At 38.3% G+C, this 115,343-nt stretch carries 109 protein-coding genes (2 of these 109 cut by a window edge); 62 read left to right on the forward strand and 47 right to left on the reverse strand.

Annotation, left to right across the window (positions count from 1 at the left end; all coding sequences use genetic code 11):
- The 4 genes from EGN73_RS03235 to EGN73_RS03250 all read right to left on the reverse strand — a co-directional run.
- A protein-coding gene (locus tag EGN73_RS03235) for a cytochrome-c peroxidase (protein WP_246611452.1) crosses the window boundary here: on the reverse strand, positions 1-771 show its 5' portion. The gene continues 237 nt to the left of window position 1, outside the view; only the first 771 of its 1,008 coding nucleotides appear in the window; its start codon is at positions 769-771; its stop codon lies beyond the left edge, outside the window.
- A gap of 60 nt (positions 772-831) precedes the next feature.
- Positions 832-1,674, reverse strand: a complete 843-nt coding sequence (locus EGN73_RS03240) for an MbnP family protein (RefSeq protein WP_246611453.1) — start codon at positions 1,672-1,674, stop codon at positions 832-834.
- 88 nt (positions 1,675-1,762) lie between these two features.
- On the reverse strand, positions 1,763-2,149 hold the full coding sequence (locus EGN73_RS03245; RefSeq protein WP_219287048.1) for a hypothetical protein: 387 nt from the start codon (positions 2,147-2,149) through the stop codon (positions 1,763-1,765).
- 209 nt (positions 2,150-2,358) lie between these two features.
- Positions 2,359-2,733 carry a hypothetical protein gene (locus EGN73_RS03250; protein WP_219287049.1) on the reverse strand — a complete coding sequence of 125 codons (375 nt, stop codon included), beginning with the start codon at positions 2,731-2,733 and terminating at the stop codon, positions 2,359-2,361.
- A 214-nt stretch (positions 2,734-2,947) separates the two neighbouring features.
- On the opposite strand from EGN73_RS03250, the gene EGN73_RS03255 reads away from it, so the two are divergent.
- A complete protein-coding gene (locus EGN73_RS03255) occupies positions 2,948-3,289 on the forward strand; it encodes an avidin-fold protein (protein WP_219287050.1) in 342 nt (113 codons plus the stop codon).
- A 295-nt stretch (positions 3,290-3,584) separates the two neighbouring features.
- On the opposite strand, the gene EGN73_RS03260 is transcribed toward EGN73_RS03255, so the two are convergent.
- From EGN73_RS03260 to EGN73_RS03270, 3 genes are all read right to left on the reverse strand, one after another.
- Complete coding sequence (locus tag EGN73_RS03260) at positions 3,585-4,013, reverse strand: hypothetical protein (protein WP_219287051.1); 429 nt, start codon at positions 4,011-4,013, stop codon at positions 3,585-3,587.
- A gap of 48 nt (positions 4,014-4,061) precedes the next feature.
- The gene (locus tag EGN73_RS03265) at positions 4,062-4,379 is read right to left on the reverse strand and encodes a hypothetical protein (RefSeq protein ID WP_246611454.1); all 318 of its coding nucleotides are present in this window, start codon (positions 4,377-4,379) and stop codon (positions 4,062-4,064) included.
- 211 nt (positions 4,380-4,590) lie between these two features.
- Positions 4,591-4,764, reverse strand: coding sequence for a hypothetical protein (locus EGN73_RS03270; RefSeq protein WP_219287053.1), 174 nt, complete (start codon positions 4,762-4,764; stop codon positions 4,591-4,593).
- A 911-nt stretch (positions 4,765-5,675) separates the two neighbouring features.
- On the opposite strand from EGN73_RS03270, the gene EGN73_RS03275 reads away from it, so the two are divergent.
- On the forward strand, positions 5,676-7,154 hold the full coding sequence (locus tag EGN73_RS03275) for a PAS domain-containing sensor histidine kinase (RefSeq protein ID WP_219287054.1): 1,479 nt from the start codon (positions 5,676-5,678) through the stop codon (positions 7,152-7,154).
- A 2-nt stretch (positions 7,155-7,156) separates the two neighbouring features.
- Positions 7,157-7,576, forward strand: a complete 420-nt coding sequence (locus EGN73_RS03280; RefSeq protein ID WP_219287055.1) for a response regulator — start codon at positions 7,157-7,159, stop codon at positions 7,574-7,576.
- 430 nt (positions 7,577-8,006) lie between these two features.
- Here the strand turns inward: EGN73_RS03280 and EGN73_RS22650 are convergent, their stop codons facing one another.
- The 16 genes from EGN73_RS22650 to EGN73_RS03355 all read right to left on the reverse strand — a co-directional run bounded on the left by EGN73_RS22650 (position 8,007) and on the right by EGN73_RS03355 (position 20,208).
- On the reverse strand, positions 8,007-8,129 hold the full coding sequence (locus EGN73_RS22650) for a hypothetical protein (RefSeq protein WP_281422223.1): 123 nt from the start codon (positions 8,127-8,129) through the stop codon (positions 8,007-8,009).
- Positions 8,130-8,160: 31 nt separating this feature from the next.
- The gene (locus tag EGN73_RS03285; RefSeq protein WP_246611455.1) at positions 8,161-8,640 is read right to left on the reverse strand and encodes a transposase; all 480 of its coding nucleotides are present in this window, start codon (positions 8,638-8,640) and stop codon (positions 8,161-8,163) included.
- Positions 8,641-8,932: 292 nt separating this feature from the next.
- Positions 8,933-9,724 carry a hypothetical protein gene (locus tag EGN73_RS03290; RefSeq protein ID WP_246611456.1) on the reverse strand — a complete coding sequence of 264 codons (792 nt, stop codon included), beginning with the start codon at positions 9,722-9,724 and terminating at the stop codon, positions 8,933-8,935.
- Entirely contained in the window at positions 9,702-10,634 is a 933-nt protein-coding gene (gene traN / locus EGN73_RS03295; RefSeq protein WP_219287056.1) for a conjugative transposon protein TraN, read from the reverse strand. Before traN ends, EGN73_RS03290 begins: the two co-directional genes overlap by 23 nt.
- Before the next feature lie 4 nt (positions 10,635-10,638).
- Positions 10,639-11,862: a conjugative transposon protein TraM gene (traM, locus tag EGN73_RS03300; RefSeq protein ID WP_219287057.1), complete on the reverse strand. Its 1,224-nt coding sequence runs from the start codon at positions 11,860-11,862 to the stop codon at positions 10,639-10,641.
- 49 nt (positions 11,863-11,911) lie between these two features.
- Positions 11,912-12,259, reverse strand: coding sequence for a hypothetical protein (locus tag EGN73_RS03305; protein WP_219287058.1), 348 nt, complete (start codon positions 12,257-12,259; stop codon positions 11,912-11,914).
- Positions 12,260-12,273: 14 nt separating this feature from the next.
- Positions 12,274-12,891 carry a conjugative transposon protein TraK gene (gene traK / locus EGN73_RS03310; protein WP_219287059.1) on the reverse strand — a complete coding sequence of 206 codons (618 nt, stop codon included), beginning with the start codon at positions 12,889-12,891 and terminating at the stop codon, positions 12,274-12,276.
- A gap of 12 nt (positions 12,892-12,903) precedes the next feature.
- Entirely contained in the window at positions 12,904-14,004 is a 1,101-nt protein-coding gene (gene traJ / locus EGN73_RS03315) for a conjugative transposon protein TraJ (RefSeq protein WP_219287060.1), read from the reverse strand.
- On the reverse strand, positions 14,001-14,630 hold the full coding sequence (locus EGN73_RS03320; RefSeq protein ID WP_219287061.1) for a TerB family tellurite resistance protein: 630 nt from the start codon (positions 14,628-14,630) through the stop codon (positions 14,001-14,003). The genes traJ and EGN73_RS03320 overlap by 4 nt, the downstream gene beginning before the upstream one ends.
- A complete protein-coding gene (locus tag EGN73_RS03325) occupies positions 14,627-15,265 on the reverse strand; it encodes a hypothetical protein (protein WP_219287062.1) in 639 nt (212 codons plus the stop codon). The genes EGN73_RS03320 and EGN73_RS03325 overlap by 4 nt, the downstream gene beginning before the upstream one ends.
- On the reverse strand, positions 15,262-15,960 hold the full coding sequence (locus EGN73_RS03330) for a conjugal transfer protein TraI (RefSeq protein WP_219287063.1): 699 nt from the start codon (positions 15,958-15,960) through the stop codon (positions 15,262-15,264). The genes EGN73_RS03325 and EGN73_RS03330 overlap by 4 nt, the downstream gene beginning before the upstream one ends.
- Positions 15,957-18,434, reverse strand: a complete 2,478-nt coding sequence (locus EGN73_RS03335) for a TraG family conjugative transposon ATPase (protein WP_219287064.1) — start codon at positions 18,432-18,434, stop codon at positions 15,957-15,959. Before EGN73_RS03335 ends, EGN73_RS03330 begins: the two co-directional genes overlap by 4 nt.
- Entirely contained in the window at positions 18,424-18,765 is a 342-nt protein-coding gene (locus tag EGN73_RS03340) for a DUF4133 domain-containing protein (protein ID WP_219287065.1), read from the reverse strand. Before EGN73_RS03340 ends, EGN73_RS03335 begins: the two co-directional genes overlap by 11 nt.
- A 1-nt stretch (position 18,766) precedes the next feature.
- The gene (locus tag EGN73_RS03345; protein WP_425515019.1) at positions 18,767-19,063 is read right to left on the reverse strand and encodes a DUF4134 domain-containing protein; all 297 of its coding nucleotides are present in this window, start codon (positions 19,061-19,063) and stop codon (positions 18,767-18,769) included.
- Positions 19,064-19,075: 12 nt separating this feature from the next.
- Positions 19,076-19,399 (reverse strand): hypothetical protein, encoded by a 324-nt coding sequence (locus EGN73_RS03350; protein WP_219287067.1) that lies wholly within the window; start codon positions 19,397-19,399, stop codon positions 19,076-19,078.
- A gap of 584 nt (positions 19,400-19,983) precedes the next feature.
- Positions 19,984-20,208 carry a hypothetical protein gene (locus tag EGN73_RS03355; RefSeq protein WP_219287068.1) on the reverse strand — a complete coding sequence of 75 codons (225 nt, stop codon included), beginning with the start codon at positions 20,206-20,208 and terminating at the stop codon, positions 19,984-19,986.
- A gap of 190 nt (positions 20,209-20,398) precedes the next feature.
- Here EGN73_RS03355 and EGN73_RS03360 point away from each other — a divergent pair, with 190 nt between their 5' ends.
- The 6 genes from EGN73_RS03360 (at position 20,399) to EGN73_RS03385 (ending at position 27,135) form a co-directional block, all read left to right on the forward strand.
- A complete protein-coding gene (locus EGN73_RS03360; protein WP_219287069.1) occupies positions 20,399-21,787 on the forward strand; it encodes a sensor histidine kinase in 1,389 nt (462 codons plus the stop codon).
- Positions 21,751-22,482, forward strand: a complete 732-nt coding sequence (locus EGN73_RS03365; RefSeq protein ID WP_219287070.1) for a response regulator transcription factor — start codon at positions 21,751-21,753, stop codon at positions 22,480-22,482. Before EGN73_RS03360 ends, EGN73_RS03365 begins: the two co-directional genes overlap by 37 nt.
- Positions 22,483-22,729: 247 nt before the next feature.
- A complete protein-coding gene (locus EGN73_RS03370; protein WP_219287071.1) occupies positions 22,730-23,905 on the forward strand; it encodes a hypothetical protein in 1,176 nt (391 codons plus the stop codon).
- Positions 23,906-24,161: 256 nt separating this feature from the next.
- Positions 24,162-24,302, forward strand: coding sequence for a cysteine peptidase family C39 domain-containing protein (locus EGN73_RS03375; protein ID WP_246611457.1), 141 nt, complete (start codon positions 24,162-24,164; stop codon positions 24,300-24,302).
- 161 nt (positions 24,303-24,463) lie between these two features.
- Positions 24,464-25,429: a 6-bladed beta-propeller gene (locus EGN73_RS03380; protein WP_246611458.1), complete on the forward strand. Its 966-nt coding sequence runs from the start codon at positions 24,464-24,466 to the stop codon at positions 25,427-25,429.
- A 557-nt stretch (positions 25,430-25,986) separates the two neighbouring features.
- A complete protein-coding gene (locus tag EGN73_RS03385; protein WP_219287073.1) occupies positions 25,987-27,135 on the forward strand; it encodes a DUF4221 family protein in 1,149 nt (382 codons plus the stop codon).
- 426 nt (positions 27,136-27,561) lie between these two features.
- On the opposite strand, the gene EGN73_RS22655 is transcribed toward EGN73_RS03385, so the two are convergent.
- Together EGN73_RS22655 and EGN73_RS03390 are read right to left on the reverse strand one after the other, a co-directional pair.
- Positions 27,562-27,684, reverse strand: a complete 123-nt coding sequence (locus tag EGN73_RS22655) for a hypothetical protein (protein ID WP_281422224.1) — start codon at positions 27,682-27,684, stop codon at positions 27,562-27,564.
- Positions 27,685-27,715: 31 nt separating this feature from the next.
- Positions 27,716-28,213: a transposase gene (locus EGN73_RS03390; protein ID WP_246611459.1), complete on the reverse strand. Its 498-nt coding sequence runs from the start codon at positions 28,211-28,213 to the stop codon at positions 27,716-27,718.
- A gap of 679 nt (positions 28,214-28,892) precedes the next feature.
- On the opposite strand from EGN73_RS03390, the gene EGN73_RS03395 reads away from it, so the two are divergent.
- A complete protein-coding gene (locus EGN73_RS03395) occupies positions 28,893-29,156 on the forward strand; it encodes a hypothetical protein (protein ID WP_219287074.1) in 264 nt (87 codons plus the stop codon).
- Between the two features lie 111 nt (positions 29,157-29,267).
- Here the strand turns inward: EGN73_RS03395 and EGN73_RS03400 are convergent, their stop codons facing one another.
- Complete coding sequence (locus EGN73_RS03400; RefSeq protein ID WP_219287075.1) at positions 29,268-29,876, reverse strand: hypothetical protein; 609 nt, start codon at positions 29,874-29,876, stop codon at positions 29,268-29,270.
- Positions 29,877-30,246: 370 nt separating this feature from the next.
- On the opposite strand from EGN73_RS03400, the gene EGN73_RS03405 reads away from it, so the two are divergent.
- Entirely contained in the window at positions 30,247-30,486 is a 240-nt protein-coding gene (locus tag EGN73_RS03405; RefSeq protein ID WP_219287076.1) for a hypothetical protein, read from the forward strand.
- 121 nt (positions 30,487-30,607) lie between these two features.
- Here the strand turns inward: EGN73_RS03405 and EGN73_RS03410 are convergent, their stop codons facing one another.
- The 3 genes from EGN73_RS03410 to EGN73_RS03420 all read right to left on the reverse strand — a co-directional run bounded on the left by EGN73_RS03410 (position 30,608) and on the right by EGN73_RS03420 (position 37,315).
- Positions 30,608-31,957, reverse strand: a complete 1,350-nt coding sequence (locus EGN73_RS03410) for a RagB/SusD family nutrient uptake outer membrane protein (RefSeq protein WP_219287077.1) — start codon at positions 31,955-31,957, stop codon at positions 30,608-30,610.
- A gap of 137 nt (positions 31,958-32,094) precedes the next feature.
- Positions 32,095-35,301, reverse strand: a complete 3,207-nt coding sequence (locus EGN73_RS03415; protein WP_219287078.1) for a SusC/RagA family TonB-linked outer membrane protein — start codon at positions 35,299-35,301, stop codon at positions 32,095-32,097.
- Between the two features lie 19 nt (positions 35,302-35,320).
- Positions 35,321-37,315, reverse strand: coding sequence for a TlpA family protein disulfide reductase (locus tag EGN73_RS03420; RefSeq protein WP_219287079.1), 1,995 nt, complete (start codon positions 37,313-37,315; stop codon positions 35,321-35,323).
- Between the two features lie 1,208 nt (positions 37,316-38,523).
- Here EGN73_RS03420 and EGN73_RS03425 point away from each other — a divergent pair.
- Together EGN73_RS03425 and EGN73_RS03430 are read left to right on the forward strand one after the other, a co-directional pair.
- The gene (locus EGN73_RS03425; RefSeq protein ID WP_219287080.1) at positions 38,524-38,718 is read left to right on the forward strand and encodes a hypothetical protein; all 195 of its coding nucleotides are present in this window, start codon (positions 38,524-38,526) and stop codon (positions 38,716-38,718) included.
- 365 nt (positions 38,719-39,083) lie between these two features.
- Complete coding sequence (locus EGN73_RS03430; protein WP_219287081.1) at positions 39,084-39,638, forward strand: hypothetical protein; 555 nt, start codon at positions 39,084-39,086, stop codon at positions 39,636-39,638.
- Positions 39,639-39,706: 68 nt separating this feature from the next.
- Here the strand turns inward: EGN73_RS03430 and EGN73_RS03435 are convergent, their stop codons facing one another.
- The gene (locus tag EGN73_RS03435; protein WP_219287082.1) at positions 39,707-39,976 is read right to left on the reverse strand and encodes a hypothetical protein; all 270 of its coding nucleotides are present in this window, start codon (positions 39,974-39,976) and stop codon (positions 39,707-39,709) included.
- Between the two features lie 283 nt (positions 39,977-40,259).
- On the opposite strand from EGN73_RS03435, the gene EGN73_RS03440 reads away from it, so the two are divergent.
- From EGN73_RS03440 to EGN73_RS03465, 6 genes are read left to right on the forward strand one after another with little or no spacing between them, the layout of a single operon-like run.
- Positions 40,260-41,567, forward strand: coding sequence for an SIR2 family protein (locus EGN73_RS03440; protein WP_219287083.1), 1,308 nt, complete (start codon positions 40,260-40,262; stop codon positions 41,565-41,567).
- Complete coding sequence (locus EGN73_RS03445) at positions 41,557-43,419, forward strand: ATP-binding protein (protein WP_219287084.1); 1,863 nt, start codon at positions 41,557-41,559, stop codon at positions 43,417-43,419. Before EGN73_RS03440 ends, EGN73_RS03445 begins: the two co-directional genes overlap by 11 nt.
- 8 nt (positions 43,420-43,427) lie before the next feature.
- On the forward strand, positions 43,428-43,637 hold the full coding sequence (locus EGN73_RS03450; RefSeq protein ID WP_219287085.1) for a KTSC domain-containing protein: 210 nt from the start codon (positions 43,428-43,430) through the stop codon (positions 43,635-43,637).
- 8 nt (positions 43,638-43,645) lie between these two features.
- Positions 43,646-43,864: a hypothetical protein gene (locus EGN73_RS03455; RefSeq protein WP_219287086.1), complete on the forward strand. Its 219-nt coding sequence runs from the start codon at positions 43,646-43,648 to the stop codon at positions 43,862-43,864.
- Between the two features lie 12 nt (positions 43,865-43,876).
- Positions 43,877-45,817, forward strand: a complete 1,941-nt coding sequence (locus EGN73_RS03460) for an AAA family ATPase (RefSeq protein ID WP_219287087.1) — start codon at positions 43,877-43,879, stop codon at positions 45,815-45,817.
- 18 nt (positions 45,818-45,835) lie between these two features.
- A complete protein-coding gene (locus tag EGN73_RS03465; protein WP_219287088.1) occupies positions 45,836-46,861 on the forward strand; it encodes a hypothetical protein in 1,026 nt (341 codons plus the stop codon).
- A 144-nt stretch (positions 46,862-47,005) separates the two neighbouring features.
- On the opposite strand, the gene EGN73_RS03470 is transcribed toward EGN73_RS03465, so the two are convergent.
- The 3 genes from EGN73_RS03470 to EGN73_RS03480 form a co-directional block, all read right to left on the reverse strand.
- On the reverse strand, positions 47,006-48,232 hold the full coding sequence (locus EGN73_RS03470) for a hypothetical protein (RefSeq protein WP_219287089.1): 1,227 nt from the start codon (positions 48,230-48,232) through the stop codon (positions 47,006-47,008).
- Positions 48,233-48,766: 534 nt separating this feature from the next.
- A complete protein-coding gene (locus EGN73_RS03475) occupies positions 48,767-51,307 on the reverse strand; it encodes a tetratricopeptide repeat protein (RefSeq protein WP_219287090.1) in 2,541 nt (846 codons plus the stop codon).
- Between the two features lie 3 nt (positions 51,308-51,310).
- Positions 51,311-52,477: an ATP-binding protein gene (locus tag EGN73_RS03480; protein WP_219287091.1), complete on the reverse strand. Its 1,167-nt coding sequence runs from the start codon at positions 52,475-52,477 to the stop codon at positions 51,311-51,313.
- A 382-nt stretch (positions 52,478-52,859) separates the two neighbouring features.
- Here EGN73_RS03480 and EGN73_RS03485 point away from each other — a divergent pair, with 382 nt between their 5' ends.
- The 19 genes from EGN73_RS03485 to EGN73_RS03575 all read left to right on the forward strand — a co-directional run bounded on the left by EGN73_RS03485 (position 52,860) and on the right by EGN73_RS03575 (position 76,587).
- Complete coding sequence (locus EGN73_RS03485; protein WP_219287092.1) at positions 52,860-53,432, forward strand: DUF1572 family protein; 573 nt, start codon at positions 52,860-52,862, stop codon at positions 53,430-53,432.
- 627 nt (positions 53,433-54,059) lie between these two features.
- Complete coding sequence (locus EGN73_RS03490) at positions 54,060-54,617, forward strand: hypothetical protein (RefSeq protein ID WP_219287093.1); 558 nt, start codon at positions 54,060-54,062, stop codon at positions 54,615-54,617.
- 54 nt (positions 54,618-54,671) lie between these two features.
- Positions 54,672-54,911, forward strand: a complete 240-nt coding sequence (locus EGN73_RS03495) for a hypothetical protein (protein ID WP_219287094.1) — start codon at positions 54,672-54,674, stop codon at positions 54,909-54,911.
- A gap of 223 nt (positions 54,912-55,134) precedes the next feature.
- A complete protein-coding gene (locus EGN73_RS03500) occupies positions 55,135-55,827 on the forward strand; it encodes a hypothetical protein (protein ID WP_219287095.1) in 693 nt (230 codons plus the stop codon).
- Positions 55,828-56,280: 453 nt separating this feature from the next.
- Complete coding sequence (locus tag EGN73_RS03505; protein ID WP_219287096.1) at positions 56,281-57,039, forward strand: Cthe_2314 family HEPN domain-containing protein; 759 nt, start codon at positions 56,281-56,283, stop codon at positions 57,037-57,039.
- Between the two features lie 508 nt (positions 57,040-57,547).
- On the forward strand, positions 57,548-58,066 hold the full coding sequence (locus EGN73_RS03510) for a hypothetical protein (protein ID WP_219287097.1): 519 nt from the start codon (positions 57,548-57,550) through the stop codon (positions 58,064-58,066).
- Positions 58,067-58,075: 9 nt separating this feature from the next.
- The gene (locus EGN73_RS03515; RefSeq protein WP_219287098.1) at positions 58,076-58,447 is read left to right on the forward strand and encodes a hypothetical protein; all 372 of its coding nucleotides are present in this window, start codon (positions 58,076-58,078) and stop codon (positions 58,445-58,447) included.
- Positions 58,413-58,832 (forward strand): protein-export chaperone SecB, encoded by a 420-nt coding sequence (locus tag EGN73_RS03520; protein WP_219287099.1) that lies wholly within the window; start codon positions 58,413-58,415, stop codon positions 58,830-58,832. Before EGN73_RS03515 ends, EGN73_RS03520 begins: the two co-directional genes overlap by 35 nt.
- Before the next feature lie 600 nt (positions 58,833-59,432).
- A complete protein-coding gene (locus tag EGN73_RS03525; RefSeq protein WP_219287100.1) occupies positions 59,433-60,014 on the forward strand; it encodes a Crp/Fnr family transcriptional regulator in 582 nt (193 codons plus the stop codon).
- A 78-nt stretch (positions 60,015-60,092) separates the two neighbouring features.
- Complete coding sequence (locus EGN73_RS03530; protein WP_219287101.1) at positions 60,093-60,701, forward strand: DUF998 domain-containing protein; 609 nt, start codon at positions 60,093-60,095, stop codon at positions 60,699-60,701.
- 28 nt (positions 60,702-60,729) lie between these two features.
- The gene (locus tag EGN73_RS03535; protein ID WP_219287102.1) at positions 60,730-61,431 is read left to right on the forward strand and encodes a CPBP family intramembrane glutamic endopeptidase; all 702 of its coding nucleotides are present in this window, start codon (positions 60,730-60,732) and stop codon (positions 61,429-61,431) included.
- 1,074 nt (positions 61,432-62,505) lie between these two features.
- Positions 62,506-63,306, forward strand: coding sequence for a type IV toxin-antitoxin system AbiEi family antitoxin domain-containing protein (locus EGN73_RS03540; RefSeq protein WP_219287103.1), 801 nt, complete (start codon positions 62,506-62,508; stop codon positions 63,304-63,306).
- Complete coding sequence (locus EGN73_RS03545) at positions 63,306-64,172, forward strand: nucleotidyl transferase AbiEii/AbiGii toxin family protein (protein ID WP_219287104.1); 867 nt, start codon at positions 63,306-63,308, stop codon at positions 64,170-64,172. The genes EGN73_RS03540 and EGN73_RS03545 overlap by 1 nt, the downstream gene beginning before the upstream one ends.
- Positions 64,172-67,243: a type I restriction endonuclease subunit R gene (locus EGN73_RS03550; protein ID WP_219287105.1), complete on the forward strand. Its 3,072-nt coding sequence runs from the start codon at positions 64,172-64,174 to the stop codon at positions 67,241-67,243. Before EGN73_RS03545 ends, EGN73_RS03550 begins: the two co-directional genes overlap by 1 nt.
- A 3-nt stretch (positions 67,244-67,246) precedes the next feature.
- Positions 67,247-68,893, forward strand: coding sequence for an HsdM family class I SAM-dependent methyltransferase (locus EGN73_RS03555; protein ID WP_219287106.1), 1,647 nt, complete (start codon positions 67,247-67,249; stop codon positions 68,891-68,893).
- On the forward strand, positions 68,880-70,898 hold the full coding sequence (locus tag EGN73_RS03560; RefSeq protein ID WP_219287107.1) for a restriction endonuclease subunit S: 2,019 nt from the start codon (positions 68,880-68,882) through the stop codon (positions 70,896-70,898). Before EGN73_RS03555 ends, EGN73_RS03560 begins: the two co-directional genes overlap by 14 nt.
- The gene (locus EGN73_RS03565) at positions 70,855-73,653 is read left to right on the forward strand and encodes an N-6 DNA methylase (RefSeq protein WP_219287108.1); all 2,799 of its coding nucleotides are present in this window, start codon (positions 70,855-70,857) and stop codon (positions 73,651-73,653) included. The genes EGN73_RS03560 and EGN73_RS03565 overlap by 44 nt, the downstream gene beginning before the upstream one ends.
- The gene (locus EGN73_RS03570) at positions 73,646-74,521 is read left to right on the forward strand and encodes a response regulator (RefSeq protein ID WP_219287109.1); all 876 of its coding nucleotides are present in this window, start codon (positions 73,646-73,648) and stop codon (positions 74,519-74,521) included. Before EGN73_RS03565 ends, EGN73_RS03570 begins: the two co-directional genes overlap by 8 nt.
- Positions 74,522-74,526: 5 nt before the next feature.
- A complete protein-coding gene (locus tag EGN73_RS03575) occupies positions 74,527-76,587 on the forward strand; it encodes a DUF262 and DUF1524 domain-containing protein (protein WP_219287110.1) in 2,061 nt (686 codons plus the stop codon).
- Positions 76,588-76,595: 8 nt separating this feature from the next.
- On the opposite strand, the gene EGN73_RS03580 is transcribed toward EGN73_RS03575, so the two are convergent.
- Both EGN73_RS03580 and EGN73_RS03585 read right to left on the reverse strand, forming a co-directional pair.
- Complete coding sequence (locus EGN73_RS03580) at positions 76,596-76,985, reverse strand: hypothetical protein (RefSeq protein WP_219287111.1); 390 nt, start codon at positions 76,983-76,985, stop codon at positions 76,596-76,598.
- Positions 76,986-77,048: 63 nt separating this feature from the next.
- Positions 77,049-77,336 (reverse strand): transposase domain-containing protein, encoded by a 288-nt coding sequence (locus EGN73_RS03585; RefSeq protein WP_246611460.1) that lies wholly within the window; start codon positions 77,334-77,336, stop codon positions 77,049-77,051.
- Between the two features lie 1,375 nt (positions 77,337-78,711).
- On the opposite strand from EGN73_RS03585, the gene EGN73_RS03590 reads away from it, so the two are divergent.
- The 5 genes from EGN73_RS03590 (at position 78,712) to EGN73_RS03610 (ending at position 84,127) form a co-directional block, all read left to right on the forward strand.
- Complete coding sequence (locus tag EGN73_RS03590) at positions 78,712-79,551, forward strand: class I SAM-dependent methyltransferase (RefSeq protein ID WP_219287112.1); 840 nt, start codon at positions 78,712-78,714, stop codon at positions 79,549-79,551.
- Positions 79,541-79,747: a hypothetical protein gene (locus EGN73_RS03595; protein ID WP_219287113.1), complete on the forward strand. Its 207-nt coding sequence runs from the start codon at positions 79,541-79,543 to the stop codon at positions 79,745-79,747. The genes EGN73_RS03590 and EGN73_RS03595 overlap by 11 nt, the downstream gene beginning before the upstream one ends.
- Positions 79,748-80,315: 568 nt before the next feature.
- Positions 80,316-80,948, forward strand: a complete 633-nt coding sequence (locus tag EGN73_RS03600) for a P-loop NTPase family protein (protein WP_219287114.1) — start codon at positions 80,316-80,318, stop codon at positions 80,946-80,948.
- Between the two features lie 283 nt (positions 80,949-81,231).
- Positions 81,232-82,542, forward strand: coding sequence for a hypothetical protein (locus EGN73_RS03605; RefSeq protein ID WP_219287115.1), 1,311 nt, complete (start codon positions 81,232-81,234; stop codon positions 82,540-82,542).
- 43 nt (positions 82,543-82,585) lie between these two features.
- The gene (locus EGN73_RS03610) at positions 82,586-84,127 is read left to right on the forward strand and encodes a Fic family protein (RefSeq protein WP_219287116.1); all 1,542 of its coding nucleotides are present in this window, start codon (positions 82,586-82,588) and stop codon (positions 84,125-84,127) included.
- A 341-nt stretch (positions 84,128-84,468) separates the two neighbouring features.
- On the opposite strand, the gene EGN73_RS03615 is transcribed toward EGN73_RS03610, so the two are convergent.
- The 4 genes from EGN73_RS03615 to EGN73_RS03630 all read right to left on the reverse strand — a co-directional run bounded on the left by EGN73_RS03615 (position 84,469) and on the right by EGN73_RS03630 (position 89,984).
- The gene (locus EGN73_RS03615; RefSeq protein WP_219287117.1) at positions 84,469-84,792 is read right to left on the reverse strand and encodes a globin family protein; all 324 of its coding nucleotides are present in this window, start codon (positions 84,790-84,792) and stop codon (positions 84,469-84,471) included.
- Positions 84,767-85,753 carry a type IV toxin-antitoxin system AbiEi family antitoxin gene (locus EGN73_RS03620; RefSeq protein ID WP_219287118.1) on the reverse strand — a complete coding sequence of 329 codons (987 nt, stop codon included), beginning with the start codon at positions 85,751-85,753 and terminating at the stop codon, positions 84,767-84,769. The genes EGN73_RS03615 and EGN73_RS03620 overlap by 26 nt, the downstream gene beginning before the upstream one ends.
- A gap of 593 nt (positions 85,754-86,346) precedes the next feature.
- Positions 86,347-88,698 (reverse strand): TonB-dependent receptor, encoded by a 2,352-nt coding sequence (locus EGN73_RS03625; protein WP_219287119.1) that lies wholly within the window; start codon positions 88,696-88,698, stop codon positions 86,347-86,349.
- 44 nt (positions 88,699-88,742) lie between these two features.
- Positions 88,743-89,984, reverse strand: a complete 1,242-nt coding sequence (locus EGN73_RS03630; RefSeq protein ID WP_219287120.1) for a hypothetical protein — start codon at positions 89,982-89,984, stop codon at positions 88,743-88,745.
- A gap of 447 nt (positions 89,985-90,431) precedes the next feature.
- Here EGN73_RS03630 and EGN73_RS03635 point away from each other — a divergent pair, with 447 nt between their 5' ends.
- Positions 90,432-92,276 (forward strand): serine hydrolase domain-containing protein, encoded by a 1,845-nt coding sequence (locus EGN73_RS03635; RefSeq protein ID WP_219287121.1) that lies wholly within the window; start codon positions 90,432-90,434, stop codon positions 92,274-92,276.
- A gap of 665 nt (positions 92,277-92,941) precedes the next feature.
- Here the strand turns inward: EGN73_RS03635 and EGN73_RS03640 are convergent.
- From EGN73_RS03640 to EGN73_RS03650, 3 genes are read right to left on the reverse strand one after another with little or no spacing between them, the layout of a single operon-like run.
- The gene (locus EGN73_RS03640) at positions 92,942-94,651 is read right to left on the reverse strand and encodes a carboxypeptidase-like regulatory domain-containing protein (protein ID WP_246611461.1); all 1,710 of its coding nucleotides are present in this window, start codon (positions 94,649-94,651) and stop codon (positions 92,942-92,944) included.
- Complete coding sequence (locus tag EGN73_RS03645; RefSeq protein WP_219287122.1) at positions 94,638-95,609, reverse strand: FecR family protein; 972 nt, start codon at positions 95,607-95,609, stop codon at positions 94,638-94,640. Before EGN73_RS03645 ends, EGN73_RS03640 begins: the two co-directional genes overlap by 14 nt.
- Positions 95,606-96,187: an RNA polymerase sigma-70 factor gene (locus tag EGN73_RS03650; RefSeq protein WP_219287123.1), complete on the reverse strand. Its 582-nt coding sequence runs from the start codon at positions 96,185-96,187 to the stop codon at positions 95,606-95,608. The genes EGN73_RS03645 and EGN73_RS03650 overlap by 4 nt, the downstream gene beginning before the upstream one ends.
- A 402-nt stretch (positions 96,188-96,589) precedes the next feature.
- Between EGN73_RS03650 and EGN73_RS03655 the strand changes: the two genes are divergently transcribed.
- The 4 genes from EGN73_RS03655 (at position 96,590) to EGN73_RS03670 (ending at position 98,802) form a co-directional block, all read left to right on the forward strand.
- Positions 96,590-96,979 (forward strand): DoxX family protein, encoded by a 390-nt coding sequence (locus tag EGN73_RS03655; protein ID WP_219287124.1) that lies wholly within the window; start codon positions 96,590-96,592, stop codon positions 96,977-96,979.
- Positions 96,966-97,607 (forward strand): YdeI/OmpD-associated family protein, encoded by a 642-nt coding sequence (locus EGN73_RS03660; protein WP_343207075.1) that lies wholly within the window; start codon positions 96,966-96,968, stop codon positions 97,605-97,607. Before EGN73_RS03655 ends, EGN73_RS03660 begins: the two co-directional genes overlap by 14 nt.
- Before the next feature lie 81 nt (positions 97,608-97,688).
- A complete protein-coding gene (locus EGN73_RS03665; protein ID WP_219287125.1) occupies positions 97,689-98,222 on the forward strand; it encodes a dihydrofolate reductase family protein in 534 nt (177 codons plus the stop codon).
- A gap of 37 nt (positions 98,223-98,259) precedes the next feature.
- Positions 98,260-98,802, forward strand: a complete 543-nt coding sequence (locus EGN73_RS03670; protein WP_219287126.1) for a GNAT family N-acetyltransferase — start codon at positions 98,260-98,262, stop codon at positions 98,800-98,802.
- A gap of 100 nt (positions 98,803-98,902) precedes the next feature.
- Here the strand turns inward: EGN73_RS03670 and erm are convergent, their stop codons facing one another.
- A complete protein-coding gene (gene erm, locus EGN73_RS03675) occupies positions 98,903-99,703 on the reverse strand; it encodes a 23S ribosomal RNA methyltransferase Erm (RefSeq protein ID WP_219287127.1) in 801 nt (266 codons plus the stop codon).
- Between the two features lie 675 nt (positions 99,704-100,378).
- Here erm and EGN73_RS03680 point away from each other — a divergent pair.
- The 7 genes from EGN73_RS03680 (at position 100,379) to EGN73_RS03710 (ending at position 106,064) form a co-directional block, all read left to right on the forward strand.
- The gene (locus EGN73_RS03680; protein ID WP_219287128.1) at positions 100,379-100,705 is read left to right on the forward strand and encodes an ArsR/SmtB family transcription factor; all 327 of its coding nucleotides are present in this window, start codon (positions 100,379-100,381) and stop codon (positions 100,703-100,705) included.
- Entirely contained in the window at positions 100,702-101,205 is a 504-nt protein-coding gene (locus EGN73_RS03685) for an SRPBCC family protein (protein ID WP_219287129.1), read from the forward strand. Before EGN73_RS03680 ends, EGN73_RS03685 begins: the two co-directional genes overlap by 4 nt.
- A 1-nt stretch (position 101,206) precedes the next feature.
- Entirely contained in the window at positions 101,207-102,010 is an 804-nt protein-coding gene (locus EGN73_RS03690; RefSeq protein WP_219287130.1) for an alpha/beta fold hydrolase, read from the forward strand.
- On the forward strand, positions 102,003-102,395 hold the full coding sequence (locus EGN73_RS03695; RefSeq protein WP_219287131.1) for a DoxX family protein: 393 nt from the start codon (positions 102,003-102,005) through the stop codon (positions 102,393-102,395). Before EGN73_RS03690 ends, EGN73_RS03695 begins: the two co-directional genes overlap by 8 nt.
- Position 102,396: 1 nt before the next feature.
- Positions 102,397-102,756: a DUF1801 domain-containing protein gene (locus EGN73_RS03700; RefSeq protein WP_219287132.1), complete on the forward strand. Its 360-nt coding sequence runs from the start codon at positions 102,397-102,399 to the stop codon at positions 102,754-102,756.
- Positions 102,757-103,432: 676 nt separating this feature from the next.
- Complete coding sequence (locus EGN73_RS03705; protein WP_219287133.1) at positions 103,433-104,851, forward strand: RNA-binding domain-containing protein; 1,419 nt, start codon at positions 103,433-103,435, stop codon at positions 104,849-104,851.
- A 748-nt stretch (positions 104,852-105,599) separates the two neighbouring features.
- Entirely contained in the window at positions 105,600-106,064 is a 465-nt protein-coding gene (locus EGN73_RS03710; protein WP_219287134.1) for a GyrI-like domain-containing protein, read from the forward strand.
- Positions 106,065-106,550: 486 nt separating this feature from the next.
- Here the strand turns inward: EGN73_RS03710 and EGN73_RS03715 are convergent, their stop codons facing one another.
- Positions 106,551-106,925 (reverse strand): DoxX family membrane protein, encoded by a 375-nt coding sequence (locus tag EGN73_RS03715; RefSeq protein WP_219287135.1) that lies wholly within the window; start codon positions 106,923-106,925, stop codon positions 106,551-106,553.
- Between the two features lie 117 nt (positions 106,926-107,042).
- Here EGN73_RS03715 and EGN73_RS03720 point away from each other — a divergent pair, with 117 nt between their 5' ends.
- The 6 genes from EGN73_RS03720 (at position 107,043) to EGN73_RS03745 (ending at position 112,124) form a co-directional block, all read left to right on the forward strand.
- Entirely contained in the window at positions 107,043-107,387 is a 345-nt protein-coding gene (locus EGN73_RS03720) for a winged helix-turn-helix transcriptional regulator (protein WP_219287136.1), read from the forward strand.
- Between the two features lie 224 nt (positions 107,388-107,611).
- Positions 107,612-108,487 (forward strand): AraC family transcriptional regulator, encoded by an 876-nt coding sequence (locus tag EGN73_RS03725; RefSeq protein ID WP_219287137.1) that lies wholly within the window; start codon positions 107,612-107,614, stop codon positions 108,485-108,487.
- Positions 108,488-108,566: 79 nt separating this feature from the next.
- Entirely contained in the window at positions 108,567-109,277 is a 711-nt protein-coding gene (locus EGN73_RS03730) for an FAD-binding oxidoreductase (RefSeq protein WP_219287138.1), read from the forward strand.
- A 57-nt stretch (positions 109,278-109,334) separates the two neighbouring features.
- Positions 109,335-109,751, forward strand: coding sequence for a Fur family transcriptional regulator (locus EGN73_RS03735; RefSeq protein WP_219287139.1), 417 nt, complete (start codon positions 109,335-109,337; stop codon positions 109,749-109,751).
- 65 nt (positions 109,752-109,816) lie between these two features.
- Positions 109,817-111,847: a heavy metal translocating P-type ATPase gene (locus EGN73_RS03740; protein ID WP_219287140.1), complete on the forward strand. Its 2,031-nt coding sequence runs from the start codon at positions 109,817-109,819 to the stop codon at positions 111,845-111,847.
- Positions 111,848-111,923: 76 nt separating this feature from the next.
- Positions 111,924-112,124 (forward strand): winged helix-turn-helix transcriptional regulator, encoded by a 201-nt coding sequence (locus EGN73_RS03745; protein WP_343207087.1) that lies wholly within the window; start codon positions 111,924-111,926, stop codon positions 112,122-112,124.
- Between the two features lie 79 nt (positions 112,125-112,203).
- Here EGN73_RS03745 and EGN73_RS03750 read toward each other — a convergent pair whose 3' ends face one another.
- The 3 genes from EGN73_RS03750 to EGN73_RS03760 form a co-directional block, all read right to left on the reverse strand.
- Entirely contained in the window at positions 112,204-113,121 is a 918-nt protein-coding gene (locus EGN73_RS03750) for a helix-turn-helix domain-containing protein (RefSeq protein ID WP_219287142.1), read from the reverse strand.
- An 18-nt stretch (positions 113,122-113,139) separates the two neighbouring features.
- Positions 113,140-113,883, reverse strand: a complete 744-nt coding sequence (locus EGN73_RS22475; RefSeq protein ID WP_246611462.1) for an Atu4866 domain-containing protein — start codon at positions 113,881-113,883, stop codon at positions 113,140-113,142.
- Positions 113,884-113,965: 82 nt separating this feature from the next.
- On the reverse strand, positions 113,966-114,814 hold the full coding sequence (locus tag EGN73_RS03760) for an SDR family oxidoreductase (protein ID WP_219287143.1): 849 nt from the start codon (positions 114,812-114,814) through the stop codon (positions 113,966-113,968).
- Positions 114,815-115,111: 297 nt separating this feature from the next.
- Here EGN73_RS03760 and EGN73_RS03765 point away from each other — a divergent pair, with 297 nt between their 5' ends.
- On the forward strand, positions 115,112-115,343 hold the beginning of the coding sequence (locus EGN73_RS03765) for a leucine-rich repeat domain-containing protein (protein ID WP_219287144.1). Its footprint extends 1,046 nt past the window's final position; 232 of the gene's 1,278 nt are visible here — the first part of the coding sequence; the start codon lies at positions 115,112-115,114; its stop codon lies off the right edge, out of view.

The raw sequence follows: 115,343 nt of genomic DNA on the forward strand, positions 1-115,343 counted from the left end.
GTTTCGAAGGGAAGGCACCTTGAACTTGGCCCGGTCCTGTGGTACTTCTGTGACGGTTTCCCTTCCCAGATCTGTAATATTGCGTTGCACGCCATTGTTTCTGTAACTCAGGTCTGTAAACAAGGGCTCTTGATGACAGCTTTCACAGTGTTGTCGAAAGAGCTCGAGGCCTTTTAACTCCAAGGAGTTAAGGGCCTGATGATCACCTTGCACATACCTGTCATACTTGGAGTCAGCAGACAGCATCATTAGCATAAACTGACTCAGGGCATGCAACACATAGGGCCCAGTTACTTCCTCAATGCCAAAGGCATCCTTGAACAAAGCCGGATAATCCGCACTTCTGCTAATCCTCGCCACTACTTCCTCAAAGCTGAGATCCATTTCGATTTCTGATTCAAAGGCCAAAATGGGTGCAAAGTCCAGATGGGTCACTCCACCATCCCAGAAGAACTCCTTTTGGAATGCCAGATTGAATAAAGGAGGTGCATTTCTTTTTCCTTCTCTATCCTCCACACCGAAGCTGAATGGATGCAGCATGATATCCGCAAATGCATGGCTCTGAACATGACAGGAGGAACAGGATATGGAACCATCCCGGGAAAGAGAAGGATCATTAAACAACCTTCTTCCAAGTTTAAACCCTTTTTCATTGACCTGATTATTTCTGAAGGTGTAAGTCGGTTCAGGGAAATGTGCTGGTTTCTCAAACTTGTACGCGTCAACTATAGGATGCTCAGCAACTGATTCACATCCATTTATCACCATCATAATTAACAAGAGTACAGGCCCAAAAAGCCTGACTCTTGTTTTGTAACAGCTAATCATAAATTACTGATGTGTATGATCCACAATAAATGCCCCTGCAAGTCTTTGGGAAAAAGGTTTACCGGCAGCGGGGGAATGGATGTTATTTTCCATCTCAAAATCTGCATCGCCAATGACTTTCAAAAGGTTCATGTGGATGTGTGGAGAGGGACGTAGGCTTTCACTTACCCTGACTGTAGCATCAAAATCCAGTGATATCTCCACATTATTGTCGAAGAACCTTTGTGGGTCTTCGTTTTCAGATGGAATATTTTTCCATCCTCCGATATGCAACCTAACTCTGTTGGTGATATCCCCCTGCACAACCGGTGATGATGGTGAATGACCTTCAAAAAGGTAGTGGATAAATCCGGAATTCCAGTTCCAAAACCATCCACCAGCTGCTCTATCTAAAATACCACCAACAGCACCTTCTTGAATTCCGTCTTCTCTTACACCTAAGGTGAAGGTGATTTTATTGTACTGTCCGGCAGGAACATCCTTCAAATGGATATTATAAGTATCAGGCTCTCCTTGGACTACACGATAGTACCCTTTGATTTGACTCGCATCTGCTGTAGCATTCATCTCATCCACGAATACTTCCCCATTTGGTCCGGAAAGCTTTACATGGCTGATGTAATAGCCAAATCTTGTGATGTTGAATTCTTGACCTTTGGCAGTCGTATATCGGTAATTGGTACTTCCCAATTCATCCAGGATCATGGTTTGGTTACCTACATAATTGTCGAATTTGACAATCATCTCTCCCTTTTCATTGATGGTCGGGTTTTCTGATTCCTGACATGAGAATAGAACTACAACAAACAGCAATAGCATTGAATAGATATTATTGAAAACTTTCATTTTGAATTTGATTTTTAATTTTTGAAAATGTGGTTGAACAGGCCATACCTGTTCCACAAAGTGTCCGGAATGACAGTTTGCGGGAATTCTATAATAAAAAGCTTGCTGTTGCCGGTGGCCTGCACAGGACCCTAAGGTAGCTTTGATAGGCCCTGTTTTTCAAAAACCCAACATGATCAAAGTCGGCTGCAAGGCAAAGCCTTGGAAGCTCAAGATCTAGGGAAAAAAGTGTAAACAAATTAAAATCAGAACGAAAATCCATCCAGCTGGATTCCTGATCCTGAGTTGCTTGGTCCAGCTGCTTATTTAGAAAGCACTGCCCATTACATTGGGACATGGGAATGTCCTTATTTTCACAAAACATCTCCGTAATAAACGAGCGGTTCAGCTGAAAATTGACACAAATAACCGAATAGACCATACTGTTGAGTATGATCATCCAAGCCATACTGATGACAAAAAGACTGCGTACCATGGATTTTCCTAAACTGAACTAGTCAGTAGCGGCTTACAAATAATTTATGATGATGGGACATCCCGGGGCATCGCCAGGATCAAATGAAGGTGAAAAATGGTTGTCGTGCGGAAACCTAAATTCCAAACAAGCTCACTGATTTTTTAAAAGGATAAAAACCAGAGAACCGAAACTTAGAATTAAGGTCAATCAGACCAAACAACCCAAGCTCACATCTGTGGAGGAATATCAATTGAACTTATAAAATTGCTGCAAACAGGTTCAGAAAATTGTTCTGAAAAAGTAATATCAAAAGCTGCCATAGGTCCTGACAATTCCCAATCAGCTTGGAAAGCTATAAACTGGCCAAAGTCAAGGGAAAAGGAATGCTGACTATTCTGCTCCTGCTTTTCCCTCTCGGCTTTCAGTTGTTGGGCAAGGTAGCATTTGCCGTCGCATTTTAGCTCGGGCTTAGTTTTGTTGATACAAAAATTCTCAATAATAGTTGCTTTGTTTAGCTCATAGGATCCTTGGATGAGGGAATACACCATTCCGTTCAATACCAAAAGTGCTGCCATGGCTATATAGAGCAAGCTTTTCAACATAGAGGCAAATGTAGGGCACAGAAGAATATTAAACAAACAGGTTTGAAATTGAATTTTTTAGCTCCTCTTTTACAGCTTCTTCTTTGTTTGAATGATTTCATCAGGGCAAAGCAGTAGAGGAGTTCTAAAACAAGCAGTTGTAAAATCCAATCATTCAAGCAATGTAATTCATAGATCTGAAAAAACAGGTATCAAAAAGGGGCTTCAAAAAACCATGAACTACAACAACAAAACATTCAAAGCTGTTGAAAACAGCAAAAACGGTGAATCATCCGCGTCTACTATTTTTCATTATCGCCAGGATGGCAAAATGATCAGCGCTGAATATGAAGGAGGGGAAATAGTCAAAGGACATATTTTAGGAAAGGTGGATGAAGCAGGAAATATAGATATGGTCTATCAGCATATCAATGTAGATGGGGCAATCCGCACGGGTAAATGCAGGTCTAGTCCATACTTTACCGAGGATGGCAGACTGCGCTTAAAAGAAGTCTGGCAATGGACCAATGGAGACCTATCAACTGGTATGTCAGAAATTGAGGAGGTTCAAAGCTAAATTAATCAATAAATCAAATTAGAAAGGTAAAGCCCCAGATATACCAAACTGGCAGGGATCAGAATCTTAAAGAAAGTTATGATAGGAGCAATCAGATAAGTCAACCAAAGTTATTTCCCCCTAAACTCCAACATTTGCTCTATCCTTGTATTGGAGTACTGCTCAGCCAGATGAAAATAAAGAACATCTTCAGTTAGAAGAATTCCATCAATATACAAGGCTAAAACGGATCCTAATACTATCAGATATAAAATAATTTCATTTTAAAACATTTAAAAGAAATTCTTGAAATAATCTATTTGCAGCTTTCATTGACAAACACCCTCCCATTCTTTGCTATTTCCCCATCAGGAAAAATAGTTTTCAGATATAATTCACAATCAGAATGAGACTCAATGAAATATTTATAAGTAGCCAAAACTTCTAAATCATTTATGATTAAAGTATCCTTATCAATATACCAAAGACCTATTTTGTCAATAATTTTTTCGTTTTTTAAATCTTTAAAATGTAAAGTATCACTCTTAAATTCCAGAAAAACATTTTCCATATAAAGGTTATACATTTGAAAACCTCTTATTTGGTCTTCATTGCTAAGTTCCTGAAAACTTTTAGACCAGATTATATTTTCAAAAGTTTCAAATTTTTCTAAAATCCATTTTCCTTCCAAAATAGGACCCAAAACCAAAATGAAAGACCCTATTAAAATAATTACTTTAGTCATACTTTATTTATTTATGATTTCAAAATATTCTATAAAATGAATTTGCATTTAATCGAAATCCATCAATTCTTCTCTTTTAAACATTTTTCTCCTTTTAAAAGGAATTCCATCTCTTGGATTTATAAGTTTAAAGTGGAGCTCAGCATGATCAACTCTTGTAATCAAATATTTCTGAACACTCATTTTTTCTAATTGACCGATCACCAAGGTGTCACCATCTGTCCACCAAAGCCCTTTTAACTCAATTATTTCATTATTCTTGTAATCTGTAAACGTTACTGTATCTTTTTCAAAATGATAAAATGACCCGTCGAGAACTTTGGAAAAGGTCTCAGCCAACGATTTTTTTGTTTCTTCATCTTCCATTCGAAACCTGTTGGAGGTAAGAATACTTTCCATTGTTTCATTACGGTACATTTTCCATTTCCCGATTAAAAGGTCATCGTTGAAAGAAAAAAAAAGGAAAATGCAAATTATTTGGATTGGATTCATAAAGCACCTGAGGTTTTAATAATTTTGTTCTTTGAAAATTGAAAAAAACAAAGGCTGATTCTAAGAACAGCCTTTATAACTACATTCATTGCATTGGGGGGTTATGATCGGGACAGTTTGCTTCATAAGAATCAATTAGGAGTTCATACAACTCATTACTACCCTGAAATCCACCACCACTTAGCAACAACCAAGCTGTGTCACAGTAATCCGATCCACCGACCAGATTCTCCATTTTTTCCATGTCTAATCTTTCCATGATTTTTAAAATTTAAATGTGAATGAAACTAAGAAAATAAAGATTATGATCAAATATTGTTAGGCATTGATAACTTTACACTTACCGTAAATTGTACTATTCTTATAGTCATTCCCCAAAGAATATTCTAAACCTTTCGTTTCTCCCCCTCTAAGTGTAGTCAAACGTTGAATACTAGGGCTGGGTGTAGTTTGAAACTACTCCCTTTTATCCTTTCCAATTTGCAATTGGACTATTCAATTAGACGCTTAATTTGAAAGGGAATTCCCGATAAATCGAATTACAAATTCATTTTGATAGAAAGGCGTAGTTACAAACTACGCCTAGTACCAAAGCCAAACTTCACCCAGACGGGGTATCCGCTTGATTGCACGTAGCCATTTATTGTTTTGAACCTGTTCTATCTGCTAAATCCTGATCAGAAGTTGATTATGAAGCTACTTTTTCTCCCGATACGGGACAGGCTTTAATGAAAAAGTAGCCAAAAAATCAAGAATTTCGAATTCCTGAAAAAATCGGGACAGGTTCTATCCGCAATCAAGGCCTGCGCTGGTCTCCCGTATGTACGGGAAAATTCATCCCACCCTCCAAGGTCTCATTTTACAGTTAATGGTGAAGTTGAAGGTTTGGTTCTTAAGGTTCAACGTGCAAAGATCCGTATACTCATAATAATCAATTTTTAATTCGAAATAATTTGAAAATTTTTGGTGAAAGCTAAGAGTCATAATTCCACCTATTTTTATCATTATAATCATTTTAATAAAAAAATTAACATTTTACATAATATCTCCACAGTATAAACTTTTTCAAGAGAAATTTTCTTTGGTTTTTGAATTTCATGATTTTTATCAGTTTATTTTATGCGGGTTCCTATTAAATTAATCACGGAATCCAAAATTCCCTAGCACACTATGAAGTTCAGCCACCTGTTTCAGGATGTTTTCTATAAATATCCAGATGCTATTATTGCAGTTAATCAAGAAGGGACTATAATCCTTGAAAATAGAATGACTCCTGTTTTATTCGGATACGAACCAGGAGAGTTAATTGGACATAATATTGAAGTACTTTTACCAGAATACATCAAGGGTAAGCACCATAGGTATTTAGAAAAGTATAGCCATAATCCAAAGCCCAGGGAGATGTCAACCAATCGCTCACTGACCGCTGTGAAAAAGACTGGGGAGGAATTCTATGTTGCAATTAGTCTGGATAGTTTTGTTAAAAAGGATCAAACGTTTTTTTTGGCCACAATCAGGGATATCAGCGAGTATGTTAATACGAACAAACAATTAGAAGCTACTCTTTTTCAACTCAGAAAAATTCTCCAAACCAGTAAAATGGGAACTTGGGAGCTGGATCATGTCAGTGGAGAATTGTTTTGGTCAGATGAGGTTTTCCGTATTTTCGGGGTAGATCAAAACCGGTTTGTACCGAATGAAAAGACCTTTTACCAGTTGATACATAAGGATGACCGACAAATGGTTTGCGATGCTTACTATAATTCACTGAAAAATAAAATTCCTTATAATATTGTCCATAGGATAATCCTTTCAAACGGTGAAATTAAATACCTGCGGGAAAGATGCGAAACCAAATTTGATGATAAGGGAAGCCCTGTTAAATCTTGGGGCTCTGTACAGGATGTGAGTGAGGAACAAATACAAAAAGTTCAGCTCAAAGGCTACCTTAAGAAGATGGAAATTAAAAATCAGGAATTGGAGGAGTATACCTTCATTGCCGCCCATGACCTTCAGGAGCCTATCAATACGATTTTAGGTGTTTGCAGTATCCTTAAAGAAGAGCTTAAAACCGAAAAAATAGAAAACCCTGAAATCCCAAATTATCTTGATTTTGTGGTTGAGTCAAGCCTTCGGCTTAAAACACTCATCAAGGGAGTAATGGATACTGCCCGTCTGGGGAAGTTCAAAAAGTTTGAGGAAATCAATCTAAATCAATTATTGGAAAAAGTACGCAAAGACCTTTACATCAGACTCAAAGAAAGCCATACCGAATTGTCCTATCCAATTCTTCCTCACATCAGAGGTAATTTTATGGAGATCAAATTGCTTTTTCAGAACCTGATTTCCAATTCGATAAAATTTAAAAAGAAAGATGAGGCTCCAAGCATTAAAATTAATTTTAATGATCAAGGTAATGGATGGATGTTTTGGATTGAAGATAATGGAATTGGTATAGACCCCCGTTATAAAGATAAGTTGTTCAGACTGTTCAAAAGACTTCATACTATTGATGACTATGAAGGAACAGGACTGGGTTTGGCTCAATGCAAAAAAATTGTTGAATTACACAATGGTGAAATTTGGTTCGAATCGGAGGTAGGTAAAGGCACGGTTTTTTATTTCACTATTAGCAAAATATTGGTTTGAAAATGGAAAAAAGGATCAGGGAAGTTATTTTGATAGATGACGATCATGTTTTGAACAAGGTGAATACTTGGATATTCAGGAAATTAGGATTTTCCCATGAGATTACCTCCCTCGGCAATGGTGATGAAGCCCTTCTGTATGTCAGTGAGATTTACAACTCAATTAAAATTTCCACTAAGCAGGAGAAGCATATTCTAATTTTACTTGACCTTAACATGCCGATTATGACAGGGTGGGAATTTATTGAAAAGTTTAAATCTTTTGATGAGTCATTTAAAAATCTTTTTAAGATCATTATTTTGACTTCTTCATACAATCCAGATGATATAGAACTTTCTAATCAATATGAAGAGATTGTAGGGTTTGAGAATAAACCGCTTTCTTTAGAAGGGTTAAAAGTAATTATGGAAAGGTATTTTTAATTATCCCGTTACAAAACTGACTTTCAATTTGTCTATATAAATTTCCATATTTTCAGTATTTGAAAAACCGATGCCCCCTCTAAGTGTAGTCAAACGTTGAATACTAGGGCTGGGTGTAGTTTGAAACTACTCCCTTTTATCCTTTCCAATTTGCAATTGGACTATTCAATTAGACGCTTAATTTGAAAGGGAATTCCCGATAAATCGAATTACAAATTCATTTTGATAGAAAGGCGTAGTTACAAACTACGCCTAGTACCAAAGCCAAACTTCACCCAGACGGGGTGTAGTATAGACTTTCGGTGGTGGCTGGGTGTAGTTTGCCCACCCTACACCTGGCCCAAGGCTAAAATGATCTAAAGAGATCATTTATTAACGCCTTGTCCTACCCTTTTATCCTAACCAATTTGTAATTGGAAACCAACCAAAACTACCAATAATCCACTTCAATCAAACTCTTTAGTCCTGAATAGTTTCTGGCACTGGAATAAAGGTATTCTTCGGCGTTTTCGACCCAGCCCGCCCTGACCGGATTTTCATGAATATAGTTCATCCTACTCTCAATCATCTCCGGCCTGAATAGTTCAATCGCATGATTTTAATCTGTTTATAATTTGATTGTCAAAGGTCAGATTGAATCTCGCAAAAGAATCATCCTGTCTTGTGATAATTTCGTCAGGCTCGATTTCATGTGTCCAATACTGCATCTCCCCAGATCTCTTGTTAAATTTTGCATGATATGAAAAAATAATCTTCAACCATTCCTTTCTGCTCTCCTGTGGATTTTCCAATACCATTTTGAGCAATTTCTTACTTGTAAACTTCTTGAAATCACGTACCCATCCAGACAAATTCCCATCCTTTTGTTGCACTACCAAATGGATGTGATTGGTCATGATGACATATCCGAACAAGTAAAGTCCTTTTTCCTTTCTGCAATAAGCTAGGTTTTCAAGAATAAAATCCCTGTAAACTTTCCTCGAAAAAACATCAGCCCAACCCGCCACTTGGAAAGTTAAAAAATACAGCAATTCTTGGTCTCTGATCTGATAGGCTTCTCCCATAACTAAAAGTACTTATTGAAAAATAGAATTACAAATTCCAAAAATAAGAAGGTAGGGACGAGCGTCAAGAATAGCTTCAGTGAAGCTATTTAGTGAGTCTCCAGAATGCAGGGTGGGCAATCTACAACTAGGCCCCCGCAAATCTTCACCCAGCTGGGAAATTCATACTATTCACTTTTATCTCTAGACCTTATTAAATGATAACGGAAAGTTAAAGCTAAATATTGGTTCAAAAAAAACACCTCCCCATTAGAAAGGTGCTTTTTACTTTGATCCGAAATACTTATACGGGTCAAATTCTCTTTCCCTTAGAAGCCTTGGGCACCTGGGGTGTTTCGGGTATCATACGGGCTTTTTTTTTGGATTCATCCGGCTCTTTGACCGCATTGTCCAGTGTAAGCTCATTGGTTTTCACCGTCCTCATCTGTGAATCATACACGTTGACAGACTTGAACTTGGGGTTGGCCTCCACATACATGAGTTCCTCTTTCCCGTCCTTTTGCATGGTGACGGGATATTGGTTGCCTTTTTGAACCGCTTTCAAAAGCCAATCTGCTTTGTTGGGATCAAAGGCCTCTTTGATGGGCAGGTTCTCCAGTACCTTTTTGACATCATAGCCATAATTCTCATGGTACTGCTCCATTTTGAAGTTGCCGTTCTGTTCCTTTACGCCCAGGTCCAGCTGCAGCCAGGCTTTGTAAGGCTCCTTTTCTGCATTGAGCAGGTTTTTCATTACTGCCCTGCCTTCCATTAGGTTGAAGGCCTCCTTGACCGTCACTCCCTGATTGGCATAGAAGGTATGGGTTTTGGGTTCAATGGAGGCATTGGCATTGGACAGGCTGACATCGTATTTGTTGAAGAAATAGCGGTCAGAGACAGCTGATTTTCCGAAATGCAGCTGCATGTCCATGTTTCTGCCTTCCACTTCCATTTTGAGGGGGAGGGTAAAGTTCTCCTCCCCTGCTTTGAGCTTCTTTTCCAGCTGGGTTCCCAGGCTTTCATCGAAGCCTGAGTACTTGAGCCTTTCTTTGAGGTAATCCAGATTTTCCTGATTCATGGTGTTAGTGTATATTAAGTTGAACATTGGCAGGCTTTCTTGCTTTGAGCAGGTGCTTACCTTTAATTTTTAATGTGATATTCCTGTCACCCATACTTTCGGCAAATCCTATATGCAGGTACTTGTCATCTGCAATGGTGAATTCAGGATATACCAATACCAGCTCCATGGGCCCCTTTAAGCCATCTGCATCTTGTTCATGACAGACTTTGACCGGAGTCTTTTCAATCTCCCTGACGCTGGTACGCTTCGCCAGTTTCTTATCCTGAACCCTGGAGATAGCCAAGATGGGATCAAATGGAATATTGGACCTGTTTTTAAGCTGCATCCTGAAGTACATCAGACCGTTCTGGGCATAGATGCTCCTGAGCATCAGCTTCAGCCCCAAATGCTTGTGCTTTTTGCGTATAAAAGACCTTTCCGACTTCAGGGCTTCCGCCACTGCTTCTATTTCATGGGATTTGGGAAAGCCCTTGGCCAAACGTTGAAAAGATACCTTATCCCCTTCCTGTATGTTGATGGATGTTTCTTCGGGAGTATCATGGTAGCTTACTTCGAAATAAAATATGGCCCCATCTGCAGTCATGACATGGAGGTTCGTTCCCGGAAAATGTCTTTGACCTGCTTTTAGCTTGAGAACATTATGGGCAACCGCATCCTTTTGGGCCATAAGGGCTTTGCTTCCCCTGTCCACACTCATGATTTCAAAAGGAAAGATGAGCACGGTAGTTTTATCCCATCCCACCTGGAGAGAAGAGCCGGAAATGATAACCTTTTGGTAGATCCCGATTTCCGGACTCCTCCCCTGCGCCAGGCTTGAGTGGCTGTAACATGCCAATAAGAATAAGAGCATGAGCAGTGACCATACCGGCCACCTTTTGGGAGAGGTACAGACTGCAGAATCACTGCACTGGAAAATATTGATTTCAGCTGTCATGGCTTCAGGATTTGTCGACCAATAGAACCGGGTGCCCTGCCTTGACATTCACCTTGACCAACCTGGCTTTTTTGGACAGAAAGCCACGGGCTGTTTCCACTCCCATACTGGCCAATTGGGTTTCCAGGGTAAATCCTGGCTGTACAGGATTGTAGCCTGAAATCCCTGTATTGACCCCTTCTTTGGCCGCATCCCTTGATATGGCTCCGGGAATAAATACTCCTGGCAAGGCATCCAGACCAAAGACTTCCATATCCACAGGCAGCAGATAATTGTCCTTGCGCAATTGGGAAACCTTGACCAAAAGCCTTTCTCCCGATAGCCGGCAGGTCCCCGAGAGCTCATCCCCTGCGCCAAAAAGCATCCCGTTGATTATCAGGTCCTCTTCAAGCCGAAGCTTGACAGAGGCACCTGTCACCAGCTCTTTGTCTTCTGCTATGATGGCCTGAAAAGCAGGCCTTAATTCCAGTTCCATTGAGGAGACCGTATTCAGGTCATAAAAACCATTGGACTCAATAGGTACAAAAGCCTTTTCTATATCACTCTCAAAAATCCCGATGTCAGGTCTCACTTCAGGCAAAGGAGGTCTTTGGGCACTTTTTACTTCAAAAACACGAGCTTTTTCCATACCGCCCTCTTCCCTGCTTTCCGAAACCATTTCAGGGTATTGTAGCAGCAGGATTTTATCAATCAGGCCCTCCAGGTGTTCCATTTCAGGATCCGGAGCTTTCTGGGACTGGGTAATATTACCCAATAGTTTTTCCAGCTTTTCCACCTCGGGATTCAGTGGAGATTCCGGCTCTCTAAGCGTCTTTTTCCTTTCCTGAGCAGGAATATTTTTGGGCATAGCCGGCTCTTCTATCAGCTTGGTGATTTCTTTGAGGTTATCGGCTATGGCCAACTGTTTTCTCTCCAGGCCAATGGGCATGCCTTCAGCTTCTGGTTCTTGAATCTCTCTTTCCGGAACCTTATCAAAATAGGGATCCAACCGTCTCTGTTCTTTGAGCTTTTTTTCTTCCTGCTCGGCCACCTGATATATTTCCATTTTGCCTGCTTCAGCCTGTGTATTGATTGCCTGTGGCAATTCGGTATTGAGTCCGCTTGGACTTTCAGCAGCTACGAGCTCCATCCCTCCGCTTTTGTAAAGCAGGAACAACAGCAAGGGCACTATGCCCAGGGGCAACAACATGTAAAATATTGCCTGTCTTTTCTTTTTGAGATCTTTCATGGTTTTGATGTTTAAAGTGAATGGTTGATTTATAGTGGTATTGTGGTTTTCAGTCTTCAAATATTTCTAAAGGAAATGACAGCCTATTTTCCCGAACCGTATCCGATGGAGCAAGCACAGGTATTTGAATATGATTCAAAGGCTCCTCCCCCCTTCTTTCAGTCCAAAGTCCGGAAATAAGCATGAAGCAATAAGCCATTGCCAGAAATCCCCATACATACCGCCTGATCGGTTTTGGAAGTTTTTGTTCCTGCTGTCCGAGAAAATACCCCAGTCTTTTGGCATTTCTTTCCATGCCCAAATAGATGATGGATCCTGAAGGGAGCAGCTCCACCCCTAGCAACCTGATACTTCCTGGACACCCGGTAAGGGATATTGAATCATGTTCAGTTTTCATGACAGATCATTTTTCTATCTCTTGATGACTTCCAGGTCCAGGTTCTCTATGGTCTTCCAGTTCTGGATCAGGAAGCCATGGGGGTTGTTGTCCGATTTCTGTACTTCTCTCAGCCGTCCTTCAGTGATCAGGCTCCGGATCACGATGGAGCTGCTCCGCTCAATTCTCTGTTTGCCGAAATAGCTGAAATGATAGGGATAGACAGAGGTATCCAGCACTACGCTGTCGGGAATCAGCTCCTGATGTATATTGGATGCCACCAACTGGCTGTAGTATCCCTTTTCCCGCAGGTTGTCTATGGTTTCCTTTGCGGACCTATCGGCCAGGTACAGGGCTTTTTCCAGTTGTCTGTTGATGGCTTTTTCATCCGGTGATAAGGAAAAGAAATGGTAGTGAAACATCCTGACATGATCTCTCAGCTCCACATCCAAAAAAGCTGCCCTTGGGGAAGCCTGGGCTTCGAGAAGCTTGTCCCACGCAAGCACATATACTTTGGAGGAGGATTCTTCTGCTGATTGCCTTACGGTCCATACCGCGTAAAGCATCAGCAAAAAGGAAAGGCCCAATGATGCAAAGGAGAGCCTTTTGACATATTGGAATGCGGTTTCAAGGTGTTGTAATTGTTTGAACATGGTTTAGGCAGGTTATGAAGATGAAGAAGAGTTGAACCGCATGTATTTGGCAGCCATGGCCGGAGATGAGGTCAGTAGGTTGCTGCTTCTGTGTAGGAGTGTATCCCTACCTCCCACGCTGACGATGTAATTGGCCACCGAAGGCACCGTAAAGTATCCTATGATGGCGATGATCAAGAAAACCAGATAGGCTATATCAGTGGAAGAAAAATAGGTTCTTCCCGATGCGGCAATCTGATCCATATCCATGAGGAGCATATTTTCCTGGATCTTGGCGATGATGGCTCCGAATATGTTGGCAATGGGCAGCCACATGAACACATTGATATAGCGGGCAAACCAGGTGTACAAAGTATGTTGGAAACCGTCGAATACGGCCAGTCCAAGAACAATGGGCCCCAGTATCCCCAGCACGATGAGGTAGAAAATACGTATGGTATTGATGGCCAAAGCAGCTGCCTGATAGAGCAGTTGGAGGATTTCGGAAAGTATCCTTTTCACATACTGCTGCATGTTGAAGGTAGCCATCTGGCTTAAGAACTTGAAAGCATTCCAGCTGTCAGAAGCCAGGCTTTCCCCCGGCACCCTATCCGGATCTTCGTATTTGAGCCAGAGTTCTGCATTGCCCAGGCTCTCGGGACTTACGGCAAATACCTCTGCATATTTCCCGCTCTCCAGGGCCTTTTGTTTTTCATCCAGCATGAGCTGTATGGCAGCATGTGAATCTCTAGTCAGTATCCCTGTCACCTGCGTGATCGGATCCAGTATACCGTTCATGATATTGAGCAGGGTGGGAAAGAATAGAATTGCCAATCCTATCCCGAAGGGCCTGAGCAGTGGATAAAACTCCACAGCCTCTGCATTGGCAATGTGCTTCCACACCCGGGAAGAGATATACAGCAATGCCGCCACCCCTGCAATGGCCCTTCCCACAGAAGTCAGACCGGAAGCCAAGGGAATCATTTCCCTGTAAAGGTTTTCCAATACTCCCTGCAACCCTGATGTTTCATTGCCCAGGCTTTGGGCCATCAGCATACCTCCCGGCATGAGCATCAAAGCCATGAAAGTAAATGCCTTCTTTTTCCTTATTTCCATCCCGGCTACCTTTCTCATGGCCTTGCAAACTGAAGTGAAACGGAAACCTGATGCTGCTCCTGCCTCTTCAGGCCTGCTATGCCTGCAAAGACCAGATCGGCCTGGGTGTAGGCTGAAAATAGCCTGCTCATGGCCCTGTGTATCCCATCAATAGCAGCAAGCCTTTGGTCATCGGACATGGAGAGCCTTCCTGCGGTAAGTATGAGACCTAATTCCTGAAGGTTGGAAATGCTCCTGTCCATCAGCCTGCCGTAATACCTTTGCATGTAAGCCAGTTCATTGGGGCCAAAGCTTCCGGACTGCCTGAAGTAATTCAGGGACTGGCCGGAGAGTCTGATCACCCTGAGCTGCATATCAATGATCTCCCTTATCCTGTAGTAATTCCTTACCTGTGGACTGACTTCCAGCAGGGCATCAAAGAAAGTCCTGTGCAGGGAAAAATTACCCTGACTCAGGTCCCTTACACCGGTATATCCTTTGGATAGGATGTTATAGCCATCTTCCATTGTGGTAAGGATACTTCTCAGTTGGTTGAGCTTGTCAACATTGAGGAGCAGCTGTTGGATTTCATGCTCCTGGGCTTTTGCCGAAAAGCCGGTAAAGCACATCTGAAAACAGAGGCAAATGGCTAACAATCGTTTCATGGATATAAGGTTTTGCTTTGATCAATTGCTGTAGATTCTATCATCCTATGTTGCAGGATTCCCTCATGGATCAGTACCAGTCTTCTCAGGTCTTTTTCCATTTCTGTTAAAGCCCGAAACAGCGCTGTCAGCCTTTCCAATCTTTCTGCATCATCCATTTCGAGCTCCCCTTTGGAGAGCAGTATTTCTGCTTGGGAATTCTTTTGTTGCAGTACTCTGCTGATGCCTGAGTGAAGCTGCATCATCCCCTGCTGTAAGCGGATGGGAATGCCGGACCTGTTGATTATTCTCCGAACTGCAGCACTTAAGTTTTCAAGCTGATCGAGTTGGGCTTTGATTTCTGATTCCAGGCGTTCATGTTCACTTGGGGGAAGGGCTTCAAAATCTTTATAATGGGCAGTATGCAGTCCAAACTCTACTTGCAGGTCTTCATTGATCAGACCCAGTCCAAAGCCCTTTTCACTGTATCCTTTTCTTATCGTTCCGTTCAATACCCGCAGGGCTGCATTCTGGGAGACGAGGTATTCAATCTGGGTCTTTTGCTGCATAAACCACTCTTTGAGGTTCTGCCCTTCAACAGACTGATTGACAATCAGGTAAAGCACTATGAATACAATTAACTTGACGGGGTTCATGGCAGTAACTTTTTAAATGACTTCCCTTGCTGAAGCTGGGATTTGCGCATACTATGTAAGCCGGTCAGCTGGGCATTAACCCTTCTGGTATCGGCCAGGAGCAAGGCCGTATTGTCACGGATTTCCTCCATTTTTCTGATCCTCTGCCCATCCTCCATTTTGAGGCTATAGTCTTTCATGAGCGTGGAAAGCTGCTGTACATTTTCCAGGGAATGGGATAAAATCCTCCCATACATCCTTTGGATTTCCAGTAGCTCTGCGGCCACAAAAAGCGGCTCGGCATTGAGAAACTGCCAGGTCAACATGTACTCTTCCACCAGTGCTTTTTGCAGTTCCACTGTCTCTTTGGCCATCTGCATATCCTGCAAAAGTGACCTCACTTTCCAGAGGCTTTCATAGTAATCCGAGTACAGTTCCTGCTGTCTTTGTGTCCAGTTCTGTATTTCTTCCAGGCGGAGTTTGGACAGGGTATTTTCTATTACTTTCTGTGCATTCTGGAGCCAGATGACTTCATTCTGTCTGCGTTGGATCTGCAGGTCTACGGCAATGATCACCCGCTTCACTCCTGCTTTGATGATCTCTGAAATTGGATCAGAAGTGGCATTGGCATTTCCAATGCCCACACAGGCCGAGAGTAAGAGGCATGTGATAAATTTCAGGACCTTCCTTCCAACCTTTCTGAACAAAGGCTTCATCGCTTTAGGGTTTTGAGTTCCTCTGCCATCTGTACAATGGCCCGCTGTCTGTCTCCTGAATACCTTTTGGTGAGCATGTCCAGTCTGGACCGCTCCTTTTCTTCTGTGGTATAGGTCAGGTATTCTTCCGTACTGACCTCAGTACGGTACACCTTCCCTACCGGTCCAAGACCTATAAATACTTCCTTGTAGCGGTATTTGGGATCATTGGCCTTGTTGATGGAAAGGACCTGCATTTTCTCCCTATCGGTCAATCCCAGGAGATCCTGAATGTGGTGGAACTTGTTCTGGTACTTGGATTGGTCCAGCAGGATTTTGCAGTCGGAATTGTTGATGATGGCATCTTTGACCACAGGGGAAGAGATGATGTCATCCACCTCCTGGGTCACCACTACTGCTTCTCCGAAGAACTTCCTCACAGTCTTGAAGAGGTATTTGATGTATTCGGCCATGCCTTCTTTGGCGATGGCCTTCCAGGCTTCCTCTATCAGGATCATTTTCCTGATCCCTTTGAGCTGCCTCATTTTGGAGATAAAGATTTCCATGATGATGAGGGTCACTACAGGAAACAGGATGGGATGATCCTTGATGTTATCCAGTTCAAAGACGATCAGAGGCTGGTCCAGGAGATCCAGGTTTTCTGTGGCATTGAGCAGGTAGTCAAACTCACCTGATCTATAGAAAGGCCTGAGCACATACAGAAAGTTATTGAGGTCAAATTCCCTTTGACTGACCTTCAGTTCCTCCAGCTCAAGGGAGAAGTCTGCCACCAAGAACTCATAGAAAGTATTGAAGCAGGGAAACAGATCAGGCTTTGCTTCCAAATAGGCATAATAGGATTTCAGGGCATTGGAGATGGCCACATATTCACTTCTGGTAAAGGTCTCATCATCTTTTTTCCAAAGGGCAAGCAACAAGGTTTTGAGACTTTCCTTCTTTTCGGTGTCCAGCTTGCCCTCTCTCAATACAAAGGGATTGAAGCTGATGGGATGGTCCTCTTCATAGGTGAAATAGTAGCCTTTGAGCAGTTCGCACAATCCCCGGTAGGAATGCCCCACATCCACCAAAACCACATGGGCACCATGCTCCACATAGCTTCTGACCATATGGTTGGTAAAGAAACTCTTTCCTGATCCCGATGGTCCCAGTACAAACTTGTTGCGGTTGGTAATCCATCCCCGCTGCATGGGCTCATCAGAGATGTCCACCAGAATGGGTTTCCCGTACAGCCTGTCCCCCAGCCTCAGACCGAATGTTCCCGGGGAGCTGTGGTAAGCCCCTTCGGAATTGATCAGGCAGGCGGCTATATCCGCAAAACAGTCGAAGGTTTCATTGACAGGCAAGGCCGCTTCATTTCCCGGAATACCTGCCCAGTAGAGCTGTGCAGCTCCATGGGTTTCCAGTTTGGGAATGATGTTCATTTTGGTGAGCGCGGCGGCTGTCATGTTCTGAAGTTCCCGCTTTCCCTCTCCCCAGCAGATCAGGTTAAAATGGGCCTTTACGGGAGTTCTTCCTTCCGATATGGCCTCATTGAGGTAATCCTGCATGGCATCTGCGGCAATGGCATTTTCCCTGCTGTAGGCTGACAATGACTGAAAGCGCAGTCTTCTGGACTCCAGGTTTTTTAAAACCTTGTTTTTGTCTTCTGCTACGATAAACTGATTGTAAATATGGTTGCAGGGCAAAAGATGGGATATGGGAGCTGTCAGCCCCAGAGTGAAAGCACTCCTATCACTTGAATAAGGTTCAAACTCTTCGGCAACAGGGAAGAGGTTGGGCAGGTCATTGACATCTGCCAGACTGAATACTAGCGGCTCCTGTTCCCCTATTTTCAGCTCAGGATGGAAAGCAACATCCGACAGCAGTCCTTTGGAGGTATTTCCGTTCAGCAGGATATACTGTTCCAAAAGACCTGCTGCACCCAGGTGTCCTGTATAGTCTTCAGAAAACAGCTTTTTGACCTGGATGCCGGACTCTGCCAGTACTGCTTCGCACTGTCCCAACAGTGCGTGGAATTTCTCATAGACCCCATCTGAAAGCAGTTCGGGATCAGGCAGGGAACTGCGCAGGAGGTTGGATAATGCTGAATTGCCTAGGGGTTTGCCCTGATTTCTTCTGCACAAAAACAGGTAGGTATCATGGGAGAGGTATTCCCTTTCATGAAAGAAGAGCTTGCTTTTGTTTTCCAGAAAGCCGGCGGTAAACTCATCCAGCTCTTCTTTATGGCTGTTGTCCACCTGCCTTTTCAGGAACCTGTCCTGCTTGTGCAGGATGTATCCTTCTGGCAGGAGCCGGATCAATTTGGTCCAGGTGGCATGGAGGTTTTCCAGTTGCTTTTCCCCTTGGGTAAATATTTCGGGGAAGCTCAGTTTGAATCCAGCAGTGATTTCTCCTCCATAGGAGAGCAATATCCCATCTTCCAATCTGTAGATGGGAAAGAGTTCATCCAGGTCTTTAATCTTATTATTGAACATGATTCAACTTGTTTAAAGTCTTCAACCTTTTCACAAATACCCTATCCCGAAAGCGGATCACCCTTGGCAGGCGCTTTCTTGCCGAGAGCTTCATCAGGCCATTTTCTCCATAAGTTTTGTTCATCTCCATGATTTTCCATGCCCCGAAAGCTCCGGGGGCTCCTATCAGGATCAGGCTAAGGATAAAATTCAGACCTACCAGGTACATTAGGACTAGGGTGAAGAGCATGGACAGGAGCAACACACCCATATAGAGAATATACTGGGCTTTGAGGCCCTGAAACTCCATGGGTGCATTTACTCCTTTGTTGATTTTAAATGTCCTACCCATATTATCCGAAGAAAGAAGATAGTACGGTAGCTACGACTACGAGGAACACGCAGCTGCCGAACCAGGCTGCTGCCACCTTTCCGGTATCGGGTTCACCGGAATTCCATTTGTTGAACACTTTCACGGCTCCTACCAGGCCGACTATGGCGCCTATGGCATACATCAAGCTGACGCCTGACTGGAAATAAGACCTCACTTGAGTGGTGGCAGCCGAGATACCGGCATTGCCGTCCTGTGCTGTTGCCGTCAGGGAAAGCAAGAGCAGGGCTGTGAGGATCAGGGGAATTTTAAACTGCATTTTTTGCATGGCTTAAGAATTAAGTTTAGTGGATTTGTAATTGGTTTCGAGTTCTTTGATGATGCCTCTGTAGGGTTCCTGCAGCAGTACCGGGAAGGCTTTGAGGGGTTTGTGTTTATTCATGAGGTAATCCCTATAGGCAGCAAATGCCTCTATGAGCCTAGGAGAACTACTATCCACAGTCAAATCATCGCCCACTTTGGAAGGACTTTTCACCTTTCCGAAGGTCTTATTCAGCTTATCTCTGTAAAAGCTGAGGAGAATTAGCCCATAGTAGATCAATAAGAAGAGGCCCAGGGCCAGCCAGAAATAAGGGGAGGAAAGGTCTACCATCATTATGTTTGTTAGTATGACCCAAATCTGAAAAATCCATATCCATAAAATTCACCCTCTTGACCCAAGTCAGGTGAAAAAAACCAGTAAAAAAAAACAGCCCAAAAAGGGCTGTTGGGTAAGGTTCCTAGTAAGATAATATGTATATCCGCAATTAGACCACAACCAATTTAAATAAGAACCCTGATCCATCCGATACTAATAGATATTAGAAATTCATGGTTAACTTGTCCCGGTTATCGGGATTGGCTTGATATCATAGGTTTTTCCACTATTTAGGGCGTGCTGAAAAACGCCAACAGGAGAATAAATGCTTTAAATTTTGATGAATACCCCGTTTGTCAAGTATTTTCTTTTTAAGCAGGTGCACGCTTATTCAATGATATAAATGATTTCCGTGCTCCTTAAAATTTCAAAATTCGAAATTTTAAGGCTAGTCTCAGGCATACTATCTTCTTCATTGGGCTCACTCGAAGTATAAGCATACATCTTCATTCGCCCGCTTTGAATCTGGCATACCTGAGACTTTTTCAGCAAGCCCTATTTAGGTTCTACTGGCAAGAAAGCGGATAATCAAGAAGATAACCTTACAACTGTGCACAGATGGCTCTTGCAGCTGCCAATGCACCCGAACAGGTACTTGCTCCTACAGTTACTTCATACCCATTTCCGCAATCCAATGTAACTTCACAAAAGTCCCTTGTGGTATCACAATCCGGACAATCCTCCAGAGATGACTCCCCAGAACTCAAGCTTAGTGAACAAAGGGTGAATACAAACCCTGCCAAGATAATTTTTACTGATTTACGCATAGTTTAAAATATTAATAGTTGAACATAATTGAATAAAATTCAAGACAGCAATACACTTACTGTCAAACACTTCTGGTAAATTCTGAATTATACACTGTATTTTTTCAAGAAAAGTGTTAAGTAGTATTAACTCCTTAGTAAAATGTGCAGAATTGCACTTATATTTAATAGAACCTTTAGTTTGAAAGCTATGAAATACAATAATCTCCTATTGATCATCAGCCTTTCAGTAATTTTTGCTGTAAGCCTTCAGGTTTACAGGATAGTCCAAAACTATCATTTCCAAAAGGCAAGGGTTGCTGTCGATCTTCAGAATAATTTGAACCAGACCACTGATTTATACTTTCAGGAGTTGGGAAAGAAAGATGTTATAGGGGTAAAGTTCACCGCTAAAGAGGATCCGTTACAAGAAGATTTGTCGATAGGTTTAAGCAAGGTTGTGGACTTGGATACATTGTTCAAAAAGGAAAAGAAAGGAATAAATCCAGTACTAGCTGAAAAAGTTTTAAATCCAGAAGAAATAAGGTATGTAAAGGTTTCCAGCAGTAAATCAAAATCCATAAAAGCCACCATTATAAGGGACACTTTGGATCAGCAGTTATTTGAAAAGCTCTTTGTCAGGGAGTTAAAGCCCTATAATCACAGCATCGATTATGAGATTATCCATATCAATGAAAACCTTGAGCCGCAGGAATTGGACCAAATAGCAAGCTACCCGGAAAACCAGGTACTTGAAGCCAAGTCGGCCTTTATCCCCAAGGGGCAGCGGATTTTCCTCCAATATACCAACCATCCCAAAGCTTTAATTGCAAGGGGCATATTCGATATCAGCATCTCTTTGGTATTTATTGCTTTGATTGTATTTGCATTTATGATGCTTTTCAGGTCACTCAAAACCCAGAAGGAAATTGACGAAGGGCAACAGGAGTTTGTACAATTTATCAGCCATAGCCTTAAAGGCTCGCTTTCTAAAGGGGTTTTTTCCGTAGATTATTTAGAAAGCCAGATCAAATCAAAAGAGGCCAAAAGTCTGGATTTGAAGACCTTCGAAATTCTCAAAAGGAATCTTGGTTACCTGAACAATATCTGTGACAGAATACTGAATATTTCCACTTTGACCCACAATGAAAAGCCGCTGACCAAGACCTCTTTTGATCTTTTGGTTCTGATAAAGGAATGCATTCCTGACAAACCCGGTGAATATGGAAAAGATTTTTCCATAGAGACAGAGCATGATGAGGTACAGATCATTGCTGATAAAACTTTTTTAAGGGAAACATTTTCCATCCTTTTGGACAATGCCATAAAATATGGAGGGGACATTATCAAAATTGTGGTTGAGCAAAAAGAAGCTATTCTTATTTCTTTTATGGATAACGGGCCCGGAGTACCCAGGAAATTCCGGAAAAAGATTTTTGACAAATACCATAGAGGCATTCTCCAGAAGAATGAAAGCCTGAAGGGAAGTGGATTGGGTTTGTTCTACGCCAAATCCATTATAGAATTACATAAAGGTAAAATTCAACTTAAATTTTCAGAACCATGGACAATCTTTCAGATCAAAATTCCCCGGAAATAAAAAAGAAAATACTGATAGCAGAGGATGATGAGGAAATGGCCTACATGATGCAAAACGCCTTAAAAGACCTCGGCCATGAGGTAAAGGTAGTCTATGATGGTGCCGCTGCCATACATGAGTACACTATCAATCCCCCCGACCTGATTATCCTGGATATCATTATGGAAAAAGCCAGCGGTTTGGAAGTTGCGGCGCATATACGAAGCAATGACAAACTAACTCCGATTTTTCTACATTCTGCAAAAACGAGTTCTGAGGATGTACTGGAAGGCTTGAGTATTGGGGTGGATGACTATTTAAGAAAACCGACAAATATCGAGGAGCTTAAGCTAAAGGTCCGAAACTTTCTGAAAAAGCCTCAACCGAAATATAATAAAGGTTGGTACAGGCTCGGTGATCTTGAAATCAACTTCTATGAATCAAAAGTAAGGTGTAAGAATAAGGAAACAATCCTACAAGAAATGATAAAAGATGTTTTATGGGAATTGTATACCAATATGCACGAGGTATATCCTACCCGGATAATGATCAACAAAATATGGGGGGCCTACAACAATCAGAATGAAGGGAATTTAAGGGTTGTGATTTCAAAGCTGAAAGAAGTGTTGAAAATGGATCCCAAATGCCAAATCGTGAATTCAAGGGCTAAGGGATACCGGTTGATCACCGTTTCAAAACAAAAGGAGCTGAGCTGATTTACCCAGCTCTACGCTCCAATATTTCCCAGCCCTGATTTTGGCGGAACCTTAAATTCCCCATTAGACTAAGGTTATAGGTTCGGATTTTTTTAATTACTATCCGCACCTATTAATTTTATTGTTACTTGCTTAAATTATATCAAATAAACATCATCATTCGAGGGTATTATGAAGCTTTAGCTTTGAATTTCAAGTCTATTAAAAATATGTTAATTATATAGAAATCCCTTTTAATTTTAATTCTATGTTCAGAGTCCTTCATTTAACAAAGTATTTGAAATCAAGAAAATCACATGCAATTATAGCTGTATTCACTATGTTTATCACCTCTCCTTTTATTGTATACTCCCAAATTATATTGCAAAAAAAGGGAGAGTTTAAAATCAATTCCCTTTCCCCCATTGAAATCCTTGACTACCATTCGGAAACTCAATATTTTTTAGGATATACCAGAACTCTTGATGGCCTCAATTTATGCCTTGTTAATGGTGATGGAGAGATAATTATTCAAAAAAAGTTGGTTGGTGAAGGCCCAGATCGGGTAAAAACTTCCATAAATTGTGTTGCATTTTCGGAGGAAGGAGAAGTTTGGGTACAGTCACCTTCTGAAATAGTATTATTAGATCAAAACCTTAATATTAAAACACGGACTAAGTACCAATCAGGGACAAACATTCAAATATATGGGAGAATAGAATATTTGGAGTACTATTATCCACAAAATTCTTTTTCAAAATTCACTTTTTCTACTATTCCGAATGGAACTAGTGCATATTTGGATGGAAGGGATTTTAGGAACAGTCATTTGATTGAATTTCTTGACTTTGAACATGAAAAGCTATTTGAAATTGGACCAGTGTCAGATAGAGGTAATTTTAAGCTCCTTGATAAATCCATAGGTTCAATTTATTTCCCCATTTTTACAATAGACAGAGTAAATAAAAAACTTTTTTTAACTACTTCATTAGATGATGAAATCACAATATATGACTTAAAAAGCCAGAAACTGGAGTCTAGAATTAAAATTAATCATTATGAATTTAAAATACTTAACAGTGGCCGTATTGCTTTATCAAGGTTACCCTCTTACAATAATAGGATAAATTTAGGTGCAAGGAACCATAAGATTTTTAGTTTAGAGGATGGTTTGATGCTGCTGGAATATATTCAGGAAATACCTTCTGGGATTTATGAACAGAAAAAAGCCTTAGATAGCGAATACCATCATTTTAAAGATCCGTACTATCACAAGCTGATCTTATTTAACGAAAACAAACAATTATCTGAAGATATTCCAATGCCCAACAATGGTAAATTGATGATCAGTATGCCTAAAAACCAACTTTTGTTTCAAATAATCGATCCAGAGGTGGAGGAAGATTTTATCAGGTATGAAATATTTGAAATTGTAAATGAATGAATTGGTTGATTACGATTCTTATTATTAATTAATGTGTATCCGCAATTAGACCAACAACCAATTTAAAGAGGGTTTTGAATCAACCCCATATTTATAGATACCAGTCTGCCTGCAGGCAAGTTGGATCCGTCTCAAACAAGTTATTCATTGATATTAGCTTGAAATCAAAAGTTTATTCTTTTGTGAAGATTCCACTGGTAAGAAAGCGGACAATCATATATTAATTTATTGTGCTGTGGGTTAATTATCGATTTAAATGAATTTAAAAACTAAATTCCCCTTCTACAAACAACACGACTCCAAAGACTGTGGCCCCAGCTGCCTGCGCATCATAGCGAAGCACTATGGAAAGCTTATTTCCTTGAAAGAAATCCGGGAAATATCAGAAACAAGGTAGAGTACAGATTTAAAGGGAAAAACATAAAGACAAGTAAACTAATCTCGATCATGAAATATATCACTAAGATGTTGTTTTTCATTTTAATTTTCCAATTTCAAAATTGTGGAAATAAAGATTATCCCGACTCACTACAATCTTTAAAAACAATTGAAATAAAGATGGATTTTTTGAAGGGAGATTCGCCGGGATTACAGATTGAAATTCTGGACACCATCAACCTTGAGGCTCCGGGAAATCCTGTACTTACTACCGTCCAGGACATAGCCTTCTCACAACACTTCTTTCTTCTAGTAGACAGAAGACAGGGTCTATTAAAATTTGACAACAAGGGTAGTTTTTTAGGGAAAATCGGGGAGAAGGGAGAGGGGCCAGATGAATATACTATACCATATGCGATTCACTTGGATGAAAAGGAAAATGTTGTGCTTGTGGCGGATTGGCAAAAAATGACCGTGATTTCCTATTCCCTCGAAGGAAAATTTGAATCAACAAGCAATAAAATACCTGGGCATCCTATCTCCTTCTATAAAGATAATGATACCCTTTTGGTTGTTCAGGAGACGCTTAATGGTACCAAGGAAAAGCCCCGTCAGGTGTTGATAAGCTCAATTGAACCCAAAACCCTTGAAGTTAAAAACTGGGAAAGGCCACTTTACGGCTATCATTCTAATTACACACATATCCATCCAATCCCCAGGATATTAAGTCGGGTAAATAACGCAATCTTGTTTTATATGCCAATCAACCGGGGAGAAATATCATCGCATAGGGACAGGGATACGATTTTTAGAAAACAGGAGGGTCGATTGACCCCAGAATACCTACTTCATTTCATTGGATTTGACAACACACTTCAATTGGGAATAAGCCAAGTGGTGATGTCCGATAGCTATGCATTTTTACATGTTGTATATGACTATCGTTCCTATTTTATAGTAATTGATTTGGAAAACAATCGTCCCCTAATTCATTCAAGGCAATTATTTGATCAGGAGATGACACATGAAATAATTCCAAAGCCTTTTAAAGGAAATGTGTATTACTCCATAATAAGGAATGAGGAAGGTATTGAAGAGAGAAACCCAATGATCGTGTTGTATCTTATGACTTTCGCTAGAAATTAAATGAAAAATTAAGTTTAAAAATGCTGCTTCCTACTACTGACTTTAGATATTAGGATTCTATATCTGTTTTAAACTTTCGATACAATTCTATTCCTTTGAAAACCACTTTCCCCTTCTACAAACAACGCAACTCCAAGGACTGTGGCCCTACTTGTCTCCGTATAATTGTTAAAAGTTATGGTAAACTGTGTATTTTAGGCTTCCGGCTGCTGGGTATAGTTTGAAACTACCCCCTTTTATCCTTTCCAATTTGCAATTGGACTATTCAATTAGACGCTCAATTTGAAAGGTAATTCCCGATAAACCGAATTACAAATTCATTTTGATAGAAAGGCGTAGTTACAAACTACGCCTAGTACCAATGCCAAACTTCACCCAGACGGGGGTATGATGCTGGATGTCTCGAAAGGAAATGTGGTTCAAAGCACCCTAATGTAAGTTGCTGCCCACAAACTAATTGTAGTGACCTTACAGATGGGTTTTGCGTTCTTAATTAACAAGAATTCATGAAGCCGCAGTTATAGTGGCTTCTTTTTATTCCTTAATAAGAAATCATAATGAAATATTTAATTATATTAATTTTATTGTTTTCTGCGTGTACGGCAAGAAAAATTGAAGTAGAATATTCATCAGTGTCTTATTCATTAGATACTGTGAGAATTAATTCTAAGGATGAAATTTTGGATTTGTGGGGATTTGCGTCATTTTCTGATTTAAATTTTGATGAAAATTCAATTTTTTCCTATAATTCTTTCAATCATTCATTGGATCAAATAGATCTTGAAAAGTTAGAATTTACAAAAAGGATACCATTTGAAAAAGATGGGCCAAATGGAACTGGCGAAATTTTCGTTGGTTTCAATGTGTTGAAAGATGATCGTTTTTTTATTAAGTCTTATGTGGAATCTGCAATTTTTGATGGTACTGGAAATTTAATTCAAAAAGTAGATTGGATAAATTCAATAGATTCTAATGGGGAAAAATATGACGATTCCCCCATGATACAAATTCTAGTAGATTCAGAAGATTTACTTGTTTTTGGTCTTTCATACGATTATGAAAATATTGAAGTTAATCTTCATGTTTTATCTGTAGGAGAAAATAAGGTAGACCGATTAAACCTCAATTCAAAAAAATCATATGGTGATTTAAGTATTAGGAGTGCTCGGTCCGGTAATATTGTTGATCCTAGTATTGAATTAATAAATCAAAATAACAAGATCATTATAAGTTATGAATTTTCAAATGAGATCGTCTATTATGATTACAAAGTTAAAGCATTGAGATTTGTAGACTATAACCCTACACTGACTCCTAAAAGGGTAAAACCCCCAAATATTAGTGTTGGTCAATTGGAACAAATAATTAAAGAAACAAAACATTTCAAAGAACAAGTCAGCTATTATCGTCCAGTATGGGATTCTGAAAGCAAGCAGTATTTTCGTTTGTCAACAATAACAATATTTTCGGAAGAAAGTAAAGAAAATTCAAAGGCTACTTATGGTGAAACTCAAGAAATAAAGGTTTTTCTAACTGTTTTCGACTCTGAATTTAATCTCCTTTCTGAACTTGAGATAGAGGAATTGTCAGACTTTGATAATGATTATTTCATTAAAGATGGAAAGCTTTGGCTATTCATTAACTTGGACGATGAAATGGGGTTTGTCAGAATAAGTTTAAATAATGTAATAAGAAACTCATATTAGGTTAATTTAAAAGAATAATTTTTGAAACTAAATTCCCCTTCTACAAACAACACGACTCCAAAGACTGTGGCCCCTCTAGGTATAGTCAAAGTTTGAATGCTAGGGCTTGGTATAGTTTGAAACTACTCCCTTTTTTCCTTTCCATTTTGCAATTGGACTATTCAATTAGACGCTAAATTTGAAAGGTAATTCCTGATAAATAGAATTACAAATTCATTTTGCTAGAAAGGCGTAGTTACAAACTACGCCTAGTACCAACGCCAAACTTCACCCAGACGGGGTGTAGTATAGACTTTCGGTGGTGGCTGGGTGTAGTTTGCCCACCCTACACCTGGCCCAAGGCTAAAATGATCTAAAGAGATCATTTATTAACGCCTTGTCCTACCCTTTTATCCTAACCAATTTGTAATTGGAAACCAACCAAAACTACCAATAATCCACTTCAATCAAACCCTTTAGTCCTGAATAGTTTCTGGCACTGGAATAAAGGTATTCTTCGGCGTTTTCGACCCAGCCCGCCCTGACCGGATTTTCATGAATATAGTTCATCCTACTCTCAATCATCTCCGGCCTGAATAGTTCAATCGCATGATTTTAATCTGTTTATAATTTGATTGTCAAAGGTCAGATTGAATCTCGCAAAAGAATCATCCTGTCTTGTGATAATTTCGTCAGGCTCGATTTCATGGGTCCAAAACTGCATCTCTCCCGATCTTTTGTTTGAATTTGCATGATAGGAAAAAATCATTTTGAGCCATTCCTTTCTGCTCTCCTGTGGATTCTCCATAATCATCGCCAATAGCTTCTTGCTGGTAAACTTCTTGAAATCACGTACCCAATCAGACAGCTTCCCCTCTTTCTGCTGGACAACCAAGTGGATATGATTGGTCATGATCACATAACCGAACAGGTAAAGTCCTTTTTCTTTCCTACAAAATGTCAAGTTTTCGAGTATAAAGTCCCGGTAACCTATCCTCGAGAAAACATCAGCCCATCCTACTACCTGGAAGGTCAGGAAGTATGGCATTTCTTGGTCTCTTATCTGAAAAGCATCGCCCATAACTAAAACTAATATCAAAAAATCGAATTACAAATTCGAAGTAATAAAAAGGTGTAGTTACAAACTACACCTAGCGCCTACGCCATTCTTCACCCAGGCGGGGCTGAGCTGATTTACCCAGCTCTACGCTCCAATATTTCCCATCCCTGTTTTTGGCGGACCCTTTAATTCTCTATTGGGCATCCCTCGGCCAAAAATAATTTCAATATCACGCTTCATAACCTAGGGTTGAAACCCTAGGCTATAATAATATCGCCCCTTTGGGGCTTGGCATATCGCTGTGAAAGCCGCAATTCCAATCGCAAGGTTGTGAAAGTTGGGAGGGTAAAGCTTCCACCGAATCACTCCTCACTGATCACTATTCACTAATAACTGTTCACTTCTTCCTTCATTATTCATTATTCAATGTTCAATGTTCCAAATTCGAAATTAAAAAACTGCTTCAAATGGAATTGACCAGTCACTATTCACTACTCACTGTCAACTACTCCTCCCGACCATGTCCCGTAGATGTCCCGTGTGTGTCCCGTACATTCGCCTACTTTTGGCTAAAAATCCAGAAACCATTGTATTTTTTTTATAGGTAAAAAAGCGGTTTTATCCAAGCACTTGTTCAATTGCGGCTTTTGTACAAGTCCACGGTTTAAGGCAGTTGACATCCTAACTTCTCTTGGGTAAATTGAGAAAAAGCCCGATTATGTCAGCATACCTTGCCACATACAGAAAAACCTTAAAGCAGCATCAGGAGATGGCAGCCTGTATGGGAAAGATAAAATACCCGACAGAACAGATCGCCTGGATGGTATTTTACAGGTACTATTTTCCATTTGGGAAGCGGGGCAAGTCAGTACGCTTCAAAATCGATAAACTCTCCTGTTACAAATGCAGATTCTGTGGTTTTTGGCACATGGGCACCCCAAAAAGACAATCAGCTGCCCGGAACAAAACTGCTTGGGACTAAAAGAACAACAGCAGCTTGGGCATTCAATCTTCATGCAACTTTCCAAAATGTATTTCCATCAGCCTTTCTTGACAAAAAAACCATCTACAAAATACCATACCCCTACAATGATTAAGCACCGAAATTCAATTGGTCCCAGCTTTTGATGGCATTGGAAAGGCCGTTTTGGGAGACATTCAGATAGTTGGCCAAATACCTCTGTGTCTTACTGAACCATTTGGGCTGATTGTATACCAGATAATCCACTTTATTATAAAGTGAATGTATACCCAGCAGATGCAAGTAAAGCCTGACATCAAAATCCATTACCGAGCGTATGTGCTTGGATAATTTTTCAGGAGCCATTTCTTCAGAAGTCAGGGAATCCATCAAAATATTGACGGGGATTGCCGTGAACTCCGATCTGTTTGCAACTTCCCATTTCTGATCCCTTATGTTTGGGTTTATAAAATTGGCCGATCCGGTAAGAAATATGGATTGGGGAACCTTGATGGCCCTATAGGAAGATCCATCTACAAATGACAATGTCCCCAACACAGCACCCTCATGTACAAATACCAAATGGGGATCATTGTTGACCGGGAACCTCACTTCCTCGCCTTTGTTGAAGGACACTTTTTTTGCCCGCAAAAATATCCCAGTGAAGGCATCACGAAAAAACAGGCCATGCTTGCTCGCATACCTGAAAATATCCAGTTTATATTTAAAGTCGCTGGCCATTACCTTTCCTCATTCGGTTAAAAACGCCCATTAATTTAAGAAACAATCAAATAAAGTAATAGTCCATATGGGACTTTTTTAGGCCAATGTGATAAAACGCGATTTTCACACATTTATGAATCAAAATGACATTTTCACAAATAGCTGACAATGTGGTGTTTGCAAATAAAAAAGATGCATTTTAGTTTTGAATAGGTTAAGATCTAAACCAATGCTGCCCGATTTCACGGGTAAAGTGATCTAGGTGAAATCAGCACAAAACCCCGGCGGCAAAGTCAAGTAGACAGGGGATTCCGAAAACCCTAAAACAGAGTAGGATAACTACCAAAACGTTTTTACTGTCTTTTTTGATTGTTAAAAAAAGAAGTGCATGATGAATACTTTAATCAAAAGATTACCATTATTAGGATTTGTTCTGGCCGGAATATTTGCATTTGCATTTACCCAGCCTAATGCTCAGGAACCCGCCTATCAATTAGTAAACGGGGTCCCGACTGATGTCTCAACCATGAATTATCGTTGTGACTTTTCGGATACCCAAATCTGTACTTTTGAAGATGTCGCTCTGACTATCCCAAAAGAAGATGGTGAATTCTGGTTAAATCCCTGAGTAGTTTGACTGAAGCCGGCTAAATGCCGGCTTCTTTATTCAAATACAAACAACATTCTGAATAACCTCTGCCATTTTATTAATACTGCCTTGGAAATAATTCCAATTCTCAGCTTGTTTTTCAAAACCCTTCTAGCCGTTTTTCACGCGGTGGGATATCTAGCGTATATCTAGCATCCCCTGGCTGTATAACAACCCGCTCCTCTTCAAAAGAACGTTCTAAAACCACTGCAAAATCAATCTCTTGGTTTAACCTCCTGATATCCGACCATCTCAGTCCTCTACCAAAAAGTTCGCGTTTTCTTTCGTCAAGAACATATTCCAGAACTACCTCTTCCGGCATCTCATTAATCCCAGGCAGGTTTTCTGGTGCAAACCTATTTTCAGCTAATTGTTGTAGCAAGGATTTTGCTTTAGGAAATTCACCTTTTCGGGCTGCGACTTCTGCAGAGATCAAAATCATTTCAGGGGTAGTAATTCCTGAGAAAAATTCTTCATCTGCTGTATAATGACCAATAAAAACATACCAACCACCAGGATTTTGTCTAAAAAATGCGGATTTTCTTAAATCTTCCTCCGAAAAAAGATTGGCAAATGAATCACTAACTTTTAGCAACTGACTAGAAAGAAATGAGGCAAAATAGAAATTAGAAAAGAAGATAGTTTCTTCATTAAATCTCTGAAAGGGATTCGTGCCAGTAAGCACCAATGAGTTAAAATTTGTCAGACTGGAATTCTTAACAAGCACCAGTTCTGAATACTTTCCTGCCTCCTCGTACATTCCCATACTCAGGTATATTCTTGCCAGCAATGCATGTCCGGAACTAAGGTTCGGGCGGGTAGGATAAATTACATTATCAGGCAAGCCTTCCAAACTCAACTCTAAATCCTCAATTATAAACTCATACACTTCCTGTACAGTGGCCCTTTCAAAATGGGCATTAGGATCTGCCACTGTACGCAAAGGAAAACTTAGTGAACTGTTATCTCCTCCAGGTACATACGCTTGTGCAAATACCTGCGCAAGATTGAAATATGCTAAACCTCTAAAAAAATGTGCGGATGCCCTGATTGCATTTTTCCGCAATTCCTCAGCCTGATTCACAGGTGAAACCTTTTCAATCTCTTCCAGAATTATGTTAGTATTCATTATCTGTAGATATTGCCTACTCCAATCCATGGCAATCTCATCCTGTCCGAAAGGCTCTTCTGCCCAAAGGTATACTTCCCTGATCCAGGGTTGAACCGAACGCAGAAGTGAGGGGTCTGCTTCAAACTCATCAGACCTGATAAGTTTGAAATAGGTTTCAGAATTCATAGCCTGGGTGTTGTTGTCCAAAAGACCCTGCATATCATCTAATGTGGATATCGTAACCAAAGCCTTGTCAGGCTTTTCATCCAGAAAATTTTCGCACGCCCATAAAACTGATAACAGGGTCAGGGTTAATACTGTTCTAATCAAGTTTTTCATGTTTTTATATTTTTTTAAATGGTCACACGGAATCTCGCAACTTCAAAGATCCTTTGTGTGCGATTCTTCCCATGTTCGATTTCATATGTAAGATTTTAAGCATTTCAATGTTTTTTTTAGTCATGGACAAATCATTTTTACAGGTCCATTCTTAGCCCAAAGGCAAAACTTCTCAAGGGTCGCATAATTGGAAAATCAGGATCAATTGGCTGGTCTGTGGCCTTCCATAGCATAGCGACATTGTTTAAATAGGTGTAGACTTCAATTCCTTTAACATTGGTTCTACTTCCCCTTGTTTTATCAAATCTGTATGCTAGCCTGATATCCTGTAATCTTATATTATCCCCCCTTTCAACCAAGTCTTCTGAAAACTGAAAGAACCTGTCCCTATTGAAATTCATTGCTGAAGGAAAAGCAGGAATATTGGTGTGGCGCTCATCCCCTGGCTGCTGCCAGCGTAGAGCATAATCATTATGGGAAATCCTTCCGTTAAGCAGTTCGTTGTAATTGACAGATTCCCTGCGGAAATAATGACCTAATCGGTAGGAAACATTAATCGATACACTGAAATTATTTATTCTAAAATCATTTCTTAAAGCACCGAAATGTACAGGCCTAGCCGGTCCATGGTAAATCAGTTCGTCCATTGATGCTGTGGAAAATATTCTGGCATAATCCATACTGGGTTCACCATCCAGATATCCCCTTGGCATTCCGCTGTCCGGATCAAGCCCCGCAGAGGGGAAGCTATATATAGCAATAAGCGGCTTTCCCTCCAATGGGGTTGGAACACCGAAGCCGTCACCTGCTGTAAGATATTGCAGCGGACTTGCCTCGAGTTCATATCCAGTTACTTTTTCATATACATGACTGGCAAGCAGGTTTGTTCGCCATGAAAAATCACGTTTCATTACAAGTGCATAGCTTAAGACCACATCAGCACCCACAGTTCTTGTATCAGCAAAATTTCCTCTAAAACTGTTTATACCTCTTGAACTGGGCATGGGGATAGAGCCGATCAGGTCTTCTCCAGTCTTTCGGTAAAATTCAATGTTCCCTGACAGCTTTTCGTCCTTGAAGGAAAAATCAATGCCCAAATTTAGCATACCGATCTTTTCCCATCTTAGGTTGGGATTTGGCGGGTTATTTATCCTAGCAGATGGCAGACCTGTGATCCTGTTGAAGCTCCCCCCAAAAAAAGTCGCTGTAGTCAGAGAAGACAGGGTCCGGTCTACATTTCCATTGTAACCGTATGTGGTTCTGATCTTCAAAAAATCCACCCACTTTGAAGTAAAAAAGCGCTCCTCGGAAAGAATCCAGCTCCCTCCCACTGACCATAGAGGCACTCCCCGAAGATTGGTTTCAACCCCAAACAGGTTTGAAGCATCTTTCCTAGCTGAAAGAGTAAGCCCATAAAGCTTCTTATAGGTATAGGCAGCATTACCATAATAGGAAATGTATCTTTCCACCGTACCGGAAATAGCTTCTCCGGCAGGAATTCGCTGAATTGAATTAGGGTTGTGAAACTGACTGTACTGGTTGGCAAAGTCAACAAACATATTTGTTCCTAAATCCCTCCTGTAACCATAATATCTTCCACTCCTGGAATCCACGCTCAGGTCTTTTGCCTCAAACCCGCCCAATAAATTCAACTCATGGTTTCCAATAGTTTTCCCGTACCTCAACTGGCTCCTGAAGTTCTGACTTTTGGATTCTGAAATCCCCCAATCAAGTATACTTCCTTGAGGAACTGCATTACTGGTTATTCCGTCAGGACTCAGTTGTGTAAATCTGTTGACAAGATCCCTGACAAAAAAAGATTCAAAAGGAGAATAATTTTCTGTCGCTCCTACGCCCTGCCAATACTGATGAAGCAGTTCCAAATACAGCCCTTCCGAAATTTTATAATCCAGGCCTGCATTTATACGTAAATCCCTAAAAGTATTGCTACGGTCAAGCAAACCGATCTCATCAAGCGGACGGTAACGCCAATCAACCAGACTCGGATGATTAGACTCCACTGATTCCAGATAACGGGTACTGTAGGTTCTGCTGATGGGCAGGTGCATGCCATTTACATCAGAAAAAGTGTCATATATTGAATAGTCCAGACTTGTCGGAACTTCAGTACTCTGATTCCTTTGGGTTTGGACGTAATAAATCCCCGTGTTCAACCTGAGTTTTCCATTCAAAAAATTAAATGTGTTTTTTGAATTAAGGGTCAGTCTTGAATTCCTGTTGCCGACTATATCCTCTGTATTGTCGTCATAACCTGCTGAAAACATATAATTTACACTTTCATTTGCGCCACTTATATCCAGAGCATATTGTTTGTTCACCTGATTTCTAAAAAAGTGCTTACTTAAATCATTGCGTACATCATTTTGCCGAAATCCCTGTAAAATGGCATTTTTTTCTGCTTCTGTTATCCGGCCATCTCTATGGGCTATCAGTGTTTCTACACCATGCGAAAGTGCGGTTCGGTTTAAAGAAATTTCTGCACTGTTGAATACACCCCTTTCAAATAAAACCTTTTCTACTTCCAAAAAATCCGAAGAACCCATAAGGGGTCTGTAGAATTGATCCTGCGCTTCGATAATATTTGAATTCACATTGAGTGAAACCCGTAGTCCCTCTCCCTTTCTCCCCGACTTTGTATTGATTACTATGACACCGTTCCCAGCTCTTGCCCCCCATATTGATGCGGCTGCAGCATCCCTAAGAATGGTAATGTTCTCTATATCGTTGGGGTTGATATTTTCCAATGGACCATCATAGGGAAAATTGTCAATTACAATTAAAGGGCTTGTATTCGCGAAAATTGTACTCCTACCCCTGATGCTAATAGGATCAGCCTGTCCACCTATTCTGTTAAAGATCAAGCCTGAAGTAACATCCTCCAACCTATCCAGTATTCCTGTGCTTACCCGGCGGTTGATGAGTTCATTGTCCAAGGCCACAAATGAACCCGTTGACCGTTCCTTGCTCAGGTTCTGGTAACCTGTGCTGTAGATTTCCACACCTTCCAAGGCAAAATCTTCTTTTTCCATCCGGACAACTATAGTACTGATATCCTGATCCTTAAGCGGATATTCAAATTTGGTATATCCTATGTAAGAAAATTCAAGTATTTGATCTCCAGGGCCAGGTACTATTTCGAAGTTCCCATCCTTATCAGAGACGGTTGCAGAGGTGCGGCCCTGAACCTTTATTACTACACCTGGGATTGGCATGCCGTCATCGGCATCCCGAACGTTGCCTTTTATTGTTACGTCTGACTGGGCAGCTACCAAACCAGATAGCCAAAGACAGAGAATTGAGGTAATAAGATAAATTTGTTTCATAGGTTTTGACTTTTATACATCAGTTTACAGGATTTGATATGAGGTTGCTATTAATCAGATTTCGCCATCCTTCAAGACTTTGGGGAAATCCTCCGGACTGCAATATTTTTAGTCCCGGACCGAGAACTAGCTGGTTGGGAAAGGAAGAAATTCTAAAATCAGCGAGTATTTTATGGTCAGGTCCTGCGTAATAGTTTGTGGCATGTGGGGAGGTATACTTGCCGGATTGCAGGCTTTTTTTCCAAAGTTCCGGATCCCCGTCAATAGAGATGGACACAAACTCTATATTGCCTTGTCCGGAATATTCTTCTTCGAGTTTGGAAAGCACATCTCTGTAAAATTTCACACAAGCCCCGCAGCCCGTGAACCAGAAGTCCACCAGGACTATTCTGTCTCTTTCCAAATCAGCAAATCCTCCCTGTCCACCTTTTGGTGTTATAAATCTGTACTCTTCAAGTTCACTTGAAGTCTCCATGTTGGCTATGTATCCTTTGAAAATTTCTGAAATCCACGGCGTCTCTACGTGCTTACTGATTTCTGAAATCCAATTTTCCGGATCTGCTATTCCCTGGCTATGCCTCAGAAAATAATATGCCCATAATTTATCCCTTACCTCGCCATGGTAATTCTCCTTTACCCAGTTTCCAATATCAATGCTATCAATTTGTGAAGAGACAAGTGCGTACTCAACAATGGCCCCAGGTAGCTCGGAAGAATAATAAATCAGATTTCCAGGGATAGGATAATCTTGTGGCGTTGGAAGTTTTTGTCGAAAAAAAGTAACAAGACTATCCTGCAAATCAGTGTCATTTCTTTTTACAGCATTCGCATAATCAAACCTAAAAAGGTTATATAAACCGTACAGCTCTTTGCCAAACCTGTTGGCATGAATGATATTGATCTGGAAATCTGTGGATTCAGCTGAAAATTTTTCTGTACTCCGAAATTCTTTTTCAAGCTCCTCCGATTTTCTATGCAGGCTTTTCAGGTTATAAAATTTGTCATAGGGAATAACCCTTACCTGGCGACCATATTGGGATCCAAACTCATCAAGCAACATGGAAAATCCTTGGTTGTATAGAAGATCATTAGGATCGGAAGTATTAATGGTGATACCTTCCTGGAATTTTTCAAACTGGAATTCCCTAACCTGCTTATATTGAAGGTCGAAGGCGGGAGCAGCTTTTCCATCGAAATAGGTATACTTGGTAAAATCATCAAAGAAGACCATTATACTGTCTCCCGGCATCACCAAATAATCCCTGATCAAATAATGGTTGTCTGCTTTTAATGAAAGGTATGCAGGCTCATTGAATTCCGGAGAAACCCACCTCATGTACTGAGATTTTGGGTTAACCTGTGCCATGGTACCCTTTTTTAAGGCAATTGTATCTCTGTAATGATCAAACTGAGTAGGGTTATGCCATAAGTAATTTTCAAACAATTTTACTTCTAGCTGATTGTATTCGAATGGTGAATGTATTTCCCCATAGATCACAATCGGAGCACCGGCACCCTGTTGTTCTTCTTGTGCCACTCCGGCTAAAGGCAATAGCATTATGACCATTACCATCATTTTTTTGGAAACGCTAAAAGATGGCTCAATCACCTGACGCGAACCATCTCTTAGATAGAAGTTGGGTATTTCTTTTAACCCTGTGTTATTTCGGTTGGAAAATAACACCCATACCAGCCATTCAATCAACAAGTGAATAAAAGGCACAAATGAGGCAAGATTCAGTAGTCGGTTAAGTGTCTCTTGATAGTGGGCACCATAAAATAGCTCTGTACGAAATCTTTTGTATTCAACACAAGCAGGTTTCTTTACTACCGATCTGCCGAACATGTATTTGCAGAGCCAGGTCGTAATCGGATTGGAGTTTCCCGCTGATTCTGAGGATGGGTCGTCCACAACTCGCTGGGGATGGTCCGGGCAACTTCTTCGGATGCTCAGGTATTTGCTTCCTAAGAGGCATACAAATGTCAGGTAGAATATATTTAAATATTTTTTCATACGGTTAAGTCTTAACAAATGCTGGGGAATGTCTGTGATAGCATAAATGCATAGGGCACATTACAGCAATTGGGTCGATGGGATTTGAAATTTTTTATAAGGAAATAATAGATTAAGGAGGCCGGAATCCATGTTATCAACTAAATCTCCGGCCCGGAAGCATGCCTTCCCTCCCGGCGCAGTACCGTCACCTTATGTGAATCCGCTAGCTACATTTGGGTTCATTGATCAAATCACCTTATGAGAATTGAAATCCGGGAGCCTTGTATGGAGTTAGGGGTAAAGTTTTACTTAGCGAAATTCCCTGGGCTTGATATAAGAAGGCATGCAAACATGCCTGCTGCCGTCTCTGAGGGAGTGGTTTCTATAAGCCAGTCCCTTGATGCGGACCTTGGCAGAGCGGAAGGAGGCCACGAGGAATGATTCCTGTATGCTATCCAGTATCACTCTGATGGTCAGCGCCAGAGATGCCAGCCAGAGCACGGCATTTAGGCTTCGGGGGTACTTGGCCCCCATGGCAGTCACCGCCCGGAGACGGATATATGCAGGACAGGATTCCGGAGGGTAGAACACATTGTATAGAGCCTTTTTGATCAACCGGATCGGGGAAAAAGCCCTTCATACGGGAGAGGGCGGGGAATCCTCCCCTGCCCTTTTCCCTTTGGGGTGAGTCACAACTCCCTTGCGGATGCCGTATGATTTGCTTCGGTATAGGCATAGGAATGCCAGGTAGCAGTTTTTGAGGTAAAGTGCCATTGTTGATTGAAGATTTAAGATTGTAGATTGTAGATTGTAGATTTAAGATTGAGAATCGAGAATCGAGAGACAAGAGAATTCCATTAAGCAGGTTTTTGACCTACTTTTAGGAGAGAAGACATTGGAAAGCCCCTACAAAAGGCCAATCCATGATGATCTAAGCGCCAATGTCTATGATCTAGAATATAGACTACAGCATCTCAAACCTATCTTTTGTCTTCTTATGTCTTATGTCTCACGTCTAATTCCCATCGCCTATCAACTAGTACAATAGACTCACAGACCTAAAGTCTTATATCTCACGTCTTATGTCTATTGTCTTTTATAAAGCTGCTTCCGGTACCTTCCGACTGGATCATGTCCCTACAACAGGCTGACCTAGTCTTGCTTTCCCGATGCTCGGGACAGGCTTTGCTTCTTGATTCTTGTATCTCACTAGTGGGCCTAAAAGAATGTCTTTGGCGTTTGGAGGTTTCGTATGCCCACCTGGTAGGAAAATCGGTCTGTCAGACCGGGGATTTGATGATGTTACGCTGGATCTCTTTAAGAGAGATGATTCTACCGATCTGGTAAGGGGAAGTGCAAGCGGTACCCTCCACCCTGCTTGCCAGGGAGTGCGCTGGTCGCGCAAAAAGATCGATGTGTGAAATGCTCGCTTTCATGGTTTATCATATAAAAACGAGTCTGGTTCAGGTCGAAAAAAGAACACTATAGCGTGGGCTTCTACCTCAACCATATCACAAGGTTCCGACGCCTTTAGGGATGGTATCGATAGGGCCCAAGCGCTATAGTGCATACAAAAGTACACAAAATAACATCTTGGGCATTAACCTACCGTCTCTCCCTTTTCAAATTGTCGGAATTTGTGATAGAGACTCTTAGTTTAATGACACTAATAATCTTATATAAATTCAGTTCTTTTTAACTGATAATTCAAAAATAAACATTACAGTACAAATAAAAAAACATTTGATATAAAATGTACTAGAAAATTTTGATGGATTTGCTCATTATGAGCAAAATAGACGAACATAGAGCTGATATAATCTCTAAAAATTTGGAGTTAATAATGGAAGAAACGGATCTAACAATTGATGGAATTGTTGAATTCACGGATGTTTCAAAGCCTACAATTGACAGGGCGTTATTAAAACTCTCTAATATTTCGCCAAATAAGCTTAAAGAAATAGCAGTTTCATTTGGTTTAATTTCATCTCAACTTTCGAATAAATATCCTGTAAAAACCAGTCATTTATCTAAATTAAAAAAGCTAATTGATTTTAAGACTGATTCTTCATCTAACCCTAAATACTTCATTAGTAAATCAAAAAAACATAATGCTCATAATTTTGTAAAGGATCAACTTTTAAATGATGCTTATTTCAAAGAAGAAAGACGATTAAGTGATATCAAGAGAAGACTTAAGGATAGCCAAGATTATATCAAGACTTTTACAGATAGTGCATTGGAACAGGCTGTTAAAAGAATTGCTGAGAAATTCGAGTGGTTTAAAGTCTCTAGAAAAAGCCCTAAAGGTAAAGTATTCTATTACCAAGTTGTAAAGTAAATTGTATTGTCATAGCTCAATTTAATTATGGAAAATCTTGAAAGACGATAAAAAATGATTTTCCTATCTCATTTATACGATTGAAACAAGGCCTTGATTTCCTGCTCAGTAGGTTTTACTATACTTTTTACAACAGGGTTTACCTTGTAGTTTAAAACACATGGAACAAAATCTTCTTTTGTGAACTCTCTCCCAAGTCTTTTTTTAAAACAGCTTAGGCATAACATGCCTTTGCCCACACCATATTTATTCCAGAGCTCTTCTGTGACCCCATAAAAGTTATCTTTTCCTTTATTGGTATCGATACCACAATCTCTACATATATAATCCCTTTTCATAAATTGAATTATTTCTTGTTACTAAAATAATAATTTCAACCGTTTCAAACACAAAATTCGGACGCGGATCCGGGTATTTTTTGATTGTATTTCTAATAAGAAACTCTCAATTATTCGACTTTAATCCTGAAATGCCAAATATTTTAGCGATTTAGAGTTGGTTTATGGTAAAATTACCCTGTACAGGGTATTTTATGGGAGAGGGGAAATGGGTAGGTTTGGTGATTCTCTTTGATATTTAAAGGTTTTATTTATAATCCCCTTACTTAAATCTACAATTTAAATGACATTTCACGACCCAATCCGTCAATCTAAATATTTAAGACAAACCTTATCTCAGGATAAAAAGCCAGTCGGTTTTTTTATTTCGGCAGGATGCCCTTTAGCTGTTTCAATGCCAGAAGGCAAATGGCCATTGATTCCTGATGTGGCTGGCTTAACAAAATACATTAAAGATGAAATTGACAAACAAACAACTCTTGTTGATGATGATCCACGAAGTTTAGCAGAAGCATATACTCAACTTATAGAAGAGGTAGTAAAAACTGGAAAGACTAATCCAAACATTGAGGATATTTTAAGTTTTCTGAGAGGCATGATGCAAATCTCTAAGGGAGCTACTGACATTAGAGGGTTTTCCGAAACTGAATTACAAAATCTTGAGAAAATAGTTTGTCAGAAAATAGCTGAAAAATTGAACGTAGAATTACCTGACAATAAAACACCTTATCATAAATTAGCTAAATGGGTAAATAATATTGATCGGGATACTCCTATAGAAATATTCACTACTAATTACGATCTATTATTAGAAGAGGCATTCGAATCTTTAAAAGTCCCATATTTTGATGGGTTTGTAGGGACGAGATTTCCTTTTTTTGACTTACGGGCTGTTGAAGATAATCTGATACCCATTCATTGGACAAGACTATGGAAAATCCACGGATCTATAAACTGGTATCTCAAAAACAATAAGGATGTTTATCGTTCCACTAGCTTAGAAGAATGTGATTCGTATATTATCCATCCTTCTCATTTGAAATATGACCAAAGTCGTAAAATGCCATATTTGGCCTTGATAGATCGCTTGAACAAATTTTTAAGACAGAATTCAGCGGTATTGATATTGTCCGGCTATTCTTTTAGTGACGATCATTTAAATGATACAATCCTAAATGCATTAAGAGCGAACCCTACGGCCATGGTAATAGCATTGTTATATGGGGATTTAACAACAATTACAGAAGAGAAAGAAGGGGAAGAGACAACCGTTAAAACGATAATAAATTATGAGAAGGCTTTAAACTTGGCAGAAAACAGATCAAACTTAAGTATCTGGACTTTGGACGAGGCCGTAATTGGAGGACTTAGAGCGAAATGGAAACCAACGAAACTAGATTTTGAAGCCGAAGAAAATCTCGCAAATGCTATAAAGCCGAAGGATATTCCAGTACTTAATGAGGAAGGAAAAGAAACAGGCGAAAAGTTAAGAGAATATCAATTTTGCATTGGGGACTTTTCTGTTTTAGGCGATTTTCTGCAAGAATTAATCGGCAAAGAACAGTTCAAAATTGAGAAGGATGGCATTTAAATCTACTTATTTAGGAACAATTCAAGATGTTAGCGGTACATCACTAAGTGTTTCATTGGATAATACGGCACCATCTGGTCTTACTTATGTGGATGGAGAAGGGTATCGTATTGGTCAGATTGGCTCATTTGTAAAAATTCCTATTGGCTATATTGATCTGTTTGGTATTGTTACACAAGTAGGTGCCAGTGCCGTTCCTGAAAATCAGATATTGGCACAGCCTTATGGATATCGGTGGATCAAAGTACAACTGATTGGGGAGGGACAAAGAAACGGTTCTTTCCAAAGGGGAATATCTCAATATCCTACGATCAGCGACGAGGTTCATCTGGTCTCAGAAAGTGACTTAAAGAAGATTTACGGACAGCCGGATAGGCCATACTTCGTAAAGGTAGGGCACATAGCAGGTGCTGAATCCATTCCGGCACTAATTGATATCAATAAATTGATTACTCGCCATTCTGCCATTGTGGGTACTACGGGTTCTGGAAAATCAACAACTGTTGCAAGTATTCTAAATGCTATTTCTGATCCAGTAAATTATCCATCAGCAAGAGTGCTTGTATTTGACCTGCATGGTGAATATGGCCATGCCTTAAGAGACAGAGCAAATATTTTTAAAGTAAATGCAGATAAGACAGCAGGAAGTATTGAAAAGGATTTATTTATACCTTTTTGGGCATTAAACTTTGAAGAACTTTGTAGTGTAAGCTTTGGAGCCTTTAGTAATGAGAAAGACGAGAATTATGTTCTAGAGCAGATATCCTTCGCAAAAAAAGAAAGCTTAACAAAATATGCAAAAGAGGGCGTTTCCGAAGATACACTAAATGTGGATTCTCCGATAGCTTTTAGTTTAAATAAACTATGGTATAAACTTTATCTGGAAAACTTTGGCAAGTTTTATCCTGACCGTCCTGATCGTCCACTTGCATTTGAACTTGATGATGCAGGATTAGAGATGAAAGGAGATCTTTCGACAGGAATTCCCCCTGTTTTCAAACCCATTAATACAAATAGAGAAAATGGAGAGCGTGTTCAGCACCCCACATCAAATCTGAATGTAGGACAACAACTCCACTCTTTGGGAGCAAAACTAAGAATCCCACGATTTGATTTTTTATTTAAACCAGGCGAATGGACACCTGATGAAGATGGAAAAACAGAGAAAGATCTGGATTCTTTGATTCAGGAATGGATAGGAAGTGATAAGCCAATCACAATAATGGACTTGTCTGGAGTGCCAAATTCAATCCTCAATACTATCATAGGAGTTTTATTGAGAATAATTTATGATGGTCTTTTTTGGGCAAGAAATCTGTCACAGGGAGGAAGGAACAGACCTTTGTTATTACTGATGGAAGAAGCGCATAATTATTTGAACAACGAAGGCAGTGCATTACCAATAGTCCAGAAAATTGTAAAAGAGGGGCGTAAGTATGGTATTGGAGCAATGATTGTAAGCCAAAGACCTTCAGAAGTAAATTCTACGATTCTTTCGCAATGTGGGACATTCTTTGCCTTGCGATTAGCGAATGCTACAGATCGAGGGCATATTACGAGCGCTGTAACGGATAATTTAGAAGGATTGACCAGTATGTTACCGATTTTAAGAACAGGCGAAGCTATTATACTTGGTGAGGCTGTAAAACTTCCTATGCGGACATTAATTGATGCTCCACCTAAAGATCGAAGACCAGATAGCCAAGATCCAATCATTTATGACGAGCAAGGAGACGAGGATTCAATGCATCCCGGTGGATGGGGAATCAAAATGGAGGAAAAGCCAAATTATAAAGAATTTTTAGAGACTTGGAGAGCCCAAAGTCCATTTGTTAAACGTATCATTAAATAATTAAAACTATGAACAGACAAGCAGTTACCTCTTCAAACATTGCCTCAATAGGTTACGAGGCAGATTCACAAACATTAGAAATTGAATTTTTGAATGGTGGCGTATATCAATATTTTGATGTACCTCAATATGTTCACGAAGAACTTATGAATGCAAGTTCTCACGGTCAGTATCTAGCTCAGAATATTAAAGGCGTATACCGTTTTTCTAAAGTATAATATTTATCATGGAAAGATACAGGAATTCAGGAGGGGATTCAGGTGTCTCCTCCTATGAAATAGGTTCTGATTATATCATTGTGAAGTTTTCAGGCTCAGTTCGGACTTACCGATATAGCTACCGAAAAGCAGGTCAGCATCACGTCGAAACTATGAAAAGACTTGCCCGAAGTGGTAGTGGTTTGAATAGTTACATCAACCGATATGTGAAAAACTTATATGATTAATGCAATAATTATATGCGATCAAAATTACTAAAAATATCTTTTGGAAATTTAGGATGTATCGGCAACGAAGGCCTGTCGGTCAGCCTCGATAACATCCTATGCCTTGTTGGAGATAACAATGCTGGTAAGTCAACTGTATTGAGAGCTTATGAATTAGCTGTTGGTACACAAACATACTCTTACGATAAGGATTATTGTAAAAGATCCGATCAACAAAATACTTATGTAGAAATCTCAGTTCACATACCAGAAGGAACAGCTAATATAGCTGAGAAGTGGAAAGAGAAACAGGGAGATTTATTAGTTGTAAAAAGCAGATGGGAATGGGATAAAAATGGTTCTAAGACAAGAAAAACGTACGATCCCGAAACTCAAGAATATTCAGATGATGGTAATGCTGCAGGTCTGGATAATGTTTTTAATAGTCGATTACCTGTCCCCTTCAGAATAGGTGCATTGGAGAATCCGCAAGCGGAATTAAAAAATTTACTGAAACTTATAGTTGATCCTATCGCTGAGAATCTACGTTCACATTTAGATAATAAAGAATCCGAGTTAAGCAAGGCATTAGAGGTCTTTACTGACCACGCTCAAAAGCCAGTAGAAGAGCATAAAGAGATTATTGAAAAAATAAGCCAAAGAATGACTAATAGTCATAACAAAATCTTTCCAAATCTTTCTATTGATTTAAATATAGGAATGTCAGACTTGAAAGTTGACCCTCTTGATGCATTGATTAAAGGGTCTAAATTAAATATTAAAGAATTTGAAGAAAATATAGACTGGGATCAGCAAGGGAGTGGTTCTCAAAGAGCATTGTTTTGGTCATTATTACAGGTTCGGTCAAGGCTACAGGCAGTAAGGACTTTTAAAGCCGATAATGAAAAAAGAATAAAACAAATAGAAAAAGATATTAAGAAACTTGAAGGCGAAAAGGAAAAGGCAAAGACTGATGCAACAAAAAAAGCGAAACAAGTAGCAATTGATGAAAAGCAAGAAGAGTTAGAAAATGCAAAAAAAATTGAGGCAGAAAAAGCGATAGATGAAAGAAATAATGAAGTAGCATTACCAGGTTATATGTTGCTAATAGATGAACCAGAGATAGCTCTTCATCCAAATGGAATAAGAGCTGCATCTAAATACCTTTATGAACTGGCTAACGATCCATCTTGGCAGGTTATGCTTACAACCCACAGCCCTCTTTTTATTAATCCCTTTGAGGATCATACAACAATAGTTCGATTATCGAGAAATGAGGGCAATCCCACTCCAAATACCTATCGGTCTGATGAGATTAAATTTTCTGACGAGGAAATTGAAAATCTGAAATTACTTAACAGTTTTGACCAAAACCTTTCTGAAATGTTTTTCGGTCAGTATCCTATTCTGATTGAGGGTGATACTGAATATGCTGCGTTTGACACAATTATGAGAATGAATGCAGGAAAATATCACGTTAATTGCCGCCCGATACTAATAAGAGCTAGAGGAAAATACACAATCATTCCTTTGATAAAAATGCTAACGCATTTCAAAATAGATTTTTCTGTACTGCACGATACTGATTATCCAAAGAATAAAAAAGGCAATATCAATAATGTCTGGACGGGGAATCAGGATATTTATACTCAAATAACAAACGCGAGAAAATCGGGCCTAAGAGTAGTTCATAGAGTTTCTATGTCAACATTTGAGGTAGCTCATAATGATATTGAACTTGATGAGGATGGAAACTATAAATCTTCATCTGCAAAAGATAAACCTTGGATAATGTACCAAAAAATTAAAGAAGAAGATGCCGTAAAAAAATCTGTTGAAGTAATCTTAGATGATCTTATTGGCACAGAATGCAAGGAAGAACCATTTGATAAAGATTTTTCAGAAGGATTGGTAGAGGAGTTTCAAAGATGGGTGGGTGAAAAAGGCATAAAGGATATGAGGTTTGTAATATAATTATAAAGTTAGATCAGGATGTTAAGGATAAACCAACAGCTTAAACGCTTAGAGATAAAAGAATTCGAAATCGAAAACCATATCGTTTTCAACTATTTCGATAACCTTCCGGCAGCCGAAAGAGATGAAAAATTGCTTAGGGCTATTTACATAGGTGTACTGGCATTAATGGAAGATCGTATTTCGGCATTTCTTTCCAAAACGAGCAATGAATTGGGAACGGAACTGGAAAGTCTGAAAATGATCTTTGATATGAAAAAGGAGCTGTTTTACAAGTCCTCTATCAAAGGAATATTGGCAGAGGACGAGATAGCCGATTTTCTTAATCAATATTTTGCAGAGAAAAGATTAAAAGACCGGGCGATACTTACGGGTAATACAGCAGGAACCATTCCGAGAAATAAAACAGGCGATATCATTTGCGAGGTAGACGGTAATCCCAACCTGAGAATCGCTATTGAATGTAAATTCGATAAGAGTGTCCGGTTAGGAGATATTGAAACCAAAGACTTGTTTACACGGAAAACTGATACGGCTTGGAGTCAATTGCTCGAAGCGCAAGCTAACAGAGATGCTAAAGTGAGTCTAATTGTATTTGATATTTCCTTGGTGGATAATTCTGTTCTTAGGGAATTTGAAAACATAGGATATATTCCTGGTGTAGGATTAGTTGCCATTATCAATTCACAAAAGGGAGATTACAGTAATTTAGCCATTGCCTATATGTTGGCTCGTGACATTGCTTTAAATGCCAAGGAATTCGAACTCGATAAAGATATTTTGGCAATGATGGTAAACCGGATCATCAAAGACATCAGCGAAGTATTGACCATAAAATCTTTGGTTCAAAATAACATTGACAACAACAAAGCCATTTTAAAGCAATTGGAGAAATCAATTCTTTTGATGGAATTCAACCAAGAATATTTGAAACGCTTTTTAAGTCAAGGAACACTAACCAAAAAGGACTTGCTAGACTTCTATTCAGGAGAAGATGTCAAAGACAAATACCGTTTAATTGAAAAGGAGATAAACGAGATTTAATATATTTTTTACTTATCTAAAGTATAGAAAGAGTAAAGGGGGACCCCACCCCTTTACCTTTCCTGATTTTTTAAATAAAAAGTTACCACCGCATACTTTTTTACATTTAGATATTCTCATTTCAAATTCACATTCGATATCAAATCAAACAATTCTCTTGCTTAAAGCATCATAAAATAAGTACCTCAAATACTCTTTTACTTCAGGATCATTAGTTACTAAATTCAGCTTATTAAAAAGCTTCAACAAATCATACATATTAGTCACCTTAGTTTCTAATTCTCTTATCAGCGCATTTTTATGCTCTTTCAGTTCGTCTACTCTAGCGTTATCAATTTTACGCTTTACTAAATCACGAATAAAATCAGGTTTATCAATCTCACTGATATTTTTTGCGTCTTCAAAAACAGTATTGGTAATAGAATCCACTTTTGAAATATCATTTAGCATTTTAATTGCAGTCGGGACGTTTTGGCCATGAGTTATTCTAAGTATGCTATACTTTCCTGTAGTTTGAGGTTTAGCGATTATTTCACCTTCAATTTTTTTGTTTTTATCATAGTAACATATTTTCAATAGACACTTGAAATTAAGTGCTCTGTTCTTAATTTCATCATTAGAAACTTCGATCAATTGGGTTACTTCTCCAAAGTTTTTAAGTTGCTCACTCCTATTACTTTCAAAATATATTCTGACATAGGATTCACTGTATTCAAAATTCGAAATTCTAAATTTGTTACCTGTTGCTTTAGAGGATTTATGTAAAGAGATTAATGCGACAAAAAGAGCTACCTTATTGTCGTAGTTCCTGTATGATGTACTTACAATTGCTCTTAAGAAAAAAATATTTCTTTCATACTCTTTCAATAACCTGAATATCGATTTATTTTTTGTTGCCTTTGAATTTTTTTGAAGTAATTCTAAGTTGGCATATACGATATTAGATAGACCTTTTGAAAAAAGTTGAGAAGCATATTTATCCATACCATTCATTTTTTCGAAGAAATCAGTTCTTGCAGAATAGATTGGTAATGCAGTTATATTTTCATCCTCCTCAGTAACACCTTCAAAAACGATTGCAAATTCTTCCTTTGATTTTCTAGTAGAATCGAATTCTAAACTCCTATAAGAGGTTTCATGGTCTATTTTTTTATAATCCCTATCAACTGCCATAAGCCTTGACAATGCGGTGTTAGCTCCAGGAATAGAGATAAACTCTTCTTTAATATTATCGATTTCAAGAGACTCCAATAATTCTTTTTCAAACTTATTACCCTTTAATAAGGGAATTATCTCTTCTACTTTGATTCCAGTATCTGAGACTGGTACTTCTTTGCCTGTAAATGTTTTAAATTTCTTGATAAGCTTCATTTGATTTTAAGGTAAGATGATAAATAATTTAAAATAGGCCGACCATAGATCGGCCCAATGCCATAAAGGCCTAGTTTGGTGTGGATCTTCTATGTCCAGGCACCTTCACTGGTTTCCCATCTACCTTTCTGGTATGGGGCTTTACTGGGACGATTTTCTTCCCATCTCCGGTTTTTGCCATTTTTATAACATTTAGCCACCTCTGTCAAATAGGCAGAGGAAATACCTACCGGGAAAATAAAAAAACTCTTACCTTTGGGTTGCGAATCCTTTTAAAGGTAAAAGCGGGGGAGCCTATTTTCCCAACAGAGCTCTCCCCTTCTTTTTTTTCATTACCAACACCTTAGTAGGTGTTTAACATTTTTTAACATTCATTGTGCCAAGAAATTGCTGAACAACTTTCTCCAAACTAAATTCCATTTTATTTACAATAACCAAAATTATAATTGGAACATATTGTTTCATTCGGTAAATATGGCAGACTCCTGATTATCTTGTCAGTACAAGATTCCTTTTTCATGACAAGACTGACAACTAATCGTATTTCAATTTCATTTCTTCGATTTTTAGCAGGATATCATTTACTGGTTGGGTAAGTTCTTCTCCCATTTTTACAACCTCATTTGGGTATTCTTCTTTTAGTAGCGTCATCAAAGCGTAGTATGTTGGTTTTAGAACTTCCTTCAATACTTCATTTTCAGAAAACAACTTGAATACTGAATGATATTGAACTTTAGACATTAATAAGAGAAGTGTATCGTTAAAAATATCTCGGATGCCATCAATCTCAATCGAATCATAAACCACTTCATCCATACCTATTAATTCAGAAGCCTTCTTATAATCTCCTAATATTATGTAACCATAAGCACCATAAATTTTTAGAAATGGTGGAACTATATCAGTTTTCTCAAATATCTCTAAAAGCCCTTTTAATTTGTCTTTATTAAGAGAAACCCGCATGTTTATTAACAATAAATAGGATATCAGCTGCGTAAACTTTACATCAATTACATTAATCCTTTCAAAATCTAATAAAGCATTTTCCAAGTATTGTTCAGCTTTTAGAAATTCTTTTGATTCAAAATTTTTAGTTTTTAATATTTTGATTCCGTGGTAGAAATTGTAGAATGGACTTTCTTTCGGAACATGCTTTAAATATTCACTAAACTTTCCTTCCGATTCCCCCTCAAATTCAAATTCATAAAATTCTAATAAGTCGATAGCTTCAACTCTACCACTTTTGAATCCAGACTCAAGGATTTCTTCAGCATTTGTATACTCTTTCCGATTCAAAAATATTGTCGACAAAGCCTTGTAAGGTGTTTCCTCCCCAAGTTTTATAGCTTCTAAGAAGTACTTTTCTGCTAATTCAAATAACTCTAAATCAAAATACAGATTTCCAATTTCTAGAGTTTTTTCTCCTTCTTTTATTTTCGGAGAATTACTTAAAACCTGAATCATTAAATCAGGATCTTTTGAAAGAAAGCAGAGTTGTTTTAAAAACCCAAGATCATCAACCTCAATACCATTAACACTCAATAACTCTGGTCGTATTTTATCTAACTTCTTATCTAAATAATAAAAAAATGATAAAACAAACCTATGTATATTTAATCTATCATTAATTTTTTCAAGAATATATATTGCCTTTTTTAGATCCCCTGAGTTGTATGATTTTGTCGCAAGGGCGAGTTTTTTCTGCCCCATATTTAATAGAGGTTTTTGATCATCTTTAAGAATCGCAAAAGTTTCCTCCATTATTTGATCGAGAATTATTGGGTTAATTTTGTTAATGTCAGATAAAGCCTCTACTAACAAAAGAGCTGATTTAGAGTTATAAGCTCCCGATTTTAATCTAAGTATATGCTTTTCCATAAAAGTTTGAATACTTTCTTCATCATCATACCAAACCTCAAGAAATTTTGTCAACCATTTAACTCGACGTCTATCTTTTCTGTCACCGATACGCATCAAGTACCAAATATTGAAAAACCGCTCCCTAACCTGATAAAGATGGTTTTTGGTATTGGTTTGCTTTTTTTCGATGACATTGTTTTTCTCTAATTGAGCCAAGTGTGCTGATACTAGTTTGGTCTGAATTCTTTTACCATCTTCCCGGATTTGAGTTGCAATATCTCTTGCACTAATTGCGTCCCAATTTTTTGCAATAACGTCGACAACTCTTCTTTGCTGAACCGGTAATTCTTCAATCCTACTTTTATACAGTGGCGTGATTTGATCCAGAATAGTCTCTAAATCATTCAAGGCAGAACCATCTTGATCTTCCAATAACACTTGATACACCATCATTAGGGTTCTAATTACTCCCCCAGTGAGAATTGCAAGTGTGTCGATTTTTCCCTTCGCCTTTTTTAAGTTTATTTTTTGATTACTTTTTTCCTGAAGTTTTTCAATCAAATGAAATGTTTCTTCTTTTGTCAAGCCCTCCAGTCTTACAATTTGAAAAAACTCATAAAATGGTTCAGAATAGTCATGTAAATCCTGTAAGACAATAGCAGATGCTCCAATAATCCTTATCTCACTACAATGCATTAAAATCTCTCTAAGCCTCCTCCTTTCCTTTTCCTTGAGATTATCTAAAAAAAGTTGTCCAAAATTGTCAAAGAAAATTACAAGCTTCTTCTTATTCTTTTGAAGAATCTCAATTAGGTAATCAAAGCATCTTTTTTCGTAATCCTCAAAATCAATGAAGTCTTCAGTATGTTCGAAATGCTCTCCATTTGTATCTAGAGCATCATCTAGATAATCTAACAGTTTTTCCCATAATCTTGAAAGAGAAGTGAGGTCGTAAGCTTCTTCTCCAAAAAAGACAGGAAGAAGCCAACTGTTTAATTCATCAGAATTTTCAATCTCATATTTCAAGCGAAGCAAGAGTGTTGTTTTACCCATGCCTCTTTGTCCCTGAATCAAATAATGTTTTTCAGGATACTTCATATCACTAGACCTTATATCTGAAAAAATCTTTTCAAAGGTCTTCGTTCTCACAACGAAGCTATCAATCAGTTCTGGCTTCTCTAGACCAGCTGGATTATATAATGTTTTTACACTCATGTCTTATTTACATATATGTTTTCGGCACCACATCTGAAGAATTGGTGAGGTATACCTGTAATTATTTTCATTGCTTTTGAACAAATACCCATCACCTTCTAATATATCCATCGCCCTTCGGGTTTCTTCCACAGTATGCTTTACTCCAAAGTCATGGACCTTATCCATAGTTATCATATCATTGGATGCTATGAATTCCAAAACTTCAAATACAAAAGCATATTCGTTTCCTTTGAATAGTGTGGCCAACCTCGCAAAATAAGGCTCAAATTGGGGTTTATTTCTTAGGTGAACTATTTGATCATACGCTTGGTCTATTTCCTTTGAGGTTAATGGATCTTCCTCCTTCGTTTCAAATACATCAGTAATTTCTTGCGCAATCAATTGCAAATGAAAAGGAATTAACCACCCCATTCTGTCCAACGTGTACTGTAAAATTGATTCCTCGAGCTGGACATTATCAAATTCAAGAAGTTTTGTTAAAAAATCTTGCGCTTCGTTGTAGGTAAGTGGGGCGACCTCTACTGTTCTCAAATCATTCACTGCTGTTAATTCAGTTACTTTTTCAACCATTGGAAAAAGAGAGAGAGATCCAGTGTAGATAAAGTGGATTTTATCTAAGACATAGGCATTATGCCTTAGCTCTCGGTTTTTCTGAATGAAATGTTCCGCTGCTTTTTCACCTTCCTTATTAAGAATATTTTGGATAGTTTGGGGAAATTCATCAATCAAAATCACCACGTGACCATATTCTTTCTTGATTTTTTCAAAGAGATCAACCAGTATTTGAAAATAATCTGTTTCACCTTTCTCTCTAAGCTCAACGTGGTAAACTGTTTTGACTCTTCCCAGGATCCCTTCAATACCATTTTTTATGGAATCATAGAGTTTACTTAGATTACCAATAGCTTCACTTCTGATAATTGCCTCAAAGATCACTTTGAAAAACTCTTTTTCAGAGTCAACTGATTCAGTAATGACATAGACGAAGTAATACCCTTCTTGAGGAAACTCTTCAATATGTTTAAGGATTGAGGTTTTCCCTACTCTTCTAGGTGCAGATAGGTAAATTGAAGTTCCCTTATCGAGAACTCTGTATATTTTTCTTAATTCAGAATCTCGGGGATAAAATGCCTCTCCCCTTGCTGGGTTTCCTAGACTATTTTTCATTTAACAAATTATTTATTGTCAAAAGTAGTGACAATTTTTTTATTGTCAAAATACTTGGCAAAAATATTATTGCCAAGTATTTCATTTTTTGTTTTTCATTCAGTAATGCGAATGATATTGAGTTGGCTCATTTAATATTTTTTGGGGGCAAGGAGAATCTCTAAAAAAGGATTCAAAAACTAGCGGGGAAGATTAGATATAACCAAAATGTGGGGCTTAATTACTTACTTATTAAAGAAGAAAGTTGGGCTTAGTTAAGATAATTAAAAAGGAAATGGATAAATTCGGTCTGACTAAAGAGGATTGGAAATCAGCTCAAAATAAGTGATTTTATTAGAGATGGTCAATAGTTTAAGACGACACACAAACAAAACAAGAAATTATGTCAAACGACTATTTAGACAGCGTAAAAAAACAATTCGATTATTACAAAATACTTGGAGACAAAACGTTTTCGCAATTAAAGGATGACAAATTGTTTTGGCAACACAATGATGACAGCAACAGCATTGCGACAATTGTAAAACACCTTTGGGGTAACATGCTTTCACGTTGGACAGACTTTTTGAATTCGGACGGAGAGAAGGAATTTCGTGATAGAGACGCGGAATTTGAAAACGACATTAAAAACAGAGAAGAACTTTTAGACAAGTGGAACGAAGGTTGGAATTGTCTCTTCAACGCAATCAATTCTTTAACAACGGACGACCTTGACAAAATCATTTACATACGGAATCAAGGACACACCGTAACCGAAGCAATAAATCGACAACTCGCACATTATCCTTATCATATCGGACAAATTGTATTTTTGGGAAAGATGCTTTCAGAAAATGGTTGGACTTCACTTTCAATTCCGAAAGGAAACTCAAAAGAATATAACGCAGACAAATTCGCTAAACCAAAACAAAGAGGTCACTTTACTGACGAGTTCATAAATGACAAAAAAGAATAAAAAACCGAACCGCTAACATTTAGCCCACTAGCCAAAAACCCTCAAAAAAATCCCTGATTGATGCATTCATCTATCAGGGATTTTGGTTATTGGGTGTTGATTGATATCTGTAGGGTGAAGGGTTTGGTAGGTGGAGATGCTATTTACTTTTTTGCTTGATCAAAAAAGTAACCAAAAAATCAAGACGGAGATATTCCCGATAGCGATCGGGACAGGCTCTATCAGCGCGTGAGGCCACCGCTGGCCCGGATCTCCGTCGTCCCGCCCGCATTAGACGAGGGATAGTAAGTTTTATGGTGAAAAATACCCTGTTGGGGGTATTTTTTGTTAAAGGGGGATTGGTTAGGTTTGGTGATAATTCGGGTATAAGCGCCATAATGGCACCTATCACTCCGAATTGAAATGAATCAAAACCTGAACAATTCCTTTGTCTGGGGCCCCTGATCCTTCCTTTATCCAAGCATAAAGAAAAGACCAGGAACTTGGGAGCCTCCCATCCAAAGGACAACATCATTCAACATCCGGTTAACCACATCCAATGAGGTCTCTGACCATGTACGGGGTTAATCTGCCCGTTAGCAAACATTATATAAACTGACCAGCATACAAGATAAACCATTGACACATTTGAAGAAAAATCGAATTTCATACAATTGGCTTATTGACGCCTCATATACTTTTATGTGGGCAATTATATTAGCGACTTTATTTGTCTTAATTCTTCAGACAATAATTCATCCGGGAAAACCAATTATAAAACCATTATTGGCAATAAATGGACTTTTTGTGCCCATTGTAACTCTGTTCATTGGACTAAGACCTATACTGAGTTTATTTGCAATACCTGACACGTTATATATAAATGACAATCAACAAATAGTGACAAAAGAATTAGAAGTTATTACGAACGACAAAATTCAAACTTTAGAGATAAATCAAATAGGTGCAGGTTCTGGATACTTAATTTATTACGAAATGACTTTTAAAAAAGAGCCAACAATTTTAAAAAACAAGAAAAGAAAATCGCTAATCTTAATTGAGCCATACAATATAAAATACATATTCCAAACAAGGACTGACTTAATTGATAAACTAATCAAATCAGGACTTGACGAGAGAAAAATCAAAATGAAACCTATTAAAACAAAACACTTTTGGGGAATAAGAGATAAATTCAAAAAATAACGTTTGCTAACATTTAGCCCACTAGCCAAAAGCCCTCAAAAAAATCCCTGATTGATGCATTCATCTATCAGGGTCGCCGATAGTGAACTGGAGGTTAGTGGCTGCCATGTACGCCGTGGCGTATTGACTGACTTGTGCGCCGGGGCGTACATCCGCATGGTGAAGGGCTCGCTAGGTGGAATAGTAGGTTGGTTGGTGGATTTTAGGATGCGGTTGTTTCTGTTTTTCGATGACTTTGGGAGTATTTGCTTTGCTTTGGGCATGACATCCCCTACCCAACATCTGGGGATTTGAATTGGCGGCATGTCTTGGATCCAACCCTAGAATTCTTGAATCCTGTAAGTGGATCAAGAAGGGGCTGGATTTAGTTTTAGAGGTTTTGTGAAAGAAAGTTGGGGTTAGTTATGAGAATTAAAAAGTAAATGGATAAATTAGGTCTGGCTATTGAGGATTGGAAATCAGCTCAAATTGAGGGGTTTTGGTTACGTTAGTCAGAAGCTTAAAATGACAGACAAATATGATTTCTGAAAAGACAGTAGAATTAAACTTGACAACAGAGCTGGTAAATTACCTATTCGTAATGACTGGCGTAAGACCATATATATTGGCTCCCTCACAAGCTCAAGAAGGGACTTTAGGGTTTGATACCGCAATTGGCTTTCCTGGGACAGGTCGACCATATTTGATACAATACAAAAGAGCAGAATTTAGAGTTAGAAGAAATGAATATTTGTATCACTTAAATCACACAGCACGACAAGACCAACATTTAAGACTTTACATACTAGAACGATTAGGCTGGGACGTTTTTTATGCTTTACCATTATTTCATACACCGACACAGGTAATAAACAACAGAAGACGATTACTTCCAATGACTTTGTATCTAAGACCAAGTTGGATGATACCAGTGGGTGGAATAGCTGCGATGGTTGGACATCACGAAGTAAGACATAACTTAACAACTGGCGTGACAACCATTCATTCAGAAGAAGGAAGAGAAATTGAAAGCAAGTTTGATTTTTTTGATTTTGCAAGAGTGTTGAACAATGACGAAGAATTTTCTAATGAGAAGCTAAATTCATTCTTTAAAGACTTTAATAATGTATTTGCAAATGAACAGACATTTGAATACGAACAAATAAAAATTGAGCCACAAGACAAAGAAGACAATTATGCTTTTAAGGGACTTTCATCAATTATATTTTAAAATCGAAGGACTGAGAAAGCCTACCGCTAACATTTAGCCCACTAGCTAAAAGCCCTCAAAAAAATCCCTGATTGATGCATTCATCTATCAGGGATTTTGGTTAGTGGCTGTTGACTGACATCCGCAGGGTGAAGGGTTTGCTAGGAGGAATAGTAGGCTGGTTGGTGGATTTTAGGAAGCGGTTGTTTTGATTTTTTGGTTGAATTTGGGAGATTTTGCTTTGCTTTGGGGATGGACTCTCCTACCCTTTGTATTGGAGTTTGATTTTATGGTATGACTTGATCCGACCATGATTTCTTAAACCTTGTAAATGGATCAAGAAGGTGCGGGATTGAGTATGGGAGATTTTGGAAAAGGAAACTGGGGTTGGTTAAGGGAATTAATAAATTGAGTTTGCTAAGCTTCGAGTTTAGTTCAAAAAGAGCGGTTTTATTTACTTTAGTCAGAAATGCTATGAATACTAAGACAATTGATGAATACACGAAAATTCTATATAGAATTTATGAGGAAAATGCACTTGTATCTCTCGAGGATAATGAGTTCAAATACAAAGACATCAATGTTATGCAATTTCCAAGAAACTCTGAGTACAACGAACCTAAATTCCAACCAATGATAAACTTCTGGGATACTATAAATTGTAACAAAGATTTAAAGTTTTTTGTTGGTCAACTTTTTATGTATCGACCCTACATAAATAACCCCCTTGAGGAAACATTACTAATGCCTGATGGTGAGGTTATTTCAACATATCATCAAAATCTTTATGATCACCGATACTCAACCTTTATCACATGTTGCTTTGAAAAATGTTACAACTTCTGGGATCGAATTGGGGATAACATTGCCTCATTTTTCCCTGAACTCCTGAAAATTCATCAAGTGGACTTTATTCGAATTCTTGATAGGATTAAACAACTAAAGATTGAGAACGAACATTTGGATTGGCTCTTAAACTTCAAAGACAATGAATACAAAGAACTCAACTCCTATCGAAAGGAATTTGTTCACTATAGTCAATTTGCTGCAAAATATAGATATGATCATGCTATGAACTTGTCAAACTTTGAAACTCTTGGAACTATGTGGAAAGAAAAATTTGGTTTTGCAGACTACTTCAGAATTCAACTTGAACTTTCATCGGAAGGATACTTTCGAATGTTAAAATTCATAGAGTTTATTCGAGATCATTCCTACAATCAACAGAAGTAATAAAACTTTAATAAATTGGTAAAGAGGAATTCCACCCCTAAACCTCTTACAGAATCGTATCTCGATTTTCGGGACAGACTGTGAATCTCTCCACTGTTCATGTAGGGTTTGTTTTTATTTGTATTCACGAATGTAGGCTGGATCAATTTTAATATAGAAGAAAAGGTACTCCTTTTGAAAATCCTGAAGGCTATCTTTTCTTGGATCAAAAAAACAAATGCAAAGCATTCATGAATACCATTGAAATATAACCTTAATGAATAAAATTGGGCATAGATAAGAGAATTAAAAACAAATCAATAAATTCGTTCTGACTAATGAGGATTTAGGCCTCGAATTGAGCCCAAATTAAGCGATTTTCTTTGCGTTAGTCAAAATTTAAGAAATTCTTAATCAATTAAATAATCGTATCAATAAATTAATTTTGTTACATTTACGAAATAACTAAAAAACTTAAAATAGAACCTTGATATTTACAGTTCAGCACACCTGTCAAAAAAAAGGAGGAATGGAATTTGTATTAGAAAACGCACCATTTCATTCAGAATATGATTTAAAAAAAGGAAAAAAGCCTTTTATTGGAGCAGGATATTACTTTTGGGAATATAATTTAGATTATGCTAAAGTATGGGGAAAGACTCATTATAAAAATTCATATTTCATAGTAGAAAGTGAAATTATAATTAATGAAGATTCTTTATATTTAGATTTAGCAGGTAATAGAGAACATTTGGTTGGATTTGTTGAATTATTAAAAGAGTTTGAACTAATAGACGAAATAGGAACTCAAGGAATTGACCTATGTTATATAATTAGTTATTTAAGAGATGAATTTCCTGAAGAAGTATTTCCTTTTAAAGTTATTAGAGCTGTAGATTATAAAAATAATGAGACTTCTGGTATCAAAATTGCTTTTAATAATGATAGGAGAAGTTATACAATTCTTAATCCTAGAATTATAATTTGTTATAAAAATAAAGAAGATATTGTATATAATAAAAAACCTTTTCTTAAATTTGCAGTATAGATTCAAGTTATGAAAGCATTAGAAAAAGCTAAATTAGCACTGAGAAAGCATTTACTTGAAAATAAAGAACAAGTAAAATCAGACCTAGAGAGAATGAGAGAAATCTCTAATGGAATGGGTATGTCTTCATATATAGAAAATTTATCTAGTTCTTTCTCTATAGAAAATATTGAAGTTTCACAAGATAAAAACTTTGATTATTCCTATGACGAAATTGATACGTATGGACTAATTGATGAACTAAAGTCTTGTTATCAATGGTATCCACCGGATATCACATTAATAAAAAGTAATAAAAAAGACTCTGAAATTTTATCAGAGTCTTTTTTATTGATACATTTAGTTTATGGAAGAATTACAAAAAGCAGCGTTTTCATTTGAGCAATTTAAAGTTTCTCAATTTTCTTACAACGAAAACAACGATAACGGCTCTGGTCTTAAAATAGGACTAGAGCCAAGAGGTACATACAACTCTAAAACAGGAGAATTTATTCTTAATCTAAACTTCATTTCTCACAACGAGGATAATTTAGGTAACTTTATATTTCAACTTAATTCTATTGCTGTATTCAAATTTGAATCTAATATTGACTACTCTAATATCCCAAGTTTTTTCTACAAAAATGCTATTGCAATTATGTTTCCATATTTACGAGCCTTCATAAGTACTTTAACTCTTCAAGCAAATACTAAATTATTGAAACTAGGTTTAATGAACTTATCTGGTCTTGAAGAGCCGCTTAAAGAAAATGTTACTGTTATATAAAAACTGCTTACAACATTTAGCCCACTAGCCAAAAGCCCTCAAAAAAATCCCTGATTGATGCATTCGTCTATTAGAGCTAGTGGCTGTCTTGGCCGTGGTGTATTGACTGACATCCGCAGGGTGAAGGGCTTGCTAGGTGGAAATAAGGTGTTTTTACTTTTTTGCTTGATCAAAAAAGTAACCAAAAAATCAAGACGGAGATATCCTATCTGCCCACAAAGCCACCGCCGACCCGGATCTCCGTCGTCCCGCCCGCATTAGACGAGGGATAGTAAGTTTTATGGTGAAAAATACCCTGTTGGGGGTATTTTTTGTTAAAGGGGGATTGGTTAGGTTTGGTGATAATTCGGGTATAAGCGCCATAATGGCACCTATCACTCCGAATTGAAATGAATCAAAACCTGAACAATTCCTTTGTCTGGGGCCCCTGATCCTTCCTTTATCCAAGCATAAAGAAAAGACCAGGAACTTGGGAGCCTCCCATCCAAAGGACAACATCATTCAACACCCGGTTAACCACATACAATGAAGTCTCTGACCGTATACGGGGTTAACCTGGCCGTTACCACCAATGCAAAAAAATGACATATAAAAACCTATATGAATGACAACAAACAATACATTCAATTTTTAAAATCGTCATTTGATAAATACTATCAAACTCGCACTGAAGCGTGGGAAGAGTATGTTCATCATTGTTCTGTTGTCTCTTTCAATAAAGAAGAAGTGGTTAAAGAACAGAATACTATTGAACGATACTTCTATTATATAATTGAAGGAAGTGTGGGGCTATTTTTATGGAAAGAAAATAATTTTGTTTGTTTAGATTTTGCTTTTGAAGGGCAATTCTGTTCAGATTATATGTCTATACTTACAAATGAACCGACCCCGTTACAATTAAGAGCTCTTGAAAATTGTAAAATGCTCAGAATGTCGAAAGAGAGCTACCACAAGATTACACACACACCTCTAGGAAGCGTCATCAGAACGGTAGCTGCTGAAGCTTCATTTATGGATAAACAATTGCAACAAATAGACTTACTCACCAAAACGGCAAAGCAACGATATGAAGTTTTATTAAGTCAGTTTCCAAACATTCAAAACCGTATTTCACAATCCCATATAGCATCATATCTTGGTATTACACCTCAAAGTTTAAGTAGAATAAGAAGGGAAAAATGATTTTTTACCATATGGTAATTTTAGTTATTTGATAAAATCAGAATTTTACATCGTATTAATTTTAATTCAAAAAAGACGATGAAAAACAAAAGATTTGGTTTAATCGGTTTATCAGCACCTTTATGTTTAGGACTGACTTATATGATCATGTCCGCTCAAAGACCGGAGTACAGTTTTTTAACCAAAGCAGTCAGTGAACTCGGTTCATTAGACGCACCCAACAAGTGGTATTGGAATGTTTTTGGCTACATTCTTCCAGGTGTATTGATATCCATTTTTTCGATAGGGCTTTATCAAAGCATGGCTCAAAAGACGAGTAGCAGATTACCCCTCTTAGGCATTTTTTTAAGTGGCTTTTTCATGGCTATTTCTGGAATTTTCCCCGGTGATTTTGAAGACAGGACTTCCACAACCATGATACTTCATACTGTTGGGAGTTTTGGAAGTTACATTTTTTTCCTCATTGGTGCGTTTACCTATCCCAAACTGATGAGAGAAAGCAACTATTGGAAATCTGTAATTTTACTCTCTTTAACATTGACATGGCTAACGATAATTTTTGGTGCTTGGCCCTTTGTCTTTACTGACATGCCGGGAGTAGGCCAAAGAATAGTGTTTTCACTATATTTCTTATGGATAGCACTCCATGCCTTTAAGCTTTACAATTATCAGTCTGTTATCAAATAAGTCCATTGACATAAAATAATATTTCAATATGACTTCACTGAGAACAGTTTGGCGGAATCTCATTTTAGCATCCATATGGTTTCTGTTGATTTTATTCGTGCTGATTGCTTATTATTTAATAACTGGCTTGGATCAATCAGTTATTACTGAGCATATGAATTCAAATATTCCTTTTATACTTTTGTTTGCTCAGATAATGATGTTAGTCTATTTACTAGCATCTACACGAAAATATGGTTTTAATATTTTCAAGAATGGCTGGAAAACCTATAAAAGTAAGATACCCATAGATGTTATTGGAGGAATTTTAACGGGGTCAGTCATTGCAATAACTTATATTTACTTTTTATCACCTATGCAGCATATTTTACAAATGCATATTGGTGACTATGTACCTGCGGGAGAGGCTATGACATCATTAGGCAAGCATACTATGGTGTTTTTTATAGCCAATGTCATCCTAGCTCCTTTTGTGGAAGAAAGCCTGTATAGGAATTTTGCAATGACCATTTTTTTGAAAAAATATAGCAAATTAAAAACCGTAGTAATTACATCAGCTATGTTTGGTTTGATGCACTGGCTCGGGGGATTTTGGTACATCATGTTAACAGGACTTTTTGTCGGTGTGCCTCTTGCGATTATTGTCCTCAAAAGAGGGAATCTGATTTGGGCTTTTACGACACATTTAGTTTTAAATAGCATAGAATTTATACATATTTCAAGTTTGTAAGGAACGTATTTAAATGAATGCTAGGCTAGTGACTAACCAAAATTGTGTATCAGAATACTGACAAAAATTGATTTACTATAATCAGAAAATTCTATTTGTAAATTACAAAAAAAGAAGCACTGGTGGTAACCGAAGTACTGTCTTAAATTCCAAGTAATTTTTAAAGGTTTTTATTAAATGTACAATAGCGAAAAGAGGGCTTCAGGCGATTCGTTGCACGGAAGTTCATCTAATGTAGGACTGGTTTTTCCTCGCCCTAAGCTTACAAGGTCTGACTTTGGATTTCCAGAATCATTTCAGGCATTTGCTTTTTCTGGATTTGATTAATCCCCTCCCCTATTGAGAACCAAAAGATCCGGAATATCTCCCCTCCTATTTTAGGGGGTCAAGACCAGCCGGAATATCCAATTGAAATAAAAAATCCGTTAGCAACCTTGATTTTTGGTAGATATAATTTATTTTTAGTAGTTAATGATGGATCCCTGTAAGATCGTGAGGATTATTTTGGAATAAGAAAGTAGAGTACCCCTCCTAGAATTGATAGTTGCAGTAGTTTGAATTACCCTTAAAGAACTCCTTCCAGGGAGTTCTTTTTATTAAAAGGACTGGTGAAAGTACCCTGTACGGGGTATTTTATAAGAGTGGGGGAATTTGTAGGAGATTGGCCTTATACTTTTTGCCTTGATGCAAAAAGTAACAAAAAGATCAAGAATTCCGAAACCTATCCACGCGTATGGCACACGCTGGCCTCCCGTACGTACGGGAGAATTCGTTCCTCCCCGCAGCACATTTTCTATTCAAGGTTAGAGTGAGCTTTAAGAGTTTGGAAAAATAACCATCGCTAGTGGATTTGCAACAAAAAACTGGACAAACTATTAAGCTGCTATTTTTTGATTTAAGTTTTCAAACTGTTCAGGAGTCATATACTTCAAATAAGAATGCTTCCTTTTTTTGTTGCAAATCCAAGATCATTGACTATTCTGATTGCTGTATAGAGTAGAAAGTTCCTTATATTTACCAATCGTGTTACGATAAGACCCAATTTTTAGGTCTTATCGTAACACAAAAGGTAATATGGCAGACAGCGTTTATATATCAGAACATCTTACGAAGCCCCAACTTGAATTCTTAAAGTTGCTGGATGACTATGAAATACAATTGTTCAAATTCTCCGAAATTGAACAGTTACTAGAACAAAAGTTTGACAACTTAAGTGAGATTTTGGAAAATCTAGTTGATAAGAAACTACTTGTAAGGATTGAGAGAGGTAAATTTTGTAGACAAAGTTTTCGGGACGAATATGTCATAGGTACTTTTGTTGCTGAAAATAGTGCTGTCGCGTATTGGTCTGCATTGAATTTGCATGGATTGACAGAACAGTTTTCTAATACCGTTTTTATTCAAACGACTCATCAAAAAAACGATAAGTCAATCTTAGGCACTTCTTATAAATTCGTCAAGATAGCACCTAATAAAAAAACAGGAATCATACACAATGGTTACGGTAACCTTCAGTATCCCATCACTGATGTGGAGAAAACAATAGTCGATTGCTTTGACCTACCTCAACATTCTGGTGGCTATGCGGAATTGATCAGAGCCGTTGGTCAAGCGCAATTACAACCCAGTAAATTAATCGAGTACTGCCAGGCTGTAAATAATATTGCGGTTACCAAACGAATTGGCTATTTGGTTGAGCTTCTCCAAATTCCAGGCATGGAATCTTTTATAAATTTTGCCAAGAAACAAGTAAAGAATAAATATAACTTATTTGATCCTCAGGGATTGGAAGAAGGGGAATTTATCGCAGAATGGCGATTAAGGTTAAATATTAGCCGGGAGGAATTGTTAGACATCTCCAATAAACAATACTAATGATACTGAAAAAGGAAATAGAGAAAACAGCATTGGAATACAAAGTGTCCAGAAGTACCATTGACAAGGATTGGGTATTGGGTCATTTTATCGATGCTATATATTCGATAGATTCCTGTAGAGAAGCACTGATCTTCAAAGGAGGAACATGTTTGCGAAAATGTTATATCCCAGATTATCGATTTTCAGAAGATTTAGATTTCACATCCGTCAATCCGGATTTTCAATTGGATGAAGATTTATTGCGGCAAATCATGTCATTAGTACAAGAACGAACTGGAATGCAATTAAATTTAGAAAAGCTGACCAATCTTCGTCACAATGATATGCCTACTGGATATGCTGCCGTTGTAAAGTTTTGGGGAGCCGATCATTCTAAAGATCAAATCCCGCCAGACCCTTCACGGTGGACTACTTCGATTAAAATTGAAATTATCCTGTACGAGAAGATGCTGTTTGAACCGACTTTGAAAACAGTTTACCATGATTATTCCGACCAGCTCACTCCTACAATAGGTGAGATTGCCTGCTATGATATAAGAGAAGTGTTGTCTGAAAAGTTAAGAGCCTTGATACAACGCTCGTATACAGCACCTCGTGATTACTACGATATTTGGTACTTGTCCAAGCATGTTAGCGATCTCGATTGGGCGGAGATTAAGCAGGCTTTCTTAGAGAAAATGGCATTTAAAGGACTTGAATTTACAGGAGTAGAACAATTACTTAACACTCGGAGTGAAAACATGGTTAGACGAGCATGGAAAACAAGTTTAGGACATCAAATCTCCGCCAAAAAATTGCCCGCTTTTGACGAGGTACAAAAGGACCTGAAATTATTGTTTGATCAGATCTTCGAAACGATATAATGGCATTTAACGAAAATTCACGTGTAAAGATTCCTGCGTTATTACATCTAATGCGCTTGGGGTACACGTATATCCCTTTACGAGAACAAATTAGAAGATCAGATAGTAATATATTTGAGGACATATTTTTAGAAAGTCTTCAACGCATTAATAACCCTGATGTAGCTTTAGAAGATCTTAAACGCTTGTTGGATGAAATAAGCTTAGAATTAGACTATGAAGATATTGGTGAAAAGTTTTATCAGCGCCTGACTGCAACTTCTGGTGTTAAGCTAATTGACTTTAAGAATTTCAATAACAATAGCTTTCATGTCACAACGGAATTGATCTGTAAAAGTGGTGACGAAGAGTTTCGTCCTGACATAACGGTTTTGATCAATGGAATGCCTTTAGCTTTTATCGAAGTCAAGAAACCTCATAACAAAGAAGGGGTTTTAGCAGAACGCAGACGGGTCAATAACCGATTTAAGCAGAAACATTTTAGAAAATTTGCCAATATCACTCAGTTAATGGTCTTTTCTAATAATATGGAATATGAAGATGGCATAGTAGAACCTGTGTTTGGTGCTTTCTATGCTACCTCTGCCTATGCTGATCTGCATTTTAATTATTTCAGAGAAGATGTAGACTATCCAGTTAAACAAGAGTTGATCAACCTATCTGAAGATCAGGAAAACTTCGTCCTAAAGGATAATAACCTATTGGTTATAAAACACAGCCCGGAGTTCAAAACCAACAAGGAGCCGTATACGCCTACACACCGCATGCTAACATCATTGTTCAGCAGAGAGCGGTTGGCTTTCCTCTTACGTTATTCTATTGCCTATGTTCGCGAAGAAAACGGATTGCAAAAGCACATTATGCGGTACCCTCAGGTATTTGCAACCATGGCGATAGCTTCAAAACTGGAGGAAGGAAAGACTAAGGGGATCATATGGCATACGCAAGGTTCTGGAAAAACTGCTTTGGCGTTTTACAATGTAAAACATCTTACCGACTATTATCAGAAGAAACACATTATTCCTAAGTTTTACTTTATTGTAGACCGCTTGGATTTGTTAATCCAAGCCTCTAACGAATTTGCTAAACGTGGGTTGAAAGTCAATAAGGTTAATTCCCGGCAAGAGTTTATTGCAGATTTAAAAGTGGTTGGTGCCATTCATAACGATAGCGGACAAGCCGAAATCACGGTTGTTAATATTCAAAAATTTAGTGAAGATTCTACTGTTTCCGAAGATATCGGCTACGATATTAATACACAGCGAATTTTCTTCCTTGATGAAGCACATCGTAGCTATAATCCGAAAGGTAACTATTTGGCAAATCTGATAAATTCAGATAAAAATGCTATTAAGATCGCCTTGACTGGTACTCCTCTTTTAAAAGAAGTTGCAAAGGAATACGATTCAAAACTATTGTTTGGTAATTACATTCACAAATATTACTACAATCGCTCTATCGCTGACGGCTATACTTTACGACTTATTCGTGAAGAAATTGAAGGAAGCTTCAAGATGGAGATGAAAGAAGTGATGGAGCAGATTAAGGTACTTCGAGGAGATATCAAAACCTCAGATGTATATGCCGACCGAAGATTTGCACAAGGTTTACTGGACTATATCACAAGAGATCTAGTCGACTTCAGGGATTACTCGCGGGATGAATCATTGGGAGGTATGGTCGTTTGTGATTCATCTAAGCAGGCTAAGATGTTATTTCAGCTGTTTGAAGAGCAATACGGCATTCAAGAAATAAATGTGCAAAATCTAGCAATCGCCGCAGAACCATCTGTTGCTTACGGAGATCGTCGCAAAGAAAAGCTCACCGCCGCCTTGATACTTCACGACGAGAATGACAAGCAGATCCGTAAAGATTTGATTGAGGCTTTTAAAAGTGGTAAGATAGATGTGTTATTTGTCTACAACATGCTATTGACTGGCTTTGATGCTAAACGTTTGAAAAAGCTTTATCTGGCACGAGTAATTCAGGATCACAACCTCCTACAGACCTTGACCCGTGTAAATCGCCCTTACAAAAACTATCAGTACGGTTATGTTGTGGATTTTGCAGATATCTCTACAGCATTTGATCGAACCAATCAACTCTATTTTCAGGAGTTGCAAGAACAGTTAGGCGATGAGATGGAAATGTATTCGTATCTCTTCAAATCGAAAGAAGAGATTGAAACGGAGATCAGCGAAATCCAAGAAACGCTATTTCATTACGACACGCAGAACCAAGAGATTTTCTCCCAGCAAACTGCCGCGATACATAATAAGCATGAATTGATACGACTGGTCAAAGCACTACGTACGGCCAAAGAGTTGAAAAACATTATTGCAATTAATGGCTACGAAGGTCTGGGAGAATTAGTGGACTTCGCCGTGCTGAACCGCCTACTCTTGGAAGCGCAAAGCCGATTGGATAATCTAAACTTTATAGAAAGCCTAGAGAGTAGTGACGAAACCCGCAACCTGTTAGACGCAGCACTGGAAGATATCATTTTCCAATTTATTAAAGTAGGTGAAGAGGAATTACGATTGGCAGATGAATACAAAGACCAACTTCGCAAAACAAGGGAAGCCTTACAACAAAATTTTGACACAGGTGATCCTGATTTTATTAGTTTAAAAGAAGAGCTGCAAAGGATCTTCCGAAAGAAAAACCTATCGGAAACCAATCAGGAAGACATGGTGGAAAATATGCAACTGCTCCGCAAAATATATGATCAGGCTAAAGAACTGAATCGTAAAAATGCCTTGCTACGGGCAAAGTATAATCATGATGAGAAATATGCTCGAATTCATAAGCGTTTGACAGAGAAAGGAACTTTGTCGGCTAAAGAAATGCAGTTGCATCGAGCTTTGATGCAAGTGAAGTTTGAAGTAGACGAAAAACTGGAAGGTCAGGAAGATATTTTAGAAAATCAAGCCTGGTTTGATCGTTATGTTGTCAAACTAGTCGCTCAACAGTTTGTACTGAAAGAAAAAATGGAACTGGACGCTGCCACGCGTCAAAACATAAGTAATTTGATTGGGAAAGAATATTACCAATTACGCGGAAATATATAAAACATGACACACGATATTACCTATACCACGAAAACCAAACAACTGATTGATAGCCTGAAAAGCGTATGTGCCAATTACGGTTTGGGCAACGATGGTAATGAATTTAAAATTATCACACAAGTATTTCTATATAAGTTCTTAAACGATAAATTCCGGTTCGAAGTAAAAAGACTGCGACCCGAAATAGCGGATAACAAAGAGTTCTACCAGAACCTGAAAAATCTATACGATACCCAAAGTGATAAGTATGAGCTATTGATGGACTTATTGGATGAAAATGTGCCGCGCCTGAAACCTCATCAACTGATTTCGCATTTGTACAACACACAGAATTCCGATGATTTTGCCCAAACTTTTGACGACACCTTACGGGATATTGGTGTCGAGAATGCAGATGTGTTTTCTATCAAATCGTTTTCGGGTGCGAAAGATAGATTATTCGATGAACTAAGTAATTATATCACAGATTCATCGCAACGGGACGACTTTTGTAAGGCTCTGGTCAACAAACTGTTTGAGTTTAGTTTCGAAGAGAGCTTTGAAGACTACTTTACGGAGAAATACGATTTCTTTAAAGATATTTTCGAGTATCTTATCAAGGACTACAACTCTGATTCGGGAGGGAAATATGCCGAGTATTATACACCCAATGCTGTAGCCCGTATCATTGCCAATATCTTGGTAGAAGGTGATGTTAAGAAGGCGCGCTGTTATGACCCTAGTGTGGGATCAGGTTCCCTATTGATGTCTTTGGCACACAATATCGGCGAAGATCGATGCACCATTTATTCAGAGGATATTTCGCAGAAATCGAGCACGATGCTGCGATTAAATTTGATTTTAAACAATTTGACACACAGCATTCCGAATGTGATCAAGACCAATACCATTGCGCAGCCGTACTATCTGGAAAAGCAAAAGTTTGATTACATTGTGTCCAATCCCCCCTTTAAGCTGGATTTCTCAGATTTTAGAGAGCATCTAGATACCGATCGTTTCAAAGAACGCTTTTTTGCAGGTATCCCGAAGGTACCCAAAGCGAAAAAAGAGTCGATGGCGATTTACTTGCTCTTTATACAGCATATTATGTATAGCCTTAGCGAAAACGGCAAGGCCGCTATTGTTGTACCGACAGGATTTATTACCGCACAAAGCGGTATTGAGAAAAAAATACGTGAAAGACTCATTGACAAGGGATGGTTGCGAGGGATAGTTAGTATGCCAAGCAATATTTTTGCCAGTACGGGTACAAATGTATCGGTGATTTTTATAGATAAGCAAGCAGGTAGAGAACAGATCGTGTTGATGGATGCCAGTAAATTGGGTGAAACGGTCAAGGAAGGCAAAAATCAGCGTACGGTACTCACACGGGAAGAAGAAGCAAGGATTGTCAACACCTTTCATAATAAGGAAGTAGTAGAAGACCTGAGTGTGATTGTCAATGCTGATGAGGTAAAAGAGAAAAACTATAGCTTCTCTGCAGGTCAATATTTTGAGGTGAAGATAGAGTATGTGGATATCACGCCAGAAGAATTTTCTGATAAAATGAATGGATTTGAAACTCGATTAGCTGAACTTTTTAAAGAAGGAAATAAGTTGGATGTGGAAATTCAGAAACAGTTGAAAGGATTGGAGTATGAAAGAAACTAAATTATCTTTATTTATCGAAGAAATCTCAATGGGACCATTTGGCTCTGATATAAAAGTTGATAACTTTATTGATTTTGGAGTACCGGTCTTAAATGGCTCAAATTTAAATAGTCATAAATTAGTTGAGGTAGGGTTTAACTATGTTTCTGAAGAAAAAGCAAATAAATTAGGTAAAGCAAATGCTAAAAGAGGTGATGTTGTAATAACTCATCGAGGAACTTTAGGTCAAGTAGCCTATATACCAGAAGATTCAAAATTTGACAGATATGTTATTTCTCAAAGTCAATTTAGAGTTAGATTTAAATCGTCTGTAAATCCCATCTATTTCTCGTACTTAATGAGAACTAAGTATGGACAAGAAAAATTGCTATCATTTAAAAATCACGTTGGTGTACCTGCTTTAGCTCAAGCTACAACTAATTTTAAAAATTTAGAGTTACATATTCACAATATAGCAACTCAACAAAAAATAGTTGAGGTACTCTCTGCTTTAGACGATAAGATTGAACTAAATAATAAAATCAATGAGGAGCTGGAGCAAATGGCAAAAACGCTGTATAATTATTGGTTTGTGCAGTTTGATTTTCCGAATGAGACCGGTAAACCTTATAAATCTTCCGGTGGTAAGATGGTGTATAATCAAGTGTTGAAAAGAGAGATTCCGGAGGGATGGGAAGTTCAGGTGTTTAGTGATTGGATCAAGGAGACCAAGGCTGGAGATTGGGGAAAAGACATGGAAGAAGGAAACTATACCGAAAGAGTCTATTGTGTTAGAGGAGCGGATATCAATGGACTTAATGGAAAAGGAGAAGTAAAAGCGCCACAACGGTTTATTTTGAAAAATAATTTGTCAAAAGCGCTAAAATCAAATGATTTCATTATAGAGATATCAGGTGGTAGTCCAACCCAATCTACAGGGAGAATTGCTTTATTGACTAATAAGACCTTTGAGAGATTTGATACGGGTGTTATTTGTTCGAACTTTTGTAAAGCGATATCTTTAAAACACGAAAATTATATATTCAATTTTCAGAAAGAATGGCAACGCCTATATGATGCAGGTGTTTTCTTTGGATATGAAGGCAAAACAAGCGGGATTAAAAATTTCTTATTCGATTCGTTTGTAAATTCCTATAAAGTTGTTTTACCTCCAAAGGAAATTGTTGAGCAATATTACAACATTGCCCAATGTTTGGAGGAAAAGAAACAAATCAATCTCCAACAAAACCAAGAACTTGTTCAACTCCGGGATTGGCTATTGCCTATGTTGATGAATGGACAAGTAAAAGTTAGTGACAATTACGATATAGAAAGTGATCCTATTTTAATTGCTGCAGAACCGGACGTATGCTATGGTGACACAGAACATTTAGATATCCCCTCCAACAGAAAAGGATTTGCACGGCAAGTTTTAGCTGGAAAAGTTGTGTCAGTATTTAAGGATGATCCCAACTTTTCCAATATCAAATTTCAAAAAGTCCAGTTCCTGGCTGAACATATCATCGAGGCAGACTTGAACCAAAATTATTACTACCAGGCTGCAGGTCCGTATGATAACGCTTTTATGAAATCTATATATGGCCATTTCAAAATGCAGAAATGGTTTGACTCGCAAAATCTACGCTTCATTTCTTTAACAAAAGAGGAAAAAATAGAAGGATATTATCAAGGTTATTTTGCCCCTGCACAGGAGCGATTGGAAAGATTATTTAATCTGCTTTATCAAACCACTGAAGCGGAAGTAGAGATAATTGCAACTATCTATGCCGTATGGAACAACAGAATTATTCAGGGAACGTCGATATCAGATAATGAATTGATTGAGGACTTTTATAAATGGAGCGATCGGAAAAAGCAATATACCAGGGATCAAATATTGTTTGGATTAAAGTGGTTAAGAGATAATAATTTGGAGCCAAAAGGGTTTGGAAAGTTAATAAAGAAAGCGAAAAATAAAAATAATGACTTTACACGAAGCGATACAAAAAGTATTAAACGAAAATAATCGTCCTATGCGGGCGAAAGAAATTGCTTCAGCAATAAATAGCAATGGATATTATTTGCGAAGTGATAGAGAGCCCCTAAAGGTTAATCAAATATACGCTCGTGTAAAAAACTACCCATCTCTTTTCCAGAATGTAAATGGACATATTGTCCTAGTGCATGATTACTATTGGAAAAATATATTGACAAGCTATGATTACCTAACTCATGTCCTGAGGGGTATATTTATTCAAGCTGACATACAGTTTATTATAGCTGTCTTGTTTTATTACAAAAGGCTCTTAGATATTAATCATCGTTCAGGCCGTAATTATCCATTGGACTTTGATAAGCACCTATTAAATTCTTTGGCCGGTCTTATCGATGGTGGTCGGTCACTAATTCAAGGGCTTAAATCTTTGGAAGATTATTTCATTGCGCCGGAAGGAGTATTCGAAGAATGTTCTCGATTGCTTTCAAAACTTGATAAATCGAAAATTCAAGAAATATGGCATTTCGTCAAACAAATAGATACAAAACATTTAAGTGATGATGAATTCGGTAACATATATGAATATCTAATCACCATAGTATCGTTAGATGGTAATAGATCATCTCTCAATCATACGCCTTATAGTTTGCGAGAATTAATGGTGGAGTTGTTGGATGTAAAAAATGGGGCATCCCTATATGATCCTGTAGCTGGAATAGGCAGCTTACTTATTGAAGCCTCACTTAAAGCATATGATGGTTTTTATGCTTATGGATCAGAAATTAACAGACGTATAGCTCAACTGGGCAATATGAATCTTGCAATGCACGGTTTAAATGTGCGCATTGAGGCTGAAGATTGTTTCGGTCAAATAAATAACCAAAAAGAATTCGATTATATCATAGCTGACTTACCTGCAAATGGCATTACAAATTCTTTGGAGTACTTTGAGCTTTATAGCCAATATAACCTTCCTGCTCCTAAATCGGGAAAAAGTTTCGGAGCAATGGTGTTGTTTGCATTGTCTAAATTGAAAGCAACTGGTAAAGCAGTGTTAACAGTATCAGATGGATTTCTAGTAAAAAAAGGGATAGAACAAAGAATTAGAGAGTTATTAATACAAAGCGATGTTATAGAAACTGTAATTAGTCTTCCTTATGGTACGTTGCGCCCCTATACTGATGCTAAGTCTTCAATACTTATTCTTAATAAAAACAAGACTAGACAATTACGTAATCGCGTCCACTTTATAACAGCTAATATTAGCGATCAAACCGCAAAATCTGTGATTTTGGACAATGACGAGATTATTCGTTTATATGTTGCAAAAGACACGTTTGATAAGAATGCACAATTAGTACACTTTGAAGATCTAAGACCAGATGCAAATTTATTGGCGGAATCTTATGATGCGCAATTCTTGCTTGCCAATACAATGCTAAAGGAAGGGAAAGCAAGGTTTTTGGCTGATTTGGTGCACATAAAAGCAGGTATCAATCCTGAGAAATCTTTTATTCATAAGGACGGAGATATCCCTCTAATTAAAGTAGAGAAGTTATCAAAAGATATCCTAGATAGTAATCTAAACATTCAAAATATTGAAGGTATTAGTGATCAGCTTAAATATGAGCGAAATATAGTATCTGAGGAATGTATATTAGTAGCTCGTATTGGTGATAACTTAAAGGCAACAATTTTTAAGCCTACAAATGAAACTCCAAGAATTTTACCTCATAACAACGTATATGTGCTTATTCCAAATAATAGAATGGAATTAAGTATTGAGTATTTATATTATCAACTTCACTCCACTTTCATTCAAGATCAAATCGAAAGGCGCAAGTTAGGCGCGGTAATGCCTTATATCAGCATAGCGGGCCTTAAGGAAACTGTTATACCATATATGACTTTAGATTCGCAGAATGAGTTTGTGCAATCACAAAAAGCTAATCTAATATCAGAGGAAAGAAAACGAGTTGAAGATCGTATTAAAGCATTAGGGTATAAAGAGGAAACCAAACAGGCTGAGGCGGATGTTATTAAAATACTAACACATCAGTTAAGACCAACCTTTTCAGGATTAAATGGCATTAGCCAACGTATAGAACGAATTGTAAAAAGGGAAGATATTGGCCAATTAAAAGAATACGACAAAATTGAATTAGATGTTGATCCGGAAATTGAGCAACAAATAGCTGTTCCTGATAATTATACATTAAATCAATTAATAGACAAACTTTCTAAAGAAACACAACATTTAAGCGATATCCTTACCAATGTTGATAAAGTGATGAATTTTAAATTGTTGCCGGAAGACCTCAAGGAAGCTAATATGTTAGATTTCCTACAAGAATATAAAGAGCAAAAGGCTGTTGAACAAAACGCTAAGTATAGTATTGAAGTTAAAGGCGATACAGTTACAGTTCTTATCCACAAGCCTTCTTTCAAAGAATTGTTAGATCAATTGCTTATTAATGCAGAAAGGCATGCATTTAGTAACAATAGCAAAGCCAACAAGATTATTTTTAACGTCCGGCATTCAAGCAGGAGAAACGTCGTTGCTATAGAATACTCTAACAACGGAAATGCTTATGAATTAACCCAAAAAGATTTTATAACGGCGTTTGAGAAAGGAAACAAAAGTAAGGGTTCAGGCATCGGAGGAAATTATATAAGTAGAGTTGTTGAAGCACACAAAGGAAAACTTATTATAGAGGAAAAAAATAAAAAGGGTTTCTCTTTAACCATTGAATTACCAACACCAGATAGCAAAATATATGAATAGTATTATTATAGTAGACGACAATCAAGATTTTATTGAAGATTTTAAAAACCAAGCATTTGCCGAAGGGATAACCGTTGCTCCTGCTAATAGTCTGGAAGGGCTGCAAAAACTATTACCCAAATACGTACATAGATACGCAGCTGTTGTTTTGGATATCAAATGTCTTCTAAAAGATGATCAAGCTAAAGAAGATCCTTCTTTTATAACAGCTGCACTTAAATATCTAGACTCCACTGTCCCTAGATTTCCAAGATTTATTTTGACAGGTGACGAATCAGAATTTGCTACACTTAAAAGATATTATACTGACGAAAGAATGTTTATTAAGAAGCCGGATGATCAACAGAAGCTATTAGATGAGCTTTTATACTGCGTTCAAAATGCCGAGCCATTGCGAATAAAGCGAGAGAATACTGAAGTTTTTGATGCGTTTGAAAGATCTTTGCTACCTGCCAACAAAGAAATCACTGTTATAAATATTATTAAACGTAATGTCGAAAGCGATCCAGCTAATTTCCGTGGCATTATTGGTGATATAAGAGAAACCCATGAGGAGATTTACAAGGCTCTTAATAATAGAAACAAAAACGTTGTGCCTGATAGATATATAAATGGAAATGGATCACCAACATTTACCGGCGATTTTTATAAGTATCTTCTTGGAAACCCTGATCACAGAAATGGCTTTTTACCGACTTCAACAGTATATCAGGACAGTACAATTTCGTCACATACCAAATTTATTCATGGCGCCTGTAGCGAATATCTTCATGGGACATCAAGAACTGGCTATCCTATATCATCCTACACCATAAAAAGTCTGATTAATAGTTTATTGGAGATGATTATTTGGTCAAAACAGTATTAGCAATTATGAAAGCAACCTCTACAAACCTTTTAACCGTCCTTAAAGGACCAAAACAATTTGTAATCCCGATTTATCAGCGAACGTATAGCTGGCAATTATCACAATGTAAACAATTACTGTATGATATTTTACGAGCAGGAAATAATAAATCTGTTTCAGGTCATTTTGTGGGATCCGTTGTTTATTTTCAGGAGAGCATTTATAATACCACGGATGTGCCACAATTGCTTATTATCGATGGACAACAGCGAGTAACCACCGTTAGTTTAATTGTTTTAGCATTATCGGAGTTCCTAAAGAATAATGAAATAGAGATAGAAACCAATGCTTCAAAGCTAAAAAACTATTACCTTTTGAATGCGGACGAAGATAATGAGTTAAGATATAAGCTTTTGCTAACCAGAAAGGATAAAGAGACTTATTTAAGTCTTCTGAATGATCTTCCATTGCCGGAGAAATATTCTCAACGGGTTTTTGAAAACTATCAATTTTTTAGGGAAAACATTAACAGAGAAAACGTCAATGCATTATATAACGGTATAATGAAGTTGTTTGCTGTAGATGTTACGCTCGAAAAGGGTAAAGATAATCCGCAGCTTATCTTCGAGAGTATGAATTCCACCGGTTTAGATTTGTCTCAAGCGGATCTTATTCGTAATTATATCTTAATGGGACAAGAGATCCAGACCCAAACGAGGTTGTATGAAAAGTATTGGTACCCGATGGAACAAAACTATGGAAACGATTATGTAGCATTTTTCGATCGATTTATGCGGGACTACCTTTCTACGAAGACGGGTGTTATACCAAATATTAATCTTGTTTACAATGCATTCAAATCCTATGCGAATGGATTGTTGATAGAAGATATTGTAGCGGATATCACAGAGTACGCCTCTTATTATGCCAACATGGTATTGCTGAAAGAAAAGGATCCAGACTTATTGAAAGCATTTAAAAACTTGAAAGAACTACGTGTAGATGTGTCTTATCCATTCTTACTGGCTGTGTATAATGATTACAGCAAGCAAGTGATCGATAAAAGAGGCTTTTTAGCTGTCTTGCAATTAGTGGAAAATTATGTTTTTCGAAGAGCGATTTGTGGAATTGCTACCAACAGTCTGAACAAAACTTTTCTCACACTATATAAATCCGTCAATAAATTGGATTATTTGGGTAGCCTTTCTGCTACGATGCAACTCTTTAACGGTTACAAGAGGTTTCCGAACGACAGTGAATTTATCCGTGAAATTAAAGTGAAAGATCTATATAATTTCCGATCAAAAACTTACTTCCTCAGCAGAGTGGAAAATTACCGGCGAAAAGAATGGGTGCCTATCAGTGAGTACACTATAGAACATATACTTCCGCAGAATGAAAATCTCAAACTCGAATGGCAGCAGATGCTGGGTGAAAACTGGAAAGAAATACAAAATACTTGGTTGCATACATTGGGCAACCTGACATTGACAGGCTACAATTCGGAACTGAGTGATCGTCCGTTTCAAAAAAAGAAAACGATTGAAGGTGGATTTAATCAATCGCCACTTAACTTGAATAATTACCTAAGAACGGTGGAAGAATGGAATGAAATTCATATTCAGGAAAGAGCTGGTCAATTAGCTGAAATCGCAACTAACGTTTGGAAATATCCTAACCTGTCAGAAGAGGTGTTAACAAGATATGTTGAACAAGAAAGGCGAGTTGCAAATGAATATACTATAAGTGATTATGAATATCTGTCTGGCGAAATGCTAATCGTCTTTCACGAGTTGAGGAAGCGGATTCTGGAATTGGATGGTTCTGTCAAAGAAGAGTTCAAAAAGCTTTATATCGCTTATAAAACATCTACAAATTTTGTTGACATTGTTCCGCAAAAATCTCGTCTTAGATTATCTTTAAATATGCCTTTTAGTGAGTTGATAGATCCTGAAAATATATGTAAGGATGTTACGGATCTTGGACGGTGGGGTAACGGAGATGTAGAATTAGGGGTAGCCTCAATTGAAGAAGTATCTAAAGTTATGGGATTCATCCAGCAGGCTTTAGATTATCAGGAACAATAATATCTATCTCAAACATCCGGAAGACCTTGATGTCTCCGGATGTTTTGAAATGATTCGGCCAACCATCCCATTAAAGTTTTCATTTGGATAAAATCGATGAATACTTGGTCTGAATTTATATCTCCGCCATAACGGAAAATTGTGCCATAAGGATCAAACGTGTCGAAAGTCAAGATAATATTTGTAAACCAATCGGGACAGTCCTGATCGTATTTTTCTTTGAAACTTTTCTTAAATTTTTCGAAGAGTGTTTTTAGATTATGAGTTTGCTTAGCCGAGCCAAACACAGACTTTAAATATAACTCTGTTGCATGTCGGTAATTGTATACAGCTGGACAAAACAGATCCCATGGCGCTTCATTCTTAAGTGCAATATCTATTAATTGATCACCGGCCAATTTGTAGGAGTTTGCAAGATGAAAGTATCCATCCGACCAACCCCATCTTTTATGGGATTGATTTTATTTGGGACGGTATTCTTCCCAGTTTGAAGGCAGAAGTTGATAAAGGTCTTTTTGCTTATGTGACTGAATTCTTTCGAACACATACTTTAGCCAATCGAACTCGTTGATTTTATTCTTTTTGTAGCTTGCCATGAAGGAGTACATGGCAGGGGTCATTTTGCCTGCCTGATGGGATCCGGCAAAAAGGTAGGCCTTTCGTCCAATTGCCAGGCGGCGAACTGAATTTTCCACAAGGTTGTTATCGATTTCCATCTGTCCGTGCAGGGCATAGGCACAATTCCACAATAATTGAACATATTGCACAGAATGCCTCCGCTAAAGCCATGCACAACTTGTTCCGACCCATCGGGATTGCCAAGTTGCGCCAGCCAACACACAAACCAAAACTTGGCAAAGAGTATGTTTTTCCCAACGCTAACTGAAAAGCAGAACGAAAAGGAACAACGAAGGTACAATCGAGGTACTGTCTTAAATTCCAAGTAATTTCTAAAGGCTTTTATTAAATTTACAATAGCGATAAGAGGGATTCAGGCGATTCGTTGGAGGAAAGTTCATCTACTGTAGGACTGATTTTCTCCGGTTTTAAGCTTACAGGGTCTGGCTTTGGATTTCCTGGATCATTTAAGGCATTTACTTTTTCTGGATTAGGTAAATCCCCTATTGAGAACCAAAGGATCCGGAATATCTCCCCTCCTATTTTTGGGGGTCAAAATCGGCCAGAATATTCAATGAAATAAAAATCCCATTAACAACCTTGATTTTTGGTAGATATAATTTACTTTTAGTAGTTAATGATCAGTCCCTGTAAAATCGTGAGGATTATTTTGGAATAAGAAAGTAGAATACTCCACCTAAAATTAAAAGTTGCAGTAGTTTGAATTACCCTTTAAGAACTCCTTCCGGGGAGTTCTTTTTATTGAAAGGGACTGGTAAAATTACCTTGTATGGGGTATTTTATTGGAGTGGAGTAATGGTAGGAGATTGGTCTTATACTTTTTGCCTTGATGCAAAAAGTAACAAAAAGATCAAGAATTCCGAATTCCCGAAAAAAATCGGGACAGGCTCTATCCACGCTCAAGGCCTTCGCCGGCCCGGTCGGAATTCGTTCCCGCCCTCCAAAGTTTCAATTTACAGTTAAAAGTAAAGTTGAGGGTTTGGTTCTTAAGGTTAAACTTGCAAAGATCCGGATACTTTTTGATTGTATTTCTAATAAGAAATTCTCAATTCTTCCACTTTTATTCTATAATGCCAAATATTTTAACAATTTTAAGTCAGTTTATGGTAAAATTACCCTGTACAGGGTATTTTATGGGTGAGGGGAAATGGGTAAGTTTGGGGATGGGAGATTTCTATTGTAATAACGGAAAGCATAATGTTACCTGCAATTAAAACCACAATCTCGTATAGCATTATTCAAAAATTTCTATCTTTACATTCTGTTTTACTAAAATAACATATTATCTGTGTCCTTCTCAAAAGGATAAACTCAACAAAACGAGTATTTAACGCATAGAAATCATCCGATTTTTTAATGCACAGATAATCATATCCAGTTATTTCATCAAATTTTAAACAATAGCGATTGATTGTAAATCGATTGCTTTATCACGGTACAAACTGCTCTGCATTTCAGATCGTGATGATAATTCAGTGATTAAAAATGAATAGTAAACAGTTAATAAGCAGAAACATCGAAGTGTTTTACAATAAAGTGTCAGAAGAAACCAGACTTGATAAAGGAATGGGAGTATTTGAATTTGAAAGAATTAAAACGCTCATAGAAAAATATATTCCTTCTTCATCTTCAACAATAATTGATATTGGTGGTGGAACGGGAAAATATTCTAAATGGCTTGCCGAAAAAGGGCATCAGGTTCATTTGGTAGAACCAGTTGCCAAACATATTAAATTGGCTCAAAACAGGACTAATAAATTGAAAAATAAGTTTTCTGTTCACTTTGGTGAATCACGAAAATTGGAATTCCCTAATAATTTTGCAGACCTTATAATTTTACACGGACCTCTTTACCATCTTCAAAAAAAGGAAGACAGAGATTTAACCATTTGCGAAGCAAAAAGAGTCCTAAAAAATAACGGAATTATTTTGGGTTTTGCAATTAACTATACTGCATCAACTTTAGTAGGTCTTCTAAATGGTCTAATTCACAAAAGACCATTTTTTGAAATGTGCAGGGAGGAATTAACAACGGGAATTCATAATCCACCAGATGATTTTCCTTGGCTTTTGGCTGAGGCATATTACCATAAACCTGAACAGTTAAAAAACGAGTTTTTAAATCAAGAGTTAACCCATCTTAATACTTACGCTGTTGAAGGTATGGCTTGGTTGGACAAAGATTACTTTACCAATATGATGGATGACAAAAAACAGAAAACATTATTAGAACTTATACAAGTTACAGAAAACGACAGTTATCTATTACCTTTTAGTCCACATATGATGATAGCAGTTAAAAAACAAATGAGTTATGGAAAATAAAGATAGATATCACAACGCTTTAATAGAGAATGATGGTCAATTAAATGAAATTGACCTTGGAGAAAAATTTGGTCTGGACGAAAATGAAACAAGAAAAATAATTGTTCAACTTCTTTCCGAGCATAGGATTGAATTCGAAGAAAACAAAGCTTGCAACTATAGGGTATTGAAAAAACCGAAAAAAAACGGCAGGTAATCGAGGCACTTTCTTAAATTCCAAGTAATTTTTAAAGGTTTTTATTGAGATTAAAATAGTGAAAAGAGGGCTTCAGGCGATTCGTTGCAGGGAAGTTCATCTACTGTAAGACTGGTATTCTTAGGTGCTAAGCTTACAAGATCTGACATTGGCTTTCCTGGATCATTCCGAGCTTTTAATTTTCTGGATTTGATAAATCCCCTCCCCCATTGAGAACCAAAAGATCCGGAATATCTCCCCTTCTATTTTTGGGGGTCAATCCCGATGCTCGGGACAGGTTATCAGCCGGAATATCCATTAGAAATGAAAAAACCGTTAATAACCTTGATTTTTGGTAGATATAATTTATTTTTAGTAGTTTATAATTAGTCCCTGTAAAATCGTGCGGATTATTTTGGAATAAGAAAGTAGAGTACCCCTCCTAAAATTGATAGTAGCAGAAGTTTGAATTACCCTTAAAGAACTCCTTCCAGGAGTTCTTTTTATTAAAAGGATTGGTAAAATTACCTTGTATGGGGTATTATTTGGGCGAGGGGGAATGGGTAGGTTTGGGGAAATGTGAGTTTAGATGATATTATTAAAACATGCCGAAATGGAATGCTATCCGCTATTGTGGAAAGTAATTGTTGGCGGTAATTTTAAGAGGACACAGCAAACAATGAAACTACATATATTTGGGGCATCAGGAAGTGGAGTAACAACGTTAGGAAAGTTATTAGCTGACAAATTAGGCATAGAATATTTTGACAGTGATGACTATTTTTGGATAAAGACAGAGCCACCTTTCACTCAAAGACGAGACCCAAACGAAAGAAACCAACTTATTTCCAAGGACTTGAGTGAAACTGAAAATTGGATATTAGGCGGCTCAATTATTCAGTGGGGAGATAATTTATTTCCTGATTTTGACTTGATAGTATTCTTGTATCTACCACAAGAGATTAGAATTGAACGGCTTAAAAAACGGGAATTGGAGAGGTACGGAGACGTTATCTATACTGATGAAAATAGAGTAAAGCAGTTTAATGAATTTATTGCTTGGGCAAAAGATTACGACAATACTACAGGACTTGCTAACAGAACCTTAAAAGCTCACAAGGATTGGTTAGAACGGAGAAAAAATCCTGTTTTGCAAATTGTGGGAAACCAGACCTTGGACGAACTAATAAATATGAAGATAGTAACACCTGACGACAGATGAAAACTACCGCCAATCGAGGTACTGTCTTAAATTCCAGGTAATTTTTAAAGGTTTTTATTGAATATGCAGTTGTGAAAAGAGGGCTTCAGGCGATTCGCTGCACGGAAGTTAATTTACTTTGGAACTGGTTTTCTCCGGACCTAAGCTTAGAAGGTCTGGCTTTGGGTTTTCAGGATCATTTCAGGCATTTGCTTTTTCTGGATTTGATAAATCCCCTCCCCCATTGAGAACCAAAGGATCCGGAATATCTCCCCTCCTATTTTAGAAAGATTAAGGTTATAGAATGTTTAACAAATCCATACATATCATTCCCGAATCAATTCTTGGTACCTCTAAATTTAAAAAATTCAAGGGGTCAGGTGTATTGGCAAAAGACAAGATATCTGAAAATATTTCCTTTGAGCTTTTATGTTTTCCTACTGGGGTATTAATTTGGTTTAATACATCGAAATTCAAATCTGGCGATTTTGAATGGGCTGAATTTTCTGGTGAATTGGAAAATGGACAGTCATGTAAAGGACAAATTGCACATGATTTTCAATCAATTAACAATGATGTTGTAGCATTATGCCATACCTTAACAATCGGTGAAATAGGATCCATACAAAAAGTATCAACAAAGTTAATAGGAGTATATATTCCCTTTTCCCTTGATTGCGAACATGAAGGAATTAAGATAATTATTCAAACCACTAAACATTCTAAATCAACAGCAAGAAGGACTCAAATCTTAACAGGAGCTATTTTAGAAGGAAATGAAGTAGTATTAGAGGGTGATAATATAGCTATTGATACTGCAAATGATCTGTTAAGAAAGCTGTGCATTTTGATTAGACCTTTGATCTGCGGCCAAGCTTTCTATAGAGCCTTAACAATAAATGATACCCAACTGGTGTATTTAAATAAATATACTTCTGGAGAATTTTTTGGAGGAGATTATAAAATGTTAGAAAGAAAAAGCGACTATTTAAAGTATTTTAATCAGGGACTATTAAAACTGGATCAACTAAATACATTTGATTTTGAAAGCATCAATGATATTGGACATACATTAGCGATCGCATCATCCACTAAACTTATAGAGTTGAAATTAACAACTTTAATTATTTCTCTAGAAAGACTTGGAAGTGAAAGGCTAAGAGAAAAGACAAATAAAGAAAATACTTGGGAGGTTTTGTGTGACAACCTAAAGTCACTTAAACTTGAGTTGAAAGGAATATCAAAAGAACATTTTGAAAATAATTCTACTGCTTTTAATGAATCTCAAAAATCCAATATTCTGGATAGTATCTCAAAAATAACAGCATGGGATGAGATTTTTAAAAGAAAAATCAACAACCATTTTTTACGAAATAATTGGGATGTTTCCCTTGACTTGAAAGAATTAAAAACCATCAGAGATGAACTGATGCATAGTGGAAAGTTACCTGAAACTATTTCATCAGGACAAGCCTATGATTTATCCAAAAAGCTTGAGTTATATTTATTTATCCATGTTTTGGATATTTTAGATGTTGAAGCTCTAATACATACCAACTGGAAAGGTTGGTTAAAATTTGATCATAAATCAAAATACAAACGAGGAAATCAATAATTTGTATTTTTTTTAACAGAAACTCCTTAGCAAATAAAATCAAATGCCAAAAGAAACCATCTTCATATCAAGTGTTCAAAAAGAGTTTGCAGCTCTCAGGCAAGCTGTAGCATCCTATGTTCGTGAGGATGATTTGTTGAGGCTGTTTTTTGATGTCTTTTTGTTTGAGGAGGTAGCAGCTACAGGTGATAGCCCTGGAAAAGTTTACCTCTCTGAAGTTAAAAAGGCTGATATTTACTTGGGAATATTGGGGGCTGAGTATGGATTTGAAGATGCAGAGGGTATTTCCCCTACTGAACGAGAATTCAATGCTGCACAGGAAAACTTTAAACCTTGTTGGGTTTTTATCCAAGGTACGCAAGCCTCGAATCGTCATCCCAAGCAGCTTAAGTTTATCGATAAAGTTGGGAACAAGGTTTCCAGAAAACGCTTTGAGGCATTGGATGATCTCAAAAAGGAAATCTACCGTTCAGCCATCCTTTACCTTAAGCAAATCGGAAAAATAGACACAGATGAATTTGACGGCAATACGCTTAGCAAGGCCAGCCTAGGTGATATTTCGAAAGAGGGACTGATGACCTTTGTGAGGGAAGCAAGGGCCAAGCGTAACTTTCCTCTCAAAGAAACAGACTCAAAAGAAAAAATCCTATCACACTTAAACTTGTTGAAGCAAGGTCTGCTGACCAACAGTGCCATACTGGCTTTTGGTAAAAATCCCCAGATGTACTTTCCATCAGCCACAGTCAAGTGTGCACATTTCCATGGCACTAATGTCACTAAGCCAATTCCAGATTATAAGGAATTCGGAGGTACGGTATTTCAAATGGCAGATGATGCTATTGACTTCGTACTTTCCAAAATCAGCCTGTCCACTGGTGACAGAAGTAAGTCCAATCTGGTAGACACTACGTATGAAGTTCCACGAGCAGTAATTGCTGAAGGCATCATCAATGCCATAGCGCATCGAGATTATTACAGCAAAGGCAGCATTCAGGTTTCAATTTTCAAAGACCGAATAGAGATCTCCAATCCAGGCTCCTTACCAAAGGAGTTGGACATTTCCCAGCTAAAAGATCCACACAGTTCTTATCCTTTTAATCCATCCTTGGCCAATTGCATGTTTCTCACAGGTGCCATTGAACGCTTTGGTACAGGGATTCCTGAAATGTATGCCTTGTCAGCCGAAAGAGGACTTAAGGCTCCAGATTTCGAAGATAAAAAAACATTTTTGGTTACGATTTGGCGCCCTTCTGCAAGCACCGCACATGATACCGGACAAGTTACCGGGCAAGTCACCGGGCAAGTCACCGGGCAAGTCACCGGGCAGGTCACTCATTTAAATAATTTATCAGAACCAGAAAGAGTAGTCTTGGTTCTGGAAGGAGAAAAAAGCCGGGATCAATTAATGGAGGCTCTCCAGTTGAAACACAGAGACAATTTCATGGACAATTATTTAAAACCTGCCATGACTAAGGGCTGGGTAGAATGGACAATTCCGCAAAAACCGACAAGTTCAAAACAAAAGTACCGACTAAGCCAGCAAGGACTTCAGTTTAAAAAAACGATTCAGCATGAAAACAAGTAAAACCAACGAAGCTGCCCTTGAAGCTGTCATAGAAAAAGCCTTGACAGGTTCTTAATCGGATCAGATAAATGATGACTTCAATGTAGTCAGTGAACCTTCCGGTATCTACATGGGGTGGCAATGTTTTTTTATAGGAAATGCGGATGATTTCAACCCCAAAGGGACGCATGGTGGAGAAGAAGATAAAGACCCCTTGGATGAAATCATCAAATAGAACTACACCAATTTCGGTAAATAGAAACACACCATATTTGGCAACAAGAATAGTTAAAGCTTTTCTTTGATTCCATTTAAGAATGATTGTAGAAGAGAAAGAGTGTAATCTAATGATTGATCCAATTTTACTGCCCAGTCTTTCGCAATCGCCGATTTGAAATTATTACTGATGTTTTGCTCAAGTACTGGAAAAATCCGTTCTTGTAACCTAACAGATCCTTTATCAATCCCTGGTAATCTGCATAAGAGCTGAGCATAATAGCAAAATCAATATCTATGGTACCTCTTGATGGTCTGATATTGTCCTTTAGCAGCTCCAAAGAGATTGCAGTAGCTCCGAGTAGGTAATAGGGTATACCTTTTGACTTGAAGGTATCATCCAGCACGTCAAATACTTCTTTGAAGTATGGAATTCCCAATTCCTTATAACTCTGTGAGGTAGGTTTCATGGATTAATTTTGCTGTATCAAGGCTTCTTTTATCCCCATTGATGATCAGATCTGCATAGACCAAAAGCGGTGGAGCACATCCCTCTTTTTCATTTCCAGTTTCCCAGAAGGTTTCGTACACCTCGATTTCACCATTTGGATCAGGCATTAGTCTGGTACCTTTTATAAATTCATTTTTTCTCAAATCTGTGAATAAGATAAACTTTTCAGGTCTTAGGTAATTGGTCAACAAATCCGCTCCAGGTTCCCCTCCCCATCTGGTTTTTTCAGTTGGTAGATGGATTTCCCTCCAGTCCCTGTCTTTAGGCAATCTATATTTCCCTTGAAATAAGGTAGGTTTGAGATTGGTTCTATATCCATTGATCCACTGACCTATTGCCTCTTCCTTATTGGTCCATTGATAACCAAACTTGTTTTTATTCACAAACAATCCTGCTGCCTTGAGACCTTTGAGTACCAAGGGTATATTTCCCAGAGCAACACCGGCCTGTTCGGCCAGCTCCCGTTGATTGGTATTCAAATTGTTATCATCCACCAATAATTGAAAAAACACCCGCAAGCCTGTTTTGGTATAAGCTCGGTTGATCTCCTCACGCTGTTCTTTGATGGGAGGAAACTTATCAATCAAGATCAATTTCCCGTTTTTACGGATAAAGGCGTTGCCATTCGCTTCAAGATAATTGATTCCCATCTCCTGAAGTAGTTGACGGTATTTGGGGTAGATTCTGTAGGCCACCAAGAGAAAATTTTGATACCTCCTGTTTAAATCCTGTATAGTTCGCAGGATATTCTCCCTAACTTCCTGTTTTACTTCCGCATCGAAGTGGATTTCTCCCTCAGGGAACCGTAAAGTAATAAAGGCATCCAGTTCTCTTTGTGCATGCGGCTCCCATTTTCCTTCACTTTGTAGCAAAGGAATTACGTTTTGGAAGGCAAGTTCAATTATTTCTCCGGTCTTCATGTTCACAAATATAGCATGTTCACGTTACGTGAACAAATAAAATAAATGAACAAAACAATCAAACCTAGATTCCTAAAGTCTTGAGTCTTGAAAAAGTCCCCACTTCATTTTGTCTTTCTACATCACGATTGGTACGGGAATAACTTATTTTCCGGAATTAACCCCTAAGCAAGTTTCACTATTCAAAAAACTCAAAGCATAGATTATTGGTAAATACTTGAATTATAAAATCGGAGCTTTCCCATCTCACACCTCGCCAGACATCAACCATCTTAGTTTCTTGGGCCTCAAATTAAGAATCAGGAAAATTTAAATAGGGCGTGCTGAAAAACGCCAACAGGAGAATAAATGCTTTAAATTTTGATGAATACCCCGTTTGTCAAGTATTTTCTTTTTAAGCAGGTGCACGCTTATTCAATGATATAGCTTGATTTCCGTGCTCCTTAAAATTTCAAAATTCGAAATTTTAAGGCTAGTCTCAGGCATACCATCTTCTTCATTGGGCTCACTCGAAGTATAAGCATACATCTTCATTCGCCCGCTTTGAATCTGGCATACCTGAGACTTTTTCAGCAAGCCCTAAATACTCCCGATCAAAACTCTACCCTGTAACTCAGGACTGGAATCAAGGGAACCAGATAGACCGTGTTGATACTACCATCCATCGGCTCGAAATACCTACCGAACACATTCTTCCTATTGGTGGCATTTTGCACATCCAAGGCCACCGTCCGTGTGGACTTTGGCCGGTTCCTTTTCAGACTTACACGTACATCGGTCCTGAAATAGGCAGGATTCTGCTTAGTAAAAGCCAAGGATTCTACCAATACTGTTCCGCCCTGTACAATGGATGCCTCCAAATCAATTGGGGTATTCCATAAACCTCCACCATAAATGGTCCTTAGGTTGATTCCAAAGGAACGGTTCTTTTTCCAATGATACTCTTTGCCTGCTGTAAAGGCCAGATTGTACCTACCATTGAAGCGGGTGTTTCGCCATAGGTTCTCTTCTGTCTTGTACTGTGATCTGTAAAAAGAGGTGGATAAAAGAAAGTAAAAGTCCCGATAGGTAAAATGCTCCAAGGTAAATTCCGCCCCGTAGTTTTTGCCAAAACCTGTGTTGACCAAATGGTCAGTCATCAGTGACCATTCCTGGTTGAGTATAGAGGTAGTCTGATTGACACCTGGTATGACAGGGATGTCATACAAATGCTGATAGTAAGTTTCAATTTTCATCCTTAAGTATGGATTGAGCGAGCGGTCATAGCCCAACACCAAATGGTGAGACCTGCTAAGTTTCAAGTCTTTGTTTGGAAAAGTAATGACTCCATCTACTTCCACTTGGGCAAAATAGGTCCCCAAAGGTTGCACCTGACTGTGTTGGCCATAGCCCAGGTTGATCCTTTGTTTTTCATCCAATGCATATGAAGCCGAAAATCTCGGTTCTACCGCTGTAGAATTATTCAGGATCAGCTGCAGGTAGTGTACGCCAAAATTCAAAGTGAGACGTTGGCTTGCCCGGACATTGAGCTGGGAAAAGGCCTGCACGCTTTGTGTACTCCCTTTGGCATCAATGTGGGTCTGCATCTGTCCAGCATTCCCCCCATAACCCTGCTCAAGGACATTGTAATATAACTGGTTGAGAAAAACCCCGCTCCTGAGGCTGGACTTAGGGGAAATCTTGGTATTGAGCACTGAGCTGAAGGTGATTTTGGACTGCCCAAATTCCGAATAAAACCGCTCTTCATTCATGTAATCCCGGTTTAGTAGGCCGTATTTATCCCCCATACTGCTCCCTGAGGCCAAAACAGTAGTTTGAAGAAAATTCGATTTATTCAGAATATAAGCATGCTTAATACCAAGCGCCCCAGTGTTGGAAAAGAAGTTTGAATTCATCCTATCAAATTCTGTCTGCCAGCTCAGGGAGTCCAGAAGGGCATTCCTGTTCTGATCACTCAATCCCCCAAATCCAAAAACCGTAACCGTACTTTTCTTCCCTGTTGGTAGAAAAAAATTAAAGGACAGGTCCTGAAAATTGGTTACGAAATCCCCTAAAGGCACACCCAAACCCGCCAGCATGGACAAAGTGGAATAACGGTAGTTGATCAGGTAGGAACCTCTGTAATTTTTCGAGAAAGGTCCCTCTACTGCTATGTCAGTTCCCAACAAACTTGCCTGCACGGTAAATTCCCGCTTTTCATTATTTCCCTTTCGTAAATTAAGATCAAATACACCAGAAAGAGCATTGCCATATTCAGCTGGGAAAGCCCCGGTAATAAAGTCAGAATTATCTAACAGTTGAGCACTGAGTATAGCCACCCCACCTCCGGCAGCCCCTGCAGCTGCAAAATGGTTTGGATTAGGGATATCGATGCCTTCCATTCTCCACAGCAGGGCGTTGGGGTTATTTCCCCTGATGGAAATATTGTTGTTGCCGTCATCAGCACCCACCACACCTGCAAAGGAAGTGGCCATCCTTCCGGGGTCATTGATGGCTGCGGCATATTTTCGGGTTTCCTCCACCGAAAAGGTCCTTCCACTGACCGTAACCATATCGTTAATGGTTCTTTCTTTTTCGGTAGCAGAAACCACTACTTCGTTCATTTGATTGATTTCCTCCTCCAGTACAATGGTCAGTACAGTTTCCTTTCCTGAATTGACCTGAATCTGGGCGAGAATAACATCTTTATATCCTATAAAGCCGATACGCAAGGTATGGGTACCGACGGGAACCTGTGTGATCCTGAAATCCCCGGAACCATCCGTGACTGCGCCAATGAGTGGATCGGAACCCAAAACCATGACGGTAGCCCCTGGAATAGGGGATTTGGTGATGTGATCGGTTACTTTTCCCCTAACAGTCTGGGTCAAAGTCTGGGCCGAAGCTTGGAAAGTAACCAACAAGGCCATTAGGATCAATATGTTAATCGATAGTTTCCCATTCATAATTAAAGCTTAATAATGGATAAATCGTGCTGGAAGGGCGGTGGTCAGAAAAAGCGGACTCCGGTCCTAAATCCCCACCAAAGCTGGCTGGCCAGATCCTCTACATGGGTTCTTTCCCGGTGAATTTGAGGCGCAAAAAAAGTAAACAGCTCAGGGTGTCCGTTATAGGCTGTATCGTATACCCTATAGTTTAAAGTGGGCCCGACAAACAAGCCCATTTTATTGGAGGCCTGGAAGTCAACGCCAATAAATAGCCTGTTAACCAAGTTCAATGCTTCCACATTGCCACGGTTCAATTGCTCTGAACTGGCTTCGATATTCAGGTATAACCTGTTGCCCAACCTAGGTGAAGTTCCTATACCATAACCAAATGCCCAGGTGACATCCTCGCTGATCTCTGGCCGCAGGCCCGCAAAAAGAATGTTGTAAAATTCCCTCTTCCCTGTTCTCAAGGCTATGTTCAAAGGCAGCACCTCATTGTAGCTCAGTTCTACTGTATGGTAGCCGCTTCGGACAAAGCTGATCAGTCCCACAGGCACACCGCTCATGCTGTCTGCATAATTGAATACCCCAAGCTGAAAGCCATGTACTTTGGAAGCATAGTTGATTGGAGAAATTTGGGTTCCTTTAATCCTTTTTGCAGCAAAGTTGACCAATCCTGAAATTTGGGTACCCTCCATTTCACCTGCGGTAAAGTTGAGCGTACCGGCAAGCTGCACGCCTTTGACACTTTTCGGGGAAAAGTTCATCACTCCTGCCAGTTGTACCCCGTCCACAGATCCCATGGTGAAATTTGCAGTACCGGCCAATTGCACGCCTTTGACATGACTGAGGTTGGAGTTAAAAACTCCGGCCAGCTGAACTCCGTCAACATTACCTCCTACTTGATTGAACAGTCCTGCCAATTGGACTCCTGTCATCGCACCCCGGTTGATATTGAAAAGGCCTCCCATTTCAAAAGCCCTGGTTCCAGCAGAGTATCCACCTAGAATATTAATGGATATATCATTGATGGCCTGGCCAGATTGCAGGCCATTGGTCCCCATAAAAGGCACAAAGGATACCTGAATCGGGACATTGATGGTGTCCGCTACCTCTGGATGAAAGGCTTCCAACCAAGTCCTTGTTGTACTTTTAGAAGAATGGGTATTGGACGTCGAATCGCCTTCATGCTGAATTGTTGAATATGTTAGGATCAACAAATGTGAAGCAGTGCTTGCTTCGGATACCAAAGGAAAGAAGATCAGCCATGCTGATAGAATAAGAAATTTATTAAATGTGATCATGATATTGGTTTCGTTTCAATATCATGACAAGCAAGTGGACGGACACCCCTATGCGGGGATTAAAAATTTATCAAAAAATTTATGTTGACCTTAATCTTAAAATAGATTCCGGTGGATAATATTTGAAATATCATATAAAAATGAAACTCACCAATAACTTTCAAAATATACAGTCTGAGCCTTATTATTTCAATTCTCTCCTGACTAAACATGATTTTCAAAATCGCCTTCCCGACATCATTGGCAATATATTCAATTTATGCAAAGGGAAGTTTCATCAGCTGCCAGTTTGCCACTGACTTTGCATCTCATTTAAGTTTGCTATTGCCTTTAGCACTTTATGGTTACAAAAAAACACAAATACTTCAATTAGAGGAATAAAACATAAAAAAACAGAGTGATCTATAGGCATAAATTTGGTACTTTTCTACTTCTAAAGACAAAACCATGCCCAAGCTGAAAAAATCTGCACTGACCCTATTTTTTATCCTCATTTCCCTTTTTTCTTACGCCCAGCAAGCTCCTAAACTGATCGTAAGGGGAGATGACATGGGTTCTTCCCGTTCAGCGAACTTGGCAAGTATAGACACCTATGTTAACGGTATAGAAACTTCTATTGAGTTGATGGTGGTGACACCTTGGTTTCCCGAAGCAGCAAAAATGTTGGAGGAAAACACCGGTATTGATGTGGGGCTGCATTTGGTCATCACCAGTGAATGGGATGGCATCAAATGGAGACCATTGACCCATTGCCCTTCTTTAACAGATGACAACGGCTATTTTTTTCCAATGATGGGACCTAATGAAAATTATCCTGGACTTGCAGTTATTGAGAATCAATGGAAACTCAATGAAATAGAACAGGAATTCCGGGCCCAAATAGAACTTGCCTTGAGGAATGTTCCGCAGGTCAGCCACCTCTCAGGGCATATGGGATCTACTAGTTTCCATCCTGATGTAGCTCAAATGGTATTGAAACTCTCTGCCGAATATGACCTTCCTGTGATGAATAGAGAAGTCATGCAGCCATTGGGAATTATTGGGGTCTCCTATGATGGTGCTAAGGGAACGTTTTCGGAGAAGGAAGCATCCTTTATCCGAATGTTGGATAACCTTGAAGCCGGAAAATCCTATATGTTTGTAGACCACCCATCCTATGATAATGTAGAAATGCAAGGTGTTGGTCATTACGGATATGAGAATGTCGCTGAAGATCGACAGGGTGTTACGGATCTATGGACGAGTCAAAAGGTAAAGGAAGCCATCTCAAATAAGGGGGTCGAATTAGTCAACTTTATCACCTTATCTAAAGCACTTCCCCGTAGCGATCCTGAAGAGGAAAACTTTAATTCACAAGCGATTGTTGAATACCTAAATGCTGTTAACAAGAATGAACAAGACCTCCACAGCTTGATGATCTTGAGAAATGGAAAGGTTGTCTTTGAGGAATGGTTTGGTGAAAATGCAGCCAACAAAACCCACACCATGTATTCAGTTAGCAAGACATTCACTGCAACAGCGATTGGCTTTGCTGTTCAGGAAGATCTTTTAAAAGTGACTGATAAGGTCATTTCTTTTTTTCCTGATAAACTTCCTAACGAGATAAGTGACCATCTTCAAGCGTTAGAAATCCGCCATCTATTAACAATGACAGTAGGTCACGATGTGGATCCAACGGGTGTACTGAGGGAAACCGAGGGGCTTGATTGGGTGGAAGGATTTCTCGCATTTCCATTAGAGCATCCACCAGGTACTTCCTATGTATACAACAGTTTGGCTACATACATGCTTTCAGCCATACTAACAAAAGTTTCAGGAGAGAGGATTTTAGATTTTCTACAGCCACGTCTTTTCAGACCCTTGGGAATAGTAGGAGCAACTTGGGATGAGAGTCCGCAGGGAATCCAGATTGGTGGTTGGGGACTGAATGTAAAAACAGAGGATATGGCTAAAATAGGGCAGTTTTACCTACAAAAGGGGAAGTGGAACGGAGTGCAGCTATTATCTGAAAGTTGGATTAACGAGGCTTCTTCGGCAAAGGTACCTTCTCTTCCGGCTGGAGTTAAAAAGGAAGACCTCAAGGTCAAGGCAAATGACTCTGACTGGCTGCAGGGATATGGCTATCAGCTTTGGCGTAGCCGGCACAACTCCTATAGGGCAGATGGCCGCAACGGACAGTTTATTTTGGTGCTTCCGGAGAAAAATGCGGTAATTGTTACCACAGCAGATATTCCCAATATGCAAGCTGAACTTAATTTGATATGGGACCACCTATTGCCAGCATTTAAGTAGGGCGTGCTGAAAAACGCCAACTGAAGAATAAATGCTTTAAATTTTGATGAATACCCCGTTTGTCAGGTATTTTCTTTTTAAGCAGGTGCACGCTTATTCAATGTTATAGCTTGATTTCCGTGCTCCTTAAAATTTTAAAAATCGAAATTTTAAGGCTAGCCTCAGGCATACCATCCCTGCCTGGCTACTTGACAGGTTCTTCATTGGGCTCACTCGAAGTATAAGCATACATCTTCATTCGCCCGCTTTGAATCTGGCATACCTGAGACTTTTTCAGCAAGCCCTACGTAAAATCCTTAAATCCGCAGTGGGTATTAAAGGGAGTACTTCATTTACATTTTTTTTTGTATAACCTGCTATTACTTCAAAAAAAAAAAATATCTACCGTTCAACCCCCTCTTTTATTTTAAACAGAATTTTCAAAATCCTAAAAAGAAAAACCAACCTTTAAGGTTATTGGATGGTATGGCCTATACCGCACCCCCCCCCGGTTATATAAGAAATAGTTCTTGAGGAAGTAACTCTCCTAACAACTTTGAATTGGAAGCCAATTACCTTCGACATACAATGAAAGTCTAAAAGTCGTCCTCAAAACAGGTTTTACTTTCAGTTAACCGATTCTCTGTCCTAATTCCCCATACCCTAAAACCCTAAAAAGCAGGTATTTAATAAATCCGCAACCCAGCCCTTCCTCCAAACCACATTTGGCTGGCAAAACTTCCTTCTCCAGGACTGTTTTCATTCTGAATCCTTGGATTGGCGTATGTGAACATGTCGGGATGATGCTGGAATCCGGTATCATAAAGCCGCCAGTTGAGGCTAGGCCCAAAATAAATGCCGATGTTCTTGCTGAATTGGTACTCAAGCCCTATGTATGCCCTGTTGATCAGATTGAGTGCCGCTACATTGGCAAGGTTCATCTGGGAACTGCTCAGTTCAATGTTCATGAATACCTTCTTCCCCAACCTGGGTGCGGCACCTACCCCATAGCCAAATGCCCAAGTCACCGAATCTGTAAAATCAGGCCTGAATCCGGCAGATAGGATGTTGTAGAAATTCCTCGTACCTGTCCTGAATGCAAAATTCAAGGGCAAAACTTCATCAGCCCCTACTTCCACCTGTCGGTAACCTTTCCTGACAATACTCAGGAGGCCTATAGACACACCGCTAATGCTATCTGCATAATTGAACAGTCCGATTTGAGAACCTTTTATCCTGTTGCCTATGTTCAGGATGCCAGCCACCTGTACACCGCTGAGATCGGAATGGGCGTAATTTGCCACACCTCCCAACTGTGCTCCCTTTACTTCCTTGGTGGCAAGATTCAATACCCCACCCAATTGCACACCTTGCAAGGATCCAGAGGTAAAGTTGCCCAGGCCACCCATCTGAACAGCCCTGGTATCATCCAGGACCACATTGGTAAGACCAGCCATCTGCACGCCTTGCATGGCCCCTCCTACCAGGTTGAATAATCCTGCCATTTGCAGGAATTTCACATCTCCTTTGTTGGTATTGAACAAGCCACCCAATTCCACTTTATTGGTACCTGCAGAAAAACCTCCCCAAACATTGAATGAGTAATCGTTGATCACATTGCCGGACAGTTTGCGGTTGGTTCCAATAAAAGGCACAAGAGAAACCTGGACTTTCCTGTAGAGGGTATCACTCACATTCTCCAAGTTGGTGGATCCCATGGATTTTTTTGTCCATTGCCAGGCGTCTTTCATGGGCTTCGCGAGGCTCTTTCCCACCCCTTCGAGATCTACCTCACTGGTTTTTAGCAGGACTTTTTGAAATGGATTCAACTGATCATTGACCAGAAGGGTATCCCCATAATCCTTCTTGTTGACCACCAGGCGAACACTGTCCAAGTTGGGGTTTTTTATTGCCAGTTGAAAATAACCAAATTCATCTGTAATGGAGGATTTGAGGGTGATCGGATCATAGACGGTGGCATCCCTGATGGCCTTTCCTGTGTTTTCATCTACCACATAGCCGCTCACCACCAATTCCTTCTTGGATATTTGACGGGGGCTGAGAATGACATAAACCCCTTTTTGTTTGGCTTCTACCCCACCTGCAAATACCTCTTCCAAAATTGCCCGCAAAGGCTGATCGTTAAAGGTGCCACTATAAGTTCTCTTGACATCGATCACGGAAGAACTGTAGGAAAAAACACAGCCTACTTTTTGGGACAAACGCTTCAGTAAGTTTTCCAGAGATTCATTCTCTGAGGTAATGCTGATCTTTTTTTCCAAAATAGGCAGCTCCTGTGCTTTCAAGGGAGACAGGATACTGAAAAACAAAATCAAACCTACCATGCGGTGAATACCCTTCCATTGGTCCGTCAACATCCTTCTATTGGCAACCATCTCCACTAAACCTGATCATATTTCCTTCATCTATGACCTCAACGCCCAAGGTTTCGGCTATGATCGAAAGCACCGTTTCCAACGTTTCGTTGTCAAATGAAACCGTCAGTCTGCAGGAAGCAATATTTCCACCTAAAACAATGCGTTTGCCATAGACAGACTCCAGTCTTTTAACTACCTGATGAAGTTCCTCCTCATGGAAATCAAGAATTCTGGTCTTGAAAGCCGCCACATTGGCATCTGCGATAGTCTTGCTAAACAACTCAGTAGCAGGATCATAGCTTCCCATTTCCCCTGCTTTGAGCATAATCCCTTCTTGGTTTTCCGCATAAAAGCGGACGATACCTTCCTTGACACTCACCTCAACCATGGGTTGATCAGGGTATGCCTTCACCTGGAATACCGTGCCGATGTCTTCTATCAATAAGCCGGCAGCCTTCACGGTCCAATTGACTTTTTTTTCTTCTGGTATACTGATCAAAGCTTCCCCAATCAGATGGATGGTACCGGTTTTTTTACGGGGATGGTAGTCCACCTGGACTTCGGACCGTTGGTTAAGAGAAATCTCCGTAAGGTCGGGTAAAATCTCTGTAACCACCTCATTTTCACTCAACATCAAAATTTCCTGGCGAGGAAGCTTTTGTATATAAAATAAGTAAGAAAGGCCCAGAAGCAGTATCAGTCCAGCAGCTATTTTCCAAACCACCGGAAACAAAGAAATGGTTCTTTTAGAGGTCTCTACATCCAATCCAATTTTTTTCCAAGCTTTATCAGCATCAAACTCTGGCATGTCTGACAGTTGAGCTTTTTCAAAAATCAGTTGTGCATCCTCCAAGTATTTTTGGTTTTCATAGGATTGGGCAGTCCATTCCTTGAGCTCCCTCATTTCCTCTTCTGAGGCTTCACCAACCAGGAACTTTCCGATCAATATTTCTATATGTTCTGGTTCCTGACTCATAGTTTTAACAGCTGTGCAGAAAAGATTACTATGAAAGGTAAATAGTCTTTCAATTTTAAACGCATCAATTTTAGGGCTTTTCCCATTTGGTTTTCGACTGTTTTGATGGAAATCTGTAAAGCATCTGCAATTTCCTGGTACTTAAGATCCTCAAACCTACTCATTCTGAAGATCAGCTTGCATTGGTCGGGCAAAGCTTCTATGGCCTCTTGAATCTTGGATTCAAGTTCATTTTTGATTGCCTGGTGATCAGCAGCATGTGTATATCGTTCTCCATCTGCTACCACAGCTTCAGCATGTACTTGTCTCACTTTGAGTCGCTTGAGTTCATTGAGACAAGCATTGCGTACTGAACTATACAAATAGGATTTTAAGGAAGCATCTATTTGAATGCTTTCCTTTTTTTCCCAAAACCCAATAAAAGCAGATTGAACGACTTCTTCCGCGGCATCCTTATCGGAAAGATATTGATACGCAAAACGGCAGAGTGCTGAATAATGGCTTTTGAACAATATTTCAAATGCAGCTACATCTCCTTGGAGTATGTCAGTGAAAACCTTTTGATCTAAAGCCTGCATGAGATTCCTTTATATTCCCCCACAAGATAAGATTTTGGTTTTGCTTTTTAATTAAGAAAACTGAAAAGCCATTTACCCCTATCTTAATAGAAAAATTAGTGAGTGAAATGCTTAAATTTAGGACTGAACCACGGCGTTACAATCAATCCTTTAAGGAGCACATAAATCAGCTTTGATATCTCCTTACTGTTCACATCTAATTGCATAAATTCTCAAGACCATTTTTAAAAATCCACTTTTACCATAATTTATATTAAAGAAATATAATGAATACAAAAAAAGAAAATCATTTTTAAATCTGTGGAAGACAGAGACAAAATGCTCAAACTCCCTTTTGCACAAGGCATCAATATGGCTCATAACCAACTCGAAAAAATTATAAGTAAATTAAAATAACATGCCATGAAAAAAAGAGAGAAAATCACTTATTGGGTAGCAACCATTTGGCTCTGTTTGGGAATGATTTCTACAGGAATAGTTCAACTCGTCCAATTGGAAGAGGAAGTTCAAAAAATGAATACCTTAGGCTACCCTGATTATTTCCTGACAATTATAGGTGTCTGGAAAATATTGGGTGTAATTGCAGTTCTGGCTCCTAAAATGCCATTAATTAAAGAATGGGCTTATGCAGGATTTTTCTTTTTGATGTCGGGGGCAATTTTCACACATCTTGCTGTCAGAGATGAATTGGTGGAATATTTTGGTCCTGCCCTATTGCTTGTTTTAACTATAGTGTCATGGTATTTTAGACCAGCAGACAGAAAACTAACAAAAGCTAATGATGAAATTTGAATTTAACCCCCATGTTGACAAATATTTGCTTGACGGCTGCATGCGTTGTAAATATGGCGCAACACCCCAATGTAAAGTCAATAATTGGCGTAAAGAATTAGAATCGCTAAGACAAATAGTTTTAGCAACCGGGTTAACTGAAGAAATAAAGTGGGGAGCACCAGTGTATACTCATAATGGGAAAAACATTGTTTCAGTCGGTGCATTAAAAGAATCCGCAACTATTGGTTTTTTCAAAGGAGTATTATTGGCTGACAAGTACAAAATACTCCAACAACAAGGGAATATACAGTCGGCCAGAATTATAAAATTCACAAATACAGAAGACATCCAAAAAGTTAAAGCTATTTTGAAATCATACATTTTGGAGGCAGTAGCCATTGAGGAAAGCGGGAAAAAAGTAGAATTCAAGAAAAACCCAGAACCAATACCTGATGAACTACTTGAAGTATTTGAACAAGAACCTGCATTCAAGAAAGCATTTTACGACTTGACACCAGGTAGGCGAAGAGGTTATATCATTCACTTTTCACAACCCAAGCAATCGCAAACTAGAATTGGACGAATATTGAAATACAAAGAGCAGATTATAAACGGAATAGGGCTACATGATGAATACAAAAGTTAAGGAATATTGGCTAAACCGACATTAAATTCAATAAGTTTATATTTCAAAGACAGTTTCAGGAATGCTATTAATTGAAATCAAATGCGTAAAGTTTCCCTTTTTATAGCCATAAGTTTAGATGGTTACATAGCAAAACCCAATGAAGACCTAAGCTTTTTAAAATTAGTTGAAAAAGAAGGCGAAGATTATGGGTATAAAGAATTTACTGCTAACATCGACACCATAATTCTAGGAAGAAAAACCTACGATTATGTAATAAAAGAAATCGGCACATCACACTACGACAATGGGCAACGGGATGTTTATGTAATCACGCGAAATGGCAGACCAAATACCGGGAAAACAATTTTTTACACTGGCAGCTTGCCAGACTTGATTGAAAAATTGAAATCTGAAAAAGGTAAAAATATTTATTGTGATGGTGGGGCTGAAGTCATCAATGAACTTTTGAGACATGATTTGATTGATGAATTTATCATCTCAATTATTCCTATACTCTTAGGCCAAGGCACAAGACTTTTTAAAGATGGAAGACCTGAACAAATGCTGGAGTTCGTGGATGCAAAGTCATTTGAAACAGGATTAACGCAATTGTTCTATAGAAGAAAAAGGTAAAGTAATTTCTTCATTCTATCACCACTACCTAATACAGATGGAAAATAAAATACCATGTCAAGTTACAATCCGGCAAGAAGTCTCTGGAGATTACAATGATGTACATAAACTAAATGTTACGGCATTTGGAAGGGATGATGAAGCTGAATTGGTAGAAGCATTAAGAAAGAATCACTCAATATTTGTACCTGAACTTTCAATTGTAGCCACTGAAAAAGGTCGAATTATTGGCCATATTTTATTTACCAAAATCCAGATTAAAGACGCCGACGGAAACCTGAACGAAAGTTTATGCCTTGCGCCAATGGCTGTTAGACCTGAACTGCAAAAAAAAGGAATAGGCGGCCAAATGATCAGAAAAGGGTTTGAAGTGGCAAAAAGATTGGGTTTTAAATCAATCATAGTGTTGGGACACCAAAACTATTACCCGAAATTTGGATTCCAATCAGCTGACAAATGGAATATAATGGCTCCATTTCAGGTTCCATCAAATGTTTTTATGGCTATTGAGTTAGTTGTTGATGGACTTAAAAACATATCCGGAACAGTCATTTACCCAAAAGAATTTGAAATAGTCTGATGTTATCTGGCACTGATTAAAGAAGGTATTTCAGGATTCAATATTGATAATGAAATTCCAAATAATCCCACCCGAAAAACCATATCTTCAAAACCTGGGATTACGAGGGATGAAATTTTTCAGGCACGATTTTCAGCATTTCCAAAAAACAGTTTTTCCATTGTCCGGCTGTCAAACTAACAATTTGATCATCAAGCTTTACTCCATACTTTTTCGACATTAACCTGATCTGACTTTTTCTAAAAATCGACTTCAAAGCTGTTCTTACCGATACATCAGGTTTCTGTATAAGGCATGTAATAAATACTAAATACTTGGATTTTAGGTTAATATCAAAAGTTAATTGATTTCTTTTAATGCTTAAAAGAGCTGACTTTACAGTGGGTGGGGGCATAAAACTATCCGGGCTTATACTATAAAGTAGTTTCAATTCGTAAAAAGTATGATAGAATACAGTATAAGGGTTATGGATATTGGCTAAAAACAATTTTTTTGCAGCCTCAAACTGAAGCACAATAGAACCACCAAGGAATTTTTCAAGTCCCTCAAACATTAGAATCCTGAAAACTTCAGAAGTAATGCCATACGGAATATTTGACACCACCTTGAATGGAAACTTCGGCACTACAAATTTCCTAAAATCACAGCAGACTATTTGAACATTTCGGTCTTTTAAAAATAGTTTTCTTAAATGTCCAACCAAAGCGGTATCGTTTTCTATTGCAACAACTTTGTTAGCGGACCTAAGTAAATGGACAGTGAGAAAACCCTTCCCTGCTCCTATGTCCAAAACCGTATCCTGCTTATTAATATTTGCGTTTTTTATTGCATCAATGATCAGCACATTATCAATGGTAAAATGCTGGCCCGTAAAACGAACGGGTAATTTATTTCTTGTCATTAATTAATTCTTGCAGGTGAATACTTGAATTCAAATCGAGGAGAAGTGAATAGACAGTATCAGCCTTCAGAACAACTACGACAAATCAATGCTATCAAGATATTGACAGCATACTCAATGTATAGACTGTTTTTTTTAAACTAAAAATTGATTGGAATTTAATGTGGACTGCCTATCACTTAGATAGAAGTCCATAATCTGCAAAGACAAAACATAAAGATTAATTTAAATTTTTCAGCTATAAAAGTACCACTTAATTCGAGTATATGAGTATCCGCTTGATTACACGTAGCCAATTATCGTTTTGAACCAGTTCTTTCTGCTAAATTCTGATCAAAAGTTGATTATGAAGCTACTTTTTCCTTGATGAAAAAGTAGCCAAAAAATCAAGAATTTCGAATCCTATCCACGCTCAAGGCCTGCGCCGGCCCGGTCGAAATTCGTCCCACCCTCCAATGTCTCATTTTACAGTTAATGGTAAAGTTGAAGCTTTGGTTCTTAAGGTTCAACTTGCAAATATACGGATACTCATATTCGAGTGATACACAAAAACAAAAGTAAAGTTGCGTCTTTTAAAAAACAAGGCTGAAGTGTCTTGTGAAAAAAACTTACAAAAATTTGCGCAACCAAATAATTGCGTATATATTCGCAACCATATAGTAGCACATTGTAAGAATGAAAACAAGAAGAGACGTATTTCAAGCCATAGCCGACCCTACACGAAGGGCTATAATTATGCTATTGACTGTTGGTGCTTTGACCCCTAATGCCATCGCAGAACATTTCAACTCAAGCAGGCAAGCGGTTTCAAAACACCTTCAAATTCTTTCTGAATGTGAAATTGTAAGGCAAGAGCAGCAAGGCAGGGAAATCCACTACCATTTAAATGCAGATAAGATGAAAGAAATTGAAAAGTGGTTGGAGCAATTCAAACAACTGCTCGCTAAAAAATTCAATCAACTTGACAATGTATTGGAACAATTAAAACTAAATAGAAAATGAACAAGGCAATTTTATTCAATTTCGAGGTGGACAGACCAAAAAACCAAATCAAAGTAGAACGTTCGTTCAATGCACCACTTGACATTGTCTGGTCTGCCTGGACAGAAGCAGAGATCCTCGACCAGTGGTGGGCTCCAAAACCCTGGAGAGCAGAGACCAAATCAATGGACTTCAGCGAAGGTGGGCATTGGCATTATGCAATGGTGGGCCCGGAAGGTGAAAAACATTGGTCAAGAGCAGATTACTTAAAAATCATCCCACAAGCATTTTTTTCAGCGAATGACGGTTTTTGTGATGAAAACGGAAACCCTAACACTTCTCTACCGAGAAATAAATGGGAAAACAGCTTTTCAGGTCAAGGAGAGAAAACGTTAGTCAATATCCTGCTAAGTTTTGGTACCTTGGAAGACCTTGAAATAATCATTAAAATGGGCTTCAAGGAAGGCTTTACTATGGGCTTAAATCAATTGGATGAAGTATTAAAAACCTTAAATTTTTGAGATGGCAAACTTTGTTACTTCGCTCGATGGAACGAAAATAGCTTACACCAAAAAAGGAGTGGGTTCTCCCTTAATTTTAATCGATGGAGCTTTTTGTCATCGTAAATTTGGTGCTAATGTCAAATTGCCAAAATACCTCACAGACCATTTTGAAGTGTTTACCTACGACCGCAGAGGAAGAGGAGAAAGCGGCAATACTCAACCCTACAAAGTTGAACGGGAGTTTGAAGATTTACAGGCAATTATCAATGAAATTGGAGAGCCACCTTTTGTATATGGAATCTCATCCGGTGCAGCCTTGGCTTTAGAAGCGGCAAAAGTGGGATTAAATTTCAAAAAGCTCATTGTTTTTGAAGCTCCCTACATTACTGATACGAGTCGTTCTCCTTTTCCGGAAAATTACCTAAAGAACATTCAAAAATTAATCAAAGAAAAGAGGTATGCTGAAACCGTTAAATATTTTATGAAAACAGGAATTGGATTGCCAAGCTTTGTGGTTTGGATGATGCAATTGATGCCAGCTTGGAAAAAAATGAAACAAGTTGCTCCAACCTTAGAATACGACACACTAATGTTACGAGATTATGGTTCAGGGAAGTCATTAAATATTAAAGATTGGGAGACTATCCAAATTCCTGTTCTAGTTATTTCAGGAACAAAAAGTGAACAATGGTCGCAAAATGCAATGAAACAATTAGCAGAGGTACTGCCAAATGGAAAACATCTTGATTTAGTTGGTCAAAATCACCTTGTTAACCCCAAGGTACTTACTCCTCATTTAATTAATTTTTTTAAAAATGAATAAAAACAAAAGAAGCACTAAAATTGGTTGGGCAATTAGCATACTGATTTCTTTAATGTTAATGCTTGACGGTGTAATGAAAATCATTCAGCCTACAGAAGTGATTGAAGCAACCACTCAATTAGGGTACAGGGAAAATTCAATCTTAAGTATTGGCATAATTCTTATCATTATCACTATTCTCTATCTATTTCCTAGAACATCATTTTTGGGAGCAATTTTGTTAACAGGTTTTTTGGGTGGTGCAGTAGCAACTCATTTTAGAATTGACAATCCCCTTTTTAGTCATCAACTATTTCCTGTTTACTTAGGTATATTCATTTGGTTGGGTGTTGCATTGCGTCATCCCACAATTCGCCAAATATTCATTAATCCAAAAAACATTTAAAATGGAAGCATCACAAAAAATTGCTGAATACATCCAAAAGAACCAAGATTGGAAAGGTGAATTAATTCATCAAGTACGTGAACTGATATTACAGACCGATTCGACCATAGAGGAAGAATGGAAGTGGAATAGCCCTGTATGGTCAAAAAACGGGATGGTTTGTAGTATAAGTGCTTTTAAGAAGCACGTTAGTTTGACATTTTTCAAAGGGTCAGAAATAGAAAAGGAAACAATCTTATTTAATAGTCCATCAGACTCTAAAAACACAAGGTCTATTATTTGGAAAGAAGGAGATGAAATTAAAAATGAACAACTAAAAGAACTCATCAAAATAGCAATTCTTAAAAACAATGAAAAATAAAGAAAGAATTGATAGGACATTAAGTAAATATGCTGAAAAGGAAAGCGGTTATATAGAACACAGAACCGCTAATTGAGGTACTGTCTTAAATACCAAGTATTTTTTAAGGGTTATTATTAAATTTTCAATAGTGAAAAGAGGGCTTCAGGCGATTCGTGGCACTGGATTTCATCTGCTGTAGAAGTGTTTTTCTCCTGTACTAAGCTTCCATGATCTGGCTTTGTCTTTCCAGAATCATTTCAGGCATTTACTTTTTCTGGATTTGATAAATCCACGATTGAGAACCAAAGGATCTGGAATATCTTCCCTCCTATTATAAGGGTCAAGATCAGCCGGAATTTTTATTAAATCTGGTACTAGCGGCCAATTTCACTGCTCAGAAACATTGTGGAATTGGGGAGCAATAACGCATTATTACAAAAGGGGTGTCCTTAGTGTAAAAACATATTGCTTTTTATACCTTTAGGGAATGAAGAAATTAACAAAATCAGAGAGGTTTTGACACGAAAAGATGTAAGTCAAAATGTTTGGCTACCCAGCTTAACAAAATTACACATACCGTATCTAATTGATTAATCAATAAACCTCAATCTCATTTAAAATAACCGAAAAAAGTGAGTGCAGAAATAGTTAATTATGATATTCTTGTTCCAGTTAATGATAAAACTTAGTACAAATGAATTCTGAAAAACTCAAAGATTTACTTCAAAAAGGTGAAGGTTTGGAAGTAGAATTCAAAACTTCCCAGTTTGAGTTGAACAAAGATGCCTTTGAATCCATTTGTGCCTTTCTGAACCGCAAAGGCGGGTATTTACTATTGGGAGTGAAGAATGACGGAGCTGTGGAAGGAGTGATTGAAAGTTGTGTACAGGATATTGTCAACAACATAATCACCAATGCCAATAATCCACAAAAGTTGAGTCCCCCATTTTATCTATCGGCTCAGGTAATAGACTACGAAGGCAAAAAAGTCATCCAAGTGTATGTACCTCAAAGCTCACAGGTACACAGCACTAACGGAAAAATCTTCGATCGAAATGAAGATGGAGATTTTGACATCACGCGACAAACTGAACAAGTCACCCAACTTTACCTTAGAAAACAAACCACCTATTCTGAAAACCGAATTTATCCTTATCTAAAACTTTCGGATTTTAAACCGGAATTATTTAGTCGTGTCCGCACCTTGGCCAAAAATGAACGGGCAGATCATCCCTGGCAAGACATGACTGATGAAGAATTGCTGCGTTCAGCAGGGCTGTTCAAACACAATCATCAAACCGGAAAAGAAGGCTATACTTTGGCAGCCGTTTTATTACTTGGCAAGGATGACGTCATCCAAAGCGTCTTGTCACATCATAAAACGGATGCCATTCTACGGGTGGAAAATTTAGATCGCTATGATGACCGAGATGACATACGTACCAATCTCATTGAAAGCTATGATCGACTCATGGCATTTGTGCGAAAACATTTACCTGACAAATTCTATCAGGAAGGGGAACAACGCATCAGTCTACGCGACCGTATTTTCCGGGAAGTAATCGGAAACCTTCTCATTCATCGTGAATATACCAATGCTTTTCCGGCCAAGCTCATTATAGAAAAAGACCAAGTACTGGCAGAAAATTGGAATCGTCCACATGATGGTGGCGTAATCGATCCGACCAACTTTTCACCTTATCCCAAAAATCCGGTAATCGCCAAGTTCTTTAAGGAAATCGGACGAGTGGACGAGTTGGGTTCAGGAGTCAGAAATACTTTCAAATATTGTAGTATTTATACGCCGGGAACTAAACCTGAATTTATAGAAGAGGATGTATTCAAAACGATTATTCCATTGAAATCCAAAAATGGAACTACCCAAGTGACTACCCAAATGACTACCCAAATCGGTACCCAAGTGACTACCCATATCATTTCGGAAAAAATCCTTGAAATACTTAAGCTGAATCCGGCTATGGGCAGAAAAAAAATAGCTGATGTATTGGGTGAAATTACAGAAGATGGAGTTAAATATCACTTGGAGAAGTTGAAGGAAGAAGGAAAAATTAAACGGATTGGTGGAACAAGAGGAAAATGGAAAGTATTATGAAAATTTCGTTTACGCTAAACAACAAAGGGATCTTTATAATACTAATTAAAAATTTCCAGACAGATAAATGAAGCCTGAACCCCTTATAAAGGCACTACCTTAATCAATTGATCTTTAAAGGTTTTTATTAAATTTACAATAGTGAAAAGAGGGCTTCAGGCGATTCGTTGCTCGTAAATTCATCTACTGTAGGAGTGGTTTTCTTAGGTGCTAAGCTAATAAGGTCTGGCTTTGGAAATCCAGGATCTTTTCATGGTTTTACTTTTTCTGGACTTGATAAATCCGTATTGAGAACCAAAAGATCCGGAATATCTCCCCTCCTATTTTAGGGGGTCAACATACGCCGGAATAGCAGTCGAATCTGTTATTTCATGCCAATTTCCCTATTCAAAAACATTCAGGAATTAGGCCCCAACTTGATCCGAAAAAATCTAGGCTATGCTCATCAGTACAGATACCGCAGTCTGGCTTACTTCATCTCGTAGGTACGGGACTTGCCACTTATTTAGCGTCGGGACAACCTGTCCCGACCTTCGTGATTACCCACGAACTGAAGGGGTGCTGCCATTCGTCGGCACAGGCATTCACTCGTTGGAACGGTCAACTTTTTGACCTATATTCACCATCCAAGGCCCACACATTCGGTTAACCCCATAGAATGAGACCTCTGACTGTGTACGGAGTTAACTTGATCTTTGGCAGTCATTAAAAAAACCCTAAACCTGAATAAAAACACATAAAGGTAAAAATGGAAAAAAGTCAGATAACCAACTTCAAATTAGTCGGACTAAAACTTGAAGACAAAACCACAAATGAAAATAATCAATCAAGTAGAGATTGTGGAAATTTATGGCAGAAATTTGAAAAGGATAAAATTTTTGACCTCATTCCAAATAAATTAAGCAATGAGATATATGCTGTATACTTTGACTATGAAAAGGACGAAACAGGGCCTTTTTCATATTTTATAGGTTGCAAAGTTGATGATAATTCGCAAACCCCTAATAACCTGGAATCTTTAGAAATTCCTTCTCAAATCTATGCAAAAGTTACTGCTAAAGGCGTAATGACTGGTTGCATAACCGATGCTTGGAAAAGAATTTGGGATTCAGAAATTCAACGAAAATTTGGGTTCGATTTTGAGGTTTATGATGAAAGAAGTCAGGATTGGAATGACGCTGAATTGGACATTTATGTTTCAATAAATGAGTAAAAAGATAACAAACCTTTAATCGAGGTACAGTCTTAAATACCAAGTAAACTTTTAAGGTTTTTATTAAATTTAATTCAGTTTTAAGCTGACTTTTTTTCTGTAAATAATTGTATTAGATATTATTTGTAGCAATATAGTAAAATTGCTTAATGGCTAGGACATGGGGTAGGCTCATATTTTGTCCAGTTCTTTAAGAAGTACACAGAGAAATCTCCAGTTACATATAACGATTTGGATTAGCAAATCTTCTTTATAGGTAAATGGAGTTTTTTTCCTATTTTGTCTAGGTCGAATTCCAATGGATGTGATTTTTTTATCCACACCCTAAGTAACACCTCTATTCATTTATAGAACTTCAATTTCTTTGATGGAAATTATTTGCTAATATATTGCCTGGGCTCAACAACTATTTCATCGGGTCCTTTCATCCTATGTTCAATAAATTGGAGTTGGGCATGGTACATAATTTTACCCAACTCCATTATATTATTTGATAATAAATAAAAACCGACTCCAATTAGCTGCTATCACCCAAATATTGATTGCAAGAAGCACTAAAGCTATTCCAATACCTGCTACATCATGCACCAAATGGTGGACAAAAATACCGACCATAACAGGAAAGATAACCAAGGCACCCAATGCCCTGGTTTTGGGCACTGTAATTAATATCCCCGCTATGATTTCAATTACCGCCACCAATGGGAAAATCCATCCTATTGTCATAAAACCACTCATTAGCTGCACCATTTCTTCAGACAACTCAGGCATGGGCATGTAGTTGAAGAATTTGTTTAAACCTGAGTTAAGCATGATAATACCAAACAGCGCACATAATACAGTTAGAACCTTGTTTTTCATTTTTCTTTTTGATTTTCGTTAGTTAATGATACAAATTTACCTAACTTTGATTACCAAATGTAATCAGATACCTTAAGGTAATCAGTTACCTTTGGGTAATCACCAAACCGGAACGGGATGAAAAAATTAGAACATCATGAGTGTAAATCTGCCTTATTGCCGGTAAGGGACACGTTGGATATTATCGGTGGAAAATGGAAGATTTTAATTTTGATATCGATATGGGAAGGCAATAAGCACTTTCGGGAAATTGAGAGAAGTATCCCCAAGCTAAGTACCAAAGTACTTTCCAGTGAATTGAAAGATATGGAGGCTAATCAATTAATCACACGTACCGTTATCAATGGTTTTCCAGTACGGACTGAATATGAGGCAACAGCATATTCTGAAACGCTAAAAAGCGTCATCGCAGAATTACATTCCTGGGGCGTGAACCACCGAAAGAAAATTTTGGGGCAATAGTTGTATCAGTAAACAGTTTAATGAGTGATTGTAGATGTTCAAAGCTCAATTCATATGCAATTTCACTTATGAATAAGTTGGTTTGATTCCAAACTTATCTGCCAAAGAAAACAAAATATGCAGTTTCCATCTTCCTTCAACTGCCTCTTGAATTGACAGAATTTTTTTGGCTCAACCACTATCTGATAAGATATTATTATTGATTTGGTAAAGAAGTTTAAGCAATGCAAAAAAAGTCAAAGCCTATTCCTGTAAATCCTATGTTAGCCGATTTCGGAACAGGCATTTTTGTAGGCAGAATGTCCAGCGAAGATTTTAAGTTATTCGAGCAGTTTGAAGAAATTGACAATATAAAGCAATCGCATCGGGATGAATATCATTTGTTCTTTTTACAAGAAAAAGGGACAACAACTATGGAGATTGACTTTCAGGAATACACTATAAAGCCTTCATCTGTTGTTTTTATTCATCAAAATCAAGTTCATAGAATATTGTCATTCAATAATGCAAGCGCAAGTATTTGGACAATCATCAATGAAAATATAAACCCCGAATACCTGAAATTATTGGAAGATATAACGCCAGTCAAACCTTTACGATTAAATCAAGAATCGTTTTCGATTCTTACCGAAGCTGTATCGTTTTGCCTGAAATTGGCTGAACGTAAAAACGAAAAACTATATTACCCTTTGCTAAAAGGCAGTTGCAACACCTTAATCGGACTTGTAATATCACAGTATTTAGTCCAATCGAAACCATTTGACAAACTTTCACGCTATGAAATTGTTTCAAAAGCTTTTAAGGCATTGTTGGAGCAAAATTTTGTTTCTGCCAAACGACCGACAGAATATGCCCGACTATTAAATATTTCCTCACCTTATTTAAACGAATGCGTAAAAAACACCACGGGATTATCTGTTTCTCAACATATACAACAGCGTGTCGTTTTAGAAGCCAAACGCTTGCTTTATCATTCCAATATGTCGGTAAAAGAAATTGCCACAGAACTAGGTTATGACGACTACCCTTACTTTTCAAGGCTGTTTACTAAAGTTTCTGGAATGACCGCTTTGGCGTTCCGAAACAAAAACCACGATTAGTCCAATACTTACCGTATTCTTGCATTGTTTGAAATTTTCAATCGTTGTTCCTTTGCATTGAATTAAAATGCAATAAACAATGATTTCAAAGATACCAAAATGGGTGGGCGATTTATTCGGAAATGCAATGCGACCTAATGTGAAAGTTTTAGAAACTTCATACATCAGCCCACAGGTAAAGAAAATTCGTTTTCAAGGCGATATATCAAAATGGAGTTTTCAAATCGGTTATGCGAGTGTTGTTCGTGTAAGCGAAACCGAATTTAGAAATTACACAGTTGCTTACCACGACACAAAAAACGGAATTTTTGATATTGTTTTTCATATTCACGGCCAAGGGGTTGGGAGCAAATACATTGGTACATTGCAAACCAATGACGAATTGTTTATTAGTCCACCACGAGGAAAGATATTATACGACCCAAGCGTAAAACAACAATTCTTTTTAGGCGATGAAACTTCGTTGGGCGTTGCTTGTGCGTTATTCCTCCTATTGAAAAAAAATAACCATCAATTTCAATTCTATTTTGAACTGGTGGAACAGAACAAAAGCGTTCCCGAACTTTTGGGATTAGAAAACTTCACTGTTTTTCCAAAAAATGGTTCATTCAGAAATGAAAAATGGACAAGCAATTTGCCTTTGTTCAAAACTGAGGAATGGAATGCTGCCAATTTTGCGTTAGTCGGGAATGTTAAATCAGTTCAGACATTCAGAAAAGTCCTGAAAAGCAAAACCCAGGGAAATGTCTATTCACAAGGATATTGGCTTGAAGGGAAAAAAGGGTTGTAACGACTTGAATTTTCTACTGTGATTTAGATTTAAGAAGAGACGACACAGTAACAGACAATGGAAAAAAAGAAATGTGAGCAAATATTAGTAAGCAAAAAAATTAGCCCAACAGCTATGCGGATACTTACTCTTGACTTTTTGTTGGAACAATCTGCGGCAGTTTCACTTTCCGATATTGAGAATTATTTCTTTCACTCCGACAGGATTACGCTATACAGAACATTAAAAACTTTTGAAAAGAAAGGGTTGATACACAGTATTCAAGAAAAGAATACAACCAAATATTCCTTGTGTCAGGATGCTTGTACGGAGGGCTTTCATCAAGACAATCATCTTCATTTTTACTGTACACAGTGTAAGGAAACAGTTTGCCTTGAACAAGTAGACTTGTCCGAAATTCAAGTCCCTTCAAACTTCAGCTTGCAACAGCTCCGTTTTTTTGCCAAAGGAATTTGTGATAAATGCAATGGCTAAACAATGCAATACCATTGCACCGCACTTCATTATACTTTTGTTCTATCGATTTAATTTCTAAAAAAATGGAACATAAACATAATTACGATACACAAGACGAACAACTTTGCTGCACATTGGAAGATAAAATCTATACTAAAGCAGGGTCAGAAGATTTAACCAAGCAACAGCACGAACATAACGATGATGACGGACACGACCATAGCAAAAGTAGTTTGATTAAAACGTTCTTACCAAGTATTGTTTCATTGGTATTGCTACTTCTAGCTATTGCATTGGATAATTGGTTTCCACAGCAATGGTTTACAGGTTGGGCTAGGATTGTCTGGTATGTGGTAGCTTACATTCCTGTCGGCTTGCCAGTATTGATAGATGCGGTGAAAAGTATTGCCAAAGGAGATATTTTTTCAGAATTCTTTTTAATGGGCATTGCCACTATCGGGGCGTTTGCCATTGGCGAATATCCTGAAGGGGTCGCCGTAATGTTGTTTTATGCCGTTGGCGAAGTGTTTCAGTCATTGGCAGTAAAAAGAGCCAAATCAAACATCAAAACTTTGCTTGACCAACGCCCTGATGAAGTTACTATTTTAAAAAACAATCAACCACAAACCGTAAAGGCAGAAAATGTACACATTGACGAAATTATCCAACTCAAACCCGGGGAAAAATTGGGTTTAGATGGAGAGCTTTTATCAGAAACGGCATCATTCAACACCGCAGCTTTGACTGGGGAAAGTAAGCCTGATACCAAAGCCAAAGGCGATACGGTTTTAGCAGGCATGATAAACCTGAACACCGTTTCACAAGTAAAAGTAACCACAGCCTATACAGACAGTAAACTTTCTAAAATTTTGGAATTGGTACAAAATGCCACTTCTCAAAAAGCACCAACAGAGTTATTCATCAGGAAGTTTGCAAAAATCTACACACCTATCGTAGTGTTGTTAGCCGTTGCCATTTGCGTATTGCCCTACTTTTTTGTAGCCGATTATCAGTTTTCTGATTGGTTGTACAGAGCTTTGGTTTTCTTGGTTATATCGTGCCCTTGTGCATTGGTCATCAGTATTCCATTGGGTTATTTTGGTGGCATTGGTGCAGCAAGTAAAAACGGAATACTGTTTAAAGGCAGTAATTTTTTAGATGCCCTTGCCAATATTCAAAATGTGGTAATGGATAAAACAGGCACAATGACCGAAGGAGTTTTTAAGGTGCAGGAAGTTGTTTTTGATAAGTCATTTGATCAGTCGGAAATACTGCAAATGGTAAATACCTTGGAAAGTCACAGCACACACCCAGTAGCCACTGCCATTCAGGAATATGTTGGTACTGTAGACCACACTATCCGATTGCAAAATATAGAAGAAATTGCAGGGCAAGGACTCAAAGCGGATGTAAACCTTTCAGCCGGACAGGCAGGTGGAAAAGAATTGTTGGTTGGAAATTTTAAGTTGATGAACAAGTTTTCTATCGCTTACGATCTCGCCCTGAATACCATTGTTTACACCACAATTGCTGTGGCATACGATAAAAAGTTTGTGGGCTATATCACGATTGCAGATAGCATAAAAGAAGATGCCCAAACAACAATTGATAAACTAAAGGCACTTCACGTAAAAACCACCATATTGAGTGGCGACAAATCAACCGTAGTGAAATTTGTTGCAGAAAAATTGGGGATCAATAATGCGTTTGGGGATTTATTGCCCGAAGACAAAGTCAATAAAGTAAAAGCGCTGAAGGCAAAAAATGAAAGCGTTGCCTTTGTCGGGGACGGCGTAAACGATGCACCAGTAGTAGCTTTGAGTGATGTAGGTATTGCAATGGGTGGTTTGGGAAGCGATGCCACCATTGAAACGGCAGATGTGGTAATACAAGACGATAAGCCAAGTAAAATTCCTGTGGCAATCAATATCGGCAAACAAACCAAAAGAATAGTTTGGCAAAATATTTCAATGGCATTTGTTGTAAAAGCCATTGTATTGATACTTGGTGCCGGTGGATTAGCTACAATGTGGGAAGCTGTGTTTGCTGATGTAGGGGTGGCATTATTGGCTATTCTGAATGCCGTACGAATACAAAGAATGAAGTTTGACTAGCAAAAAGAAGGAAACAGTTTCAATCCACTGATATCGCAAATAATGCAGGTGCCAATTTAAGTAATGGTGGTGCTGGATTCCCAAGCTAAGTACCAAAGTATTATTCAGCGAGCTGAAAGACATGGAAGCCAATCAGTTGATTACACGTACAGTCATCAACGGTTTTCCGGTAAGGACTAAGTACAAGTCAACAGCATATTCTGAGACCCTAAAAAGTGTAATAGCTGAATTGCATGATTGGGGAGTGAATCATCGAAAGAAAATATTAGGAAAGTAGTTATATTGTAAGACCATCTTTGGAATCATTTTAATAAAAAGATCTTATACTTGGATGGATGTTACTATCATGATATTGATCAGTTAAAAGAAGCCCTAAACTGAACAGGTGTTTGATTGGTTTTTTGCTTGAACAATTTGCTGAAAGATTGAGGGTGCTCAAAACCCAACTCGTAAGCAATTTCGCTTATTGAATCGTTTGTAGTGCTTAAGCATTCTTTGGCATATTCCACTATTTTGCTTTGAATGTGCTGCTTGGTGTTTTGCCCGGTATGAAGCCGCAGCAGACTGCCTAAATAATTTGGGGAAATATTAAGTTGGTCGGCAATAGTTGTCACCGTCGGAATGCCGTTTTCCAATAAATTACCACTTTCAAAACAGTGGGAAAGTACCTTTTCAAAACGAACCAGTATTTCATGGTTAGATTTCTTCCTTGTGATAAACTGGCGTTCATAGAACCGCTCAGCATAGATTAGGAGCAATTCTATTTGGGCGACGATGAGTTCCTGGCTGAATTTGTCGATATTGGACTGGTACTCCTGTTTTATTTTCAGGAGAATTTCGACAATAACCTTTTCTTCTTTATCCGAAAGGAAAAGTGCCTCATTCACTGCATATTGGAAAAAATCATAGGATTTAATCTTTTTCACCAATGAAGTGTCCCACAAAAAATCAGGGTGGATAAGCAGTAGCCAACCTGTATGTGTTATTTCCTCTTCTACCGGTTTGATTTCGACTTTCAAAAATTGTAAGGGTGAAATAAAGGTCAGCAACCCTGAATCAAAATCGTACTGCTGCTGCCCATAATTGAATTTGGCATTGACATTCCGCTTTAGCCCAATGGAATAAAAGTTCTGGATCCATTTCAGTTCACTATCGTCTACAGGATAAGTGACCTTGCTGTAATCAATCAAACTGATCAAAGGGTGCTCAGGTGGGTCGAGCTTACAAAATGTATGAAACTCGGACAATGAATTAAAGCGGAATGTCTTTCCCATAATTGCTAATTTACTTTCTTATTTTTCTTTGTACAAAATCATACCTGCGTGGTATAGGACACCCTCTTTGAACTCACCATCAGCGACAAAGCCCGTGTCATCTTTATAATTGATATGGTTTCCAGAAATATCATATGTGCCTTGGTAGGCACTCTTCCGCTTGCCCCGAGCTTCATCGTAGCGATTATTGGGCAAGAGTTCATGGCGTATATAACCATCATTGGTCACCCACATACCAATATACTCCTTTGTTTCTTCAATAGTTGTTTGCATCGTGTTTGATGTATTTGTAAATAAGTTTTCCAATGCTTGTGTATCCAGAAAAACTACTGCTTTTACAATTTTCCCTTTATTGAATTCCAGTTTCCAAGCATATTCATTATGGTAAATTTTCCCAGATTTGGTACTAGCTGTCCCTAGCCAGTGCAACCAGACAGTTTTTCCATCTACACTTATGTCAATGAGCTCTGGTTTTATTGTTGTAGTCAGTTGATCGTTGATTGGGATTACCGCCTTTTTCAGAAATCCCTGCTTTCCTTTGTAGCTGCCAGAAAAGATCCCACTACCAGAAACCCTCCACTCAACATGTTCATCCAGGAGGTCAAAGAAATTTCCCTTTCCCTCCTGCCATTGCTCAAAGGCTTTGGTAACTGTCATTTTATTTTCTTCCGTACCAGAATTCCCTTGCGCTGAGCCAGTTTGAAAATGAAACAGCATTCCTAAAGAAAAGAGCCCATAAATTATCTTCATTGATTTGTCCATTAAGATTTTAAAATCCGGGGCTACATAGCCCTGAATTTTTTTTTTGACATTTGGGAGGTAGCTGTAGGCCATGCTTTTAAATTTAATCGTTGGAAAAAGCTGTTGAAGTGGCAAGCGCCTCATGTTCCTCCATTTCTTTTTGGATCAGTGCTATTTTCTGATTGGCAAATAGGTTGGCGTCTTTTCCCATGAAAAAATGAACAGGTGGCTTTCTTTTCTTGCTTAATGCAATCAGTACATCCGCTGCTTTCTCTGGGTCGTTTGGTTGGTTATCGTTTATCTCTTCCAAATGCGTCTGTTCCATCTCCCGGGCAGATTTATACTCTGGAATTGGATTTGAGGCTGTTTGTATAGAACCTTCCTTTAAGAAATTTGTCCTGAAATAGCCTGGATATACCAATGTGGTTTGGACGTTAAATGCTTTCATCTCTTCAGCAAGGGCTTCGGTAAACCCAGCCATCGCAAATTTTGTGGAGCAATAAATTCCGAAGCCTGGGAAATTGCCAGTGTATCCGCCTACAGAGGAAATATTGAAGAAATGTCCCGATTGTTGTTTGCGGAAATGCGGAGCCACGTGTCGGATGACATTTAGGGAGCCGAACACATTTACCTCGTAGTTGTGCTTTACCTCCTGATCAGAAAGCTCCTCCAAAGTACCTATCAAACCAAAACCAGCATTGTTTACCACTACATCAATTCCTCCGAAATGATTGATGCAATCAGCTATGCAAGCTTTTACATTTTCATTGTCCGTCAGATTCATTTCTAGTGGAAGAAACGATCCAGACACATCCCCAATTTCTTTGATCAATGATTCCATGTTACGGGAAGTTGCCGCAACAGGGTAATCATTTGCCAAGAGCTTTTTTACCAATGTCAGCCCCAATCCTTTTGAAGCCCCTGTGACAAACCATACTTTTTTTGTTTCCATTATTCTTTAATGTTTATAGTTAAATGATGGAACAAAGATGATGGGAATGAAAATGGACTACCTAACCAAATCAATGAATGAAGTAGTCGTTTCGTGGATTTGGGGGATTTGTCATTTGAAAAAAAGTGTCAAATTAAAAAACTTGCTTATAGAAATTGTCAAAAATTCCTTCCAAAATTATTGACATATGCAGTACAATATATTAAATTAAAAGATTAATTATAAGGTATAATAATTTAGGCTGAAAACTTAAATTGTAATTTCACACCTTAAAAAAGACCTGATATAATTACCATCATGAAAAATTTCTTTAAAATTATCTCTGTCATTTTTCTTTTTGCCTGTGATGAAATAGAAGAAACTTATGAATTACCCTTAGAGCTTAAAATTTTTCATTCATTGGAAGAAGCACTGGAAAATCCAAAGTCTGCAAAGCAATTATCAATCAATGTAAAAAATGAGGGAGACCTCACTACACTACCAGAGGAGATCGGGAAAATGGAAAATCTGGAGGAATTAATCATTTTAC

It is taken from the genome of Arthrospiribacter ruber, assembly GCF_019343195.1.
GTDB lineage: Bacteria > Bacteroidota > Bacteroidia > Cytophagales > Cyclobacteriaceae > Arthrospiribacter > Arthrospiribacter ruber.

Coding starts and splice junctions, on each gene's coding strand:
- EGN73_RS03240 (WP_246611453.1), bottom strand. CDS start 1,674: ATGAAAGTTTTCAATAATATCTATTCAATGCTATTGCTGTTTGTTGTA.
- EGN73_RS03245 (WP_219287048.1), bottom strand. CDS start 2,149: ATGGTACGCAGTCTTTTTGTCATCAGTATGGCTTGGATGATCATACTC.
- EGN73_RS03250 (WP_219287049.1), bottom strand. CDS start 2,733: ATGTTGAAAAGCTTGCTCTATATAGCCATGGCAGCACTTTTGGTATTG.
- EGN73_RS03255 (WP_219287050.1), top strand. CDS start 2,948: ATGAACTACAACAACAAAACATTCAAAGCTGTTGAAAACAGCAAAAAC.
- EGN73_RS03260 (WP_219287051.1), bottom strand. CDS start 4,013: ATGACTAAAGTAATTATTTTAATAGGGTCTTTCATTTTGGTTTTGGGT.
- EGN73_RS03265 (WP_246611454.1), bottom strand. CDS start 4,379: ATGGAAGATGAAGAAACAAAAAAATCGTTGGCTGAGACCTTTTCCAAA.
- EGN73_RS03270 (WP_219287053.1), bottom strand. CDS start 4,764: ATGGAAAGATTAGACATGGAAAAAATGGAGAATCTGGTCGGTGGATCG.
- EGN73_RS03275 (WP_219287054.1), top strand. CDS start 5,676: ATGAAGTTCAGCCACCTGTTTCAGGATGTTTTCTATAAATATCCAGAT.
- EGN73_RS03280 (WP_219287055.1), top strand. CDS start 7,157: ATGGAAAAAAGGATCAGGGAAGTTATTTTGATAGATGACGATCATGTT.
- EGN73_RS22650 (WP_281422223.1), bottom strand. CDS start 8,129: ATGAACTATATTCATGAAAATCCGGTCAGGGCGGGCTGGGTCGAAAAC.
- EGN73_RS03285 (WP_246611455.1), bottom strand. CDS start 8,640: ATGGGAGAAGCCTATCAGATCAGAGACCAAGAATTGCTGTATTTTTTA.
- EGN73_RS03290 (WP_246611456.1), bottom strand. CDS start 9,724: ATGTTCAACTTAATATACACTAACACCATGAATCAGGAAAATCTGGAT.
- traN (WP_219287056.1), bottom strand. CDS start 10,634: ATGACAGCTGAAATCAATATTTTCCAGTGCAGTGATTCTGCAGTCTGT.
- traM (WP_219287057.1), bottom strand. CDS start 11,862: ATGAAAGATCTCAAAAAGAAAAGACAGGCAATATTTTACATGTTGTTG.
- EGN73_RS03305 (WP_219287058.1), bottom strand. CDS start 12,259: ATGAAAACTGAACATGATTCAATATCCCTTACCGGGTGTCCAGGAAGT.
- traK (WP_219287059.1), bottom strand. CDS start 12,891: ATGTTCAAACAATTACAACACCTTGAAACCGCATTCCAATATGTCAAA.
- traJ (WP_219287060.1), bottom strand. CDS start 14,004: ATGAGAAAGGTAGCCGGGATGGAAATAAGGAAAAAGAAGGCATTTACT.
- EGN73_RS03320 (WP_219287061.1), bottom strand. CDS start 14,630: ATGAAACGATTGTTAGCCATTTGCCTCTGTTTTCAGATGTGCTTTACC.
- EGN73_RS03325 (WP_219287062.1), bottom strand. CDS start 15,265: ATGAACCCCGTCAAGTTAATTGTATTCATAGTGCTTTACCTGATTGTC.
- EGN73_RS03330 (WP_219287063.1), bottom strand. CDS start 15,960: ATGAAGCCTTTGTTCAGAAAGGTTGGAAGGAAGGTCCTGAAATTTATC.
- EGN73_RS03335 (WP_219287064.1), bottom strand. CDS start 18,434: ATGTTCAATAATAAGATTAAAGACCTGGATGAACTCTTTCCCATCTAC.
- EGN73_RS03340 (WP_219287065.1), bottom strand. CDS start 18,765: ATGGGTAGGACATTTAAAATCAACAAAGGAGTAAATGCACCCATGGAG.
- EGN73_RS03345 (WP_425515019.1), bottom strand. CDS start 19,063: ATGCAGTTTAAAATTCCCCTGATCCTCACAGCCCTGCTCTTGCTTTCC.
- EGN73_RS03350 (WP_219287067.1), bottom strand. CDS start 19,399: ATGATGGTAGACCTTTCCTCCCCTTATTTCTGGCTGGCCCTGGGCCTC.
- EGN73_RS03355 (WP_219287068.1), bottom strand. CDS start 20,208: ATGCGTAAATCAGTAAAAATTATCTTGGCAGGGTTTGTATTCACCCTT.
- EGN73_RS03360 (WP_219287069.1), top strand. CDS start 20,399: ATGAAATACAATAATCTCCTATTGATCATCAGCCTTTCAGTAATTTTT.
- EGN73_RS03365 (WP_219287070.1), top strand. CDS start 21,751: ATGGACAATCTTTCAGATCAAAATTCCCCGGAAATAAAAAAGAAAATA.
- EGN73_RS03370 (WP_219287071.1), top strand. CDS start 22,730: ATGTTCAGAGTCCTTCATTTAACAAAGTATTTGAAATCAAGAAAATCA.
- EGN73_RS03375 (WP_246611457.1), top strand. CDS start 24,162: ATGAATTTAAAAACTAAATTCCCCTTCTACAAACAACACGACTCCAAA.
- EGN73_RS03380 (WP_246611458.1), top strand. CDS start 24,464: ATGGATTTTTTGAAGGGAGATTCGCCGGGATTACAGATTGAAATTCTG.
- EGN73_RS03385 (WP_219287073.1), top strand. CDS start 25,987: ATGAAATATTTAATTATATTAATTTTATTGTTTTCTGCGTGTACGGCA.
- EGN73_RS22655 (WP_281422224.1), bottom strand. CDS start 27,684: ATGAACTATATTCATGAAAATCCGGTCAGGGCGGGCTGGGTCGAAAAC.
- EGN73_RS03395 (WP_219287074.1), top strand. CDS start 28,893: ATGTCAGCATACCTTGCCACATACAGAAAAACCTTAAAGCAGCATCAG.
- EGN73_RS03400 (WP_219287075.1), bottom strand. CDS start 29,876: ATGGCCAGCGACTTTAAATATAAACTGGATATTTTCAGGTATGCGAGC.
- EGN73_RS03405 (WP_219287076.1), top strand. CDS start 30,247: ATGATGAATACTTTAATCAAAAGATTACCATTATTAGGATTTGTTCTG.
- EGN73_RS03410 (WP_219287077.1), bottom strand. CDS start 31,957: ATGAAAAACTTGATTAGAACAGTATTAACCCTGACCCTGTTATCAGTT.
- EGN73_RS03415 (WP_219287078.1), bottom strand. CDS start 35,301: ATGAAACAAATTTATCTTATTACCTCAATTCTCTGTCTTTGGCTATCT.
- EGN73_RS03420 (WP_219287079.1), bottom strand. CDS start 37,315: ATGAAAAAATATTTAAATATATTCTACCTGACATTTGTATGCCTCTTA.
- EGN73_RS03425 (WP_219287080.1), top strand. CDS start 38,524: ATGTCTTTGGCGTTTGGAGGTTTCGTATGCCCACCTGGTAGGAAAATC.
- EGN73_RS03430 (WP_219287081.1), top strand. CDS start 39,084: ATGAGCAAAATAGACGAACATAGAGCTGATATAATCTCTAAAAATTTG.
- EGN73_RS03435 (WP_219287082.1), bottom strand. CDS start 39,976: ATGAAAAGGGATTATATATGTAGAGATTGTGGTATCGATACCAATAAA.
- EGN73_RS03440 (WP_219287083.1), top strand. CDS start 40,260: ATGACATTTCACGACCCAATCCGTCAATCTAAATATTTAAGACAAACC.
- EGN73_RS03445 (WP_219287084.1), top strand. CDS start 41,557: ATGGCATTTAAATCTACTTATTTAGGAACAATTCAAGATGTTAGCGGT.
- EGN73_RS03450 (WP_219287085.1), top strand. CDS start 43,428: ATGAACAGACAAGCAGTTACCTCTTCAAACATTGCCTCAATAGGTTAC.
- EGN73_RS03455 (WP_219287086.1), top strand. CDS start 43,646: ATGGAAAGATACAGGAATTCAGGAGGGGATTCAGGTGTCTCCTCCTAT.
- EGN73_RS03460 (WP_219287087.1), top strand. CDS start 43,877: ATGCGATCAAAATTACTAAAAATATCTTTTGGAAATTTAGGATGTATC.
- EGN73_RS03465 (WP_219287088.1), top strand. CDS start 45,836: ATGTTAAGGATAAACCAACAGCTTAAACGCTTAGAGATAAAAGAATTC.
- EGN73_RS03470 (WP_219287089.1), bottom strand. CDS start 48,232: ATGAAGCTTATCAAGAAATTTAAAACATTTACAGGCAAAGAAGTACCA.
- EGN73_RS03475 (WP_219287090.1), bottom strand. CDS start 51,307: ATGAGTGTAAAAACATTATATAATCCAGCTGGTCTAGAGAAGCCAGAA.
- EGN73_RS03480 (WP_219287091.1), bottom strand. CDS start 52,477: ATGAAAAATAGTCTAGGAAACCCAGCAAGGGGAGAGGCATTTTATCCC.
- EGN73_RS03485 (WP_219287092.1), top strand. CDS start 52,860: ATGTCAAACGACTATTTAGACAGCGTAAAAAAACAATTCGATTATTAC.
- EGN73_RS03495 (WP_219287094.1), top strand. CDS start 54,672: ATGCATTCATCTATCAGGGTCGCCGATAGTGAACTGGAGGTTAGTGGC.
- EGN73_RS03500 (WP_219287095.1), top strand. CDS start 55,135: ATGATTTCTGAAAAGACAGTAGAATTAAACTTGACAACAGAGCTGGTA.
- EGN73_RS03505 (WP_219287096.1), top strand. CDS start 56,281: ATGAATACTAAGACAATTGATGAATACACGAAAATTCTATATAGAATT.
- EGN73_RS03510 (WP_219287097.1), top strand. CDS start 57,548: ATGGAATTTGTATTAGAAAACGCACCATTTCATTCAGAATATGATTTA.
- EGN73_RS03515 (WP_219287098.1), top strand. CDS start 58,076: ATGAAAGCATTAGAAAAAGCTAAATTAGCACTGAGAAAGCATTTACTT.
- EGN73_RS03520 (WP_219287099.1), top strand. CDS start 58,413: ATGGAAGAATTACAAAAAGCAGCGTTTTCATTTGAGCAATTTAAAGTT.
- EGN73_RS03525 (WP_219287100.1), top strand. CDS start 59,433: ATGAATGACAACAAACAATACATTCAATTTTTAAAATCGTCATTTGAT.
- EGN73_RS03530 (WP_219287101.1), top strand. CDS start 60,093: ATGAAAAACAAAAGATTTGGTTTAATCGGTTTATCAGCACCTTTATGT.
- EGN73_RS03535 (WP_219287102.1), top strand. CDS start 60,730: ATGACTTCACTGAGAACAGTTTGGCGGAATCTCATTTTAGCATCCATA.
- EGN73_RS03540 (WP_219287103.1), top strand. CDS start 62,506: ATGGCAGACAGCGTTTATATATCAGAACATCTTACGAAGCCCCAACTT.
- EGN73_RS03545 (WP_219287104.1), top strand. CDS start 63,306: ATGATACTGAAAAAGGAAATAGAGAAAACAGCATTGGAATACAAAGTG.
- EGN73_RS03550 (WP_219287105.1), top strand. CDS start 64,172: ATGGCATTTAACGAAAATTCACGTGTAAAGATTCCTGCGTTATTACAT.
- EGN73_RS03555 (WP_219287106.1), top strand. CDS start 67,247: ATGACACACGATATTACCTATACCACGAAAACCAAACAACTGATTGAT.
- EGN73_RS03560 (WP_219287107.1), top strand. CDS start 68,880: ATGAAAGAAACTAAATTATCTTTATTTATCGAAGAAATCTCAATGGGA.
- EGN73_RS03565 (WP_219287108.1), top strand. CDS start 70,855: ATGACTTTACACGAAGCGATACAAAAAGTATTAAACGAAAATAATCGT.
- EGN73_RS03570 (WP_219287109.1), top strand. CDS start 73,646: ATGAATAGTATTATTATAGTAGACGACAATCAAGATTTTATTGAAGAT.
- EGN73_RS03575 (WP_219287110.1), top strand. CDS start 74,527: ATGAAAGCAACCTCTACAAACCTTTTAACCGTCCTTAAAGGACCAAAA.
- EGN73_RS03590 (WP_219287112.1), top strand. CDS start 78,712: ATGAATAGTAAACAGTTAATAAGCAGAAACATCGAAGTGTTTTACAAT.
- EGN73_RS03595 (WP_219287113.1), top strand. CDS start 79,541: ATGGAAAATAAAGATAGATATCACAACGCTTTAATAGAGAATGATGGT.
- EGN73_RS03600 (WP_219287114.1), top strand. CDS start 80,316: ATGATATTATTAAAACATGCCGAAATGGAATGCTATCCGCTATTGTGG.
- EGN73_RS03605 (WP_219287115.1), top strand. CDS start 81,232: ATGTTTAACAAATCCATACATATCATTCCCGAATCAATTCTTGGTACC.
- EGN73_RS03610 (WP_219287116.1), top strand. CDS start 82,586: ATGCCAAAAGAAACCATCTTCATATCAAGTGTTCAAAAAGAGTTTGCA.
- EGN73_RS03615 (WP_219287117.1), bottom strand. CDS start 84,792: ATGAAACCTACCTCACAGAGTTATAAGGAATTGGGAATTCCATACTTC.
- EGN73_RS03620 (WP_219287118.1), bottom strand. CDS start 85,753: ATGAAGACCGGAGAAATAATTGAACTTGCCTTCCAAAACGTAATTCCT.
- EGN73_RS03625 (WP_219287119.1), bottom strand. CDS start 88,698: ATGAATGGGAAACTATCGATTAACATATTGATCCTAATGGCCTTGTTG.
- EGN73_RS03630 (WP_219287120.1), bottom strand. CDS start 89,984: ATGATCACATTTAATAAATTTCTTATTCTATCAGCATGGCTGATCTTC.
- EGN73_RS03635 (WP_219287121.1), top strand. CDS start 90,432: ATGCCCAAGCTGAAAAAATCTGCACTGACCCTATTTTTTATCCTCATT.
- EGN73_RS03640 (WP_246611461.1), bottom strand. CDS start 94,651: ATGGTTGCCAATAGAAGGATGTTGACGGACCAATGGAAGGGTATTCAC.
- EGN73_RS03645 (WP_219287122.1), bottom strand. CDS start 95,609: ATGAGTCAGGAACCAGAACATATAGAAATATTGATCGGAAAGTTCCTG.
- EGN73_RS03650 (WP_219287123.1), bottom strand. CDS start 96,187: ATGCAGGCTTTAGATCAAAAGGTTTTCACTGACATACTCCAAGGAGAT.
- EGN73_RS03655 (WP_219287124.1), top strand. CDS start 96,590: ATGAAAAAAAGAGAGAAAATCACTTATTGGGTAGCAACCATTTGGCTC.
- EGN73_RS03660 (WP_343207075.1), top strand. CDS start 96,966: ATGATGAAATTTGAATTTAACCCCCATGTTGACAAATATTTGCTTGAC.
- EGN73_RS03665 (WP_219287125.1), top strand. CDS start 97,689: ATGCGTAAAGTTTCCCTTTTTATAGCCATAAGTTTAGATGGTTACATA.
- EGN73_RS03670 (WP_219287126.1), top strand. CDS start 98,260: ATGGAAAATAAAATACCATGTCAAGTTACAATCCGGCAAGAAGTCTCT.
- erm (WP_219287127.1), bottom strand. CDS start 99,703: ATGACAAGAAATAAATTACCCGTTCGTTTTACGGGCCAGCATTTTACC.
- EGN73_RS03680 (WP_219287128.1), top strand. CDS start 100,379: ATGAAAACAAGAAGAGACGTATTTCAAGCCATAGCCGACCCTACACGA.
- EGN73_RS03685 (WP_219287129.1), top strand. CDS start 100,702: ATGAACAAGGCAATTTTATTCAATTTCGAGGTGGACAGACCAAAAAAC.
- EGN73_RS03690 (WP_219287130.1), top strand. CDS start 101,207: ATGGCAAACTTTGTTACTTCGCTCGATGGAACGAAAATAGCTTACACC.
- EGN73_RS03695 (WP_219287131.1), top strand. CDS start 102,003: ATGAATAAAAACAAAAGAAGCACTAAAATTGGTTGGGCAATTAGCATA.
- EGN73_RS03700 (WP_219287132.1), top strand. CDS start 102,397: ATGGAAGCATCACAAAAAATTGCTGAATACATCCAAAAGAACCAAGAT.
- EGN73_RS03705 (WP_219287133.1), top strand. CDS start 103,433: ATGAATTCTGAAAAACTCAAAGATTTACTTCAAAAAGGTGAAGGTTTG.
- EGN73_RS03710 (WP_219287134.1), top strand. CDS start 105,600: ATGGAAAAAAGTCAGATAACCAACTTCAAATTAGTCGGACTAAAACTT.
- EGN73_RS03715 (WP_219287135.1), bottom strand. CDS start 106,925: ATGAAAAACAAGGTTCTAACTGTATTATGTGCGCTGTTTGGTATTATC.
- EGN73_RS03720 (WP_219287136.1), top strand. CDS start 107,043: ATGAAAAAATTAGAACATCATGAGTGTAAATCTGCCTTATTGCCGGTA.
- EGN73_RS03725 (WP_219287137.1), top strand. CDS start 107,612: ATGCAAAAAAAGTCAAAGCCTATTCCTGTAAATCCTATGTTAGCCGAT.
- EGN73_RS03730 (WP_219287138.1), top strand. CDS start 108,567: ATGATTTCAAAGATACCAAAATGGGTGGGCGATTTATTCGGAAATGCA.
- EGN73_RS03735 (WP_219287139.1), top strand. CDS start 109,335: ATGGAAAAAAAGAAATGTGAGCAAATATTAGTAAGCAAAAAAATTAGC.
- EGN73_RS03740 (WP_219287140.1), top strand. CDS start 109,817: ATGGAACATAAACATAATTACGATACACAAGACGAACAACTTTGCTGC.
- EGN73_RS03750 (WP_219287142.1), bottom strand. CDS start 113,121: ATGGGAAAGACATTCCGCTTTAATTCATTGTCCGAGTTTCATACATTT.
- EGN73_RS22475 (WP_246611462.1), bottom strand. CDS start 113,883: ATGGACAAATCAATGAAGATAATTTATGGGCTCTTTTCTTTAGGAATG.
- EGN73_RS03760 (WP_219287143.1), bottom strand. CDS start 114,814: ATGGAAACAAAAAAAGTATGGTTTGTCACAGGGGCTTCAAAAGGATTG.